Consider the following 115,343-nt stretch of genomic DNA (forward strand, 5'->3'; position numbering starts at 1 on the left):
TGCGCGAACTGCGGGTACGGGTCGACGTAGGGCTGGGCGTACGGCTGCTGCCCGTACCCAGGCTGCTGCCCGTACCCAGGCTGCTGCCCGTACCCGGGCTGCTGCCCGTAGCCCGGCTGCTGCCCGTACCCAGGCTGCTGCCCGTACCCGGGCTGCCCCTGCGGCTGGTCGCCGCCCGGCTGGCCCCACTGCGGCGTCCCGTCGTTGCTCATCGGCTCGTGTCCGGACGGTCGTACCGAGCGCCCTGCGGGTTCGACGGCAGCAGTCCGAAGACGACACCGGCGACGCCGATGAACAGCGCGATGATCCACAGTGCACCGGACAGGTTCGCGTCGTGCAGGCGTCGCCAGCCCAGGGCGAGCGACGGCACCAGGGTCGCGAGGCCCCAGAGCACCAGCAGGACGAGCACCACCCAGAAGATCGGCGGGACCGGGTCCACCACCTGGTACGCAGTGCCGTAGTAGTCGACCGTCCGGGCGTTGAGCGTGGTGAGGCGGATGACGGCGCCGATGGTCACCAGGGCCCCGGTGACGATCGTGTTCGCCAGGAACCACCACCAGAACTCACTCCGACTCGCACGACCGCTGAACGTGGCGTACTTCGCGAAGAAGCGGGCGATGGCCTTCGGGAACGAGATGCCGTACCACGGAGCCCATCGCGGCGGGACGCCCGCGGCGCCGGTCGGCTGACCGGTCTGCTCCGCGGGCGTCCACTGCTGCGTGCTGTCGGTCATCGGACACCCTGCGGACGGTCGTACCGCGCGCCCTGCGGGTTCGAGGGCAGCAGACCGAAGACGATGCCGACGATGCCGACGAAGAGCGCGATGATCCACAGCGCACCGGGGAGGTTCGCGTCGTGCAGTCGGCGCCAGCCGAGGGCGAGCGTCGGGACGATGATCGCCAGGCCCCAGAGCAGGGCGACGATGCCGACGATGACGAAGAGGGCGGACGGCTCGGTGACGGTCGACTGGACGCTGGTGGACGTCGCAGTCGACATCGACACGGTCGAGCGCTCGGAGGTGGCGATGCCGATGCCGTACAGGATGCCCAGGACGATGCCGATGATCCCGTTGGCCAGGTACCACCACCAGAACTCGCTCCGGCTGGCGCGACCGCTGAAGGTCGCGTACTTCTTGAAGAAGCGGCCGACGGCCTTGCCGAACGAGATCCCGTACCACGGTGCCCACAGCGGCGGTTCCCCGTCGTGCCCGGTCGGCGGCTGCTGGCCGTACTGCGGCATGCCACCGAACTGGGCGTTCGGCTGGTTGTTCGGATCCTGCGGGTACTGGTCGCTCACGTGGTCCCCCTCGAGTGTTGGCTGATGTACACGTCCGAGTCAACCAGAACTCCCGAGCGGGCGGCAGGGCCGATCCGCCGCGCTACCCCTGCTGCGGTCGGTCGTACTGCTGCCCCTGCGGGTTCGTCGACATCAGGCCGATGATCAACGAGAACAGGATGCCGATGGGCGGGATGATGAAGAACAGCGCGAACATGCCGCTGAGGTTCACGTCGTGCAGCCGGCGCACGGTCAACGCGATGAACCCGAGGGCGCAGGCGAGGCTCCAGAGGCTGCCGAGTCCGTCCGAGCCGTCGTTGACGAACGGCAACACGTCGAACCCGCTGCCGATGATGCCGGCGGCCGCCGACCCGATCAGGTACCAGAGCGCCCAGAACCAGTACTCCGACTGGCTGGCCCGACCGTCGAAGCGCACGTACTTCTTCCAGAACCGCAGGAACGCCTGGGGGAAGGGGATGCCGTACCAGGGCGCCCAGAGCGGCGGCTCGGATCTCCCACCACTCGGCTGACCCGGACCGGGCTGCCCGTACTGCCCTGGAGGCTGCTGCCCCGGCTGCCCCCACGGCTGCTGGCCGGACTGCCCCGGCTGCTGCCCGTACGGGTCCCTGGGTGGGTACTGGTCACTCATGCGTGCGTTCCTTCCGGCGTGTGCTGTCGGTCCACACAGAGTGTGGCACTCCCCCGAGCCGGCGAGCGTCATCCGCGGGGACGACACCCGGCTCGGTCTCGCGTCAGGGCAGGAGGGCGAGCTTGCCCCCGGGGTGCCCGGACTCCAGCAACTCCGCCGCCGCCTTCGCCTCGGACAACGGGAACGTCCGCGCGACCGGGACCTCGAGCCCTCCGGCACCGGCGAGGTCGATGAGCCGCTGCCGCACCGAGTCCCGGAACGCCTTGCTGGCCGGCTGTGCCCCACCCACGGCGGCGATGCCGTCCGATGCGGCCCGCGCCTGCGCGGCGATCGTCACGATCCGTGACCGGTCCGCGACCAACGCGAGCGAGACGTCGACGGCCTCGTCGGTGCCGACGCAGTCCAGTGCCACGTCGATGCCGGAGGGTGCGAGATCACGGACACGCGCCTCCAGGCCGTCGCCGTACGCGACCCATTCGCCACCGAAGCGTCGCACGACGTCCGCACCACGCTCCGACGCGGTGCCGATGACGCGCGTGCCCAGCAGCCGCAGCTGCTGGAGCAGGCTGACGCCGACCGCGCCCGAGGCGCCGTGCACCAGGACGGTGTCGCGCCCCTCGGCGCGGGTGACGCGGAGCATGTCGGCGGCGGTCGAGCCGGCGAGGAGCAGGTTGGCGGCCTCCGCGAAACCGAGCGCGGCGGGCTTCGCGAAGACGTCGGCCGCGGGCACCGTGACCGACTCGGCCCACCCGCCGCTGATGCGGAAGGCGAGGACCTCGTCGCCGACCACTCCCCCGCCGGACGCGATCTCGGTGTCGGGGCCGACGGCGGACAGGACACCGGCGACCTCGTACCCGACGGCGATCGGCAGGTCCGCGGGGTCGCCCTGGCGGGTGTGCTTCGTGTCAGCAGGGTTCATGCCGGCGGCGCGGACGGCGATCGTGACCTCGCCGGGGCCGGGCGCCGGCACATCGGTGTCGACGTACTCCAGGACTTCGCTGCCGCCGAACCGTGGGGCCACCCAGTAGCTTCGTCATGCGGGCGACGCTACGCGTCGCGGCCCCGGGACGAACGGGAGGCCCGTCACCAGCTGGTGACGGGCCTCCCGTTCGTCGGTGCTGACGTCGTCAGGCGCGTGCGGACCGGATCCGGTCGGCGAACGCGGCGTGCAGCGGGTGCTCCGCACCGAGACCGGTGATCTGCGTGGCCACGTCGGCGTCCGACGTGTCCGATGCGAGGAGAGCCTGCAGTTCGAGGCTCTGTTCGTCGTCCGCGACGTCGAAGCGGAGCGCAGCGGCCATCGCGTCGAGCAGCGCGGTCGGTTCGGTGCCGTCTTCGGCCAGCGCTGCGGCGGGCGAGACGAACCGCTCGTCACGCGACAGCTTGCGGAGCGGCTGTCGGCCGACGCGGGTCACCGTGTCGGGCAGGTGCGGGTTCTCGAACCGGCCGATGATCGCCTGCACGTAGGCGCGGTGCACCTCGGGGTCGAGCTCGTGCCGGCGGACCAGCAGATCGCTCGTCTCAGCGAGTACGGACTCGAGCTCGGAGCGCACGGCGGGGATCGCGATGGCGTCCGAGATCTTGTCGGCCCCGGCGACGAAGCCGTGGTACGCGACGGTGGCGTGTCCGGTGTTGACCGTGAAGAGCTTGCGCTCGATCGAGGCGGCGAGGCCGTCGACGTAGTGCGCGCCGGGGATCTCCGGCTCGTTCCCACCGAACGGTGTGCGGTCGATGGCCCACTCGAAGTAGGTCTCCACGGTCACGTCGAGTCCGCCGCCCTCGGGCTGCGCGGGCACGATGCGGTCGACGGCGGTGTTCGCGAACACGGCCTTCGCCAGGGCGGCGTCGCGGCCGTCCTCGGGCAGGGCAGCGACGATGAACTCGCGCAGGCGGTCCGTGGCGTTCAGGGCGTTCTCGCATGCCATCACGGCGATCGGTGCGGCGTCCGCGTCACGGGCGACCAGCGCGCGTGCGATGACCGGGGCGATGAACTTCAGGACGTTCGGGCCGACGGCGCACGTGACGATCGCGGCCGTGGCGATCTCGGCGACCACGCCGTCCTCGTCCTGCGCGCTGTTCAGTGCGCGGAACTCCGTGACCTCGTGGTCCTGGGCGCCGGACCCGACCTCGTGCACGGTGTACGAGTCGGCTGCGGCCAGGGCGTCGATGAGCGGGGCGGCGACGTCGGCGAAGACGACCTCGTACCCGGCCTGGTGGAGCAGGAGCCCGACGAAGCCACGGCCGATGTTGCCGGCGCCGAAGTGGACGGCGGTGCTGGTGCTCACTCGTTGACCTCGCCGAGGATCGCCAGGATCGCGGCGGTGCCGGCGGCGTCGGTGAGCTTCTGGACCTCGTCCTCGTCGGAGAACACGATCGCGATCTTCGACAGGATGTCGAGGTGCTCGTTGTTCACGCCGGCGATGCCGACGACGAAGCGCACGGGGTTGCCGTCCCAGTCGATCGGGCTGGCGTAGCGGATGAACGACAGGGCGGACGACTTGATGGCGTCCTTCGCGTCGTTGGTGCCGTGCGGGATCGCGAGGAAGTTGCCCATGTAGGTGGACACGCTCTTCTCGCGCTCGAGCATCGCCGGGTAGTAGTCGGCCGTGACCGCGCCCGCAGCTTCGAGGATCTCGGCCGCCTCCTTCATCGCCTCCGACTTGGTCGGCGCGGTGTCCTCGGTGTGGATGCGGATCTGGCTCTCCTGCAGGACGGGCATCGGGGGTTCTCCTTGTGTTGAGGACGTGATGGAGGGGACGGGTCAGCCCCGTCCCCTCCGATACTGCACTTCGTTACTGGTTGTGGCGTTACTGGTTCTTCAGCTGCTCGACGACCTGGTCGTACTGCGGCGCGTTCATGAAGTTGCCGACCGACACGTGCTGCGCGTTCGGGTTCTTCTGCTTCGCCCGGTCCGTCAGCTCTTCCTGCGTGATGATCAGGTCCTCGTCACCGGACAGGTTCGCGATCGCCTTGTTGGAGACCGTGACCCCTTCGATGCCCGCCTTCTTGATCTTGTTGCGCAGGACGCTGGCGCCCATGGCGCTGGAGCCCATGCCGGCGTCGCAGGCGAAGACCAGGTTCTGGACCTTCGTCGCCGTCGCCGTGCTCGCCGAGCCGACGCCGCCGAGGGAGGCCTCGGCCTCTTCCTCGTTGGCCGGGGAGTTGTTGCCGAGCAGGCCGGCGGTCGCGGAGTTGACGTCGCGGCCCTTGTTGGCCTGGAGCTTCGCCATCGCGGCGCTCATGTCGCCGTCGTTGCCCATCTCGCGGTCACGCTTGCGGGTGGCGAGGAGGAAGAACGACGCGACCGCGAACGTGACTGCCGCGGACAGGACGACCGACAGGATGACGCCGAGGAAACTGTCCCGCGGCGTGTTCAGGAACACCGCGAAGATCGACCCGGGGGACGCAGGTGCCGTCAGGCCGGAGTTGAAGATGACGTTCGTCAGCACGCCCGTGCCGCCACCGAGGATCACCGCGATGAACATGACCGGCTTCTGCAGCACGTACGGGAAGTAGATCTCGTGGATGCCGCCGAAGAACTGGATGATGATCGCGCCGGGGGCGGTCGAACGAGCGATGCCGACACCGAAGATGGTGAACGCCAGCAGCAGGCCGAGGCCGGGGCCGGGGTTCGCCTCGAGCAGGAACAGGATCGACTTGCCCGACTCCTTGACCTGGTCCACGCCGAGCTGGTCGAGCACGCCGTGGTTGATCGCGTTGTTGAGGAAGAACACCTTCGCCGGCTCGATGAAGACGCTCGCGAGCGGGAGCAGGGAGTGGTTGATCAGGAACTCGACGGCTGCACCCAGTGCGGTCGCGATCCCGGTGAAGACCTTCGACAGCCAGAAGAACCCGGCCAGGAACAACCCGAACCCGAGGATGCCGGCGGCGTAGTTGTTGACCAGCATCTCGAAGCCCGGCTTGATCTTGCCGTCCCAGAGACGGTCCAGCTGCTTGATGATGTACGCACCGAGCGGCCCGCAGATCATCGCACCGAGGATCATCGTCGAGTCGGAGCCGAGGATGACGCCCATCGCGAAGATCGAGCCGACGACTGCACCGCGGGTCTCGTAGACCATGCGGCCACCCTGGAACGCGATCGCGAGCGGGATGAGGTACGTCAGGATCGGGCCGACGACACCCACGACACTGCCGTCGCGGGACCCGCCGAGGGCTGCGACCGGCGTCCAGCCGTCCGGGATGAAGAAGGCCGTGATGATGCCCCACGCGATGAAGATCGCGATGTTGGGCATGACCATGCCGGAGAGGAACGTGCCGAACTTCTGAACGGCGACGCGTGCGCCGCCCCGCGACTTCGCGGGTGCGTCGGGCGCTGCAACGGACGACGTTGTCATGTGCGGTGACTTTCTGTGTGGTGGAGCTGCTGCGTGGTGCTGGGAGGGTGGTGCTGGGAGTGGTGGGTCAGGCGGCGTGCACCGCGGACGCGGCAGCGGACTTCGCGGCCGCCGCCGTGCTCGCGGCGAGTGCCGCCGTCGCCATCTCGCGGGCCTGTTCGAGCGTGTAGCGACCGAGTTCGGCGCGCACGTCGGCCAGGGCCGCGGGGGTCATGGAGAGGGTGGTGGCGCCGAGACCGACCAGGACGACGGCGAGCAGCGGGTCGGCTGCTGCCTCGCCGCAGATCCCGACGGGCTTGCCGGCGGTCGCGCCCGCGGTGCCGAGCTGCGCGACGAGGCGCAGGACGGCGGGGTGCCACGGGTCCTGGTAGGACGCGACGGTGCCGAGCATGCGGTCGGCGGCCATCGTGTACTGGGTCAGGTCGTTCGTGCCGATCGACACGAAGTCGGCGTTCTGGAACACCTGGTCGGCCATCAGCGCGAGCGACGGCACCTCGGCCATGACGCCCGCGGTGCGGATGCCCAGCTCACGCGCCAGGGTGACGAAGTACTCGGTCTCCTCAGCGTCGGCGACCATCGGGGCCATCACCCACAGGTCGGCCTCGGTCGCGGCGTCGGCCTGGGCGAGCGCGGTGAGCTGGTCGCGCAGGACCTCGGGGTGGTTCCGCAGGGCACGGAGACCGCGGCGCCCGAGGGCGGGGTTCTCCTCGTCCTTGTCGGTGAGGAACGGCAGCGGCTTGTCGGCGCCGGCGTCGAGCGCACGCACGACCACCTTCTTGCCGGGGAACGCCGCGAGGAGCTGGCGGTACGACTCGGTCTGCTCGTCGACCGTGGGGGCCTTGGGCGAGTCGAGGAAGAGGAACTCGGTGCGGAAGAGCCCCACGCCCTCCGCACCGAGAGCAACGGCGCCGGCGGCGTCGGCGGGGCTGCCGAGGTTCGCGAGCAGGGGCACGACGTGGCCGTCGGCGAGGGCACCGGCGGTGAGCGGTGCCGCTGCGGCGGCGAGGCGGTCGGCGATGCGGCGCTCGACGTCCGCGACCAGTGCGGCGTCGGGGTCGGTCACGACCGTGCCGGCGATGGCGTCGACCACGACGGACTGGCCGTCGACCAGGTCGTCCGCACCGGTCACACCGACGATGGCGGTGATGCCCTTGGCACGGGCGAGGATCGCGGTGTGCGAGGTCGGGCCGCCGTCACGGGTGACGAGCGCCAGGACCTTGTCGAGGTCGAGCAGGGCGGTGTCGGCCGGTGCGAGGTCGCGGGCGACGAGGACGAAAGGGGTGTCCGACTCGGGGACACCGGGGGCGTGCACGCCGCGGAGCTTGGCGATGATGCGCTGGGCGACGTCGTCGAGGTCGGCCGCGCGCTCCCCCATGTAGCCACCCATGCCGACGAGCAGGTCGCGGAACTGTGCGAAGGCCTCGTACACGGCACGCTCGGCGTTCGTGCCGCCGTCGATGCGGGCGTGCACGTCGTCGAGCAGCGTCGGGTCCTGCGCCATCAGCGCCTGGGCCTCGAGCACGGCCTGGGCGTCGCCACCGGCGAGCTGTCCGCGCTTGTTGAGGTCGTCCGCCACGGCGGCGAGTGCGTCGTGCACGGCCTGCTTCGCGTCGTCCGCAGAACCCACCAGGGCGTCCTTCGACGGTTCGCCGAGCGGGTCAGCCATCCGGAGTACGGGGCCGTGGGCGACGCCACGGCCGACGCCGGTGCCGAGCAGTTCGGACATTCGAGACTCCTTCATCTCACGCGCGCTTGCGGTGGGGTGGATCGTTCGGTGCACGCGACACGGGAACAGACCACGCCCGTGCGGCTGATCAGCACACTACCCCGATCAGCGTTGACAAACAAACACATCCGGGGATAAAAATACAGAAACAGATGCCCGTTTGCGTCTGGCGGATCGACCGAAGGCACCGACATCACGGATGTCGCGCCCGAACATGTCCGTTCCGTTCCGACCCGAGACGACGAGGTCCGATGTACGCACCAGAACGCCACCAGCGCATCGTCGAGCAGGCGCGCGCGCAGGGCCGGGTGGACGTCAAGGACCTGGCCGAGCTGCTCGCCGTCACGCCCGAGACCATCCGCCGCGACCTGACGAGCCTCGAGCGCCGCGGCCTCGTCCGGCGCGCGCACGGCGGCGCGATCCCGGTCGAGCGCATCACCCTGCACCCCGGCGTCGGTGACCGCGGCGGCATCAACCAGACCGAGAAGATGGTCATCGCCGAGGCCGCCCTGGCGGAACTGCCCGAGAACGGCTCGATCATGATCGACGCCGGCACCTCGACCATCTGCCTGGCCGAGATGCTCCCGACCGACCGCGGCCTGACGGTCGTCACGCACTCGCTGCCGGTCGCCACCGCCGTCGCGAACCGCCCGGGCCTCGACCTGCACCTGCTCGGCGGCAACATCCGCAGCGACTCGCTGGCCGGCGTCGGCACGTGGACGCACCAGCTCATCGGCATGGTCAGCGTCGACGTCGCCTTCATCAGCATCAACGGCATCACGCCGGAGCGCGGCCTGACGACCCACAACGTGGCCGAGGCCGCCGTGAAGAGCGCGATGATCAAGTCCGCACGGCGGAGCATCCTGCTCGCCGACCACACCAAGTTCGGCCGCGAGGAGTTCGGACGCGTCGCCCCGCTCGCCGCGATCGACACGATCATCACCGACCCCGCCGTCAACCTCGACCTGGTCCGCGAGGTCGAGGCCGCCGGCACCGAGGTCTTCTGGCCCGGCCGAGCCTGACCGTGCCCCGTTCCCGCCCACCCAGCGCTCGCTAGCATGAGCCAACCACCCGTCGACAGGAGTACATCGATGTCCGAAGCCACCCGCACCGTGACCGTCGCCAGCGCATCCGGCCTGCACGCTCGCCCCGCCTCCCTCTTCGTCCAGACCGTGACGGCGTCGGGGCACCAGGTCACGATCGCCAAGGGCGACAAGTCCGGGAACGCCGGCAGCATCCTCGCCCTGCTCGGACTCGGCATCGAGCACGGCGACGAGGTCACCCTCACCGTCTCGGGCGACGACGCCGAGACCACCGCGGACAGCCTGGTCGAGTTCCTCGGGACGGACCACGACGCGGCCTGATCGCGCAGGTCGCGTCCTGCACGCGACCACCAGACGGACGGGAGGCACGGTGCCAGCTGGCACCGTGCCTCCCGTCCGTCCGTCGGGGGCGTCCAGGGCTGTCGGCACCCGCCGATAAGGTGTTCTGCATGACACGCCTGCGCCTCGCATCCGTCAACGTGAACGGCGTCCGCGCCGCCTTCCGCAAGGGCATGGGCGACTGGCTCGCCACCCGTGACGTCGACGTGCTGGCCCTGCAGGAAGTGCGCGCGTCGAGCGACGACCTGACGGCGCTGCTCGGCGACGAGTGGGACATCGTGCACGACCCGGCGACCGCGAAGGGTCGCGCCGGCGTGGCCATCGCGTCCCGACACTCGGCGCAGATCCACCGCGTCGCGCTCGGACCGGACGACTTCGACTCCGCCGGCCGGTGGCTCGAAGCCGACTACGAGATCGGCGGCACCACCGTGACCGTGGTCTCGACGTACGTGCACTCGGGCGAGGTCGACACCCCCAAGCAGGACGAGAAGTGGAAGTTCCTCGACGCGATGACCGAGCGGCTGCCCGCACTCCGGGCGCACAACCCGCTCGCGGTCGTCGTCGGTGACCTGAACGTCGGGCACGACCAGCGCGACATCAAGAACTGGAAGGGCAACGTCAAGCGTGCCGGCTTCCTGCCGCGCGAGCGTGCCTACTTCTCGCGGTTCTTCGGTGCCGACGGCGAGCCCGTCGAGGGCGCCGACGGCTCCACGGGTCCCGGCCTCGGGTGGGTCGACGTGGGGCGCGCCCAGGCCGGTGACGTCGACGGGCCGTTCACGTGGTGGTCGTGGCGCGGTCAGGCCTTCGACAACGACACGGGCTGGCGCATCGACTACCAGATGGCGACGCCCGACCTGGCCGCGAAGGTCACGGAGTACACGGTCGACCGCGCTGCGGCGTACGACCAGCGATGGTCCGACCACGCCCCCGTGGTCGTCGACTACGAACTCTGACCTCTCTTCTCTCGCTTCACCTGACGCACCGGAGCACCACCATGACCAAGACCCGCATCTTCTCGGGCATCCAGCCGTCCGCCGGCTCGCTGCACCTCGGCAACTACGTCGGGGCACTCATGCAGTGGAGGACTCTGCTCGACGACTACGACGCCATCTACTGCGTCGTCGACATGCACGCGATCACGTCCCCGCAGGACCCTGCCGAGCTCCGTGCGAACACCCGGGCCACGGCCGCGCAGTACATCGCGTCGGGCATCGACCCGTCGAAGGCGACGCTGTTCGTGCAGTCCCACGTCCCCGCACACGCCGAGCTCGCCTGGGTGCTGAACACCCTGACCGGCTTCGGCGAGGCGAGCCGGATGACCCAGTTCAAGGACAAGTCGGCGCGCCAGGGCGCCGAGGCGGCGTCGGTCGGGCTCTTCACCTACCCGATCCTGATGGCCGCCGACATCCTGCTGTACGACACCAAGGTCGTGCCGGTCGGTGACGACCAGCGACAGCACGTCGAGCTGACCCGCGACCTGGCCGGACGCTTCAACTCGCGGTTCGGCGACACCTTCGTCACGCCCGAGGCGCGGATCCTGACCGAGACCGCGCGCATCTACGACCTGCAGGACCCGACCAGCAAGATGAGCAAGTCCGCAGCGTCGGAGAACGGCCTCATCCGCCTGCTCGACGACCCGAAGCGCACCGCGAAGAAGATCAAGTCGGCCGTCACCGACGACGAGCGCGAGATCCGGGCCGACCGCCAGGCCAAGCCCGGTGTGACGAACCTGCTGTCGATCCTGTCGGCGTTCACCGGCACGTCGATCGCCGCGCTCGAGGAGTCGTTCGCCGGCAAGGGCTACGGCGACCTGAAGGGCGAGGTCGCCGACGCCGTCGTGGCCGAGCTCGAACCGGTCCGCGCCCGCACGCTCGAACTGCTCGACGACCCGGCCGAGCTCGACCGCCTGCTCGCCGTCGGTGCCGACCGTGCCGAGTCCATCGCGCAGGACACCCTGGCCCGCGTCTACGACCGCATCGGGTTCGTCCCGCGGTCGCGCGGCTGAGCGTGCAGCCCGTCACGCTCGAGTCGGCGCGCGTCCGGCTCGACCTGCCCACCCGCGCCGACACCGCGGCGATCACCGAAGCCTGCCAGGACCCGGAGATCGTCCGGTGGACCACGGTCCCGAACCCGTACCGCGAACAGGACGCCCGCACCTTCGTCGACGCGCTCGTCGGCCCGGGCTGGGCCTCGGACCGTGAGTACACCTGGGCGATCAGGCCCGCCGGCTCGACGTGGCTCGCGGGCATCATCAGCTACCGCACCGCCGGCCGCGACCTCGGGTTCTGGCTCGCGCCGTCCGCGCGCGGCGCCGGGATCATGCACGACGCCGTCCGGCTCGTCGTGGACTGGGCGCTCGAGCAGGGCGCCCCGGACGTCTACTGGGAGTGCTACGAGGGCAACACGGCGTCGGCGGCTGTCGCCCGTGCGGCCGGGTTCTCGTACACGGGCCGCGGCGAAGCCCGTGTGCCGGACCGGGACGGGGGCCCCACGGCGGCGTGGACGGCGCTCCGACGCGCCGACGGCGCACCTGCCTCCGACCTCCCGTGGCCCGTCGTCTGAACACGCTCACAACCATGGTGACGCGTCACCCGAATGCCGCCGGTAGGCTCGGCCCGTGAGCGACACGGCACGACCCACCGAGGTCCGAGCGATGCGCCGCGGGCTCGAACTCGCGGCCCTCGGACCCGCTGTCGGCGACCACGCACGCGTCGGCGCGGTGATCCTGTCCCCCACCGGCGAGGTCCTCGCCGAGGGCTGGCACAAGGGTGCCGGGACCCCGCACGCCGAGGTCGACGCGATGGCCAAGGTCGACCCGGCGCTGCTCCGCGGCGCGACAGCGGTCGTCACCCTCGAGCCCTGCAACCACGTCGGTCGCACCGGCCCCTGTGCCGTGGCACTGCTCGACGCCGGAGTCGCCCGGGTCGTGTACGCGATCGACGACCCCGGAGCCGACGTGCACGGCGGCGCCGACCGACTGCGCGCAGCGGGGGTCCAGGTCGTCTCCGGGGTCCTGGCCGACCAGGCCGAAGCGTTCCTCGAACGGTGGCTCCTGTCGGTGCGGCTCGGTCGCCCGTGGGTCACCGTGAAGTGGGCGTCCAGCCTCGACGGGCGTGCCGCCGCTGCCGACGGCACGAGCAAGTGGATCACCGGCGCCGCCGCCCGCCAGCACGTCCACGAGCAGCGTGCCGCCCACGACGCGATCCTCGTCGGCACCGGCACCGTCCTGGCGGACGACCCGAGTCTGACCGCCCGCGGTGACGCCGGCGAGCTGCTCGCCGACCAGCCGCTCGCCGTGGTGCTCGGCGACCGCCCGGTGCCCGACGACGCCGCGGTCCGCCGGCACCCGCGCGGACTCATCGCCCTGCCCGGACACGACCTGGCCACGTCGCTCGGAGCCCTGCGTGGGCACGGCGTGCACTCGGTGTTCGTCGAAGGGGGTCCGACGGTCGCCTCGGCGCTGATCGCCGCCGGACTCGTGGACGAGTACCTCGTGTACATCGCCCCGGTCCTGCTCGGCGGTCCCCGAGTGGCCCTCGGCGACCTGGGCGTGGGAAGCATCTCCGACCGTCGCCGGTTGGACGTACTATCGACCACCAGCCTCGGCCCCGACCTGCTGGTCCGAGCCCGGCCGCAGCGGACACAGCACCACGACCACCAGCTGCAGCGGCAGCACGACGCGACATCCGGGCTCGGGAACGACGGGCCCACGAACGACCGGAGCACCACATGACCGACGCGCTGACCTCGCCCACGCCGGGGAGCCCGGTCCACTTCGAGGTGTCCACGAACGTGCCGACCACCCACGGCACCTTCCAGATGCGCGCCTACCGCGACCTCGTCACGAGCGCGGAGCACGTCGCCATCATCGGCGCCCTGCCCGACGGCTCGCTGCCCGCCGACGGCGCGCTCGTCCGCGTGCACTCCGAGTGCCTGACCGGCGAGGCCTTCGGCTCGCTGAAGTGCGAGTGCGGCCCCCAGCTCGACGCGGCGCTCGACACCATCGCGGCCGAGGGCGGCGTGGTGATCTACCTGCGCGGGCACGAGGGCCGCGGCATCGGTCTCATCAACAAGCTCAAGGCCTACCGCCTGCAGGAAGACGGTCTCGACACGCTCGACGCCAACCTCGCGCTCGGGCTGCCTGCGGACTCCCGTGCCTACGGCGGTGCCGCGGGCATCCTCGCCGACCTCGGCATCACCCGCGTCCGGCTGCTGTCGAACAACCCCGAGAAGCGCCGCCAGCTCGAGGAGCACGGCATCACCGTCGACTCCCTCGTGCCGCTCGTCGTCGGCATCTCGGCGCAGAACGCCGGGTACCTCGACACCAAGCGCGACCGGATGGGCCACCAGCTGCCCGAGCACCTCGAAGCCGGGGCCGGCGCCGGCGCCTGAGCGCGCACGGGCAACGGACGGCCGCGACCAGCTGACTCTGGGCTGATTCGCAGCCAGACGACATCTGTCGTATGATCGGGCTTCCGTCACAAGCGGTCCCCCTCAGCCGAACGCACCCGATCGGCGCCCGCGCCACCCCGCGCGAACCGATCGGTGTCCGCCGTCCGGACCCTCGTGCTCTCCCCGGGAGCACGCAGCACGGAAGACCCCGCCCTGTCATGACCGCCGCTCCGGCACCCGCAACGCCCACCTCCGCTCCGGCCCCCGCCGGCAACCCGCGCTCCCGCGTCGTCATCGCCAGCCTCGTCGGCACGTCGATCGAGTTCTACGACTTCTACGTCTACGCGACCGCCGCAGTGCTCGTCTTCCCCACGCTGTTCTTCCCCAACGAGGACCCGACAGCCTCGCAGCTGTCGTCGTTCGTCACCTTCGCCCTGGCGTTCTTCGCCCGGCCGGTCGGGTCGATCATCTTCGGGCACTTCGGTGACCGGATCGGCCGCAAGACCACCCTCGTCGCGTCGCTGCTCGTGATGGGCACGGCCACGTTCCTGATCGGCTGCCTGCCGACGTTCGACACCGTCGGGGTGTGGGCTCCGGTCCTGCTCGCCGTGATGCGCTTCACCCAGGGAGTCGGCCTCGGCGGCGAGTGGTCCGGTGCGGCGCTGCTCGCGACCGAGAACGCGCCGAAGGGCAAGCGCGGCGTGTTCGGCTCGATGCCACAGCTCGGCGCACCCATCGGCTTCCTGCTCGCGAACGGCCTGTTCATCGCCATCAACGCGGCGATGCCCGCCGGTGCCGACGGCTCCCCGAACGCCGACTTCCAGGCGTGGGGCTGGCGCATCCCGTTCCTGCTGTCCGCGGTGCTCGTCATCATCGGCCTGTACGTGCGGTTCAAGCTCGTCGAGTCGCCGGTGTTCCGCGGGGTGCAGGAGTCCGGCACGGTCGCGAAGGTCCCGCTCGGCCGGGTGTTCCGCACCTCGTGGAAGGCCGTCATCGTCGGCACCTTCGGCATGGTCGCCACCTACGTGCTCTTCTACTTCCTGACGACGTTCACCCTGCAGTACGGCACCACCGGCACCGTGAACAGCGCGCTCGTGCCGAAGGTCGGTCTCGGGTACTCCCGCGGTGAGTTCCTGACGCTGCTGATGATCGGCGTCGTGTTCTTCGGGATCTTCACGCCGATCGCGGGCCTGCTCGCCGACCGGTTCGGCCGCCGCAAGACCCTCATCCCGACCACGATCGGCATCGCGCTGTTCGGCCTGACGTTCCAGTTCTGGTTCGCGGCGTCGAGCGGGCCGATCACGGTGGTGACGTTCCTCATCGTGGGGCTCTCCCTGATGGGTCTGACCTTCGGCCCGATGGGTGCGCTGCTGCCCGAGCTGTTCCCGACGAACGTCCGGTACACCGGCTCGGCCATCGCCTACAACGTCGCGTCGATCCTCGGTGCGTCGCTCGCGCCGACGGTCGCGCTGGCGCTCTGGCGGCCGGACGGCGACATCTTCTTCGTCGGCCTGTACCTGACGATCGCCGCGGTCGTGACGCTGGTCGCGCTGCTCTTCGTGCGCGAGACGAAGTCGAAGGACATCGCCGACGCCTGATCGGCGACCACCTGACGGACGGGGAGGCCCCCGCTCAGCAGCGACGCGAAGCGTTGCGCGGGGCGCGCCGACCGAGCCTGCGAGGGAGGGGTGCCAGCTGGCACCGGGCCTCCCGTCCGTCGCGTGCGTGCCTCGCGCCCCCGCCCTGCGCAACACGCCGTCGTACCGGCAAGGCACCGCAAGCCCGCCGAGACGCCGCCGAATCCGGCGGCGTCTCGCGCGCGTGGCGGCGTCGAACGAAGACGCCGGCGTCTGCGCACCTCACCCGGCACTCGTCAACCCAGGTTGACGAGTGTCGGTGCGTCAATGTACGTTGACAGGCATGGACCGACCGACCATCACGAGCCTCGCGGCCGGAGCCTCGGGGGACGACCCGTTCTCCGCCCTCGCCAGCGTGCGGGAGCTGCGTCGTGAGCTCGACCGGGCCGAGGAACTCGCCGCACGCCGTGCACGCACCGCCGGCGCATCGTGGCAGGAGATCGCGACGCTGCTCGGTGTCAGCCGACAGGCAGTGCACAAGAAGTACGGCAGAAACTAGGAGCACGATGAGCTTCCCCTTCGCACGCCCGAAGACCTCCGACGGCCCCCGCGCCACGTTCGGTCGCCTGCTGTCCTACCTGTTCGAGAACAAGCCCGCGATGGTGGTCATCATCGTGCTGAGCGTCCTCGGCGCGGGGGCGTCGCTCGCCCAGCCGCTGCTGGTCAACCAGGTGATCACGGCGGTGCAGCAGGGCAACACCCTCAGCACGCTCGTGTGGCTGCTGGTCGGGCTCGTCATGATCGCGGGCGTGCTGAACGGCGTGCAGCACTTCCTGCTGCAGCGCGCGGGTGAGGGCGTGGTGCTCTCCACCCGCCGCAAGCTCATCGCGCGCATCCTCAACCTGCCCATCTCGGAGTTCGACACCCGCCGCACCGGCGACCTGGTGTCCCGTGTCGGCAGCGACACCACGCTCCTGCGCGCCGTCCTGACCCAGGGGCTCATCGAGTCGATCGGCGGCGCGCTGACGTTCGTCGGCGCCGTCATCGCGATGGCCGTCATCGACCCGCTGTTGCTCGTGATCGTCGTGGTCATCGTCCTGGTCGCGATCGTCGTCGTCGGCGGACTGAGCCGTCGCATCCGGGTCGCGTCGAAGCGCGCGCAGGAGAAGGTCGGTGACCTCACCGCCGCGGTCGAACGCGGGATCGGCGCGGTCCGCACCATCCGTGCAGCGGGCGCGACCGAGCGCGAGGTGCACGAGGTCGACGGCCACGCGACCGAGGCGTACAAGCGGGGGCTCGACATCGCCAAGATGTCCGCCTTCGTCGTCCCCGTCGCGAGCATCGTCATGCAGGTCGCGTTCATCGCCGTCCTGGGCGTCGGCGGCGCGCAGGTCGCGGCCGGTACCATCACCATCGCGACGCTCATCACGTTCATCCTGCTGCTCTTCATGATGATCATGCCGCTCGGCCAGGCGATGGGCGCGGTCGTCGCCGTCGCCCAGGCGCTCGGCGCCCTCGGCCGCATCGAAGAGATCCTGCACCTGCCGACCGAGTCCCAGGACGACGCGTCCGTCCGGCCGGCTGCGGCGGTCGCGACGGACGACGCCATCGCGTTCGAGCACGTGTCGTTCCGGTACCGCCGCCAGGCGGACGCCTCGGGTGCCGACGGCGCGGTCGCGTCCGACCCCGCGGATCACCCAGGAGGCCCGGATCGCGTCGACGACGAGCGACCGGTCGACGACGTGGTGCTCCACGACGTGTCGTTCCGCGTGCCGCGCGGGTCGCGCGTCGCACTCGTGGGTCCGTCCGGTGCCGGCAAGTCGACGACCCTGGCGCTGATCGAGCGGTTCTACGACCCCACCGACGGCGTCATCCGCCTGGGCGGCATCGACGTGCGCGGGATGGACCGCGACGAGCTCCGTGCCCAGATCGGCTACGTCGAGCAGGACGCACCCGTGCTCGCCGGCACGATCCGCGCCAACCTGCTGCTCGGGTCGCCCGACGCCACCGAGGACGACTGCGTCCGCGTGCTCGAGGCGGTCAACCTCGGCGAGGTCCTGCACCGCGATCCCCGCGGCCTCGACGCGCAGGTCGGTGAGGACGGCGTGATGCTCTCCGGCGGGGAACGGCAGCGCCTGGCCATCGCCCGTGCGCTGCTCGCCGCTCCCCCGATCCTGCTGCTCGACGAGTCGACGTCGTCCCTCGACGGGGTCAACGAGCAGAAGATGCGGCTCGCGATCGACGCCGTCGCCGAGGACCGCACGCTCCTCGTCATCGCCCACCGGCTGTCGACCGTGGTCGACTCCGACGTGATCGTCGTGCTCGAGCGCGGCCGCGTCGTGGGCAGCGGCACGCACTCCGAGCTCGTGCAGTCGACCCCGCTCTACCGCGACCTGGCGAAGCACCAGCTGCTGGTGTGAGCGTCGGTGCGGCCGCGTCCACCGCGGCCGCACCGTGGGACCACGCGCAGGCTCAGGCGGCGAACGGGTCCGGGGTGAGCACGTAGACGGTCTCGAGGTACTCCTCGATGCCCTCGTGTGCCCCCTCACGGCCGAGGCCCGACGACTTCACGCCGCCGAACGGGAACGCCGCGTTCGACACGACGCCCGTGTTCAGGCCGAGCATGCCGGTCTCCAGGCGCTCGGCGAGCCGCTGACCACGCCGGAAGTCGGTCGTGAAGGCGTAGGCGACGAGGCCGTACTCGGTGTCGTTCGCGAGCCGGATGCCCTCGTCCTCGGTGCTGAAGCGCGTGACCGACGCGACCGGTCCGAATATCTCCGTCGTCATGATCTCCGAGCCGGGCTGCACGTCGTCGATCACCGTCGCCTCGTAGAACGTGCCCGGACGGTCGATCCGGTGTCCGCCGGTGACGAGCCGCGCACCCCGGCCGACGGCGTCGTCGACGAGCCCGGCGGCCTTGTCCACGGCGCGGTCGTCGATGAGCGGTCCGAGCGTCGTCCCGTCCTCGGTGCCCCGGCCGACGCGCAGTGCGTCGACCTTCGCGGTGAGGGCTGCGACGAACGCGTCGGCGATGCCGTCCTGCACGAAGAACCGGTTCGCAGCGGTGCAGGCCTCGCCCGTGTTCCGGAACTTCGCGAGCATCGCGGCGTCCACAGCCGTGTCGAGGTCGGCGTCGTCGAACACGAGCAGCGGAGCGTTGCCGCCGAGCTCCATGCTCGTCTTGAGCACGTTGTCGGCCGCCTGCTTGAGCAGTGCCGACCCGACCGGGGTCGAGCCCGTGAACGTGAGCTTGCGCAGGCGCGGGTCGGCGATGATCGGTCCGGACAGTCCCTTGGCGTCGCTCGACGGGATCACGTTGAGCACACCGTCCGGCAGCCCCGCGCGGCGGAACAGCTCGACCAGGAACAGGGTCGTCAGCGGGGTCAGGTCGGCAGGCTTCGCGACCACGGTGCAACCGGCGGCCAGCGCCGGGCCGATCTTCCGGGTCGCCATCGCGAGCGGGAAGTTCCACGGCGTGATGGCGTAGACGGGGCCGACCGGACGCTTCAGCACGATCGCCCGGCCGGTGCCCTCGGGGTTCGTGCGGTAGTCGCCGGTGATGCGGACGGCCTCCTCCGAGAACCAGCGCAGGAACTCGCCGCCGTAGACGACCTCACCCCGGGCCTCGGCCAGGGGCTTGCCCATCTCGAGCGACATGAGGGCCGCCAGGTCGTCGGTGTGCTCGTGCACCAGGTCGAAGGTCCGGCGGAGGATGTCGGAACGCGTGCGCGGGGCCGTTGCCGCCCAGGACTCCTGCGCTGCGGCCGCGGCGTCGAGCGCGGCGATGCCGTCCTCGGCGCTGGCGTCGGCGACCTCGGCCAGCACGGCGCCGGTCGACGGGTCGTGCACGGCGAAGGTGGACCCGCTCGACGAGGCACGCCAGGTGCCGCCGATGAACAGGCCGGTGGGGACGCCCTGGACGCGGACGTGCTCGTCCGCGACGGTCGTCACGAGACGCGCGTCGTCCGCGGCGTCGGTGGTGGGGGTGTCGTTCGTGGTGGTTTCGGTCACAGTCGTGCTCCTCCTGGGTTCGCGAGGCCCTCGTCCATGTCGCTGCGGTCGACGTGTCCGCCGGCCGCCCGTATCTCGTCCAGCGCCCGGGCACTGCGCTCAGCGTCGACGCCGGCCACCAGGTCCTGGTACACGGCGACGTCGAGGCCCGCGGCACGGGCGTCGAGTGCCGATGCCCGGACACAGTGGTCGGTCGCCATCCCGACGACGTCGACCGTGTGCACGCGGCGTTCGGCGAGTACTGCGGCGAGCGGGACGCCCGCCTCGGTCCGGGCCTGGAACGCCGAGTAGTCCGGCGTGCCCTGGCCCTTGAAGACCTCGACGTCGATCAGGGCGGTGTCGAGATCGGGATGGTAGTCGGCGCCCGGCGAGCCCGCGACGCAGTGCACCGGCCAGGTGTCCACGAAGTCGGGTCCCTCGGGTCCGGCGAAGTGCCCACCGTTGTCGTCGTCGCCGTGGTGCCAGTCGCGGGACGCCACGATCAGGTCGTACTCGTCCCCGTGCCGACCGAGGAACGCCGTGATGCGCTCCGCGAGCGCCGTTCCCCCGGTGACCGCGAGCGCACCGCCCTCGGTGAAGTCGTTCTGGACGTCCACGACGAGCAGTGCTCTTGCCATGGATCCATCCAACACCCGTCGGCTCAGGAGCCGGTGAGCTTGCTCCCGCACGAGTAGGTGGCGGCCGTCACCGCGTCCAGTGCCGGCAGGGCGGCCGCGCGTGGTGAACCGATGGCGTAGAAGGCGAAGGTCAACCGGGAGCCGTCAGCAGCGTCGATGTAGCCGCCGAGGGTGTTCGCGCTGTCGATCCAGCCGGTCTTCGCGTGCACCTTGCCGCGCGCGACGGCGTTCGCCCCGGTGAACCGGCTGGCGAGGGTGCCGGACTGCCCGGACACCGGCAGGGCGTTCGCGAGCGTCCCGAGGCCCTTCGCGCCCGAGGCGACCTGCACCATGAGGTGCGCGACGAACTCCGGCGACACGGCGTTCGAGGCGCTCTCGCCCGAGCCGTCCTTGATCGTGATGCCGGCCGGGTCGAGGCCGTACGAGCGGAGCGCCGACTGGTACACCGATGTCAGTGAGGCCGCCGAGCCGTTCGACCCCGACTCCTTCGACGAGATCCGGGCGAGCATCTCGGCCAGGGTGTTGTCCGAGTTCGGGATCATCTGCCCGATGAGCGTCGACACCGGCTGCGAGTTCACCGTCGCGATCGTCTCGGTACCTGTGGTCGCACGCTTGACGATCTGCGCGGAACCTGCGCCCGCGACGCCCGCGTTGGCCAGTGCTGTCCGGAACGCGGCGCCGGCACGACCGACGGGGTCCTCCGACCGGGGCGAGGTCGCCGCGGCGGGGTTCGCCCGGTCACCGTCGACCATCAGCGCGGTGACCTCCGGCTGGTACCCGATGGTGCGCTCGGACACCGGCCACGTGGGGTCCCAGGCGTCGGCGTCGCTCCAGTAGGAGTCGTCGGTGACGATGGTGGTGATCGGGGTGTCGCCGACCTTGGCCTTCACCTGCTGCGCGAGCTGCGCGAGGGTCGGGGCGCCCGGGTAGACGGTGCCACCACCGGCGGACAGGGTGGCGTCCCCGTGGCCGACCAGGGCGACGGTGTTCGCGGACTCCCGTGCGACGGTCGTCGGGATGCGGTGGTCGCCCCCGAGCACCGAGAGCGCGGTCGCCGAGGTGAGGGTCTTCATGACGCTGCCGGTCTGGGCAGCCCGCTCCCCGTTCTTCGAGAACAGGACCTTGCCCGTCTTCGCGTCCATCACGTACCCCTCGAAGTCACCGAGGCCGCTCGCCGACGCGGCGGTGGCGATCGAACAGGTCCGGAGTGCGGACGGGCCGGCCAGGTCCTTCGGCACCGCACGGGCGGCCGCGGTCGGGGTCGGGGACGGCTTCGTCGCCGGGCGCTTCGTGGTGGTCGTCGAGTCCGGCGCCGAGGACCCGCTCCGGGTCGGGCTCGGCGCGGCGGCCGACCGGGAGTCCGAGGTCGTGGCCGCCGCGACGGCGACGGCCCCACCGGAGCCGACCACCAGGAGCGCCGCGAGCCCACCCGCGATCCAGGGCACCGGGCGTCGCGCCGCGGAGGCACGCACCGCGGCGACGGCGGCGCGGAACCGCTCCGGGACGGAAGGCGGGGTGGGCTGCTGCTCGGACATCTCGACCGATCCTACGGAACTGCGGCAGGAGCCTCCAGGCCGGATGCGGGATCCGTGGCGGACGGGAGCCGGATCAGGGCGCCGTGGCGGGACCGTCGGCCGGGTAGTGGACCCCGACCTGGCGACGTGCCTCGTCCAGCACGGCCATGATCGCGACCGTCTCGGCCGGGTCCATCGGGCCGCCGTCGTGGCGGCCGGACGTGATCATCGACTCGAAGGCGCGCGCCTCGTGCGCGTAGCCGGCGAGCTCCTCGCGACCGTCGAACTCCTCGACCACGACGCCGTCACGATCGCGGATCCGCCAGGTGGTCGGCGTGTACCAGGTGGAGTCGATGTCGATGCGGCCGGACTCACCGATGACCGACGCCGTGTTCGGGCTGCGCAGGTCCATGCCGAAGTGGATCATCGACTGTGCGCCGCCCTCGTGTGTCATCACCAGGCCCATCTGCTCGTCGACGCCCTGCTCGCTCAGCGTGCCCGCCGCGACCAGCGCTGTCGGCACCCCGAGCACGTCCACCGCGAAGGACACCGGGTAGATCCCGAGGTCGAGCATCGCTCCCCCACCGAGTGCCGGGTCGCGCAGCCGGTGGTCGGGGTCCGTCGGCAGGGCCTGGTGGTGGGTCGCCTCGACGACCATCGGGCGGCCGATGCGGCCCTCGGCGACGACCTCGCGGATCATCGCCATCTGGGGCAGGAACCGCGTCCACATCGCCTCCATCACCGCGACACCCGCCTGCCTCGCGGCGTCGACGACCGTCCGGGCCTCGGCCGCGGTCATCGTGAAGGCCTTCTCGACCAGGACGTGCTTGCCCGCGCGGATCGCGAGCAGGGCGTCCTCGGCGTGCCGGACGTGCGGGGTCGCGACGTAGACCGCGTCGACCTGGTCGTCCGCGACGAGGTCCTCGTACGACCCGTGCGCCCGCTCGACGCCGAACTCGGCGGCGAAGGCCTCGGCGTGCGCGCCGGTGCGACTGCCCACAGCCGTGAACACGACGCCTGCCGCGGTGCAGTCACCCACGAAGGAGCGTGCGATGCCGCCTGTACCGATGACTCCCCAGCGAACCGTCATGGGTCCTGTCTACCAGCGCCGCGGCGGTGGCGCCTCGCGGTGCTGGGCTGCTGCGCGGGGCTGCCGGTGCTGCGCGGTGCTGGGCTGCTGCGCGGTGCGGCCGGTGCCGTGCGTCAGCGGCGGTGTTTGCCGAGCGCGGCGTCGGGAGCGGCCAGCGGGTGGTTCCGGAACCAGCGCAGGAGCTCGCGCGCGCGGCTGGTGTCCGCACTCGCGTCGCCCTGGGCGAGGAACGCGTCGAAGCCGTCGGGCAGGTCGCCATCGACCTCGCGGTGGAACGCCATCTTCCACTCGCCGAAGCGCCGGGTGTGGATGCGCTCCTCGACCAGCAGGCCGATCTCGGTGTGCCGCGGGTCGTCGGTGATCCGCCGGTAGGTCTCGAGCACGGCCGCTTCGGGACCCTCGAGCAGCTGCATGAACCGGCCGTCCTTGTAGACGAGCAGGCCGGACAGGTCGGACGCGGTGTTGTGCTCCCGCGCGTGCTCGAGCAACGCGTCGAGCAGCTCCTGGTCGAACACCTGGTTCGCCGCGCTCATGTAGACCAGGGACAGCAGCATGACGACCTCTCGGTGACGACGGAACGGGTTCCCACTCATCGTGGACCGCCCCGACGACGACGGGCAGCCCCAGAACGGGGAACGGCCCCACCCGCGCACCCGCGTCGAGGTTCGGGTCATCGACGCGAGCACACGGGTGTCGGGTCGTACGACCGGACTGATTCGGAGCCCCCGTCCGGGGGGTTTGGTCACTCCGCGTCGTAAGTGCGGACCCAGTCGATCTGGACGTGCCCCGGGGCGCCCCAGTTGCCGATCTGGAACATGTAGCGGTGCGGGGTGGTGGGCACGTTCCGCGGCACCGTGAACACGAGCTTGCCGTCGAGGTAGTACCGGATGATCTTCCCCGGCACCCACTCCGTCGTGTAGGTGTGCCAGTCGTTCCAGGACACCCGGGTGTTGTAGTGCTCGGTGCGGCGTTCGAGTCCCTGGAGCATCGAGTGGTGGAAGACCCGCGGGGAGCCGTCGAACTGGCCCTCCGGGTAGTTCAGCTCGCCGTCCGCCCAGGCGTTGGACGTCGGCCAGAGCATCACCGCGATCCCGTTGCCGTCGCCCCCGGTCGCCCGCGCACGGATGCTGAAGGTGCCGCCGACGTGCGACCAGGCGCCGGTGGGGGTGCCGAAGGTGCCGGCGGCGCCCCGCTCACCGTCCAACGCGACGTCCAGGTAGCCGTCGTGCGCGCTGATGAGCTCGTCCGAGTAGTACTGCCGCCGGCGCCGTCGGGGTATGGCTGCCACGAGTTCCGGTACGTCTCGGCGAAGGGACCACCGGCCGCAGCGGGGGTGTCGAAGTCTTCCGAGAAGGTCGGCTCACGGTCGGCCAGGTACGCCGGCCCGGTCGAGGACCCCGTCGGCGTCGCGGACGATGGGGCACCCGGCGACGCGGTCGACGCAGATGTCGCCCGCGACTCGGGCACGGCCGCTGCGGTCATCGCGAGCGCTCCGGCGGTGGCGGCGACCAGGACGACGACCAGCACACGCTTCAACACGGCGTCACTGCCGTCGGTGCGATGAGCTGGCGCTCGGTCATGGTGTCCCCCGTATCGCGGACAAGGCTAGTCCGCGCGAACGCCAGGGGTCTGTCCCTCGGGTGAGGGACACGGATTTCGTCCGGAATACGAAAACCCCGGTCAGAGCCACTTCGAGCAGGTCTGACCGGGGTGTTCACGGAGCCGCCTGTCGGAATCGAACCGACGACCTATTCATTACGAGTGAATCGCTCTACCGACTGAGCTAAGGCGGCGCACACTCCATGTCCGGAGTGGCACGAGCAATGACTATACAGGTTCAGACGAGTGAACGCGAAACCAGCACGCCGAGCTCGGAGAAGGACCGTTCGAGTTCGTCGACCAGGTGGGTTCCGGCCTCGGAACCCGACCACTCCCACCACGCGTGGCGCAGGGCGGCGAGGGCGACGATGGCCGCGAGACCGGCGCGGCGACGGAGCGCATCGGCGTCCGCGGCGAGCTCGGGGTCGGCGCGCTCGAGACGACGTGCGACGGCATCCTGCAGTTCCGCCTGGAACTCCTTCATCGACGCCATGCGCCGGCTGAACAGCTCCGGGTTGGCGCGGAGGACCTGCTGCCGCTCCTCGATGAGGCCACGTTCCTCGATCAGTTCGCGCGTGGAGTGCACGAGCAGGGTGCCGATGTCAGCGAGCAGTTCACCGTTCGGCCCCCCGGCGACGAACGTCTGCAACGCCTGGTCGTCCGGCAGCTGCGGGTCGTCGCCGAGGATCGCCTGTTCCTTGCTCGGGAAGTAGTTGAAGAACGTCCGGGGCGAGACGTCAGCACGGCGGGATATCTCGTCCACCGTCACCGCGCCGAGGCCGTCCTCGATGGCGATCCGGAGCGCAGCCTGCTGGATGGCGCGCCGGGTGGCGCGGCGCTTCCGTTCGCGCAGGCCGGGTTCAGCGTCGGGCATGCCGTGATTCTCGCATGCCCGGCCTCAGCGGCGGGCGCGTGCGATCGTGACGAGCAGCGCTTCGAGGGCCAGCAGTGCCGCGACGTTCGCAGCGATGCGCTGACGCGCCAGGGCCACGGCGTCCAGCACCTGGAGCGCGGCGGCGGGCGGGGTCGTCGGCAGTGCGTGCTCGAGCTGCTCACGCATGGCCAGGTTGACCGGTTCCGCCGGAGCACCGAGCCCCATCAGGAGCAGGTCGCGGTACAGGGACGAGACGTCCACCAGGATCCGGTCGAGCCCGTCGCGCAGGCTCCGGGTCGCTCGGCGTTTCTGGTCGTCCTCGAGCGCACGGAGCTGCGACCGGAGTGCCGGCGGGATCGTCCCGCCCGGCTCGACACCGAGCGAGCGCAGGGCCGCATCGCGTTCTTCCGAGTCGCGCTGCTCGGTGATGGACTTGGCGTCTTCGTCGGCGACGGCGAGGAGCTCGGCGGCAGCCATGACGGCGTCACCGACGCTCCGCACACCGAGCACGGTGGTCAGGGTCCGGCGTCGACGATCACGGGCCGGCTCGCTCGTGGCCAGGCGCTGCGCCATGCCGATGTGGCTCTGCGCCTGACGAGCGGCGTCCATCGCGAGAGCACGGTCGACACCGGTCCGGGCCACGAGCAGGTCGGCGACGGACTCGATGCCGGGCACACGCAGGCGGACCGAACGGACGCGCGACCGGATCGTCGGCAGCAAGTCGGCTTCACTGGGCGCGCAGAGGATCCACACCGTGCGCTCCGGTGGTTCCTCGAGCGCCTTGAGCAGCAGGTTCGAGGTCCGCTCGGTCATGCGGTCGGCGTCCTCGATGATGACGACGCGGTAGCGCCCGACCGACGGCGAGTAGTACGACGAGGTGACGAGCTGCCGGATCTCGTCGATCGTGATGATCACGCGCTGGGTCGTGAGCACCGAGACGTCGGGGTGGGTCTTCGCGGTGATCTGCCGCAGGGTGTGGTCGTCGTCGGGGCCGTTGCCCACGAGCGCAGCCGCGAAGGCGGTCGCCACGTTCGACCGACCGGACCCGGGCGGGCCGGTGATGAGCCACGAGTGGGTCATGCCGCCGGTACCGTCGGTCGACTCGGCCGCATTGCGCAGCGATGCGACCGCTTCTTCCTGCCCGGTCAGGCCGTCCCACACGCTCACGGGACCATCCTGTCAGTGACCACCGTCACGCTGCGTCGATCCCGACGAGCGGGGCGACCGCGCGACGGACTGCGTCCTGCACGGCATCGGTCGGAGCTGCGGCGTCGACCACGAGGAAGCGTGCGGGCTCCGCGGCCGCCATGGCGAGGAACGCCTGCCGGACGGACTCGTGGAACGCCGCGGCCTCGGACTCGAGGCGGTCGAAGGTGTCCCCCCGTGCCGCGGCCACCCGGGCACGCCCGAGCGTGACGTCGAGGTCGAGCAGGATCGTGAGGTCCGGTGCCAGGCCGTCGGCGGCCCATTCCGACACCGAGCGGACCTGCTCGGCGCCGAGCCCCCGCGCGACACCCTGGTAGGCGACGGACGAGTCGATGTAGCGGTCCTGCAGCACGACGTCACCGCGTGCGATCGCCGGACGGACGACGGTCTCGACGTGCTGGGCGCGATCAGCCGCGTACAGCAGCGCCTCGGCCCGGGGCGCGATGTGGCCCCGCTCGTGCAGGACCATCTGGCGGATCCGGACGCCGAGGTCGGTGCCACCGGGCTCGCGGGTGCGCACCACCGTCCGGCCGTGCGCACCGAGCCACGCCGAGAGCAGCTCCGCCTGGGTCGTCTTGCCCGCGCCGTCGCCGCCCTCGAGCGTGATGAAGCGACCGGTCACTTCTTCTTGGCCGCCGTCCGACGAGCCGGGGTCTTCTTCTTGACGGGCCCCTTGGCGCGCTTGTCCGCGATGAGCTGGACGGCGCGGGCGTGGTCGACGGCCTCGACGTCCTCGCCCTTCGGGATGGTCGCGTTCGTCTCGCCGTCGGTGACGTACGGACCGAACCGGCCGTCCTTCATCTTGATCGCCTTGCCGGACACCGGGTCGGCGTCGAACTCCTTGAGCGCGGCACTGGCGGTGCGGCCGCCGTACTTCGGCTGTGCGAACAGCTCGAGTGCGCCGGGCAGGTCGATGTCGAAGATCGCGTCCTCGCCGGGCAGGGTCCGGGTGTCGGTCCCCTTCTTCAGGTACGGACCGTACCGGCCGTTCTGCGCCGTGATGTCGTTGCCGGTCTCCGGGTCCTGACCGACGACGCGGGGCAGGTCGAGGAGCTTCAGCGCGGTCTCGAGGTCGACCGTCTGCGGGTCCATCGACTTGAAGAGCGAAGCGGTGCGTTCCTTCGGAGCCGCGGCCTTCTTCGTCGTCTTCTTCGCGGGGGCCTTCTTCGCGGGGGCCTTCTTCGCCGTCGCTGTCGCCGTCTCGCTCGTCGCGGTCGCAGCAGCCGCCTCGTCCGCCGGGGCCTCTGCCGGTGCAGGCGACTCGACGACCTCGCCGGTCTTCGGGTCCACGGTGGGCTCGGGCTCCGGGGTGCGCTCGGTGACGTACGGACCGAAGCGGCCGTCCTTCGCCAGGACTTCCTTGCCGGTCTCCGGGTTGATCCCGACGACGCGGTCGCCGATCACCGGAGCGTCGACGAGTTCCTTCGCCTTCGCGACGGTCAGTTCGTCGGGGGCGAGGTCCTCGGGGACGTTGACGCGCCGGGGCTTCTCGGGGTCGTCGCTCGGCACCTCGATGTAGGGACCGTACCGACCGATCCGGAGCGTGAGGCCCGGAGCGAGCTCGACCGAGTTGATCTCGCGGGCGTCGATCTCACCGAGGTTGTCGATGACCGTCCGCAGGCCGCGCTGGTCGTCGTCGCCGCCACCGAAGTAGAAGCCCTTGAGCCAGTCCACCCGGTCGGCGTCGCCGCGGGCGATGCGGTCGAGGTCTTCTTCCATCTCGGCGGTGAAGTCGTACTCCACGAGCTCGCCGAAGTACTCCTCGAGCAGGCGCACCACGCTGAAGGCGATCCAGTTCGGCACGAGCTGCGTGCCGCGGAGCGAGACGTAGCCGCGGTCGATGATCGTCGGGCTGATCGTGGGGTAGGTCGACGGGCGTCCGATCCCCAGCTCTTCCAGCGTCTTGATCAGGCTCGCCTCGGTGAAGCGCGGCGGCGGGGTGGTGTCGTGCCCCTTCGCCTCGACGTCGGTGACCGCGAGGTGCTCGCCCTTGGCCACGTTCGGCAGGGCGACGTCCTGGCCGGCGCGATCGCTGGACTCGTGCCGGTCCTCGTCGCGGCCTTCTTCGTACGCGCTGAGGAAGCCGCGGAAGGTGATGACGGTGCCGGAGGCGGTGAACTCGGCGTCGGTGCCGTTCGCGGTCGACGCGATGCCCTCCACCGACTCGGTGGAGGCGATGCCGAGCACGATCGACGCGGTCGAACCCTTGGCGTCGGCCATCTGCGACGCGATGGTGCGCTTCCAGATGAGGTCGTAGAGACGCCACTCGACACCGGTCAGGGTGCCCTGGAGGTCCTGCGGGGTGCGGAAGGAGTCGCCGGCTGGACGGATCGCCTCGTGCGCCTCTTGCGCGTTCTTGCTCTTGCTCGCGTACAGGCGGGGCTTGTCGGGGACGGTGGCCGAGCCGTACAGGTCGGCCGCCTGCTTGCGGGCCGCGTCGATCGCCTGCTTCGAGAGCGAGACCGAGTCGGTACGGATGTAGGTGATGTACCCGTTCTCGTACAGCGTCTGCGCGGCACGGGCGGTCTGTCGCGGCGACAGACGGAGCTTGCGCGCGGCTTCCTGCTGGAGCGTCGACGTGGTGAACGGAGCGGCCGGGCGTCGCGTGTAGGGCTTCGAGTCGACGCTGCGGACGGTGGCGTCACCGGCGCGCTCGAGGACGGTCGTCAGCGACGCGGCAGCGGCCTCGTCGAGGCGGACGACGTCGCCGCTGAGCGCGCCGCGGTCGTCGAAGTCACGGCCGGAGGCGACGCGGGTGCCGTGGATCCGGGCGAGTCGCGCGGAGAAGGAGGACTCTCCGGCCTTCTCGAACCGGGCGGACAGGTCCCAGTAGTTGGCGGACACGAACGCCAGGCGCTCGCGCTCACGGTCGACCACGAGACGGGTGGCGGCGGACTGCACACGGCCGGCCGACAGTCCGGGGGCGACCTTGCGCCACAGGACCGGCGAGACCTCGTACCCGTAGAGACGGTCGAGGATGCGGCGGGTCTCCTGTGCGTCGACGAGGGCGGTGTCGAGCTCACGGGTGGCTTCCTGCGCGCGCTGGATCGCCTCCTTCGTGATCTCGTGGAAGACCATCCGCTTGACGGGGACCTTCGGCTTCAGGACCTGCAGCAGGTGCCATGCGATGGCTTCGCCCTCGCGGTCTTCATCTGTTGCGAGGTAGAGCTCGTCGGCGTCCTTCAGGGCGCGCTTCAGCTCGGAGACGGTCTTCTTCTTGGCGTCGGACACGACGTAGTACGGCTCGAAGCCGTTGTCGACGTCCACCGAGAACTTGCCGAGGGAGCCCTTCTTGAGCTCGGGCGGCAGGTTCTTCGGCTCGACGAGGTCGCGGATGTGTCCGACAGAGGCCTGGACTTCGTATCCGTCACCGAGGTATTGCGCGATCGTCTTCGCCTTCGCAGGGCTCTCGACGATCACGAGCTTCTTCGTGCCTGGCACGTGTCTCCTTGATCGATGGTGCTGATCGGCCCTGTCCACGAGCGTGTCCGGGTCGACCGGGACATCGGTGACCGCGGGCCGACAGGCACACCATACACATAGTGTTCGGGCGGGTTGCCTGCCGGACCGGCCACCGCGAGCGCGCCGGTGACGAACGGACCGGTGCCCACGACCACGCGGACCCGGGCCGTGGTCGCGAGGAGTTCGCAGGTGTCGAGGGTGGCCCCGTTCGCCGTCGCGATCCGGGTGGCGACCGCGCACGGCTCCCCCGGGACCAGCCCGGAGGCGGCCGCAGCGGTCCCGACGGCCGCGGCGTCGGCGGCACCCTGTGCGCGGAGGGCCTGCGTGCGGTGGCCGGCTGCGGCGAGCGCCGTCGACCCGACGAGGACCCCCACGCCGAGGACCGCCACGAGCAGCACGGTCGCCGAGCCCCGTTGACCGTCGGGACGCACCACGTCAGCCCCCTCGGGCCACGGCGCACCCCGTCGCGGTCAGCGGGAGCGCCGCGAAGGGACCGGTCCCGCCGCGCGTGGCGTCGACGCACACCAGGTCGCCGTCGGCCCGGACGACGATCGAGGCCCCCGGGGCGATCCGTTCGGCCGCGGACCGCCCCTGGGAGTCGTCGTCGCGACCGATCGCCCGCGCTGCGGTGGCGGCGGCGAGTTGCAGCCGACCCTGCGCATCGACGACGAGCACCGCCGCGACGAGCGCGGTCAGCACGAGGGCCACCACGGGCAGCGCGACCGCGAACTCGACCGTCACCGAGCCACGCTCACAGCGAGAGCGCGCCACGGACGAGGTCGGTGAGGATGGTCTGGACCTCGCCCGAGCGCATCACCGCGACGAGCACTCCGGCGAAGGCCACGGCGGCGAGGATGACGACCGCGTACTCGGCGGTGGCCGATCCCCGGTCGTCGCGCAGTCGGGCGCGCCACCGTGCGACGAGGGAACGGTGGCGACGGTGGCGGATGGCCCGACGGATGCGGTGGTCGGGAGGTGACGTGGTGCTCATGGAGTCCGTCCTTTCTGTTCGGTGGGACCAGCCTGTCCGGGCTGCGGTGGCGACGACGGTGTCCCGACCGCATCTGTGGAGAGGTCACCCCGGTCCGCCCACCGTGGAGGAGAGGACCCCCACCACCACGGGCACCACCCCCACGAGCACGAACGCCGGCAGGACGCACACCCCGAGCGGCAGCACCAGGCGCACGGCCAGGCGTTCCGCCGCCACGAGCCCGTCGGCAGCGGCTTCGTCGCGGACGTCCTCGGCAGCGCGTCGGAGCAGCCCCGCGGCGGGGACCCCAGCGCGCCGGGCGAGGTCGAGCACCTCCCGCAGACGATCGACGTCCCCCGCGGGTGGGACGGCTGCGGCGGACGCCTCGGCGACGGCCTGCCCGGCGGTGGTCCACGATCCGCCTCCGGCCACCGCCACGGCCCAGGCGTCGAGGAGCACCCCGGGGACGTGGCCGTCGGGCGTCGCGGAACGGACCAGCCGCGCCGTCCACCGTCGTCCGGCGAGGACGAGGGCTGCGGCGGTGCCCGAGCACACCCAGCCGGCCGGCGAACCGACCAGGACCTCGACGGCGCCCGCACCCCAGGCCGCCCCGAGGCCCAACCCGAAGAGCGGCAGCGCGAGGACGACGCGGGCGCTCGTCCGCGGACCGGCCAGGGCGACCCGGATCGCGCGGTCCGAGGCGGCGGCGCGCCGGAGCGCGCCGGCGAGCCCGCGGAGGGTCTCGGCGACGGGTGCTCCCGTCCGGTCCGCGACGCGCAGGACGACGGCGACGTCCTGCTGGGCCGGTCCGCCGGCGCCGGGCAGCCCGCCGACGAGCTGCCACGCTCGCGGCGGCGGGACACCCGCCGCGACCAGCGTCGCCACCCGGTCGAGCACCCCCGCCACCCGAGCGGGGCCGTCAGCGGTGTGTCGGCTCACCGCAGCCCGTCCACCGGGCGCACCTCGAGCCTCCCGTCCGGACCGACGTGCAACGTGCCCACGCCGCCGAGCCGCCGCTGTCCGGCTCGTCGCTCCACGTGCAGGACCAGGTCGAAGGCGCTGACGGCCTGCCGGGCCAGCACCTCGGCACCGAGGCCGGCGAGCGCTCCGAGTGCTTCGAGGCGCGCAGCGACGTCGGCGATGCCGTTGGCGTGCACCGTGCCCGCTCCGCCGTCGTGCCCGGTGTTCAGGGCGGAGAGGAGTTCGCGGACCTCGGCGCCACGGCACTCCCCCACGACGATCCGGTCGGGTCGCATCCGGAGCGCTTCGCGCACGAGTCGGTCGAGACCGAGCCCGCCGACCCCCTCGGCGTTCGCCTGCCGCGCCTCGAGCGCGACGACGTGCGGGTGGGCGATCCGGAGCTCTGCGACGTCCTCCACCGTCACGATGCGCTCGTCGACGGGGACGCTCCCGAGCATCGCCGCGAGCAGGGTGGTCTTGCCGCTGCCGGTCGCACCGGTGACCAGGACGTTCCGGCGCGCGGCGACGGCGTCCTCGACGACCGACCGCGGAACGAACGCGAAGGTCCCGCCGCGTTCGAGGGCGGCGAGCGATGGTCGGTGGACCTGTGGCAGTCGGATCGACACGGCGGTGCCCCCGACGGACACCGGGGCCAGGACGACGTGGACCCGGACACCGTCACCGTGCCGGACGTCCGCGCACGGCGTGGTCTCGTCGACGTGACGACCACCGAGCGCGACGAGGCGGGTCGCGAGTTCGCGGGCACGCGTCTCGGTCAGCCGAGGCTGGACGGCTTCGAGTCCGGTGCCGCGGTCGACCCACGTCCCCACGCCGCCGAGCACCAGGACGTCCGTCACGGCGGCGTCTGCCACCAGGGCCGCGAGTTCCTCGAACTCGACGACCACGGCCGCACGGCGACGTGCCGGCGGTGCGGCGCCGGGCAGGAACGGGGCGGAAGGAGGGGGCGGTGGCGAGAGCGCTGCCGACGCGGACGCAGACGCAGACGCAGACGACGTCAGCGCGTGCGACGCCGACGTGGACGCGGACGAACCACGCGCAAGCGGAGAAAGCGGAGGAGCACGGTGGAGTGGCATGCCGCCGACGGTAGGGAGCGCTCGAGGGCGCCGATCGGCCGGTCCCCACTTCTGTGGACAACACCGAGCTGCCCTACCAACGGACCGGTTTGTCCCCCGAAACGGAAAGCCGTACCCCGGTCGATGATCGGACACCGATGCCACCGGGATCACGCACCACCCCTGCTCCCGGCGTCCGGACTGGACGTAGCACCTGCTACGCAAGAACATGCAGAATGCATGCACGAGCATGGACCGGTCTGTCCACGCGACCGGCGTCCTTGTGCGGATCGGGGCACATGCCAGAGCCCGACGAGCGGCCGATGCTCGAGTCAGACCCCGGGAAACAGAAGAGGCGGCACCGGTTGGGGGGAACAGGTGCCGCCTTGACATCGAGGGATTGGGGGGAATCCGATTCGATGCCGCCGGAAACGAGTCCAGCGAGAACTACTGTACCCCACGATCACCCCTCCGGGGCAACCCCGGACACGACCTCCGGGCGTGCCGCACCCCGACCCGGCCGAGGGGTAGTCTCCGGATGCACGCAGGCACCGGCGACGGATGCCACCAGAGGCCGCAACGACGCGAAAGGACATCGATGTCCACTCCGACCCAGACCGACCCCCGAGGCGACGACGGAGCGACGTTCGCGCCGCCACCCGAGTTCGTGGCCGACGCGGTCGCCGGCGAGGACCTCCACCACGCAGCCGCAGCGGACCGCGAGGCCTTCTGGGCCGAGCAGTCCCGGTCCCTGCTCGACTGGCGCACCCCGTTCACGCAGACCCTGGACTGGTCCGGCGCCCCGTTCGCGAAGTGGTTCGCCGACGGCACGCTCAACGTCGCCGAGAACTGCCTCGACCGGCACGTGCGGGCGGGCAACGGCGACCGTGTCGCGATCCACTTCGAGGGTGCCCCGGGCGACACGCGCCGGATCACCTACGCCGAGCTCACCGCCGAGGTGCAGCGCGCCGCGAACATGCTCACCGACCTCGGTGTCGGCCAGGGCGACCGCGTGGTCGTCTACCTGCCGCTCATCCCCGAGGCCGTCGTGACGATGCTCGCCGTCGCCCGCATCGGCGCCGTGCACTCGGTCGTCTTCGGTGGGTTCAGCGCCGAGAGCCTCCGTGCCCGGATCGAGGACGCCGGCGCGAAGCTCGTCGTCACCGCCGACGGTGGCTGGCGGCGCGGCGCCGTCTCACCGCTCAAGCCCGCCGTCGACGAGGCGCTGACCGGCGAGGGCACGGACACGGTCGAGCACGTCCTGGTCGTCAAGCGCGGCGGCAACGACATCGCGTGGAACGACCGCGACGTCTGGTGGCACGACGAGCTGGCGAAGGCGGCGCCGACCCACGAGGCCCAGGCGTTCCCCGCCGAGACCCCGCTGTTCATCCTGTACACCTCGGGCACGACCGGGAAGCCGAAGGGCATCGTGCACACCTCCGGCGGCTACCTGACCCAGGCGGCGTACACGCACAAGAACGTCTTCGACATGCACCCGGAGAAGGACGTCTACTGGTGCACCGCCGACATCGGCTGGATCACCGGCCACTCCTACGTCGTCTACGGCCCGCTCGCCAACGGCGTCACCCAGGTGCTCTACGAGGGCACCCCGGACGAGCCGAAGCCCGGCCGCTGGTGGGACCTCGTCGACGCGTACGGCGTCACCGTCCTCTACACCGCACCCACGGCGGTCCGCGCCGCGATGAAGGCCGGCCGCGAGATCCCCGAAGCGCGCAGCCTCGAGACCCTCCGCCTGCTCGGCAGCGTCGGCGAACCGATCAACCCCGAGGCGTGGCAGTGGTACCGCCAGGTCATCGGCCACGACCGCACGCCGATCGTCGACACCTGGTGGCAGACCGAGACCGGCGCCATCATGATCTCCGCGCTGCCCGGCGTCACGAAGCTCAAGCCCGGTGCCGCGCAGACGCCCCTGCCGGGCATCGTCGCCGAGATCGTCGACGACGACGGCAACCGTGCCGACCACGGCGAGAGCGGCTACCTCACGATCACCGAACCGTGGCCGTCGATGGCCCGCGGCATCTGGAACGACCCGGACCGGTTCGTGGAGACGTACTGGTCACGGTTCCCCGGCCGCTACTTCGCCGGCGACGGCGCGCGGCTCGACGGGCAGGGCGACATCTGGGTGCAGGGGCGCGTCGACGACGTCATGAACGTCTCGGGACACCGCCTGTCGACGGCTGAGATCGAGTCGGCCCTGGTCGGCCACGAGGGCGTCGCCGAGGCCGCCGTGGTCGGGGCCGCGGACGAGACCACCGGGCAGGCCGTCGTCGCCTTCGTCATCCTGACCGCCGAGGCCGCCGCCGACGTCGACCGCGAGACCGTCGCCGCAGAGCTCCGCAACTGGGTCGGCAAGCGGATCGGCGCGATCGCGAAGCCGCGCCAGGTCGTCATCGTGCCGGAGCTGCCGAAGACACGTTCCGGCAAGATCATGCGGCGGCTGCTCCGCGACGCGGCCGAGGGCCGTCGCATCGGCGACACGACGACGCTGGCCGACCCGGCGATCATGGCGACCATCGCGGAACTCATGTAGTCCGTGTCACGCAGGTGGGGCCTCCAGTCCATGTCGGACGGGAGGCCCCACCTGCGTTCGCTTCACTGCTGACGGTCCGTCAGGACGTCAGTTCCACCACCAGCTCGACCTCGACCGGCGCATCCAGCGGGAGCACCGCGACGCCCACCGCGCTCCGCGCGTGGACGCCGGCGTCGCCGAAGACCTCGCCGACCAGGGTCGACGCGCCGTTGGCGACGCCGGGCTGACCGGTGAACGACGGGTCCGACGCGACGAAGACGGTGACCTTGACGACACGGGCCACGCGGTCGAGCGAACCGGCGACCGACTGCACGGCGGCCAGGGCGTTCAGCGCGGCCACGCGAGCCTGGGCGGCAGCGGTCTCCGCGTCGACGTCGGTACCGACCTTGCCGGTCACGGGCAGTGTGCCGTCGACGAAGGGCAGCTGGCCCGCCGTGTAGACGTACTGGCCCGTCACGACGGCGGGCACGTAGGCGGCGACGGGCGCGGCGACCGCAGGGATAGTCAGGCCGAGTTCGGCGAGTCGGTCCGAGACGGTCATGCGTCGGCCTTGGGGCGCTTCAGGTAGGCGACGAGGCCACCCTCGGGTCCGGTGACGATCTGGACCAGCTCCCAACCCTCGTCCCCGTAGTTGTTGAGGATCGCGGTGGTGTTGTGGATCATCAGCGGCGTGGTGAAGTACTCCCAGCGAGTCATGCGGTTCCTTGCCAGCCTTTCAGTCGGGGGTGTCGTTTAGGCTGCATCCTATGTCTGCCCAGAAGACGTCTGCATCGCGGACCAAGCCCGTCTCAGCAGTCGGCGCCTTCATCGGATTCGTCGGGTTCAGTGCCCTCGCCGGCCTGCTCGTCACGATCGGCGTCACGCCGGCCATCGCCGTCGCCGGTGTCACGACGACGTCCACGATCGGCGTGTTCGAGTCCCTGCCGGAGTACATCGAGATCGGTGACCTGCCGCAGCGCAACGAGCTGTACGCGTACTCGGGCGGCAAGTCCGTGCACTTCGCCACCCTGTACGACCAGAACCGCCAAGAGCTGAAGTTCGACCAGATCAGCGACCAGCTGAAGAACGCGGCGATCGACGGCGAGGACAAGCGCTTCTACGACCACGGCGGCGTCGACATGACGTCGCTCATCCGCGCCGGTGTGGGCAGCATCGCGGGCGGCCTCGGCGACTCGGGCGGTGGGTCGACGCTGACCATGCAGCTCGTCCGCAACATCAAGATGAACGAAGCCCTGAACCTCCCCACCAAGAAGGAGCAGGAGAAGGCCTACAACGAGGCCGTCGAGCAGACCATCCCCCGCAAGCTGGAGGAGATGAAGCTCGCGATCGGGCTGGCGAAGAAGTACTCCAAGAAGGAGATCCTCACCGCCTACCTGAACATCGCCTACTTCGGCGACCAGACGTACGGCGTCCAGGCCGCGGCGCAGCACTACTACAACAAGAGCGCCACCGACCTGACCCCGGCCGAGGCCGCGTCGCTCATCGCGATCGTGCAGTACCCCGAGGCGCGCAACCTGTCGAACCCGAAGAAGTACGACGCCAACGTCGCCAGACGCAACGTCGTGCTCCGATCGATGTACGCCCAGAAGAACCTCACCGAGGCCGAGTACCGCAAGGCCCGCCTGTCGAAGCCGGCGGACTACGTGCACCTGACGCAGCCCTCGCAGGGCTGCCGCGCCTCGGTCGGCGACGGCTCGCAGTTCTTCTGCGACTACGCCAAGAAGGTCGTGCTCGAGATGTCGCAGCTCGGCTCGTCACAGAAGGCTCGCGACACCGCGTGGCGGAACGGCGGCTACAAGATCCAGACGACGCTGAACATCGACCTGAACGCCGAGCAGAAGCGTCTCGTCAACACGTACGACAACAAGGCCGAGACGAACCTGGCTCTGGGCGCCACGCTCAACTCGATCGAGGCAGGCTCCGGCCGCATCGTCACGATGGCACAGAACAAGGACTTCGACGAGTCGTTGAAGTCCGCGCCGACATCGACGTCCCTGAACTACAGCGTCGACGAGAAGTACGGCAGCGCCAAGGGGTTCCAGACCGGCTCGACGTACAAGCTCTTCACCCTGCTCGCTTGGCTGCAGGCCGGGCACGGGCTGAACGAGGTCGTCAGTGGCGCGCCGCGTGACATGTCGACGGGGTGGACCCAGTGCGGCCAGCCGTACTACGTCGGAGGCGGATACCGGCCGAAGAACGACAGTCCCGGCGAGAGCGGCAACTACACCGTCGCCGCGGCGACGGCGCAGTCCATCAACCTGGCGTTCCTCAACATGGCGCAGAAGCTCGACCTCTGCGACATCAAGAAGGTCGCCGAATCCCTCGGCGTCCACCGTGCGGACGGCGGAGAGCTCCTCTCCAACCCGTCGTCGGTCCTCGGCATCAACGAGATCGCGCCCATGACGATGGCCGCCGCGTACGCCGCCGTCGCGAACAACGGCATCTACTGCAAGCCGATCGCCATCGACCAGATCACCTCGCCGTCCGGCAAGAAGCTCGGCGGACAGACCAAGGACTGCAAGCAGGCGATCGACCCCGAGGTCGCTCACGCCGCCGTCTACGCTATGAAGGGCACGATCGCCAACGGCACCGCTCGCGGCGCACAGACCCCGGACGGCATGCAGCTGTTCGGCAAGACGGGTACGACCGACGACGGCAACCAGATCTGGCTGGTCGGCTCGAGCTCGCGTGTCGCCACCGCCTACTGGCAGGGCAACACCGACGGCAAGCTCACCAACCTCCGCAACTTCAGCAACGGGGTGAGCGGCACGTACGCCGCCAGCCGTGCGGACGTGTGGCGGCAGGCGCAGACGCCGGTCAACGCGATCTACCCAGCGGGTCCGTTCACCAACCCGAACACCTCGGCGCTCCGCGGCAACGCCAAGGCACTGCCGAACCTGCAGGGCAAGACGGCGGACGAGGCCCGCGCTGCGATCTCGGGCGCCGGGTTCACCTACGTCGACGGCGGAGCACGCCCCGGCCCGGGGAACCCCGGTTCCGTGACCTCCACCTCCCCGGCGGCGGGTGCGCTCTTGTCCTCGGGCTCGAGCGTCACCGTCTACACGTCGGACGGCACCCAGGCGACCGTTCCGGAGATCGGCGGCAACTCCCTCGGGGATGCCCGCTCGGCCCTGAACGACGCCGGCTTCACCAACGTCAGCATCACCGATGACTACGCCAAGGGCGGCGGCGGCAAGACCTGCAAGGTCGCCGCGGTCGACCCGGCGATCAGCTCCACGGCGAACAAGGACGACCAGGTGCGGATCAAGCTCTACGGCGACAAGGACGGCAAGGCTCCCAAGGACTGCAAGTGACCCGCAGCCGCGCCGCACTCGGCGTCCTCGCTGCAGGCGCGGCCGTCGGGGCTGCTTCGGCAGCGTGGGGTTCGCTCGTCGAACGTCGCCGCTTCGGGATCCGGTGGGAGACCGTCCCGGTGCTCCCGCCGGGTTCCCGTGACGTGACGGTCCTGCACCTGTCCGACATCCACATGGCCCCGTGGCAGGCCGACAAGCAGCAGTGGCTGCGCGACCTGAGCCTGGTCGAACCGGACTTCATCGTGAACACCGGGGACAACCTCGGCCACGCGACCGCGAACGCTGCCGTGGAGTACGCGCTCGAGCCGTTCCGCGGGGTGCCCGGGGTGTTCGCCTACGGGTCGAACGACTTCTTCGGGCCGTCCCCGCGCAACCCGCTCAAGTAGCTTCTCGGGCCCGAGCCGGATGCACAAGGCGGCGGAGCCCGTCGGTCTCGACATCGACCGGCAGACGGCGTTCTTCGAGTCGCTCGGCTGGCTCGACCTGAACGACCAGGCGCACGCGATCGAGCTCCGCGGCTCCCGGTTCGAGCTGTTCGGCACCTCGGACGCGCACCGCGACTGGGACCGCCTCGACCTGCTGCCCACCAACGTCGACGAGATGCGCAGCGACGTGCCGTGGTCCGAGGACGAGGACGGCCCCGCTCCCGTCGCGATCGGTGTCACGCACGCCCCATACCGCCGTGTGCTCGACGCCTTCGTGACGCAGGGCGCCGACATCATCTTCGCCGGGCACACCCACGGCGGCCAGGTCGCGGTCCCCGGGGTCGGTGCGCTCGTCACGAACTGTGACCTCCCCCGCCGGTACGCCAGCGGGCTGCACAAGTGGGAGCACCGCAACCACTGGTCGTGGCTCGAGGTCTCGGCAGGCCTCGGCACCTCGATCTACGCGCCCGTCCGGTTCGCCTGCCGACCCGAGGCCGTCGTGGTCACCCTCACCGCACGGGCTTCCTGAACCGACGCGCCCGGGAGTTCGCCGGATGGTCGTGAGCACCCTGGATCATCGGATAGTATTGTCTGGTTGCTCCGGTACGGAGTGATCACACCGCGGGGTGTGGCGCAGCTTGGTAGCGCGCCTCGTTCGGGACGAGGAGGTCGCAGGTTCAAATCCTGTCACCCCGACACTGTGTTGAGACAGTACGAAGAAGGCCCTGGTTCTCCGGAACCAGGGCCTTCTGCTTTCCCCGGACACCCTCGACATCGAAGAACCACTCCAGGTCCCGCCGTCGGGTCGCCGCGAGCGCGACGGCAGCGGACCTCGAGCGGCGGGTACGGGCTCGTTCGGCGACGAGTCCGTCAACGCACCGGGCGAGCAGCGCGCGATGTGTCCGGTGGCCCATCGTGCGGCGTGCGACACATCCGCACGGCACCACGGCCGATACGCTCGCGACCGTCATGGACATCCCCGATCGACTCGCTGCCCTCCTCGCGCAGATCGCCGCGCAGTTCCCCGACATCGCCGACGACCCGGTGCTGACGCAGAACCTGGTCGAGAACGTGACGTCGATGATCGCCGAGGCGCACGAGCGCTACGCAGCTGGAGCCGAGGCCAGCGTGGTGAGCAACGCCTACCTGGATCCCGACCACCTGGATCCCGACCACCTGGCGACCGGCAGTCTGCACGCCGAGCAGGCGCAGCACCCGGCCGGTGCCATGCTCGCGGCGGAGATGCTGTTCGACGCCTACCTGCCGGTCTTCGTCGACGAGGTCGGTGCGACGTCCACCGCCGAGGTCCTGCGGGCCACGAGGGCCTTGCACGCCGGCATCTGGAGCCGGTTCCCGGCCGGGGCAGTCGCGTACACGGAGGCACTGCGCCAACGCCTCACCACGGCGCACCTGGACTCCCGCACCCAGATCGCGCGGGACCTGCACGACCGCGTCGCCCACGGCATCCTCGCCGGGTTGCAGCGCCTCGACCTCGTCCTGCTGACGGACCCGCCGTCCGACGAGCGCGCCGACCAGCTCGAGGACGCCGCACGGCTGCTCCGGAGCGCCCTCGGCGACGTGCAGGACCTCGCGGTGAGCCTGCACGCCCGGGTCGGTGACGCGCTGCTCGACGACGCGCTGCGCCGGCACGTGCACGACCTGTTCCCCGACGACGACCGGCTGTCCATCGAGTCGACGGGGACGCCCGCTGCGCTGCCGAACTGGCAGGCCGAGGAAGCGCTGACGATCCTGCTCGAGGCGCTCACGAACCGCAGCAAGCACGCCCCGGGCTCGACGACCTCGGTGCGCTTCGCGTGGTCCCCCGCCGCCGTGGTCGTGACGGTCGCCGACGACGGCCCGGGCTTCGACGTGCAGGGCGGCGCCGGCGGTCGCCTCGGGCAGCAGACGATGCGCGAGCGCGCCGCGGTGATCGGCGCTCGGCTCGCCGTCGAGAGCTCCCCGGGCACCGGCACCACCGTCCGCCTGACGATCCCGAGGGGCACCCTGTGACCGTCACCCACGTCGCCATCGTCGACGACCACCGGCTGTTCCGCGAAGGACTCGCCACGATCCTGGCCGCCGTCCCCACGATCCGCGTCGTCGCACACGGCGAACGACCGTCCGACGTCCTCGACTCCCCCGAGGCCGCCGCCATCGACGTCCTGCTCCTCGACGTCGAGCTCGACGGCCCGCCGGCGCGCACCACGATCGCCACGGTCCGCCGCACCCGCCCGGACATCCGCGTCGTGGTGCTCACGATGCACCGTGACGCCGTCCTCCGCCGCACCCTGCTCGACGCCGGTGCGGTCGACTTCGTCACGAAGGACACCCCGAGCCGCGAGCTCGTCGACCGGATCGCCCGGGCAGCCCACGCCGATGCGGCACCGGTCACGTTCCCCGTCGACCTGGTCACCGAGGCCCGTGCCGGCTCACCGTTGAGCGACCGCGAGCTCGAGGTCCTGCGACTCCTCGCCGCCGCGCGCACCAACGCCGAGATCGCCGCCGACCTGCAACTCGCGATCGGCACCGTCAAGCGGCACGTCTACAACGTCTTCCGCAAGCTCGACGTCGGGTCCCGCGTCGGGGCGGTCGCTGCAGCCACGCGCCTGGGCTTGCTCACCTGAGGCACCACACGAACGAGTGAGCAGAAGAAGTCGAGTCACGAGCGGGGGCCCGACATATTCTGCTCACTCGACGAACGAACCCGGACTAGCCGACGGACGACGCCCCGGCGCCAGCTGACGCACCCGCGGGCACGAGCTTGCCGGCGGCGTGCAGCCCGGCCACGACGTCGAGCGCCTGGTGCCGGTACCGCGCCTGCGCAGCGCCGGGCGACACGATCACACCGTTCGCCCCCGTCGACGCCACGAGCGCGTTGATCTTCTCCGCGACCTGTTCGGCGTTGCCGTAGGCCTGACGCTCGGTGCGAGCCGCGATGAACCGACGCTCGAGGTCGTTGAACTCGTACGCACGCGCCTCGTCCATCGACACCGGCTCGGGCTTCCGGCCGGAGCGCATCCGGATGAAGGAGATCATGCCCGGCGCGCTCTGCTCCTCGATCACGGCGGGGTCCTCGTCGGTGACGACCTGCACGCCGATCAGCGCGTTCGGCGTCTGCCGGAAGCGCGACGGACGGAACGAGTCGCGGTACAGGGCGAGCGCCGCCTCGGTGTTGTCCGACGCGAAGTGGTGGGCGAAGGCGAACGAGATGCCGAGCGCACCCGCGACCTGGGCGCTGTAGCCGGAGGACCCGAGCAGCCAGAACTCCGGCACGTCCCCGTACCCGGGCACGGCGCGGATGCGGGACAGCGGGTTCGCCTCGTCCATCCCGGTGAAGAAGCCGATGAGGTCGGCGAGCTGCTGCGGGAAGTCGTCGACGTCGAGTCGGTCGGTTCGGCGCAGCGCCATGGCGGTCGCGCCGTCGGTGCCGGGAGCGCGCCCGAGCCCGAGGTCGACACGGTCGCCGTACAGGGCACGGAGGGTGCCGAACTGCTCGGCGACGACGAGGGGTGCGTGGTTCGGCAGCATGACGCCACCGGATCCGATGCGGATCGTCGAGGTGGCCGCGCCCACCGCGCTCAGCAGCACCGCCGGGGCCGAGGACGTGATGCCCGGCATCCCGTGGTGCTCGGCGACCCAGAACCGCTCGTACCCGAGCTGCTCGGCGTGCACGGCCATGTCGACGGACCCCTGCAGGGCCTCGGTGTTGGACTGGCCGTACTCGCGGGTGGCCAGGTCGAGGACGGACAGGTGCAGGGTGTCGTCGGTCATGTGGTCACCAACGCGCTCCGGCGCACCTGCATTCCACGCGGCACCGGGACCTCGACCGGTCAGGACATGCCGCCGCACCGCCGCCGACCGGTCACCAGGTGACGCTTGGAGGTTGCGGCACCGACAGTCCGCGACCACTCGGCTGACGCACGCGGCGTGCCCTGGACGCGCGATGCGACGGCCGGGAGGCCCGTGGCGGGGCCGCGCCGCGCCTCCCGGCCGGCCTTCGGTTCCGTCTCGGACGCCGAGCGGTCACGACGTGCCGCGCGCGCCTTTCGGACCGGTCACGGACGGTCGCTCGACGGGCGCACCGCCGACGCGGCGTGACCGCGCGGCGAACCCAAGCGGGGTGTCGTGACCGGCAAGTGGACACGATCAGGGCGCATCATCGACGGGACGCGACCACTCGACGAATCCGACCTCGTGTCGTCGCCAGCCGGCACGAGCGGTCAGGCGCCGTCGAGGCGGCCGCCGGACTCCGTCAGGTAGCAGTTGGCGCAGAGCGACTCGTAGGCGACGTCGACACCGTCGATCGCGACCTGGGAGCCGTCGAAGACGAAGCGGCCGTCGACCGTGCGGGCGTTGAAGACCGCCTTGCGGCCACAGCGGCAGATCGTCTTGAGCTCTTCGAGGGAGTGCGCGACCTCGAGCAGGCGGGCGCTGCCGGGGAACGCCTCGGTGCGGAAGTCCGTGCGGATGCCGTAGGTGATCACGGGGACCTGGTCGAGGACCGCGATGCGCAGCAGGTCGTCGACCTGGCGCGGGGTGAGGAACTGCGCCTCGTCGACGAGCACGCAGCTGACCGGACGCACCATGCCGTCCAGGCGGTCCGACTCGGGGTCGACGGCTCCGGCGGCGGTGACGGCGTCGCGGACGTCGGCATCCGGCGAGAACACGATGTCGACGGTCCGGGTGACGCCGAGGCGGGAGACGATCTCACGGTCGCCCTTGGTGTCCACCGCCGGCTTGGCGAGCAGCACCCGGTGCCCGCGCTCCTCGTAGTTGTAGGCGGCCTGCAGCAAGCCCGTGCTCTTGCCGCTGTTCATCGCGCCGTAGCGGAAGTAGAGCTTCGCCACTACGCGAGGAACCCGTCCTCGGCGGCCCGACGGATGAGGTCGGACTTCTTCGAGGCGGGGCGGCCCACCTTGCTGTACTTCTCGCGCACGCGACGCAGGTAGGTCTTCGCGGTCTCGTACTGCACGTTCATCTGCGCGGCGACCTCGTTCGTCGAGTAGCCGGACACGTAGAGCCGCAGCGCCTCTTCCTCACCGGCGCTGAGCTTCGGCCGCTGGTGCGCGGTGGCCCCCGTCGGCAGCGGACGCCACTCGCGGGGCTGCGGGGTCTCGCGGGCGACGCCCATGATCTCGCGCGCGACGTCCATGACCTCGCGCATCGGCAGCGACTTCGACAGGAACGCCGCGGCGCCGGCGGCCAGGGCGCGGTCGCGGGACTCACGGCTGTCGACGCTCGAGAGCACGATCACCTTCGCCCCGGCGGCACGGCAGGTGCGCACGCGGGCTTCGATGGAGACGGGTTCCTTGAGCTGGAAGTCGAGGAACACCAGGTCGGTCGGGAAGCTGTCACTGTGGACCATCTCGAGCCAGGTGTGCGCGGTCAGGGCCAGGTCGAAGTCGAACGCGTTCACCGCGATCCAGCTCGACAGGCTGTCCAGCAGCACCTCGTGGTCGTCGAGGATGGCCAACCGAACACGTCGTGCTCCCGGGTTCGGGAGGGACGGCGACCCCTCCGAGAGCCTGTTCGGGTCAGTGCTGGTCATAGGAGAACCTTAGTGCGAGGGCGGAAGGACGGACTGCGACGTCGAGGTCGGGGAACGTCACGCGGAGGACGGCGAAGTACGGGTCGAAGGTGCGGTGGATGCCGATGTCGGAGTCCGCGACGGCGAGCTCCATCACGACCTCCACGCGGGCTGGTGGCGTGGCCGGCGTCGGCGCGCCAGCCGGCGACGCGGGGCCCGACGCGGGGCCTGACGCGGGGCCTGACGCGGAGCCTGACGCAGCGTCGGCTCGTCGCACCGTCGTCCGGAACCCGGCGGGGTCGACCGTCGAGGCGCGCAGGGCCGCTCGGACGAAGGTGCGGACCACCGTCCGCTGGTCGGTGTCGAGCGTCGCGATGAGGCCGTCGGGGTCGTCGACCAGCGGTGCTGCACCGCCGTCCACCCGGACGGCGAGCTCGAACCAGGTGCGGTCCGCGTCGGCGACCATCGACGCCCGGATGCCGTCGGCGATCGCACGCGCACGGGCACGGTCGGCGTCGGTGATGACGTCGCGCGTGCGGAGCTCGGCGAAGAACGGGGCGACGTCACGGGACAGGATGGTCGAACGGTCCTGCTGCACGCTCGCCGCGATGCCGTCCCGCTCGGCGCGAGCGACGGAGTACGACCCGGCACGGATCTGCACCCGCTCGGCGAGCCCCGCGAAGGTCCGTGCGAACACCGCCGCAGCAGCGGTCAGCACGAGTGTCGGGGCCGCGGCCAGGAACGCCGCGACGGCGACCGGCACCTCGTGCGGGAACTCCGCTGCGCCCGCCCCCCAGGCGACGGCGTTCACCGCGGCCAGCACGAGCCCGCCGATCGTCAGGTCGGTCCACGGTCGGTACGGGGCGACCATCACGATGCCCGTCGCGGTGAGCAGGGACATGAAGTCGTTCAGGGCGCTGCGGTCCGGCCCCCACTGCGCGGCGATGCTCGCGACCGAGGCCAGGCCGAGCAACCCGACGTGTGCGATGAAGGCCCAACGGGGGAACGGCGCGCGGAACGGACTCGAGGCGGTGAACACCACCACCGCCGAGGCCGCGACGAGCAGCACCGTGAGGGCGCTCAGCGTGGGGCTGCCCACGACGTCGCGGTCGAAGATCGACACGAGCAGGGCCCAGACGACGCTGCCCGCCCCGAGCACGACGACGAGCGGGCGGGACCCCATCGCGCCGAGCGGGTCGTACTGCTGCGCGGTGCGGCGGGGACCAGGGCGGGTCGCCCGGCCCGGACGGACCGCGGTCACCGCACAGCCCCTCGGTCGTCGGCGGCGGCCGGCACGGTGACGGCACCGGTGACCGGCACGTACGGCACCGTCATCATCACGCTCGTCCCGGAACCCGGCGACGACCAGATCTGGACGTCACCCCCGACCCGTCCGATGCGGTCGCGGACCGACCCGCGGAGCCCCATCCGGTCGGCGCCGGTGGCGTCTTCGTCGAACCCACGACCGTCGTCCACGACCATGACGGTGCAGGACGCACTGTCGTCGAACACGCTGACCTCGGCTGCGTCGGTGCCGGCGTGCTTCCGCACGTTCGCCAGGCACTGCGCGACGGCCCGGACGATCGCCGACAGTGCGCGTTGGTCGAGGCGGTCGAGCGCCGAGGTGTCACCGGACACGGTGACGTCGAGTCCGAGCGCACGGTGCTCGTCGACCATGCTGCCGAACGTCTCGGCCGCCGCACCCGGGCGCGGACGGGCGGCCGGGGCGAGCCAGCCCTTGCCGGTGAGCACCGCGACGTCCGCGTCGACGGTCTCGGCGAGGTGCGGGTCCATCGGACCGTCCGGTGCCAGCGCGATGGCACCGAGGTGGTTGAGCACCGTGTCGTGCAGGATCGCGGACGCCTCGGCCTCGACCCCGGCACGGTAGGCGGAGACGTGCTCTTCGCGGGCCGAGCGCAGGAGCTCGGGCTGCACCCGTTCGCTCCGTCCCGTGCTGCGAGTCGTGAAGAGCACGAGCGAGACCACGAAGCCCAGGGTGATCCAGGCCAGGATGAGCGGCCGGGGCGGCGCACCGTCCTGCGCGATGGCGATCCAGGTGGCGAGTCGCCCGGTCAGGAAGCCCACGAAGGACCACAGCACGACGCGGCGCGGCACGGCACCGGCTCCCCCGACCAGGATGAGCGGGATCACCGCGAGGGACATCAGGTACGAGGTCACCCAGCCGGTCGGGACCTGCTGCTGGACCCCGACGGCGAACCACCAGGCGCAGACGCCGCCGACCGCCAGGAACGCGATCGCCGAGAACCGGGTGCCGAACTGCACGTGCACGCCGATCATGGCGAGCATGGGGACGACCGCCAGCGCGGTGCCGACCACCTGCACCCCGGGCTCGGACAGGCCGTAGAGCACGAGCGTGATCACCGCGGCCAGCAGGGACCCGACGGCGCCGGCGTGGAAGGCGCGCACGGTCGACCACGCGTTCACTCGCGGCGCGAGGTGCGTGGGGATGCCGAGCACGAGGTGAGTCCTTCCGGGTGGCGAGGGCGCCGTCCACGATCCAACCACCGGAGCAGCGGCCGTGTACCCCGAAACCCGGGCCGTACGGCGACCCGCTCGATGATAGCCACCCGACCCCGGGTCTTGCTGTCCCCCGAACGTGGACCGGCCAGCGCCCGGCGGATGACCGATCAGAAGAGCGTCTGCGACACCTGGGGCCGGAGCGACCGTCGGTCGAACCCGGGGTCGGCACGCTTCAGCGGCGAGACCGTCGGCACCGACTGCTCCTGCGGCGGGCCGTCCGGCACACCCGGCGGCAGCGCACGCGGCCCCGAGAACCCCATCGACCCCGTGGCCGGGTCCACCCGCCCGAGCCCCACCCCGTGCGCCGCCAGGATCGGCCGGATGCGCTCCGACAACCACCGCCGGTAGTCCTTGGGTGCGTAGGTGTTGTCGAGGTACATCGCGCGGTACCGCTGCACCAGGTCGGGCCGTTCACGGCCGAGCCACTCGAACCACCACGGCTTCACACCCGGCCGCAGGTGCAGCGCCGAGTACGTGATGCTCGTCGCTCCGGCCGCGACCGACCGACCGACGGCGTCGTCGAGGTGCGCCCGGGTGTCGGTGATGTACGGCAGCACGGGCATCAGGAACACGGAGCAGTCGAGCCCCGCGTCACGGATGGCACGCACGGTCGCGAGCCGCGCCGACGTCGTCGGGGTGCCCGCCTCGACCGACTGCTGCAACGAGTCGTCGTACACGGCGATCGACATCGCGAGGTCCACCGGCACGACCTTCGCCGCCTCGGCCAGGAGCGGCAGGTCGCGCCGCAGCAGCGTGCCCTTCGTCAGGATGCTGAACGGAGTGCGCGACTCCGCCAGCGCCTCGATCACCCCGGGCATCAGCCGGTAGCGTCCCTCGGCCCGCTGGTACGGGTCGGTGTTCGTGCCGAGGGCCACCGGGTGGCGGTCCCACGTGGGCTTGCCGAGCTCACGACGCAGCACGTCGGCGACGTTCGTCTTCACCACGATCTGCTGGTCGAAGTCGGCGCCGCCGTCGAACTCCAGGTACGTGTGCGTCGGGCGGGCGAAGCAGTACACGCAGGCGTGGCTGCACCCGCGGTAGGGGTTGATCGTCCAGCCGTACGTGCCGGACCCGTCTGCGCTCGGCACCCGGTTCAGGGCGCTCTTCGCCAGGACCTCGTGGAAGGTCACCCCGGCGAACTCGGGCGTCGTCACGCTCCGGACGAACCCGCTGTTCGATTCCATCCCGGGCAGCGCGTCGCTCTGCTCCGCGTCGATCGCCTGTCCACTCCACCGCATGTCGTCATTCGAACACACGTTCGAACGGACTGCAAGCCGGAGCGGATCGCTGCAGGCCTCAGTGGTGCAGGCCGAGCACCTTCGCCGTGCGCTCGAGCGTGGCGTCGGCCAGCTCCGGGTCGTCACCGAGGTCCTGCCCGTACGTCGGCACCATGGCGCGGACGTCGTCCTGCCAGCCGTCCCACCGGTCGGGGAAGCACCGGTGCAGCATCGTGAGCATGATCGGCACGGCCGTCGACGCACCCGGTGACGCCCCGAGCAGCCCCGCGATGGAGCCGTCGGCGGCGGTGATGACCTCGGTGCCGAACTGCAGCACGCCGCCCTTGTCCTTGTCGGGCTTGATCACCTGGACGCGCTGTCCAGCCGTGATGCGGTGCCAGTTCTCGGGCTCGGCGCTCGGCATGAAGTCACGGAGCGCCTCGAACTTGGTGCGCTTCGAGGCGAGGAGCTGACCGACCAGGTAGCGGACCAGGTCGAAGTTCGAGAACGCCACGCTCAGCATCGGGCGGAGGTTGTGCGGTCGGATCGAGCGGAACAGGTCGAGCACCGATCCCTGCTTCAGGAACTTCGGGCTGAACCCGGCGTACGGGCCGAACATCAGCGACGAACCACCGTCGACGATGCGGGTGTCGAGGTGCGGCACCGACATCGGCGGAGCACCGACGCTCGCCTTGCCGTAGACCTTGGCCGAGTGCTTCTGCACCACCTCGGGGTCGTCGGTCCGCAGGAACTCCCCCGAGACCGGGAAACCGCCGTAGCCGCGGATCTCGGGGATGCCGGACTTCTGCAGCAGGTGCAGGGCGCCACCACCGGCGCCGACGAAGACGAACTTCGCGGCGATCCGCTGCGTCGACCGACCGATCTCGTTGCGGACGTTGAGCACCCAGCCCTCGGACACCTTCGAGCGGGTCAGGTTGGTGACCTGGTGCGAGGGCTCCATCTCGACGCCGTCGAGCTCGAGCTGGTCGAAGAGCTGGTGGGTGAGCGACCCGAAGTCGACGTCCGAGCCGGCCGCTGAGTACGTCGCAGCGATCGGCTGGTCCTTCTTGCGACCGGGGATGAGCGCCGGTGCCCACTGCCGGATCTGTGCGGGGTCGTCGGAGAACTCGATGCCGGCGAAGAGCGGGTGGTCGCGCATCGCTTCGTACCGCGCACGCATGTAGGCGACGTTGGCCTCGCCCCAGACGAAGGAGATGTGCGGCGTCGGGTTGATGAAGTTCGTCGGTTCCGGCAGCACGCCGGTCTCGACCAGGTGCGCCCAGAACTGTCGCGAGACCTGGAACTGTTCGTTGACCGTGACCGCCTTCGCGATGTCGACGCGGCCGTCCGGCAGTTCGGGCGTGTAGTTCAGCTCGCACAGCGCCGAGTGCCCGGTCCCCGCGTTGTTCCACGGGTTCGAGGACTCCTGCGCGACCGTGCCGAGCCGCTCGTACACGCGGATCTTCCAGCTCGGTTCGAGCTTGTGGATGATGGCCCCGAGCGTGGCACTCATGATGCCTCCGCCGATCAGGACGACGTCGATGGGGTCCACCTGCTTCTCTGCCACCCGTCGATCCTACCGGCGTCCCCCGACAGACGGACGGGAGGCCCGTGGCGGTGTCGCCACGGGCCTCCCGTCCGTCTGCTGGTCGCGCTCGGCGCGCGCTACGCGTCGACGGAGCGACGCGCGACGATGGTCTCGGCGATCTGCACCGCGTTGAGCGCGGCGCCCTTGCGCAGGTTGTCGTTGCTGACGAACAGCACCAGGCCGCGGCCCTCGGGCGCGGACTGGTCGGCGCGGATGCGGCCGACGAACGCCGGGTCCTGGCCCGCGGCCTGCAGCGGGGTCGGGACGTCGGACAGCTCGACGCCGGGCGCGCTCGACAGGATCTCGGTCGCGCGCTCGGGCGACAGCGGACGCTCGAACTCGGCGTGCACCGAGATGGAGTGACCGGTGAACACGGGGACGCGCACGCACGTGCCCGCGACGAGCAGGTCGGGGAGCTCGAGGATCTTCCGGCTCTCGTTGCGGAGCTTCTTCTCCTCGTCGGTCTCGCCCAGACCGTCCTCGACGATGCTGCCGGCGAGCGGCACGACGTCGAACGCGATCGGGCGGACGTACTTGACCGGCTCGGGGAACGTCACGGCGGATCCGTCGTGCGTCAGCGCAGCGGTGTCCTGCTCGAGGGCGGCCTTCGCCTGGCCCAGGAGTTCCTCGACGCCGGCGAGCCCGGAGCCGGAGACCGCCTGGTAGGTCGTGGCGACGAGGCGACGGAGCCCGGACTCGGTGTCGAGCACCTTGAGCACCGGCATGATCGCCATGGTCGTGCAGTTCGGGTTCGCGATGATGCCCTTGGGCGCCTGGTCGATGGCGTGCGGGTTCACCTCGCTCACGACGAGCGGGACGTCGGGGTCCATGCGCCAGGCGCTCGAGTTGTCGACGACGAGCGCCCCGGCGGCGGCGAACTTCGGCGCGAGGGCCCGCGAGGCGGTGGCCCCGGCGGAGAACAGCGCGATGTCGATGCCGGACGGGTCGGCGAGCTCGGAGTCCTCGACCACGATCTGCTCGCCGCGGAACGGCAGCGTCGTGCCGGCGGAACGAGCGCTCGCGAAGAAGCGGACCCGGTCGGCCGGGAACGCGCGCTCCTCGAGCAGGCGGCGCATCACGGCGCCGACCTGGCCGGTGGCGCCGACGACGGCGACGGTGAGGGTGGTCATGCGGTGCTCCTGGTGGTTCAGCGGATCAACGAGCCGGCGGGTGTCAGCGGCCGGTGCCGGCGTAGACGACGGCCTCGGCGTCGGCGTCGAGGCCGAACGCGCTGTGCACGACCCGCATCGCCTCGTTCAGGGTGTCGGCGCGGGTCACGACCGAGATGCGGATCTCGGACGTGGAGATCATCTCGATGTTGATCGACGCGTCGTGCAGGGCGCGGAAGAGCTGCGCCGAGACACCGGCGTTCGTGCGCATCCCAGCGCCGACCAGGGCGAGCTTGCCGATCTGGTCGTCGTACTGGATGCTCTCGTAGCCGATGTCGGCCTTCGCGACCTCGAGTGCCGTCAGCACCGTCTGGCCCTGGTCCTTCGGCAGGGTGAACGAGATGTCCGTCCGCCCGGTCGACGCAGCCGACACGTTCTGGACGATCATGTCGATGTTCGCCCCGGCGCGCGCGACGTTGGTGAAGATCTCGGCGGCCTTGCCCGGCTGGTCCGGGACCCCCACGACGGTGATCTTCCCCTCGGAGAGGTCTCCGGCGATCCCGGTGATGATCGGTTCTTCCACGGTTTCCCCCTCGGCAGGGTTGTAGACGATGGTGCCCTCGTTGTTGTTGAACGAGGACCGGACGTGCAGCGTGACCCCGTGCCGACGGGCGTACTCGACGGCGCGGATGTACAGGACCTTGGCACCCGAGGCTGCGAGCTCGAGCATCTCTTCGCTGGTGACGCGGTCGACCTTGCGGGCCTTCGGCACGACACGGGGGTCGGCGGTGAAGATGCCGTCGACGTCGGTGTAGATCTCGCAGACGTCGGCGTCGAGCGCTGCGGCGAGGGCGACGGCCGTGGTGTCGGAGCCGCCGCGGCCGAGCGTGGTGATCTCGCCCGTGGTGCGGTTGAAGCCCTGGAACCCGGCGACGATCGCGACGTGGCCGGAGTCGAGCGCCTCACGCACGCGCTTCGGGGTGACGTCGACGATGCGGGCCTTGCCGTGCTGGGCGTCGGTGAGCATGCCGGCCTGGCTGCCGGTGTACGACGACGCTTCGACCCCGAGGCTCTTGATCGCCATCGCGAGCAGCGCCATCGAGATGCGCTCCCCCGCGGTCAGGAGCATGTCGAGTTCACGGCCGGCGGGGATCGGCGTGACGGAGTGCGCCAGGTCGACGAGTTCGTCGGTGGTGTCGCCCATCGCCGACACCGCCACGACCACGTCGTTGCCGGCCTTCTTCGTCTCGACGATCCGCTTCGCCACGCGCTTGATGCTCTCGGCGTCCGCGACGGATGAACCACCGAACTTCTGCACGATCAAGGCCACTGGCTGGTACTCCCGGAGACGGCGACACCGCGAGGTCACGCGGTCTCACAATGGTAGAGGGTGTTTCGGGGATGTTGCGTGCGAGTGGGCCCCGACGCAAGGATCCTGCGTGGGGGTCAGCCGCCGACGACGCGGCGGCCTTCGAAGGCACGACCGAGCGTGACCTCGTCGGCGTACTCCAGGTCGCCACCGACCGGCAACCCCGACGCGAGCCGCGTGGTGCGGATGCCCATCGGGACGAGCAGCCGGCTGAGGTAGGTCGCCGTCGCCTCGCCCTCGAGGTTGGGGTCGGTCGCGATGATGACCTCGGCCACGGTGCCGTCGGCCAGGCGCGTCATGAGCTGCTGGATGCGCAGGTCGTCCGGGCCGATGCCGTCGATCGGGCTGATCGCCCCGCCGAGCACGTGGTACAGCCCGCGGAACTCGCGGGTCCGCTCGATCGCCGCGACGTCCTTCGCCTCTTCCACCACGCAGATGGTGGCGGGCGAACGACGCGGGTCACGGCAGATGCTGCACTGCACGTTCTCGGTGACGTTGCCGCAGATCTCGCAGAAGCGGACCCGCTCCTTGACGTCGGCGAGCAGCTCGGACAGTCGGCTCGGGTCGAACGACTCGGTCTGCAGGATGTGGAAGGCGATGCGCTGCGCCGACTTCGGGCCGATGCCGGGCAGGCGGCCGAACTCGTCGATGAGGTCCTGGACGATCCCGTCGTACATCAGGCACCGTCCTGGTGGAGGGCGGTCTCCTCGATGAACTGAGCGTTGAGGATCTCACGCACGACCGCCTCGCCGTACCGACCCGCGACCGGCGCGCGGCGCGCGGGCGGCGCGGTGCGCGGAGCAGCGGCGGCAGGTGCCGACGGCTGGGACGCGCGCTGCGGCGCGGCCTGCTGCGCCGGGGTCGCCGGCGCGGCGGCTGCGGTCGCCGCGCCGCGACCGATCCCCGGGTCGGGGAACGGTGCGCCGTCGTCGTACGGTTCGTCGTCGAGCGGGTAGTCGTCGACGGGAACGCCCGGCACGACGGGACCGCCGGGAGGCACGGCTGCCGCTCCGGACGCCGCCTGCTGCCCCGGGCTGGTCGGCTGGTCGGGCTGCCCACCCGTGGCACCAGCAGGTCGCGCGGGTGCTGCTGGCTGCGTCGGCTCCGTCGTGGTGGTCTCGGCGGCGGCGACCGGTGCGGACGCCGGTGCGGTGCCGAACGGTGCTGCCCAGCTCGGCTCGACGGACTCCGGGACGGCGTCGGCGGTGGGGTCGTTGGCGGGGATCGTCGCGACCGCCCAGTCGGTCACCGGTGCGCCCGAGGGAGCAGGGGTGGGATCGGCGGGTGCCGCGTCACGCTGCGGCGCGGGCGAGGTCGGTGCTCCGGGGGCCGGCGCGGCCTCCGGTGCCGGCGCGGCCTTCGCCGCCTGCTGTTCCGACACAGCCTCGGGTACCGCTGCTGCCGCAGGGGCTGCTTCCGGCTCCGCAGCTGCAGCGGGCACTGCCTGCGACTCCGGCGCCGGAGCAGCCGTTGTCGCGGGCGCGGGCGCGTCAGCAGACTTCGGCGCCGGGGACTCCGGTGCCGCGGCGGCGGGGGCCTGGGCAACGGGAGCCGGACGCTGGGCCGGCGCAGCCTGCTGCGCCGGAGCAGGTTGCTGGGCCGGAGCCGACTGCTGCTGCTGCTGCTGCTGCTGCGGACGCTGCTGCTGACCCGGCCCGCGGGCGACGAACTTCACGCGGAGCCCGAGCACGTCGACGATGGCGGCGCGCAGCAGTTCGCTGACGCTGGCCGAGGGATCGGACATCTCCTTGAACGAAGCGACGTCCTGCTGACTCGGGAACGTCAGCGTCAGGACGTCGTCGCGGAGCGCGGTGACCTGCGCCGTGACGACCACCGACCACGCCGAACGCTTGGCGTGCTGCACGTGCTCGACGATCTGCGGCCAGGAGTCACGCATCTGCTGGAAGCCGACGGCACCGACGGTCCGGACGGCGGGCTCGTCGCCGATCGTCGTGCCCTGACCGGTGGACGACGGACTGACCGGCTCAGCCCCGGACTTCGCGTCCTGGGGCTTCGAGGCCCCGGTCGAGGTCGGCGTCTGTGCGGGCGCTTCCGGAGCGCTCGGAGCGACCGCGGCCCAGGACGCCGCGGCGTCACGAGCGACGGCCCCGGAATCGGCCTGGGGCGCGCTCTGCTGTGCAGCCGGACGCTCGGGGGCCGTCGTGCGAGCCGCACCCGGTGCCGGAACGGGCGTCGGCGCGAGGGAGGGAGCAGGAGCTGCGGGAGCCGCGGGAGCCGCGGGAGCCGCGGCCGCCGGCTGCTCACGACGCGGTGCAGCGGCGACGGCCGGAGCGGACTGCTCACCGGCGCCGACCTGGTGCCCACCGGCGTCGTGTCCACCGACGTCACCGACACCGACACGACGTTCCAGGCGCTCCACCCGGGCGAGGGCTCCGCGCTGGGTGTCGTCGGCCTCGGGCACGAGCATCCGGGCCGTCATGAGTTCGAGGTGCAACCGGGGCGAGGTCGCACCGGTCATGTCGGTGAGGGCACGGTTCGCGATGTCGGCGGAGCGGGAGAGCCCCGTCGCACCGAAGACCCCGGCCTGGCGGCTCATGGTGTCGAGCTCTTCCGGCGAGACGCCGCGCAGGACGGCGGCGGCGCTCTCGTTCGTCGCCGCCACGACGATCAGGTCGCGCAGGCGCTCGAGCAGGTCCTCGACGAAGCGGCGGGGATCCTGCCCGGTCTGCACGACGCGGTCGATCGCGGCGAAGGCGGAAGCCGGGTCGGCGACGGCCAGGGCGTCGACGACGTCGTCGAGCAGGGCTGCGTCGGTGTAGCCGAGCAGGGCGACGGCACGCTCGTAGGCGATCGCACCGTCTTCGCTGCCGGCCATCAGCTGGTCGAGCAGCGACAGGGTGTCACGGACCGACCCGCCACCCGCGCGCACCACCAGGGGAAGGACGCCGGGTGCCACGGAGACGGACTCCTGCGTGCAGAGCTGCTCGATGTACTCGAGCATCACCGCGGGCGGGACGAGCCGGAACGGGTAGTGGTGGGTGCGCGACCGGATGGTGCCGATGACCTTCTCGGGTTCGGTCGTCGCGAAGATGAACTTGACGTGCTCCGGGGGTTCCTCGACCAGCTTGAGCAGCGCGTTGAAGCCCTGCGGCGTCACCATGTGCGCTTCGTCGAGGATGAAGATCTTGTAGCGGTCGCGAGCCGGGGCGAACACGGCACGGTCGCGCAGGTCACGTGCGTCGTCGACACCGTTGTGGCTCGCCGCGTCGATCTCGATGACGTCGAGCGATCCGCTGCCGTCGCGGGCGAGTTCGACGCAGCTCGGGCAGACACCGCACGGGGTGTCCGTCGGACCTTCGGCACAGTTCAGGCAGCGCGCGAGGATGCGGGCGGAGGTCGTCTTGCCGCAGCCACGGGGGCCGCTGAACAGGTAGGCGTGGTTGACGCGGTTCGTGCGGAGCGCCGTGCGGAGCGGGTCGGTGACCTGCGACTGCCCGATCAGCTCGGCGAAGTTCTCGGGCCGGTAACGGCGATACAGGGCGGTGACCACGCGACAAGGGTAGCCGTCACGACCGACAACCCGCGTGCCCGTCCACAGGTCGTCCCGCCGGGCCGGACCACCCGTCGGCGGCGGGCCGAGCGCCGGGACGACACCGCGCCTCCCGTCCGTCTGGCCGACGGGCGGGAGGCGCGGTGTGTGACGCGGGTGCGGACTCAGCCGCGGGTGCGGCGACGGAGGCTGCCGGCGAGGCGGGAGAGCCCCAGCAGCAGGAACCCGAGGGCCACCAGGCCCGCCGCGGTGCCGGCGATCGGGACGACGTCCGCGCCGGTCCAGGCGAGGCCACCGGTGCCGTTGCCGGAGCCGGAGCCGGAGCCACCGATCCCGGTGCCGGAGCCGTTCCCGGTGCCGGTACCGGTGCCGGTGCCCGTGCCGCCGCCGGTCCCCGGTGTACCGGGCAGACCGGGCGCCCCCGGCGTTCCAGGGGTGCCGGGCGTTCCGGGGGTCCCGGGCGTGCCCGGTTCCTCCGGGTCGACCGAGTCGTCCATGACCACGACGCGGACCATCTGCGCCTGCGAGGTGGAGCCACCGACCGTCTGGGTGACCCGCAGCATGTGGACGCCGACCGGCAGCGTCACCATGACCTCCCACTCGCCACCCCGGTCGGCCGTGGTGGCGACCGCGTCCCGGCCCATCGGCTGCACCGTGACGGTCGCAGCGGGCTCAGCGGTCCCCGTGACCACGAGGTCGTGGAAGCCGTCGTCGTCCGCCATCTGCTGCTCGCCCGGCATGGGCGAGGTGACCGCGAGCGGGTCCAGGGTGTCGACCACGATCGGCACCCGGGGCGCCGCCGAGTCCGTACCGTTCACGGACTGCGTGGCACCGATCGTCCACTCACCCTCGGGGACGCGTTCGAACACGACGCTCCACGCGCCCTCGTCGTCGGCCGTGGTGGTGCGGACCTGCCCGGTGGACAGGGTCACCGTCACCGGGGCGCCGGGGGTGGCCTGACCGGTCACCGTGAACGAGCCGGTGTCACCGAAGCCGTCCGCCGGGATCAGCTGCCCGGGGTCGGGACTCGTGATGACGATGCCCGTCGCCTGCGCGGCCACGACCGTGACGTCGACCGTCACCGGGTCGGAGGTCCGACCGCCGACCGTCTGCGTCACCGACACGGTGTGGTCCCCGAGGGGGACGCCACCGATCGTGACCGTCCACGAACCGTCGTCGCCGGCGGTCGTCGAGGCGGTCCGGCCGTCGATGTCGACCGTGACGGTCGCGCCGGGCTCGGCGGTGCCGCTCACCGGGACCGACGTCGTCGACCCCGTGGTCGAGAACGCCTGGCCGTCGGTCGGGCTCGAGATGACGACCGGCGTCACGGCCGTCACGGTGAAGCCGACCTGCGGAGCGTCGGTGCTGACGCCGTCGACCGTCTGGCTGGCGGTGACCGTGTGGGACCCCTCGGCGACGTCCGGCACCGTCACGGACCACGCACCGTCGTCGTCCGCGGTCGTGGTGACCGCGGTGCCGTCGTCGATGCGGACCGAGACGGCGGCGTTCGGTGCCGCGGTACCGGCCACGCGGACGTCGGTCGAACCGCCGAGCACGCGGTAGTCGGCGCCGTCGGCCGGGGCCGTCACGACGATCGCGTCCGCGGCGGCGACCACGACCGTCACGTCGCGCTCGATCGGGTCGGACGTCGTGCCGTTGACGACCTGGGTGACGACGAGCGTGTGGTCCCCCGCCGGTACGTCGACGAGCGTGGTCTCCCACCGCCCGTCGGTGCCGACGCGCACCACGACCGGGTCGGCGTCGTCGAGGACGACGCGGACCGTCGCGCCGGGCTGGCCTGCGCCGCCGACCGGGACGGTCGCGGTGGGGTCGGTGCTCGGCACGGTGAACGTGGTGTCGTCCGCCGGGGCGGTGACCGTCAACGCGGCGCCGGGTGCCACGGTGAAGGTGCTGCGGACCGGCGCGGACGTCGAGCCGTCCACCGTCTGGGTCGCACGGATCGTGTGCGCACCGACGGCGGTGTCCGGCAGCCCGACACTCCACGTTCCGGCGTCGGTCGCCGTCACGGTCACGGCGTCGCCGCCGTCGATCGTGACACGGACCTCGGCACCGGCCTCCGCCGCACCCGCGGCGGTGAGGGTCGCGAGCGAGTCGCGCTGGGCGACCCGGATCGTGGTCCCGTCCGCCGGGGTGGCGATCGTGATCGGGTCGGCGACGAGGACGCGGACGTCCACGGTCACCGGCGCGGACTCGGTGTCGTCGATGCGCTGCGTGACGCTGACGGTCGTGGTGCCGGCCGGCACGCCGGGGACCGAGACGCTCCAGGCGCCGTCGTCGTCCGCGGTGGTCGACTCGCTGCGACCGTCGCCCAGGTCGACCACGACGGTCGCACCCGGCTCGGCGGTTCCCGCCACGTCGACCGTCGTCGTGCCGTCCCCGTCGGCGACCGTGTACTCCTGGTCGGCCGTCGGCTCGGTGATGACGACGGGTGCGCCCGCCTCGATCTCGAAGGTCGTCTCGGCCGGGGTGGTCGAGGTCGAGCCGTCCACGGTCTGCGTCACCTCGACGGTGTGCTCGCCGACGCCCAGGTCCGGCACGTCGACGCTCCACGAGCCGTCGTCACCGGCCGTGACCTCGACGGGGTCGCGGTCGTCGACGGTGATCGTCACGGTGGCGCCCGGCTGTGCGTCACCGGCGACCGTCACGGTCGTCGTCGCGTCGCCGTCGGCCACCGTGATCGGGTCGTCGCCGGGCTCACGGATGACCAGGTCGGCAGCGGCGACCACGGACACCGGTCGGTCGACCGCCGCACTCGTGGTGCCGTTCACGGTCTGCGTGACCGAGGCCGTGAACGAGCCGGTCCGCACGTCCTCGACCGTGGTCGACCAGCGGCCGTCCTCGTCCACGGTCGCCGTGGCGGTCCCACCGTCGCCGAGGTCGACCGTGACGGTGGCACCCGGCTCACCGGTGCCCGCGAAGTCGACCCCGGTGGTGGCGTCGTCGTCCGCCACCGTGACGGTGGTGGCACCCCGCGGGGTGGACACGACGAGCGGGGCTCCGGCGCGGACCGACACGGCGGCGGTCACCGGCGTCGACGTCTGCCCGCCGACGATCTGCGTCGCGGTGACGCGGTGGTCGCCGACCGGGACGTCCCGGAAGGTGGTCTCCCACCGGCCGTCCTCGTCCGCGGTCACCGTCTCGGTCTCGCCGGTCGAGAGCCGGACCGTCACCTCGGCGTCGGGCTGCGCCCGACCGGTCACCTCGACGTCGGCGGTGCCGGACGTGTCGGCGACCGTCAGGACGTCGCCGTCCTCCGGGGTCACGATGGCGAGCGCCGTTCCGGCCCGCACCGTGACCGTCTGGTCCGGACTGGAGGCGGTGGTGCCGCCGACCGTCTGGCTGGCGGTCAGCGTCGGGGTGCCGACACCGACCCCACCGAACGTGACCGTCCAGTCGCCGTCGGTGTCCGCGGTGGTGGTCGCCTCGGCGTCGCCGAGTCGCACCGTGACGGGCGCGCCCGGCTCGGCCGAGCCGGTGACCACGACGTCGCGCGTCGCGTCCGCATCCGGCACGAACAGGACGACGTCCGTGGCCGGTGCGGTGATGGCGACCGCTGCGGCGGCCTCGATGGTCACCGTGCGCTCGACCGGGTCGGAGGTGCGCGGGTCGGAGACACTGCCGGCCAGGGTCTGGGTGACCGCGACCTGGTGCACGTCGACCCCGAGGTCGGGGAACGTGACCGACCACGTGCCGTCGGCGCCGACCGTCGTCCGCTGGTCCTCGGCCCCGGCGAGGGTCGCCGTGACCGCGGCACCGGGCTGGCCGGTACCGGTGACCGTGACGTCGCGCTCGACGTCGGGGCCGGCGACCGTGATCGGGTCGGTGTCCGGGCCGGTGATCGTGAGCGCGTTGGCCGTGACGACCTCGAAGGTGATCGGGACGGCGCTCGTCACGAAGTCCTCGACCTCCTGGCTGGCCGACACCGTGTACAGGCCCTTCGGGGCGAGACCGGTCGCGTCGACCGCCCACTGCCCGTCGTCGTCCGCCGTGGTGGTGAACCGGGTGCCGGGTCCGACCGAGACGGTGACCGCGGCGCCGGGCTCGGCCGTGCCGGTGATCCGGACGGTCGCGGTGGCGTCGGTGTCGATCACGACGAATCGTGCGCCGCTCGCCGGGGTGTCGATGACGATGGCGTTGCCGGGGACCACGGTGAAGTCACGCGTGACCACCGGGCCCTCGGTGCCGTTCACGGTCTGCACGGCCTCGACGGTGTGCTCGCCGATGCCGAGCTGCGTGGTCGGGAGCTCCCAGTTCCCGGCCGTGTCCGTGACGACCTCGACGGGGTCGCCCTCGTCGATCGTGACGGTGACGGTCGCGCCGGGCTCCGCGGTGCCGCGGACGACCACGTTGGCCTGCCCGCCGGTGCCGGCGGGGACCTGCTGGGCGTCACCCGGTGCCACGATGACGAGTTCGTCGCCGGCCTCGACCGCGAAGTCACGGCCGACCGGTTCCGAGGTCGCGCCGTCGACGGTCTGGGTGACCGTCGCGGTGTGGTCGCCGGTGCCGACGTCGGCGAGGACCACCGACCAGGCACCCTGCGGGTTCGCGGTGGTGGACACCGCATCGCCGTCGTCGAGGACGACCTCGATGCGGGCGCCGGGCTGCGCGGTGCCCCGCACGGTGACGTCGACGACGGAGTCGTCGGTGGCGACCGTGACGGTGGCATCCTGCGTCGGGGCGGTGACGGCGAGCGGGGCGCCCGCCTGCACCGTGACGACCTGGCGGACGGCCGGCGAGGTGGTCCCGCCGACGGTCTGCGTCGCCGAGATCGTGTACCGACCGACCGGGACGTCGGCAACGGTGAGCGTCCAGGTGCCGTCGTCAACGGCCGTCGTGGTCGCGGTCAGCCCGTCGCCGAGCGAGACCCGCACCCGGGCGCCGGCCTCGGCCGTGCCGGCCAGGTCGAGATCAGTGGTCGTGTCGGCGTCGAGCACGGTGACCACGTCGCCGTCCTCGGGCGCTGTGATCGCCAGCGGGTCCCCGGCCTCGACGGTGAAGGTGGACTCCACCGGACCCGAGGTGGTGCCGTCGACGGTCTGCAGTGCGGTGACGGTCCGCTCGCCGACCGGGACGTCCGCGAAGGTCGTCGTCCAGGCACCGTCCTCGTCGGCGGTGACCGCGGCGGTGAAGGACCCGCCGATCCCGACGGTGACCCGCGCGTCGGGCGCGGCCGAGCCGGACACCCGCACCGGGGTGGTCGAGGTCGCGTCCGCGACGGTGATGGTGCTGCCGTCGGTCGGTTCGTCGATGGTGAGCGCGGGCGCTGCCGTGACGGTGAAGTCGCGGGTGACAGCAGCGCTCGTCGTGCCGCCGAGGGTCTGCGTGACCTCGGCCGAGTACTCCCCGGCCGGGACGTCCGTCACGCTGGTCGACCAGGTGCCGTCGGCGTTCGCGCGGGTGGTGGCGGTCAGGCCGTCACCGAGGTCGACGTCCACGCGGGCTCCGGCCTGTGCGCTGCCGGAGAACGGGACGGACCGGGTGTCACCGGCGAGCGGGAAGTCCTGGTCCGGCGTGGGGGTGTCGACGGTCAGGCCGGCCGCGGCAGCGACCCGGAAGGACCGCGTCACGGGTGCCGAGGTCGTGTCGCCGACGGTCTGCGTCACGCTCGCCGTCTGGTCGCCGATGGGGACCTCGGGGACGGTGACGCTCCAGGCGCCGGCGTCGTCCGCGGTCCCGGTCGCGGTCACGCCGCCGCCCAGGTCGATGCTGATGGTCGCGTTCGGCGTCGCGGTGCCCGTCAGGGTGACCGGGGCGCTCTCCCCCGTGGTGGTGAAGGTCTGACCGGTCGTCGGGGTGGTGATCGTGAGGGCGCGCTGTGCGACGACGGAGAAGTCCTGCGTCGCGGTGCCCGCCGTGATGCCGCCGACCGTCTGGGTCGCGGTCGCGGTGAAGGAACCGGTGGGGACGGCGGTGATGGTGGTCGTCCAGGTCCCGTCGGCAGCGACGGTCGCCGTGCCGGTCCGGTCCCCGCCGAGGCTGACGGCCACGGTCGCACCGGGCTCGCCGGCACCGCTCACGTCGACGCTGCGGGTCGAGGTCGCCGACGGCACGGGGAACTGCTGTCCGGCCGTGGGTGCCGTGATGGTCGGAGCCGCGAACGCCGTGGCGCGCACGGTCGAGGTGGCGAGGTCCACGGTGGCGACGTTCACCCCGGGGAGCACGGAGAGCCGCAGGGCGTGCACGCTCCGCGATCCGGTGTCGTACCCGCGGGGGTCGCGGAAGCCGGTGGTGTCCTGCGCGTTCACGGTGAGGTCGACGACCTGACGGAGCAGCAGCACCACGGGGCGCAGCAGGGTGGAGACGGCCGAGGTCGTCGCCGTGAGCGTCGCGCCGAGGTTCGTCAGGGCGGCGCCCGTGACGAGCGGACGCACGATGGTCTGCAGCGCCGGGACCACGATCGTGTTCACCGCCGGGGCGAGCAGCGTGCCGAGGGCGTTCAGCCCGAGCGGCCCACCGGTGGCGGTCACGGTGGCGGTGGCTGGCGCCGTGCCGGCCAGGGCGCCGAGCGTGGTGTCCGCGCGCAGCGCGAGTCCGGCGAGCGGGAGGCCGGCAGCGGTGATGTTCGCGGTGACGTTCACCCGGACCGCCGTCGAGTTGATCGTGTTCACGACCGCGGTCTGCAGCGCCGTCGGCAGCTGGGTACCGAGGATCGTCGTGATGCTCCGGTTGATCGAGTCCACTGCGGCCTCGGTCAGCACCGACGTGTTCGCCGGCTGGCCGTTCAACGTGGTCAGCTGGTCGAGGTCGACGGTGATCGCGCCCGTCGCCGGCGTGATCGTCACGGCACCGTCGGTCAGGGGTTCCTGCAGGACCCGGGTCAGGGTGTCGTCGAGGTTGAGATCGACCGTCGCGGTGACGTTCGTGCCGTTGACGTTCACCAGGCCGAGGGCCGTGCCACGGAGCAGCCGCTGGATGTCGGCGGTCAGGGCGGTGGTGGTGCCGGAGAGTGCGCCGTTCGCGCCGACGGCCGAGTTCACCGAGGACGACAGTGTCCGCAGGTCGGCCCGCAGCGCGGTGCTGAGCCCGGCGACCGCCGGGCTCGTCAGGTCGAGGTCCGCGCCGGCGATCCGGTAGTCCGTCGTCGTCTCGACGGTGGTGCCGCGCGTCGCCTGGATCCGGGACGCCAGGGCGCCGACCCGCAGCTGCGCGTTCGACAGCACCGTGGTGTCGGCACCGACGCGCGAGAACAGCGGGTTGAGGTCGAGCGTCGCGGCGCCGGCGCCGGTGCCGGCCCCGGTGCCGACGCCGATGCCGCCGTCGTTCGTGAGCAGGCCGGACGACGCGGTCGCACCCGTCGCCGAGGTCGTGGCGTACTGGCCGTCGACGCCGAGGGTCAGGATGCCGTTCTGACCGAGCAGGTCGATGTCGTTGCCGAGGTCGACCCCGACGGCCTCGAGCGCCGTCAGGTTGAGCGGCTGGTTCGTGGTGCCGCCGCCCGAGGTGGCGCCCCGAGCCGAGTACGCGCCGCCGAGTTCGGCGACCGCATCGGCGTCGACGATGCCGGAGCCGCTGAGCAGCAGCCCCTCAGCCTCGACGACGTCGGTCTGGGCGGCCGCAGCGGGTTGGATCGCCACGGTGGCGGCGATGAGCGCCGTCACCGTGGCGACGACGCCGCCGCGCAGGAGGAGCCGCCGGTGGTCCGTCGCTCGTCCTCGAGCTGGGCCGCCGGCGCGGGTGATCCGTCGTGTCCGTTCGTCCGCTGCGGTGGGTACAGGGGTACCGGGCAGCGACGCGTGCCTGCGCATGCGTGTCTCTTTTCCTGGCGGGCACGCCCGCCACCTGATCCTCGGAATCCACCGCTGGTGAGGCGGTGGTGGCTCCTCCGCTGGTGAGGCGGTGGAGGGTCGGAATCCTGGTTGGGGATTCCTGAGCGGAATCTTTACACACGATCAGGTTGGTGTCCGCACGTGACGCCGAAAAAGTGGGCTGGCCCTCCCGAACGGGGGGGTGTCGGCCCGGGCCGGGCCGGGCCGGAGCGGAGCTCAGGCCGGCAACGAAGAAGACTCCTCACGCACCCGCACACGAGATCAGCGCAGCCCTGGTTACCCTCCGGGAACGAAGAAGACTCCTCACGCACCCGCCAGAGCCTGGTTACCCTTGCTGCGTTTCCGCCCTGGGGGAGTTGGCCTGGATGGCGTCACGTGAGGAGCCGCCGAGAAGTCTACCGGACGCGACGGGCAGACTCGAACACATGAAGATCGCCATCGCCGGAGGACACGGCCAGATCGCCCTGCTCCTCGCCCGCCAGATCACCGACGCCGGCCACGACGCCGTCGCCATCGTCCGCAACCCCGCGCACGTGGCCGATGTCGAGCAACAGGGGGCCCGTGCGATCGTCGCGGACCTGGAGCAGCTCGGCGACGACGACCTGGCGCTGCGCTTGCGTGGGGTGGATGCCGTGGTCTTCGCCGCCGGTGCCGGACCGAACAGCGGCGCCGAACGGAAGCTCACGGTCGACCGCGACGGCGCGATCCTGCTCGCCGACGCCGCCGAGCGTGCCGGCATCGAGCGCTACGTGATGATCTCGGCGATGGCGGCCGACACCTACGACCCCCAGCTCGCAGTCGTGCCCGCCCAGGACGACGCCGCGGTGTTCCAGGTCTACCTGCGGGCGAAGGCCGAGGCCGACGCGAACCTGCGGGCTCGACGCCTCCGCTGGACGATCGTGCGTCCCGGCGGGCTGCTGGACACTCCCCCGCAGGGAACCGTCGACGTCGGCCGGACGGTGCCACGAGGCTCGATCCCCCGTGCGGACGTCGCGACCGTCGTCCTGCACGCACTGCTCGACGATGCCGCGGTCGGCGTGCAGTTCGAGGTCACCAGTGGCGACACCCCGATCCCGGCGGCGCTGAACGCCCTCACCTGACCCGTCGGTGCAGCCGGCACCGTGCGCGCTTCGTCACCCCGTGCGAGCTCCTCGCCGAAGGTGATGGGCCACGCACCGTGCGCGCCTGCTCACCCCGTGCGGACTTCCGCGCCCCGTGCCGCGCCGCAAACGCGCACCCAGCAGCCAACACCGCACCCACCCACGAACACCGCACCGTGCCGCCGCGACGCAACCCACCGACGGACGGGAGGCACGCAGCCAACCCACCCCGCGCCTCCCGTCCGCACCGTGCGCACCTACTCAACCCGTGCGGACTTGCGCGCCCCGTGCCGCGCTACAAGCGCGCACCCAGCAGGCAACCCCGCACCCACCCACGAACACCGCACCGTGCCGCCGCGACGCAACCCACCGACGGACGGGAGGCACGCAGCCAGCCCGCCCCGCGCCTCCCGTCCGCACCGTGCGCACTTGCTCAACCCGTGCGGACTTGCGCGCCCCGTGCCGCGCTGCAAGCGCGCACCCAGCAGGCAACCCCGCACCAGCCGACGAACACCGCACCGTGCCGCCGCGACACCGCGACACCGCGACGTGCGACGTCGCGACGCGCGACGCCGCGACGGCACCCCTCAGAGCGCGACCGCAGCCGACTGCCGAGCGATCTCGAGTTCCTCGTTCGTCGGGATCACGAGCACCGCGACCCGCGAGTTGTCCGTCGAGATGCGGCGGGCGTCCCGCGACGCCAGCTCGTTCCGGTCCGGGTCGACCTCGATGCCCAGGTGCTCGAGCCCCGCGAGCACGCGGCGCCGCAGCAGCGCGTTGTTCTCGCCGACCCCTGCGGTGAACACGACCGCGTCGAGCCCGCCGAGCTGTGCCGTGTAGGCGCCCACGTAGCGACGGATGCGGTGGCGGTACACGGCGAGCGCCGCCTCCGCCTGCTCGTCGCCCTTGGTGGCGGCGTCCTGCACGTCGCGCATGTCGCCGCTGCCCGTCAGGCCGAGCAGGCCGGACCGCTTGTTGAGCATGGTGTCGAGCTCGTCGAAGGTCATCCCGGCCTCGCGGTGCAGGTGGATCAGGACCGCGGGGTCCAGGTCGCCGGAGCGGGTGCCCATGACGAGCCCCTCGAGCGGGGTGAGCCCCATCGAGGTCTCGATGGACTTCCCGCCGTCGATCGCCGCGACCGAGGCGCCGTTGCCCAGGTGCAGCACGATCGTCTTGAGCTCGGCGAGCGGCCGGTCGAGGAACTCCGCGGCCTGCTCGGAGACGTACTTGTGGCTGGTGCCGTGCATGCCGTAGCGGCGGATCCCGTACTCGGCGGCCAGGTCGGCGGGGATCGCGTACGTGTAGGCGTGCGGCGGCATCGTCTGGTGGAACGCGGTGTCGAACACGGCGACGTGCGGGACGTCCGAGAACACCTGCTTCGCGGCCCGGATCCCCTCGAGGTTGGCGGGGTTGTGCAGCGGCGCGAGGCTGTTGAGGTCCTCGATCTGCTGCTCGACCTGGTCGGTGACGACCGTCGCGCGGTCGAAGGTGGTGCCGCCGTGGACGACGCGGTGGCCGACGACTGCGGGCGGGTGCTCGTCGAACGACGGGCCGACCTTCGCGAACGCGTCGATCATCGCCTGGAACCCGGCCGCGTGGTCGGGCACCGACGCGGCGTCGTTCGACGACGACTCCCCCGTCAGCGCGTTGGTGTGCTTCCAGGCCCCGGCGGATTCGCCGATGCGCTCGACGAGGCCGGAGGCGAGCGTGCGCTCGTCCTCGAGCTCGATGAGCTGGTACTTGAACGAACTCGAGCCGGAGTTGACGACGAGGGCTGCGGTCACGGGGTGGTCACTTTCTGTCGGGCCTGGAGGCGCGGTGCGGGTCGGGCGGTCAGGCCGCGTCGGTCGCGGTGCCGGCCTGGATCGCGGTGATCGCGACGGTGTTCACGATGTCGCCCACCAGGGCGCCGCGCGACAGGTCGTTGATCGGCTTGCGCAGACCCTGCAGGACCGGGCCGATCGCCACGGCACCGGCCGAACGCTGCACGGCCTTGTACGTGTTGTTGCCGGTGTTGAGGTCCGGGAAGATGAACACCGTCGCCCGGCCGGCCACCGGGGAGTCCGGCATCTTGGTCGACGCGACCGTGGGGTCGGCCGCGGCGTCGTACTGGATCGGGCCCTCCACGAGCAGGTCGGGCCGGCGTTCCCGCACGAACGCGGTGCCGGCGCGCACCTTGTCGACGTCGGCGCCGGAGCCGCTGTCACCGGTGGAGTAGCTGAGCATGGCGACGCGCGGGTCGATGCCGAACTGGGTCGCGGTCTCGGCGGAGGAGATCGCGATGTCGGCGAGCTGCTCGCTCGTCGGGTCCGGGATCACCGCGCAGTCGCCGTAGACCAGCACGCGGTCGGCGAGCGCCATCAGGAACACGCTCGACACGATCGAGGTGTCCGGACGGGTCTTGATGATCTCGAACGACGGTCGGATGGTGTGCGCCGTGGTGTGCTTCGCGCCGGAGACCATGCCGTCGGCGAGCCCGAGCTGCACCATCATCGTGCCGAAGTACGAGACGTCGGTGACGGTGTCGCGGGCAAGCTCGATCGACATCCCCTTGTGGGCGCGGAGCCGGGTGTACTCCTCGGCGAAGCGTTCGCGCAGCTCGGGGTCGAACGGCGAGACGAGCTGCGCGGCCTCGAGGTCGAGGCCGAGCTCGGTCGCCCGGGTGCGGATGGCGGCGGGGTCGCCGAGGATCGTGAGGTCGCAGACCTGGCGCTGCAGCAGGGTGGAGGCGGCGCGGAGGATGCGGTCGTCCTCGCCCTCGGGCAGGACGATGCGCTTGCCGTAGCTGCGGGCCCGGTCGAGCAGGCCGTGCTCGAACATCAGCGGGGTGACGACGCCGGAGGGGGCGAGCTGCAGGCGGTCGCGCAGGGCCTCAGCGTCGACGTGCTGCTCGAACAGCGCGAGCGCCAGGTCGGCCTTCCGGGGCGAGTCCGCGGCCAGACGGCCACGGGTCTGGGTGATGCGCAGGGCGGTGTCGTACGTCCCGAGGTCGTTCCGCGCGATCGGCAGCGAGCTCGACAGGCCCTCGAGCAGCCGGGACACCTGCGGGGCGATCTCGAACCCGCCGTTCAGGATGACGCCGGCCAGGCTCGGGAACGTCTCGGACTGGTTGGCGAGCAGCGTGGCGATGAGGACGTCGCTCCGGTCACCGGGGACCACGACGATGCCGCCCTCGATCAGCCGGGGCAGGACGTTCTCCATGCTCATGCCCGCGACCACGGTGCCGAGTGCCTCGCGGTCGAGCAGGGCGTCGTCACCGCGCACCAGGGTGGCACCGGTGGCCTGCAGCAGAGCGCGGACCGTCGGGGCGACGAGCACGCGGTCCTCGGGGATCGCCCACACCGGGACGTCGGGGTGGTCGTCGTGCACGGCCTGCTCGACGCTCGTCACGATGGCGGCGAGGGCGTCCGGGTCGGCGCGGTTCACCACGACGCCGAACAGCTGCGCGTGTGCCGCCCGCAGCTCGCTGGTCGTGACGTCCGCGACCTGCGCCATGCCCTCGGGGCTGCGGGCCGCACGCTCGGCGGCGTCGCGTCCACCCAGCACGAGGAGCACCGGGGCGCCGAGGTTCGCGGCGACCTTCGCGTTGAAGGACAGCTCGGTGGGGCTGCCCACGTCGGTGTAGTCGGACCCGAGCACCACGACGGCGTCGCACTGCCGCTCCACCTGGGCGAACCGGGTGACGATGGTGCCGAGCGCCGCCTCGGGGTCGGCGTGCACGTCGTCGTAGGTGACCCCGACGGCGTCGTCGTAGGAGATGCCGACGGCCGTGTGCTGCAGCAGCAGTTCGAGGACGTAGTCGGGCTCGACCACCGAGCGGGCGACGGGCCGGAACACGCCGACGCGGCCGACGGACCGGGCGAGGGTCTCGAGGACACCGAGGGCGACGGTGCTCTTGCCCGTGTGCCCTTCTGCTGACGTGATGTAGATGCGGGTCGACACGACGCCCAGGGTAGTCGCCGGACGTGTCACGACATCTGGGAGCACCGGCACCGACGACACGCGGTCGTGAGCACCGCGCAGAACCTGTACCATTGGGTGTCGCCGTCGCGAGACGGTGTCAGGAGAATTCGCCTAGTGGCCTATGGCGCACGCTTGGAAAGCGTGTTGGGTGCAAGCCCTCGGGGGTTCGAATCCCCCATTCTCCGCAGCGAACGAGCAGCACGAACGAAGGACCCGCACCGGCTCGGTGCGGGTCCTTCGTCGTTCCGCAGGCACAGTGGTCCCCCACCCGGCGGACCAGCACGTGCCCTGGTGCCCCTGCGTTGGCCGGGAAACGCTGATCAGGGGTGGAACGGGCTGTCCCCGATACCCGTCGGTCGCCTATGCTGGCCGAGCGAACGGCTCCGGGACGAGCCGACCGCGGTGCATCGAGCGGCAGGGGCGTCGCTCGGAAGGCGTGCTGGTCAGCGTGCCCGGAACACCTGAGGGGACGAGGAGACGCGCCATGGGGGAGACCACCGTGCCGGCGGCCGTGCCCGTTCGCCTGTCCGTCTTCGACACGGTCCTCCGCCCGCGCCGCTCGCTCGTCCGCTCCACGGCGCTGAGCATCGCCTTCTCGGCCGTGCCGCTCGCCGTCGCCCTGGTCTGGGTCTCGTTCCCGTTCCGCACCTGGGCTGTCTTCGCCGGCATCGTCGTCGCGATGGCCGCGGCCGTCGGCGTCGTGTTCGTCCGGCTGCACACCGCGTTCATCGGGATCGACGACGACGGCGTGACGATCCGCGGGGTGCTCACCGCGCACCGCCGGATCCCCCGTGACCGCGTGCACAGCCTGGTCCTCGCCACGACGTTCGGCTCGTCGGTGGACCGGACCGTGCGAGAACTCGTCGCGTTCGACCGGATCGGCACCCACCTGTTCCGGCTCCGGGCCGACGTCTGGGGCGACGACGGACTCGACCGGGTGGTCGACGCGCTCGGCGTGCAGGTCGTCGAGGACGCTCGGCCGGTCTCGGTCCGCACCTTCGCGAAGCGGTACCCGACGAGCCGCGCCTGGTACGAGCAGCGTGCGGCGTTCCTGCTCGTGGGCGGCCTCGTCGTGCTGGTCGTCGGCGGGCTGCTCGCCGTCGAGTTCGCCGGCCTCGACGCCCCCTGAACCAGCCGCACGGCAACGGTCAGCGTCGCCGCCGCAGCGTCGAGAAGATCCCCCGGACCACTTCCTTCGCGATGGTCCCGCCGAGCCCTGCGCCGAGCAGATCGGTCAGCGGGTCGTCCGCGGACCGCCGCGTCCCGGGCCGGGTCGTCCGACCGGAACCACCGGTCCGACCGGAACGCCGCGACTCCGACGCCCGCTCGGCACGCTCGAACTCCCGCTGTTGCCGTTCGAACTCCCGCTGGGCCTCGACCGCCGACGCGTCCGCGGCGGAGTCGGCAGCGGCGGCTTCGGCAGCAGCAGCGGCCTCGGCGGCCGCGGCCTCCATGCGACGCGCGAGCACCTCGCGGGCCGAGTCCGGGTCGACGCGGGTGCCGTAGGTCGCCAGGAGCGGTGAGGCCTGCACCCGGGCGGCCATCTCGTCGGCCGGCATCGGGTCCATCGACCCCTGCGGTGCGCGCAGCCGGGTCCACGCGACCGGGGTCGGAGCACCACGTTCGTTCATCACCGTGACGATCGCCTCACCGGTCGCGAGCGACGTGAGCACCTCCCCCAGGTCGTAGTCGCTCGTCGGGTACGTCGACACCGTCGCCCGGAGCGCCTTCGCGTCGTCCGGCGTGTGCGCGCGGAGCTGGTGCTGGATGCGCGATCCGAGCTGCGCGAGCACGTCGTTCGGCACGTCCTTCGGGGTCTGCGTCACGAAGAAGACCCCGACGCCCTTCGACCGGATGAGCCGAACGGTCCGCACGATCTGCTCGGTGAAGTCCTTCGACGCACCGCTGAACAACAGGTGCGCCTCGTCCAGGAAGAACACGAGCTTCGGCTTCTCCTGGTCGCCGACCTCGGGCAGCTCGTTGAACAGGTCGGCCAGCAACCACATCAGGAACGTCGAGAAGACCTCCGGCCGGTCCTGCACACCGGGCACCTCGAGCAGGCTGACGATCCCCCGCCCGTCCGCCGCCGTCCGCAGGAACACCTGTGTGTCGATCTCGGGCTCGCCGAAGAACTGGTCGGCACCCTGGTCGGCGAAGGTGACGAGCTCGCGCAGGATCACCCCGGCGGTCTGCTTCGACAGGCCCCCGAGCTCGGCGAGTTCCCCCTTGCCCTGGTCGCTCACCAGGAACGTCAGCACGCTCCGCAGGTCGTCGAGGTCCACCAGCGCGAGGCCCTGCTGCGCGGCGTAGTGGAACACCAGGCCGAGCGAGGACTCCTGCGTGTCGTTCAGCCCGAGCACCTTCGACAGCAGCAGCGGTCCGAAGCCCGACACGGTGGCACGGATCGGCACGCCGGTGCCCTGCCCGCCCAACGAGAACAGTTCGGCCTGGCTCGCGACGCCCTGCCACTGCTGACCGATGCCCGCGGTGCGGTCGAGGAGCTTGTCGTTCGCCTGCCCCGCGACGGCCAGACCCGACAGGTCGCCCTTGACGTCGGCGGCGAACACGGGCACCCCGTTCGCCGCGATCTGCTCGGCGAGCACCTGCAGCGTCCGGGTCTTGCCGGTGCCGGTCGCCCCCGCCACCAGCCCGTGCCGGTTCAGCATCGCGAGCGGGATCCGGACCTGCACGTCGGGCACCGCTGCGCCGTTGACCAGGGCGCCGAGTTCGATCGCGCCGCCGTCGACGGCGTAGCCGTCGCGGATCGCGGCGACCGCGTCCGGTCCGAGCGGGCCGGCTTCGGCACGGACGGGAGGCACGGTGCCGGTCGCCGTCGTCGCCACCGGATCCGGGGCGGTCGCGTCGACCGCCGCGCCAGGGGTGGTGGGGACCGGTGCGACCGGAGCGGTGGGCTCCGCGTCGGGCGCGAGCCGCGCCTCCTGGCCGGTGGGTGGCGGGGACCCGACGACCGCGGGTTCCGCGTCGGGGGTCTGGCTCGCCTGCTCCTCCGCCGTCAGGGCGGCGGCGAGCTCCTCGGCGCGCCGCACCGCTTCGTCGGCGAGCCGACGTGGCTCGTCGGCAGCTTGCCTCGCTGCCTCGGCAGCCGCCCGTGCCCGCTCCGTCGCGTCGCTCATGGGCACAGCCTAGGGAGTCTGACCCGCGGCGGTTCGGGGTCAGTGCGTGAGCGCGGGGACCGTCCTGGGGCGGACCACGAACCAGAGCACGAGGATCGCGACCGCGGCGGTCGACGCCATCACGATCGCCATCGGGCTGGCCGTCGTGATGCCGAGCCAGCCGACCACCGGCGAGATGAGCCCGGCGACGCCGAAGTTCAGGGCGCCGAGCACCGAGGCGGCGGTCCCCGCCTCTTTCCCGTGGGCGGCGAGACCGATGACCTGGACGAGCGGGAACGAGAACCCGCACGCGGCGATGAAGAACCAGAGCGGCACGAGCACGCCGACCAGACCGGCACCGAGCTGGTCGAGGACGATGATCGCGAGCGACGCCAGCAGCAGGGTCGCGGTCGAGCACGCCAGGATCCACTGCGGACCGACACGCTGGGCGAGCCGCGACGAGATCTGCACACCGAGGACGACCCCGACCGAGTTGACCGCGAAGAGCAGTCCGTACTGTTGCGCGTCGAGACCGTAGACCTGCTGGAACAGGAACGGCGACGCGCTGAGGTACGAGAACAGGCCGCTGAACACCATCGCGCCGATGAGCGCGACGCCGACGAAGATCCGGTCGGAGAACAGCGCCTTGTAGCGCTGGCCGATGGTGGAGTGCCCGGCCTCGTGCCGGCGGGCCGGCGGCAGGGTCTCGACGATGAGCAGGACCGAGGCGATCACCACGGCGAGGCCGTAGCAGGCGAGGAAGACGAAGATGCCGCGCCAGCTGGTGAACTGCAGCATCTGCGAACCGATGAGCGGTGCGAGGATCGGCGCGAGGCCGTTCACCATCGCCAGTCGGGACAACATGCGCACCAGCGGCTTGCCGCCGAACAGGTCGCGCACCGTCGCCATCGCCACCACACCACCGGCCGCGGCACCCATGCCCTGCAGCACGCGGAACACCGCGAGCAGTTCGATGTCCGGTGCGGTCGCCGCACCGATCGAGGCGGCGATGTGCACCGTCGTCGCGATGATCAGCGGCAGGCGGCGGCCCACCTTGTCGCTCCACGGGCCGACCAGGAGCTGCCCGATGGCGAAGCCGAGCGTCGTCGCGGTGAGCGTCAGCTGGACCGCGCCGTCGGTGACGCCGAACTGGTCCTTGATCGCCGGGAACGCCGGCAGGTAGAGGTCGATCGTGAACGGGCCGAGCGCCGTCAGGGCGCCCAGGACGAAGACGTAGACGAGTCGCTGCCTGCGGGAGAGCGAGTCTCCCGGGTGCAGGACGACCCGGAGCGAACCGGTGGTGGCGGGCGCGGTCACGAGACAGGAGTCCTTCGACGATGAGGGGGCGGAGGGTGATCGCGGGCCGATCGAATCGATTCGTCCGCGGAACCATCCTACGGTCGCCCGTGTGTGCTCGGCGCCGCCGGTGTCGGCCGCCCGCGTGAAGCGGCTCGTGCTGTCCCGCTGCCGCGCGCGGACCATGCGGTAGCGTCGGACTGCTCGGGGGCCTTCCGGGTGAAGCGGATCAGAAGGGGGTGGGCGTCATGGTGGATGCCCGGATCCTGCACACCACAGCAGCACTGCGCGAGGCGATCCTGCGTCTCGCCGCAGACCGACCGGTCTCGGAGATCACCGTCGCCGACGTCACACGTGCCGCAGGGATCAACCGCGCCACGTTCTACTCGCACGCGGTCTCCCCCGGGTCGTTGCTCGCCGACGTCCTGACGCCGGAGCTCGACCGCATCCGGCAGGAGGACGCCGACGACCGCCGGGCCGCCGCCGACCGGGGCGCCGGAGCCGACGAACTCGCGACCATCACCCGGCGCGGCATCAACGCCGTCGTCGAGCACGTGATGACGCACCGCGACATCTACGGCAAGGCCCTCCCCGACCCGAACGACGCCTCGCTGCACCGGCTGCTCGTCGAGCACTTCACGGTGTCGAGCGCCCTGCACATCCGCGAGCTCGACCCCGCCCGTCGGCCCGACCTGCTCGACGACGTCGCCGCGGGGTTCGTGGCGCAGGGGTTCGTCGGGGCGATCGAGGCCTGGCTCGCCGGGCCCCGACGGTCGCGGAAGGCGCTGGTGGAGACGATCACGCTGTCGTTCCCGGCGTGGTGGAGCTGAGCGGACTGCTCCTACTCGGCGTCGGCCGTCTCGCCGTCGGTGGGCTCGCTCTCCGGCTTCTCACCACGCTGCAGGGACTGCACGACCTGGACCGCCGCCGCCGCGGTGGCCGCGTCGTCGCCCTCTGACGGCACGCGGTAGTCGGCGGACACCCCGTCGCCACCGGTGCCGGTCGCGGGCAGCGGATCCCCCAGGGACACCACCACGACCCCGGCGTCGTGGGCGGTCTGGACCACGCCGGTCAGTGCAGAGGCCCGGGCGGGGTGCACGAGCAGGGCCTTGGCGCCCTTGCGGACGAGCTGGGCGACCGCGGTCCGCTGGGATGCAGCGGCACCCGATGCCGGAGCGACGCGGACGTCGGGCCGGAACCCGGCGTCGGCCAGGTCGGTGCGGAGCCGGTCGGCCAGGGCCGCGTCGTCGTGGACCAGGACGACACCGATCACGGCCTGCTGGTCGAAGCCCCCGTCGGAGCTCGTCAGGTCGGTGCTCTGCACCGGCGTGGGGGCAGCCGACGTCGTCCCCTGGCACCCGGCCAGGGTCAGGGCCGCCGCCAGGGCGACGGTCACGGCGACGATGCGCAGCACGGTGTCTCCTCTTCGGTCCGGTGTGCCACGCTACCCGGCGGCCGGGCCCTGCGACGACGACACGGCTCCGCCCGGGCCCGCCGAGGCCGTCGTCGCTGGTGCCGGCACGGGACCGAGCCTTCGGACGGCCGCGATCGCGACGCCAGCGAAGCCGATCATCGCCGCGAACACCAGCGGGAACGACACCGTCCCGTCGGCTCCGCCGGTCGCGGTGAAGAGCAGGCCGGTCACCGCGAGGCCGATCACGCTGCCCGCGGCGTCCGCGATCGTCAGGGCCGAGCTCGCGAACCCGTCGTCGCCCTCACCCGAGAAGCGCAGGGTCAGCATCGACGCGCGGGGGTAGATCGCTCCCATGCCCGCGCCGCCGACGAACCAGCCGGCGACCAGCACCCACCACGACAGGTCGAACGTGGCCACCGCGAGCGCTGCGACCAGGCTCACGAGCACGAGTGTGAGTCCGGCCCCGAAGGTCCGACGAGCGGTGAGCCGCTGCTCCCCCAGGCGGCCGTGCGCCCAGCTCGACGCGGCCCAGCTGATCGCCGCCACCGTCAAGGCGAGTCCGGCAGCCGACGGTGACAGCCCGTGTTCGGCCTGCAGCAGGAACGGCACGTACGCCTCGCTCCCGAAGAAGGACGCGGCGACGAGCCCCCGCAGCAGCACGACCGACGGCAGCCCGGCCGCGGCCCGGAACGTGCCGGTCGGCAGCAGCGGCCGCAGGGCGAACCAGGTGCCGACCAGCCCGACGACGACGGCTGCGACCATGCCCCACGGGGTCAGGTCGGGCGCGACGTTGAGCAGCAGGATCGACACGGCCGCGGCCACCGACCAGCTGATCCGGGCCCGCTGCCACGGTGGGCGGAGCGCCGCCGCCGGAGGGTGCAGCCGGCCGAGCGTCGGCACGAGCAGGACGAACGCGGCGAGCGCGATCACCAGGGCCCCGGCGAACACCCAGTGCCAGTTCCAGGTGTCGGTGACGATGCCGGCCAGGGCAGGGCCGATCAGTGCCGGTACCACCCAGGCGGCGGCGAACCCGGCGAACACCGGTCCGTGCAGCTCCGCGGGGAAGATCCGGGCGACCAGCACGTACAGCACCACGTCGATGGCCCCGGCGCCGAAGCCCTCGATGAGCCGCCCGGCCAGGAACACCTCCATGGTCGGCGCGAGCATCACCACGGCGGTCCCCACCGCGAAGAACACCGCCGACACCCAGGCCACGATCCGGCCGCCCGCGCGGTCGCTCCAGTTGCCGGCGAGCACCATGCCGGGCACCCCGGCGGCGAGCGGGGCGGCGAAGGCGAGCGCGTACAGGGTCTCGCCGTCCAGGTCGCGGCTGATCACCGGCATGATCGTCGTCATCGCCAGGTTCTGGAACGCCGCGACGCCGACGATCGCGACCATGCCGATCGTCGCCAGGGCGTACGGCCCGCTCAACAGGCTGGTCCGCGACGCCGTCGTGCTCACCCGATCATCGTAGGGGCGGCCGCCGACGACGCGTCAGCGTGTCCCGCGGGTGCGCGTCAGCGCGGCAGCAGGTCCCCCGTCAGCGCGGCAGCAGGCCCCGCGTCAGCGCGTCAGCGTCAGCGTCAGCGTCAGCGCGTCAGCGTCAGCGTCAGCGTCAGCGTCAGCGCGCCAGCGCCTGCTCCAGGTCTGCCACCAGGTCGCCGGCGTCCTCGATGCCCACCGACAGCCGCACGACGTTCTCCGGCACGGCCAGTTCGGTGCCCTTCACCGACGCGTGGGTCATCTCGCTCGGGTACCCGATGAGCGACTCCACCCCGCCGAGCGACTCGGCCAGGGCGAACAGCTCCGTCGACTCCGCGAACCGCTTCGCGGCCTCGGCACCACCGGACAGGGCGACCGAGAGCATGCCGCCGAAGCCGCGCATCTGACGAGCGGCGACGTCGTGCCCCGGGTGCTCGGGCAGGCCCGGGTAGTAGACGCGCTCGACACCCGGCGCGACGACGAGGGCCTCGGCGACGGCCTGCGCGTTCCGCGAGTGCCGCTCCATCCGCACGGCGAGCGTCTTGATGCCACGGGTGGTCAGGTAGGCGTCGAACGGCGACGAGATCGCACCGGCGCCGAACTGCAGGAACTGCACCTTCGCCGCGAGCTCCTCGTCCGCCAGCACGACGGCGCCGCCGACGACGTCGGAGTGTCCGCCGAGGTACTTCGTGGTCGAGTACACGACGACGTCGGCGCCGAGCGACAGCGGCTGCTGCAGGTACGGCGACGCGAAGGTGTTGTCGACGACCACCAGCGCGCCCGACTCGTGCCCGAGGGTCGCGAGCGCGGCGATGTCGGCGATCTTCATGAGCGGGTTCGTCGGCGTCTCGACCCAGAGCACGGTGGTGGCCGGTGCGCCCTGCAGCGCTGCCCGGACCTGGTCGAGGTCGCTCATGTCGACGACGACGAGTTCGACGCCCCACGGCACGTGCAGCCGGCTCACCAGGCGGTGGGTGCCGCCGTACACGTCGTTGCCCATCACGACGCGGCCACCGGGGACCAGCGCGGCGCGGAGCAGGGCGTCCTCGGCGGCGAGCCCGGACGCGAACGACGACGCCGCGACGCCACCGTCCAGGTCGGCCAGGAGCACCTGCAGCGAGTCACGCGTCGGGTTGCCGGCGCGCGAGTACTCGTAGCCGTTGCGCATGCCACCGACGCCGTCCTGCACGTAGGTCGACGTCAGGTGGATCGGCGGGATGACGGCGCCGGTGGTCTCGTCGGGCTCCTGGCCGGCGTGGACGGCCCGGGTGCTGAACTCGGTCATGCTCGGTGGTTCCTTACTCGGAGAGGTAGGTGAGGAGGTCGTGCCGGGTCAGCACGGTGACGGGTTTGCCGTCCGCGACGACGAGGAACGCGTCGGCCGACTCAAGCGCACGACGAGCCGCTGACACCGACTCGCCGACGCCGATGAGCGGCAGCGGGTCGCCGACGAAGTCCGACAGGGCGTCCGACATCTTCGCGGTACCGGTGAAGACCTGCTCGAGCAGTGCCTTCTCCTCGACGGCACCGACGACCTCGCCGATGACGACGGGCGGCTCCGCGTTGAGCACGGGCATCTGCGAGACGCCGTACGTGGTCATGATGTCGACGACGTCGCGCACGGTGTCCGTCGGGTGCGCGTGCACCAGGTCGGGCAGGCGGCCGTCCTTGCCGGCGATGAGCGAGCCGACGGTGCGCTCGTCGTCCGTCTCGGCGAACCCGTACGAGCGCATCCACCGGTCGTTGAAGATCTTGCCGAGGTACCCACGTCCGCCGTCCGGCAGCAACACCACCACGACGTCGTCCTCGGTCAGGTCACGGGCGGCCTGGAGTGCCGCGACGTCGGCCATGCCGCTCGACCCGCCGACGAGCAGTCCTTCTTCACGCGCCAGACGACGGGTCATCGCGAAGGAGTCGGCGTCCGACACGGCGATGATCTCGTCCGGCACGCCGGCGTCGTAGGCGCTCGGCCAGAAGTCCTCGCCGACGCCCTCGACCAGGTACGGACGACCGGTACCGCCGGAGTACACGGAGCCCTCGGGGTCGGCCCCGACGATGCGGACGCCGCCGCCGGACGCCTCCTTCAAGTACCGTCCGGTGCCCGAGATCGTGCCGCCGGTACCGACGCCCGCGACGAAGTGGGTGATCTGCCCCTCGGTGTCGCGCCAGATCTCCGGACCGGTGGTCTCGTAGTGGCTGCGAGGGCCGTTCGGGTTGGCGTACTGGTTCGGCTTGTAGGCGCCCGGGATCTCCTGCACGAGCCGGTCCGACACCGAGTAGTAGGACTCGGGGTCCTCGGGCGCGACCGCGGTCGGGGTGACGACGATCTCGGCGCCGTACGCCGTCAGGACGTTGCGCTTGTCCTCGCCGACCTTGTCGGGCAGCACGAACACGCACCGGTAGCCGCGCTGCTGTGCGACCAGGGCCAGGCCGACGCCGGTGTTGCCGGAGGTCGGTTCGACGATGGTGCCGCCGGGACGCAGGTCGCCGGACGCCTCGGCCGCGTCGATGATCCGGGTGGCGATGCGGTCCTTCGACGACCCACCGGGGTTCAGGTACTCGACCTTCACCAGGATGGTCGCCCGCACCCCCTCGGTCACCCGGTTGAGCTTGACGAGCGGGGTGTCGCCGACCAGGTCGACGACGGAGTTCGCGTAACGCACGGCATGGAGTCTAGGACGCGGTCCCCGCGTCGCGCTGGGATGTGTCGTGCGCGGACAACGCATCCTGATCGCCCCGCCGGTTGCCCCGCCCTGGTCGCGCTGCGCGGCGGACGGGAGGCCCGTGCGGACGCCGCCACGGGCCTCCTGTCCGGCACCCGGTCCGGACCACCGCCGTCAGGGGCGGACGACGTCCGCCGTCGTGTTCTGCTGCCGGTGCAGCTGCGCGTACGTGCCGTCGAGGGCCAGGAGTTCGTCGTGTGTGCCCTGCTCGACGATCCGGCCGTGGTCGAGGACGAAGATGACGTCGGCGTCGCGGATCGTGGAGAGCCGGTGCGCGATCGAGATGGTGGTCCGACCGGCCGCCGCGGTGTCGAGGGCCGTCTGCACGACGTGTTCGGAGATGGAGTCGAGCGCACTGGTGGCCTCGTCGAGGACGAGCACCGGCGGGTCCTTGAGCATGACCCGGGCGATGGCGATGCGCTGCTTCTCGCCACCGGACAGCCGGTAGCCGCGCTCCCCCACGACGGTGTCGTAGCCGTCCGGGAACGACGCGATCGTGTCGTGGATGTTCGCCGCGCGGGCCGCTCGCTCGAGCTCGTCGTCGGTGGCGTCGGGCTTGGCGTACCGCAGGTTCTCGCCGATCGTGGCGTGGAACAGGTACGTCTCCTGGCTGACGATGCCGACGTGCCGCATGAGGTCCTCGTGCACCAGGTGGCGGACGTCCTGGCCGGCGAACCGCACGGACCCCTCGGTGGCCTCGTACAGCCGGGGCACCAGGTAGGACACCGTCGTCTTGCCGGCGCCGGAGGGCCCGACGAAGGCGGCGAACTGCCCGGGGTGGAGCTCGAACGACACCCCGCGCAGGGTCGGCTTGTCGGCTTCACCGTCGGGGTAGGTGAAGACGACGTCCTCGAAGGCGACGTGGCCGACCTTCGACTCGTCCACGGGCTGCGCGGTCGGCGAGTCCGTGATGGCCGGCTCGAGGTCGAAGTACTCGAAGATGCGGGCGAAGAGCGCACCGGAGGTCTGCAGGTCGAGGACCACGCGCAACAGCCCGACCGTCGGGAACAGCAGGCGGGACTGCACCGTCGTGAACGCGACGATCGTGCCGGCCGTGATCGGGACGTCGCCGATGATCAGGTACGCGGCGACGACGTAGATGATCGCCGGGATGATCGACAGGAAGATCTGCACGATGGCGAAGAACCACTGCCCCGACATCTGCTGCCGAACCTGCAGGGTGATCTGGTTGCGGTTCTCGTCCCCGTAGCGGCGGGTCTCGCTGGCCTGCTGGTTGAAGCTCTTCGCGAGCAGGATGCCGGAGACGCTCAGGACCTCTTGCGTGATGGCCGTCATGTCGGACAGCGATTCCTGCGTCTGCCCGGCGATCCGCGCCCGCACCTGCCCGACCCGCCGCTGCGCGATGACGAGCAGCGGGAGCAAGACCACCGCGACGAGCGTCATCTGCCAGCTCAGCAGCAGCATCGCGACCACGGCGGCGATCACGGTCACGGTGTTGCCGAGCACCGACGAGATCGTGTTGTTCAGCACGCTCGCCACACCGCCGACGTCGTTCTGCAGGCGCGACTGGATGACGCCGGTCTTGGTGCGGGTGAAGAACGCGAGTTCCATCCGCTGCAGGTGCGCGAACAGGCGCATCCGCATCGCACCCATGACCTTGTTGCCGACGGTCGCGGTCAGGTACGTCTGCCACACGCCGACCCCGGCGCTCGCGATCCAGAGCAGGACCATGGCGGACACGAGCTCGACCAGCACCGGGACGTCGGGGCGGCCGGACGGCGGGAACAGCCCGCGGTCGAACGCCTGCTGGGTGAGCAGCGGCGGCACGACCGAGATGGCCGCGCCGACCAGCACGAGGACGATCGTGAGCCCGATCGCCCGGCGGTGCGGCTCGAAGAGCGCGGCGATGCGACGGACCAGGTGCGGGATCTTCGGCGCCTCGGCGTTGGCGGCCTTCTGCGCGCGGAAGTCACCGCTCGAGATGCGTCCGCTCCCGCGCGGACCACCACCCCGCCCGCTGTGTCCCATGCTCATGGAGCCACCGTAGCCCCGCGCTCGGACATCGACCGTCCTCTCCACAGCACCGCAGTATTTGACCCCGTTCAGGGGGCGTGCGAGCATGTGCCGTCCCCGTCCCCGCACCACCGAGGTCCCATGTCGTCCGCGCCGTCACGTCCCACGTCCCTGGGGGCGCAGCTCGCCCGCCGCAAGCCGATCGAGCAGCTGCAGGCCGAAGCCTCCCGCGGGGTGAACGGCGAACCGCTCCGTCGGTCGCTCGGGGTCTGGCAGCTGACGATGATCAGCGTCGGGGCCACGCTCGGCACCGGCATCCTGGTCGTCCTCGGTACCGCGGTCCCGCTCGCCGGTCCCGCGGTCTGGATCTCGTTCGTCGTCGCGGGGATCGCCGCGCTGCTCTCGGCGCTGTCGTACGCCGAGATGGCCGGTGCCGTCCCGACCTCGGGGTCCAGCTACTCGTACACCTACGCCACGATGGGCGAGGGCATCGCCTGGATCTGCGGCTGGTGCCTGGTGCTCGAGTACGCCGTCTCGGTGGCCGCGGTCGCCGTGGGTGCCAGCGAGTACGTCGACGAGACCCTCCGCGTGTTCGGGCTGCACCTGCCCACCGCGCTCGCCGCTCCCCCGGTCGACGGCGGCGTGGTCAACCTGCCCGCCGCGGTCCTGGTCCTGCTCGCCACCGTCGTGCTGCTGCCAGGAGCCCGCGAGAGCGCCTGGGTGAACACGGTCATGGTGATCGTGAAGATCGCCCTGCTGGTCTTCTTCGTCGTCGTGGCGTTCACGGCGTTCCGGGCGCAGAACTTCGAGCCGCTCGCACCGATGGGCGCCGCCGGGGTCACCGCAGCGGCGTCACGGCTGTTCTTCTCGTACATCGGCTTCGACGCGGCCTCGACCGCAGGTGAAGAGGCGAAGAACCCCCGCCGCGACCTTCCCCGGGCGATCATCGGCTCCATCGCGCTCATCACGGCGCTGTACATCCTGGTCGCGATCGCCGCCATCGGGGCCCGCTCGTGGACGGCGTTCTCGTCGTCCGAGGCGTCGCTCGTCCGCATCGTGGTCGACGTCACGGGGCAGCCGCTCGTCGCCCTCGTGTTCTCGATCGGGGCGGTCGTCGCCATCGCCAGTGTCGTGCTCACCGTCCTGTACGGCCAGACCCGCATCCTGCTCACGATGTCCCGCGACGGCCTGGTTCCGAAGGTCTTCGGCCGGGTCTCCCGCCGCACCGGCACCCCGATCGCGAACACGCTGATCATCGGCATCGCCGTGACGATCGTCGCCGCGCTCGTGCCCCTCGGGGAGCTCGCCGACGCCACGAGCATCGGGACCCTGGTCGCCTTCGCCCTGGTGAACGTCTCCGTCATCGTGCTCCGTCGCTCGCAGCCCGACCTGGAGCGCTCGTACCGGGTGCCGCTGTTCCCCGTCGTCCCGATCCTCGGCGCCCTGAGCTGCGTGCTGCTCGCGGTGTTCCTCGGCGCCACCACCTGGATCGCGTTCGGCATCTGGATGGTCGCCGGCGCCCTGCTCTACCTGGCCTACGGCCGCCGCCACAGCACGCTGCGCTGACGCGCCCCGCTGCCCCGCGGCCGCGCCGCGGCCGCGCCTCCGCGCCGCCGCCCCGACCCGCCCGCGACGAGTCTCGGCCAAGCGGACTCTCTACGGCTCACGAAAGCGCGAGAGTGTCTGCCCAGACGAGACTCGGCACATTCCTCGGGACAGTCGTGCACCTGCGCTTTCCACAGATCCCGCCGGAGGGCACACAGCGCACATCCGAGTCCGCACACTCGCATCATGCAGCTTCACCGGACACGCCCCGATCTCCTCCGCGCCGAGCGGTCGGATCCATCGCGAGCACGACAACTCCGACGGCTCCATGCCGCTGGGCGAGTCATCCGGCTCCGTGCGGGTGTCTACCTCGACAAGCGGGTGTGGGATGCACTCGACACGTCGGACAAGCACCTCGCCATGGCTTGGGCTCTCGCTCCTGACCTGAGTCCGACCAGCGCGTTCTCCCACGTCACGGCTGCACTCATCCATGGCTGGCCGTTGATCGGACCGGCTCCGGAGCGGATCCACGTCGTCGACTGGACGCTGGTCGGTGTCGAACACCGGGTCGGGCTCATTCGACACGGCATCGACCCCGCTGGCCTGTGCCTCGGCCCCAGTCGATTCGACGGCGTCCCTGTGGTCGATGCGCTCGGAACGGCGGTGGCCGTCGCGCGAACGTGCGACCCGGCGGTCGCCGCCGTGGCCATCGACCATGCAGTGCGCATGAAGGCGATCGACAGGAAAGTGTTCGAGGAGCACCTGCCGCCACCCGCATCGCGCGGTGGCCGGAGGGCTCGGCTCGTCGCCACCGCGCTCGATCCGGCACACGAGTCACCCGGTGAGTCCTACTCTTCGATCCGACTCGTGCAACTGGGAGTGACCAACATCCACCCGCAGCATGAGTTCATCACGAACGGGTTCCGTGACCGAGTCGACTTCTGGTTGCCCGACGCCGGAGTCGTCGTCGAGTTCGATGGCAAGCAGAAGTACGTCGACCGCGAGATGCTCGCAGGTCGCGATCCCAGCGAGGTCCTCTGGCAGGAGAAGCGCCGGGAGGACCGCATCCGTACCCACCGAGAAGTTCGGTCCGTCATCCGAGTGACCTGGTGGCACCTCGAGAGCCTCGACCGGTTCCGTGCGCTGCTCCGTTCGCACGGGGTGTTGATCACTCCGTGAGCAGCATCGGCGACAATCGAGTCTCGGCTCAACGGACAACTTCCCGCTCCAGCGGCTGGCAAAGTGTCCGCTCAGCCGAGTCTCGGCGAAAGGTGCCGCAGACAGCCCCCACCCCGCACACGACGAAGGCCGCCACCCCGAGGGGCAGCGGCCTTCGTGACCGGAACGGTCGAGACTACGCGAGCTCGATCGTGGCGCCAGCGGCCTCGAGGGTCGCCTTCGCCTTGTCGGCGGTCTCCTTGTTCGCACCCTCGAGGATCTTGGCGTCGGCGGTCTCGACGAGCGCCTTGGCCTCACCGAGGCCGAGCGACGTCAGGCCACGGACCTCCTTGATGACCTGGATCTTCTTGTCACCAGCGGACTTGAGGATGACGTCGAACTCGGTCTTCTCCTCAGCGGCCTCGGCCGGGGCAGCGGCGGCCGGAGCGGCAGCAGCGGCCGGGGCAGCAGCGGTGACCTCGAAGACCTCTTCGAACTTCTTCACGAAGTCCGAGAGCTCGATGAGCGTGAGCTCCTTGAAGGCCTCGATGAGCTCGTCCTGCGAAAGCTTCGCCATGATTTTCTCCTACTACTAGCTAGTACGTGTGGTTGATGAACGCGAGCCTGATCAGGCCGCGGACTCCTGCTTCTCGCGAAGGGCGTCCACGGTGCGGACGGCCTGCGAGAGGGGTGCCTGGAACAGGTACGCAGCACCGAACAGCGAGGCCTTGAGTGCGCCGGCGAGCTTGCCGAGCAGCACTTCACGGGACTCGAGGTCGGCGAGCTTGTCCACCTCGGTCGCGGTGAGCGGGTTACCGTCGAAGTAACCGCCCTTCACCACGAGCTCGGGGTTCGCCTTGGCGAATGCACGCAGCGACTTCGCGACGGCGACGGTGTCACCGTGGACGAAGGCGAGAGCGGACGGACCGGCGAGTTCGTCGTCGAACGACGAGATGCCGGCGTTGTTCGCCGCGATCTTGGTCAGCGTGTTCTTCACCACGGCGTACGTGGCGTGCTCACGGATCGAGTTGCGGAGCTCCTTGAGCTGCGCGACCGTGAGACCGCGGTACTCGGTGAGCAGAACGGCGTTCGAGCTACGGAAGGACTCCGTGAGCTCGGCGACCGCAGCTTCCTTGTTCGCCATGGTTCTCCTTGGGGGTCTTGCCGGCAGCCCCAGGTCCACGAACGAAAAAAGCTCCGGCGCAGAGGCTCGGAGCTGCTCTCACCAGATGGTGGGAGTGGTTCGGAACACCTGCGCGGGATGCCTCACGAGTGAGGACCTTCGGTCACGATGTTCACAAACACGTTGCAAGCAGCACGACATCCGGCGGTCTTTGGCTTCGAGAACAGTAGCAGATGCCGTGGACGAGACCAAACAGCGGTCGGGAGGCGCGGTGCGGGCCCGCCCCGCGCCTCCCCTCCGTCAGTGGGTGCGGTCCACCGCAGCGGGCGTCGCCGACCAGTCGGCGGACCCGGCCCGCTCGGCCGGCTCGGCCGACGACGACGACGACGACGACGCGATTGACCCCGCCGCGGCGGCAGCCGCAGCAGGGTCGCGCGGCAGGTGCACCGTGAACACCGTGTCCCCGGGCTCGCTCGTGACCTCGACCCGCCCGCCGTGCGCCTGCACGACCGCGGCGACGATGGCGAGCCCGAGCCCGGTCGACCCGACCGTGCGGGAGCGCGAGCTGTCGGCACGGGCGAACCGCTCGAACAGCTTCGGCAGGAACTCCGGGTCGATGCCCTGGCCGGTGTCGCGCACGGTCAGGTCCACGCCACCGTCGACCGGGGCGAGCCCGACCGTGATGCGGGTGCCCTCGGGCGTGTGGGTCCGGGCGTTCGTGACGAGGTTGACGAAGACCTGGTGCAGGCGTGCGGCGTCCCCCGTGATGGTGACCGGCTCCGGTGGGACGTCGACCTCGATGGGGTGTTCGGGTGAGGCGGCGTGGGCGTCGTTCACGGCGTCGAGCACCAGGCCGGTCAGGTCGACCTCGGCGAACTGGATCTCGCGGCCCTCGTCGAGTCGGGCGAGGAGCAGCAGGTCCTCCACCATCGAGGTCATCCGGATGGACTCGGACTCGATGCGGCTCATCGCGTAGACGACGTCCCTCGGCAGGTCGCCGCCCATGCGCCGGGTGAGCTCGGCGTACCCGCGCACCGAGGCGAGCGGGGTCCGGAGCTCGTGCGAGGCGTCGGCGACGAACTGGCGCACCTTCTGCTCCGAGCGTTCCCGCGCCTGCATCGCACTGCCGATGTGCCCGAGCATCCGGTTGAAGGCGCTGCCGACCCGGCCGACCTCGGTGCGGGGGTCGGTGTCCGGCACACGGACACCGTCGAGGGCGTCACTGCGGTCGAGCGGCATGCGCGCGACGGTCGAGGCGGTCTCGGCGACGCGGTCGAGCGGCCGCAGGGAGCGCCGGACCACGAGGGCGGCGACCAGTGAGGCGGCGAGGAGTGCGAGTCCGGTGACGACCAGCACGACGCCCAGGAGCTTCCAGACGCTCTCGTAGACGGGTGCCATCGGCAGGCCGACCACGAGCACGGCAGGCCCGACGGTCGCCGCGGTCACCCGGTAGCGACCGAGGTCACCGCCGAGGTCGATGGTGTGTGGACGCCCGTCGACGTGCACCCCGCCGAGCGGCGCGACCACCGGCGCCGAGAGACGCTCGATCCCCCCGGCGTTGTCCAGCACGCTCCCGACGATGACGTCCCCGTTGAGGAAGTAGACCGTCAGGGTCCCGGACGCCTGTCCGGACGGGCGGCCGATGTCCAGACCCGGCCCGCTCCCGCCCTGCTGCTCGACGGATCGCTGCGCACGGTTCGTGGCGAACTGCAGCTGCTCGTCGATCGCGGAGCGCTGGATCGAGAACAACGCGATGATGCTCCCCGCCCCGATCACCGCACTCACGGCGACGACGAGGGCGACGATGCTCAGGACGAGCCGACGCCGCAGGGTCACGAGGTCGGCTTGATGACGTACCCGACGCCGCGCACCGTGTGGATCATCGGCGTCTCGCCGGCGTCGATCTTCTTGCGCAGGTAGGAGATGTAGATCTCGACGACCGAGGACTTGCCGCCGAAGTCGTACGACCACACACGGTCCAGGATCTGCGCCTTCGAGAGCACGCGACGGGGGTTCCGCATCAGGAAGCGAAGGAGTTCGAACTCGGTGGCCGTCAGTTCGATCGGCCGGCCGGCGCGGTGCACCTCGTACGACTCCTCGTCGAGCACCAGGTCGCCGACGACGATGCGCGAGTCTCCGGCCTCGGAGATCGAGATCTGCGAGCGGCGGATGAGCCCGCGCAGACGCGCCACGACCTCTTCCAGGGAGAACGGCTTCGTGACGTAGTCGTCACCACCGGCGGTGAGTCCGGTGACACGGTCCTCGACGGAGTCCTTGGCGGTGAGGAACAGCACCGGTGTGTCGTCGTTGTTCTGCCGCAGCCGGCTCAGCACCTGCAGCCCGTCGAGGTCGGGCATCATCACGTCGAGCACCATCGCGTCGGGCTTGAACTCCCGCGCGGTCGTCAGGGCGTCCTGCCCGCCGTTCGCGCTCTTGACGTCCCAGCCCTCGTACCGCAGCGCCATGGACAACAGGTCGGTGAGGCTGGCTTCGTCGTCGACGACCAGGATGCGCAACGGGGTTCCGTCGGCACGTGTGAGGCGCGGGGCTGCTGCGGGCTGGGAGATGGTCACGTCTTCGAGTATCGAGAAGTTCCTATGAGTCGTCTGTGGCCCAGCCCAGTGCGTTCTGTGGATCGAGGACACGTCCACGGCCCGACGCTCCGTACGTTGGGAGCATGTTGCGATCTGCAGCCTGGCCGTCGTCGGCCCGGCACCTGGAAACCGCGCGGATCGAACGGACGACCGGGAGGCCCGGCTCGACACCGACGGACCGCCTGGCGGTCGCGCAGGCGGTCGCCGCCGCCACCCCGCCCCTGTCCGCCGGCACGGCCGGCGGCTTCTTCGGCACGCTCGCCGCGGTCGCCGCAGCGGACGTCGCCACTGCCCGCACCGTCGAACCGCACCTGGACGCCCTCGGGATCCTGGCGCAAGCCGGGGTCGACGCCCCGGACGGTTCCACCTGGGGCGTCTTCGCCGCCGAGGGCCTGGGGCTGCGGCTCGACGCCGCACCACAGGACGACGGCACGGTCCTGCTCCACGGCAGGAAGCCGTGGTGCTCGCTCGCCTCGACGCTCTCGCACGCCCTGGTCACCGCGCACCTGGGTGACGAGCGCGTCCTGGTCGCCGTGGACCTGCGACAGCCGGGCGTCACCGTGCACGACGAGGCCTGGGTCGCACGCGGCATGCCCGACGTGCCGAGCGGACCGGTCGACTTCGACGGTGTCCGGGCACGCCCCGTCGGCGCCCCCGGCTGGTACCTGGAGCGTCCGGGCTTCGCGTGGGGCGGCATCGGTGTCGCAGCCTGCTGGTGGGGCGGCGCGGTCGGGCTCGCACGGGTGCTCCGCGACGCCGCGGCCGCGCACCCGGAGTCCGAGCTGCTGCAGGCGGCCCTCGGTGCCACCGTCGCCGACCTCGCCGACGCCGAGGACGCCCTCGCCGACGCCGCTGCCCGGATCGACGGCTCCGACCCGGCCTCCGACGACACCGACTGGCGGCTGCTCGCCCAGACGGTGCGGTCGCGGGTGCGCCGGTCGGTCGACGCGGTGCGCGAACGGGTGGTCGCGACGATCGGCCCGGCACCGCTGACCGCCGATGCCGCCGTCGCCGCACGGGTCGCCGACCTCGAGCTCTACGTCCTGCAGGACCACGGTGCACGCGACCTCGCCCGCATCGGCCGGACGGTGCTCGAGCGCGGCGGTGTCGCGTGGTGAACTTCGACCACCGCGAACCGGGGACCGACCCGGCGGCGTGGACACGGTTCCTCGACGGCGTGGACGCACCGGCGATCGACCTGGCCGACACCGGGTCCGTGCTCGTCGTCGCACCGCACCCCGACGACGAGACCCTCGGTGCCGGTGGCCTGATCGCGGCTGCAGCGCAGGCTGGCACCCCCGTGCACGTGCTGCTCCTCACCCGCGGCGAGCGCTCCCACCCGGACTCCCCCACGACGACCCCGGAGGCACTCGCCGCCGCACGCGACACGGAGTTCGATGCGGCCGTGCGCGTCCTGCACCCCGACGTCACGTCGACCTCGGTCGGGATCCCGGACGGCACGACCCGCGAACACCGCGACCGCGTGACGGAGGCCGTCGACCAGGCGCTGGCCGCGGCCACGCACCCGGTGCTCCTCGTCGCACCGTGGCGTGGAGACGGGCACCGTGACCACCGCATCGCGGGCGAGGTCGCCGAGGCCGCCGCGGCGAGCGCCACCGACGTCGACCTGCTCGCGTACCCGATCTGGGCGTGGCACTGGGACGAGCCGGAGCACTCCGTCGCCCCGTGGGACCGCGCTCGAGCGCTGCCGCTGACCGAGGGCCTCGTCGCCCGGAAGCGTGCCGCCCTCGATGCCTACCCGTCGCAGACCCGGCCGCTCTCGCCCGCGGTCGGCGACGAGGCGATCGTCGACGACCGGCACGCCGCGCACCACCTGCGGACGACCGAGTGGTTCTTCGTGCCGGAGTCCGCCGCGTCGCGGTCTCGCGAGTCGTTCGACGCGCACTACGACCGGAAGCCCGAGGGGTGGGACTTCGACGGGTCCTGGTACGAGCAGCGCAAGCGGGCCGTGACACTGGCGGCGCTCCCCCGCCCGCGTTTCCGCTCGGCGCTCGAGCTCGGTTGTGCGACCGGTGTCCTGACCGCCGCCCTGGCCGAACGCGCGGACGACGTGCTCGGCACCGACATCTCGGCGGCACCGCTCGAGCGTGCCGCCCGCCGTGCCCCGACCGCGCGGTTCGTGCAGGCGGCCCTGCCGTCCGAGTGGCCGGAGGGCCGCTGGGACCTGGTGGTGATGTCCGAGGTCGGGTACTACCTGTCCCCGGCCGACCTCGACGCCACGATCGACCGCGTGCTCACCTCGCTCGACGACGACGGCGTGCTCGTCGCCTGTCACTGGCGGCACCCCGACGACGAGGCCGTGTCGAGCGGCGACGCGGTGGACGCGCGGCTGACCGAACGCTGGCCGCGTCCCGCCCTGCTCCGGCACGTGGAAGCGGACTTCGTGCTGAGCGTGCTGCCCGGCCCGGCGGTCACGTCGGTGGCCCGGGCCGAGGGGATCGTCCGGTGACCGGACCCCACCACCGACCGCGCATCGACGTGGTCGTCCCGGCGCACGACGAGGCCGACCGGATCGCCGCGTGCCTCGGATCGCTCCTGGTGGCGGTCGACCGGCTGGCCACGGAGCGGCCCGGGGTCGACGCGGCGATCACGGTGGTGCTGGACGGTTGCACGGACGACACCGCTGCCGTGGTCGATCGGTACCCGGTCGACGTCCTGACCACGGACCGGGTCGGGGTCGGTCGGGCACGGTCCATCGGGGCGACGCACGCGCTGCGAGCGCACGACGGCGACCCGGTGGCTCGGTGGCTCGCGCACACCGACGCCGATTCGCGCGTGCACGAGCGGTGGCTCGTCCAGCAGTCCGACGCACTGGCGTCCGGCGCGCAGGTGCTCGTGGGCGCCGTCGTCCCGGACCCGGACGACCTGGCGCCCGCGGTGTTCGACCGGTGGACGAGGGCGCACCCGCCGGGCGCCGCGCTCGGTCACGTGCACGGCGCCAACCTCGGCGTGCTCGCCGCGGCGTACGTCACGCTCGGCGGGTTCGACCCCGTCCCCGAACACGAGGACGCCCGCCTGGTCACCCGGGCCCGAGCGCTCGGGTTCCGCGTGGACGCGACCGTCGAGCTGCCGGTGGTGACGAGCGGGCGCTTCGCGGGCAGGACCCCGGGCGGGTACGCCGAACACCTGCGCCAGCAGTACGGCGACGTCGGCTGACCGTCCTAGGTGGAGGTGGGGCGTCGGCCGGTGAACCGCTCCACCCAGCCGGTGACCGTCCCGAGGCGGATCGCCGCAGCACGTCGTCGCCGCCGGCCGAACGGTGCGCCCACGAGCGCCCATCCGGTCGCCAGGAGGTGACGGAGGACCTCGCGGGGACGCCAGGCGGCGCCGTGCGCTCGGTGCTTGTCGACGAGGACACGGTCCCAGCGCGCGTAGTGCCGGTTGTTCCGGAACAGCTCCCGGGTGCCTCGGCGGAGTCGGTACTGCACCGATGCGGACGGTTCGAAGTGGGTCGGGAACCCGAGGTAGGTCGCACGCCATGCCAGGTCGATGTCCTCGGCGGCACCGAGCGACGTGTCGAAGCCCCCGGTGGCCTCGAGGACGGTGCGCCGCATGCCGAGGTTGGCAGCGGACGTGTGCGGGAGGTGCCCGAACCGCACGATCGGCCACGCCTGCTCGGGCGCTTCCCACATCCACGGCTCGTTGAGCGCGTCGTGCAGCAGCGGCCCCGTGCAGACACCGGCATCGGCCAGCCCGCGGACCATCCCCGCGATCCAGGTGTCCGCGACGACGTCGTCAGCGTCGCAGAACAGCACGATGTGGGAGCGGAGTGCCCGCCAACCGGCGTTCCGCGCCGGGGCAGCGCCTCGGATCGCGGACGAGTCGATGGAGCGGACCGTCCAGCCGCGCGGCCACTCCTCTGCAGCGATGCGCGCGTCGACCAGGTGACGGGGTTCACCGTTGCAACTGACCACGATCTCGACGGGTCCGGTCCACGTCTGCCGGGCGAGCGCTGCGAACTGGGGGCCGAGCTCGACGGTGGTGCGCTGTCCGACCGGGATGACGACGCCGACCGTGGGCTGCGGTGCGACGCCGCTCATCGTGCGGGTTCCCGTTGGCCGGCCGTCGCGCCGATCATCGTGGCCGCCGTGGTGATCCCGGCAGCGGGGGTCACCCCCGTGGCGTGGAGGTCGCCGACGAGGACACCGCCGGCGAGCCCGGCGGTCCGACCACAGGCGAGGTCGGACGGACGGTCACCGACGATCCAGGACCCGGCGAGCCGGATGCCGAACGTCGCTGCCGCCGCGAGGACCATGCCGGGTCCGGGCTTCCGCCACGGGTCCGGGTCACCGGGCAGTCGAGCACTCCCGACGATCACGTCGACGTCCGCGCCGTGGGACTGCATGGCTCGGCGGATGCGCCCGTTCACGGTGTCGAAGCCGGACCAGTCGTACCAGCCCCGGGCGATGCCGCTCTGGTTCGTCACGACGACCACCGGGACGCCGTCGTGCCAGGCCGCAGCAGCCGATTCGATGGCGTCGGGGACGAGCTCGGTGCGGTCGAGCGACCCGACGTGTCCGTGGTCGACGATGAGCACACCGTCCCGGTCGAGGAACAGTGCGTCGACGCCGTCGAGCGGCCGTTCGGAGAGCCGTTCCAACGACCGGTGCCGGTCACGCGACGCGGACACGGGTCCCGGTCTCCGAGAAGGCGAACGGGACGACGCGTTCGGGGCCGAGGGCCCGGACGAACGCAGCACGCTCGGACGGGGGCACGACGAACAGCATGTGCCCGCCGCCGCCGGCACCGAGCAGTTTCCCGCCGGTGGCCCCGAGCGTGCGTCCGTGCTCGTACAGCTCGACGACGGGGCTCGCCGTCGTTCCGAGCACCGCGGCCTTGAGCGTCCATGCCTCGTGCAGGGCCGGGCCGAACGAGTCGGTGCGACCGGCGGCGAGCTCGTCGCCCATCACCCGGGCGAGCTCCACCATCCGTGTCACGCGGTCCCGCGCTCCGCCCGGCCGCGACATCGTGCGGGACTGGCGGCCGAGTTGCTGTCCGGCGTCCCGCCCGATCAGGGTGTCGACCAGCACGAGCGACGATTCGAGGTCCTGCCTGGCACGCTCCGGCATGTCGATGGGCGTCGCGACCGTCGAGCCGTCGGTGCCGAAGTCGTAGCGACGGAGTCCCCCGTGGGCGGACGCGGTCTGGTCCTGCAGGCCCACCGGACGCGCGCAGCGGATCATCTCGATCTCACTGGCCGTGGCGGCGAGCGCGCTCGGCTCGAGGTCGGCACCGCGGAGTGCCGCCAACGCCGCCACCAGGCTGGTGACGACCGCGCCGGAGGTGCCGAGGCCGGTCCCGGAGCTCCGGACGTCGGAGTGGATCGAGACGTCGACCGGGACCGCCGGGGTGTCGTGCAGCAGGGCTTCGCGCACGAAGTCGTGCTCGATGGCTGCCGGGGAGTCCGCCGTCTGCACGCCGTCGGTCACGACGCGGATCCCACCACGTGCACGGGGGCGGACGACGGTCTCGACGGCCAGGTCGATCGTGGTGCTGACCACGCACCCGGGCTGCTCGGAGAAGTACGCGGGGAGGTCGCTGCCCCCACCGAAGAAGGAGACGCGGAGCGGGGAGCGGGCGATGATCACGAGCGGGCGACCTGGACGCCGGCGACGAAGGCACGGGTGAGCGCGTGGTGGTACGCGACGTGGAAGTCCTCGATGACGTCGATGTCACACGACGGCACCACGGCGGCGACGTCGACGAGGTCGAGGATCGGCGGGAGTCCCTGCATCGCCCCGGTGAAGGCGAGCGTGACGGCGCCGCGGTCGCGGGCGAAGTCGAGCGCGCGCAGCACGTTGGCGGATCCCCCGGAGGCGCTGAGCCCGAACACGACGTCCCCGGTGCGCATGAGGACCCGCAGCTGCTCGAGGAAGACGTCGTCGTAGTCGAAGTCGTTGCCGACGGCGGTCATCATTGCGGCGTTGTCGGTCAGGGCGAGGATCCGCAGCCGCTCGGCGACCGGAGCGAGCGGGTCGGCCTGACGGGACGGAGCCAGGCTCTTCGCGAGGTCGGCCGCCATGTGGCTCGCCAACGCCGCGCAGGCCCCGTTGCCGAAGACGAAGACCGAGCGTCCGTCGCGGTGGGCGTCGACGAGCACGGCCGCGATGCGCGCGATCTCGTCGACGGGGAACCGACGGGCGAACCGGTCGACCTGGACGGAGTACGCCTCGACGATCTGCGCGGCGGCCCGCAGGTCAGGGGCTGTGGTGGTGAGCATGGCTGTCCTTCGTTCGGTGTCGACGACCAGCATACCCATTACACATGCGAAATATCAACGGCGAAAAGCAACCGCTGCGGCGAACGCGGTCGTGTAGCCGTCGATCGACCCGGTCTCGTGCCAGTCGCCGTGGATCCGTGCGGCCTGCACGCCCCCGTCGAGTGCGAGCGCGCCGAGCGCAGCACTGAGGTAGAGCTCCCCGTCGGCCGCAGGGGCAACGGCGCGCAGCGCTCCGAGCACCGCTGGCGTGACCACGTACCCACCGACCGAAGCGAGCCCGTCGACGGGCGGGTCGACCGGCTTCTCGACGAGTTCGACGACCCTCCCGCTGGCGTCCACACGAGCGACACCGCAGCGTCGGAGCGCCGCACGCGGAGCACGCACGACAGCGATGACGGGCAGTCCAGTCCTGCGGTGACGGTCGAGCACGACGGCGCTGCGGTTCTCACCGAAGACGACCTCGTCACCCCAGAGCACGAGGAAGGACTCATCGCGCACGCGGGTCGCAGCCGACAGGATCGCTCCCCCGTTGCCCGGCCCGGCAGTCTGGAGACAGGTCTCCAACTCGACGCCCCGCGCTCGGGCGTCCGGCCGGAGGACGTCCGTGACGTAGTCGTTCAAGGCCGTCTTGTCCGGCCGGGTGACGAGGACGATGCGCTCGATCCCGGCGCCGATCAGTTCGTCGACCACGATGTCCAGCGTCGGCCGGTCGCCGAGTGGCAGCAGCTCCTTCGGGATCGCTTGCGTCAGGCGACCGAGTCGGGTGCCGCGACCGGCGGCGGGGATGACAGCCGTCCGCACGGGTGGGACCGGGGGGACGGGATCAGGGAACCGGGCCACGGGCGAGCGCCTTCCTGGGACGGGGACGGGGAGGTCGTCGGCGCCGACGGGGCAGGGCCGATCGGACGTCGGGGAACACGAGGGCGACGAGCAGTGCCGCCAGTGCTGCCAGGATGCCCGGCACGAGCACGGAGCCGATCGGATCAGCACCGAACCCGCTTCGGACCACGGCCGACACGAGGACCGCGGCGCTCGTGGCCGCGGCCGCGGGGAGGACCGGGAGTCCGAGGTCGCGCAACCGCAGACCGGATCCCTTCGTCGCCACCAGGAAGGCCGGCACCACGAGCCCGGAGCAGGCCACCGCGTACGCGGCAGCCATGCCCTGCGGCCCCCAGACGGTGCCGACGACGAGGGCGCCGACGAGGACCGGCTGGGTGACCAGCGCCCAACGGACCTGTCGCCCGGCGCGGCCACTGGCGATGAAGTACCAGACGGCCGCGAACCCGAGCGCCTGCGCCCCGCCCGCGACGACGAGGAACGGCAGGAGTGCCGCGGAGCCGAGCCAGTCGTCACCGAACAGCAGGTGGACGATCGGGCCGGCGAGCGCCCCGAGCACGGCGAGGACCGGCCACGCCAGGAGCGTCACCGTGCCGACGAGTCGCCGGAACCGCTCACGGAGCACCACGGCGTCGACGCCCGCCATCGCCGGGACCGCGATCCGTTGGACAGCCGCCCCGATCTGGTCCAGCGGCAGGGTCATCAGCTGCACGGCCTGGGCCCACAAGCCGGACGCCGCCGGGCCGAAGAGCGCCGCCACCAGCACGCGGTCCCCTGCCCTGGCGACGAGCGAGACCAGCTGGACCAAGGACACGTCCCGCGCGAGCGCGGCCATGGTGCGGACCGAACGCCACGGTGCTGCCGTGCCGCGGGGCACGCGGCGCAGGACGACGACGCCGACCGTGATCACGATCCACAGGGCCACCACCTGCGCCACCATCGCGACGGATCCGGCGCCGACGAGCGCGAGACCGATCGACAGGGTGGAACCGAGCACCACGGCGATCGACTCGACGAGTGCGACCCGTCCCATCTCGTGCTGGCGCACCATCGAGGCGATCGGGACGGCGACGAGGCCGGCGAGCGGGAAGGCCACTGCGATCGCCAGGAGCAGCCCGCCGGACGGCGACGACGGCAGCGCCCGGAGGACGAGGAGACCGGCGGCGGCGACGAGGGCCCCCAGCAGGATCCCAGTCAGGGAGCTCGCCCGGTGGAGCGCGACGTGGACGTCCGCCGGGAGCGCACCCGAACGCAGGACGACCGCAGCGAACCCGCTGTTGCGGACCAGCTCGAGGACGACACCGAGCGCGAGCACCGCCGCGGCGACCCCGTAGGCGTCCGGCCCCAAGACGCGTGCCACGACGACGTTCGAGACGATCTGCACGGAGGCCCGGAAAGCGGTCGCGGCGATGCTGAACACCCCACTCCGCACGATCGCCACGCATCCAGAATATCACGTGTCATCCTTTGCCGGGGGTCGCTTACGCGGTTCATCGGAAGCAGCAGTGACCGCCACAACCACGCTGCCTAGGTTCTCCTCCGTCGGCCCCGCCGCGTGCTCTGCGCGGCCGGTGACCCCAGCCGGCCACCACCGAGGAGAACCATGTTCCTGACCTACCTCAGGCGCGAACTCACGAACCGCAAGAAGCAGACGGTCATCATCGCGATCGGGATGGCCCTGGCCATCGCCCTCGTGGTGATCGTGTCGTCGATCTCGGGTGGCGTGCAGGCCGCGCAGTCGAGCGTCCTGCAGTCCGTCTACGGCGTCGGCACCGACATCACCGTCACCAAGACCGCGACGGCGTCGACGAACGGCGGGCGTCCGAGCTTCGACTTCGGCAGCCGGAGCGACAGTGACGACGACAGCGGTTCGACCGACCTGTCCCAGTCGCGACTGGCGGTCGCCCGCGGCACGAGCACCCTGAACGCCGCGAACCTGTCCACGATCACGAGCACCGACGGCGTCAAGGCCGCAACGGGTGTCCTGACCCTCGAGAACAGCACGTTCTCCGGCCAGGTCCAGCAGCAGTCGACCGACGACAGCAGCACGGACAGCAGCAGCGACAGCACGACCCAGCAGGGCCCGCCGAGTGGGGACACCGGCGGTGGCGGCGGGTTCGGCGGTGGGTCGTTCAGCGTCGACTCGTTCACGGTGACCGGCATCCCGGTGTCCGGCGCGACGGTCGGTCCGCTCACGAGCACCGAGCTCACGAAGGGGCGCACCTTCGCCGCGAAGGACGCGGGCAAGGACGTCGTCGTGCTCGATGCGTCGTACGCGAAGAGCGAGTCGAAGGCGGTCGGCGACACCGTCGACATCGGCGGCACGGACTTCACCGTCATCGGCATCGTCAGCTCCACCGGCTCGGCCTCGACCACGGGCTCGAACACCTACATCCCGCTCGACACCGCGCAGGCGCTGGCCGACCTCGACGGGAAGGTCACCTCCATCTCCGTCTCCGCCGAGTCGTCGTCCGACGTCAGCACCATCAAGTCCGCACTGCAGGCGAAGCTGCCGAGTGCCACCGTCTCCACCGAGGCCGACCTGGCCTCGAGCGTGTCCGGGTCGCTCAGCACCGCGTCGAGCCTGGTCGCGAACCTCGGCACGTGGCTGTCGATCGTCGTGCTCGCCGCGGCGTTCCTCATCGCGATCCTCTTCACGATCTCCGGCGTGACCCGCCGCACCCGCGAGTTCGGGACCCTCAAGGCGATCGGCTGGTCGAACGGCCGCATCACCCGACAGGTGGCCGGCGAGTCCCTGGTGCAGGGCCTGATCGGCGGCGTGCTCGGCGCTGCAGCCGGCCTGATCGGCATCCTCGTGGTGAACGTCATCAGCCCGACGATCTCGGCGAGCGCCTCGAGCACGACCGGCGGGGGTGCCGGTGGCGGCGGTGGCATGCCCGGCGGCGCAGCGACCGCGGCCGCGGGCAGCGGCACGACGGGCGGTGCACCGGCCGGTGGCTTCGGCGGCGGCGCGAGCACCGCGTCGACGACCGACGTGGTGCTGCACGCCCCGGTGACCGTCGAGGTGATCCTGCTGGCGATCGGCCTGGCGATCCTCGGCGGGCTCATCGCCGGCGCGCTCGGCGGCTGGCGTGCGAGCCGGCTCCGTCCGGCCGAAGCGCTCCGGAGCGTGGCCTGATGCCCGGCCGCACCGACACGACCGAACCGACGACAGGAGCACCCGTGACCAGCACCGACACCGCGACCGGCGAGGCGGAGGCGCGCCGTGCCTCCAGTCCGATGTACCGGCTGACGAACGTCAGCAAGACCTACCAGCAGAAGAACCGGACCGTCACCGCCCTGACGAACGTGCACCTGACGATCCCGCAGGGGCAACTCGTGGCCGTCCAGGGGCCGACCGGCGGCGGGAAGTCGACGCTGCTGCAGATGCTCGGAGCGCTCGACCGGCCGAGTGCCGGGTCGATCCACCTCGGTGGCGACCGGGACGTGGCGAAGCTCGGCGACGGCGCGCTGACCGACCTGCGGGCGACCGAGATCGGCTTCGTGTTCCAGAGCTTCAACCTGATACCGACGCTGACGGCGCTCGAGAACGTCGAGACGGCGTTCGCGGGGTCGCTCGCGAACCGGTCCCGGACCGAGGTCCGCGAGCGTGCGGTGGCTGCCCTCGGCGAGGTCGGGCTGGGTGAGCGGATGGAGCACCTGCCGGCCGAGCTCTCCGGCGGACAGCAGCAGCGGGTGGCGATCGCCCGGGCGCTGGTGAAGAACCCGAGCGTGCTGCTCGCCGACGAGCCGACGGGTGCGCTCGACGAGTCGACCCGCGACGAGATCATGGCGCTCATCGAGAAGCAGTGGCGGGAGCGCGGGCTGACCGTCGTCATCGTCACGCACGACTCGTGGGTTGCGAAGCGGGCCGAGCGGCGCCTGCACATCAAGCAGGGGCAGGTGTGCGAGGTCTAGCGGGGCAGGCGGGTGCGCGGGCAGGCGCGGGGCGTCCGCCCGCGTTCCGCGCTGAGCGACAGTCCACGCCTCCAGGAGCGCGTGGACTGTCGCTCAGCGCGTGAGGACGCCGCCGATCCCCCCGGCGCTCCCGCTACCGCGCCACCGGGTAGTCGCAGTACGCGAACCACGTCGAGTCCGGCGCCCACGGCGGCACGTTGACCGTCCCCTGCCCGCCGTCGAGCGCCACCAGGGTCTCCGGCTGCACGGCGATCCGGGCACCGCAGACGAGCGAGCCGGGCAGCAGCCGGAGCTCGACGCGGTGGTCGGCCGGGTGGCCCTGCACGCCGGGCTCGTACGACAGGGACAGCAGGTGTGCGCCGTCGGGCGACAGGTGCGGGAACCAGTTCACCCGCTCGTCGTTCGTGATCCGGACGGGGTCGTCGGCGCCGGGCCGGAGTGACGCGAGCTGCGCGGTCCCCGGTGTGAAGCGCTCGGTGTTCCAGAGCAGCGTGCCGTCGGCGGTGATCGTGCAGCCGTCGTCGGCGTGCTCGTCCCGCGTGACGAACGTCGGCTCACCGGTCGCGGGGTCGAGCATCGCGACGTCGGTCGTCCAGACGCCGTCCTCGGACAGCTCCCCCACGATCGCGGCGAGCGCGCTGCCGTCCGGGGCGATGCCGTGCAGGTAGAACTTCCGCTTGGTCGGCAGGGCCGCAGCGACGTCGGTGATCCGGGTCGCGGGGCCGCCGTCCGGCAACGGGACCCGGTACAGCTCGCCGTCGCGGGCGCTCACCACGATCGAGGTGCTGGACGGGTCGAGCACGTGGTCGTTGTTGATCTCGTCGACACCGTCCATCGGCACCGGCACGAGCGCGGTCTCGTCGAGCACGGTGCCGCTGTCGGCCGACGGCAACCGCAGCAGCCAGAGGTCGCCGTCGCCGTTCAGCACCAGGGTGTCGGCGTCCAGGACGTTCGGCGCCTCGACGAGCACCGTTGCCGACTCGAACACGAGCCGCGCGGTCCGTGACCCGACGTCGTACACGTGCACGCGGCTGGTCTGTCCGGGCAGCAGCTGCCGCCCCCGGGTCTCGTCGCTCATGCTTCCATCCTGTCGGTCGTCGGGTGGTCGGGGTCGGTGGGGAACGGCAGAACACCGGTGTTCACGCTGCGCACCGCGTGATGCGGGGGTGTCGAGCGTGAACACCGGTGTCTTGCGGAAAGGGGGTCGCCTACTTCACGGCGCCCGCGGTCAGGCCGGCCACGAACTGGCGCTGGACCACGAGGAACGCGGCCACGACCGGGATCGACACGACGAGCGACGCCGCCATGACCTGGTTCCAGTACACGTTCGTCTGCGTCGAGTACTGCTGCAGACCGACCGCCAGGGTCGAACCGAGCCCGTTCGTCATGACCGAGGCGAAGAGGACCTCACCCCAGGCCGTCATGAACGAGTAGATCCCGACCGCCACCAGACCCGGACGGGCCGACGGCAGGATGACCCGGAACAGGGCACCCATCGGACCCGAACCGTCGACCATCGCGGCCTCGTCGAGCTCGCGCGGGATGGTCTCGAAGTACCCGGCGAGCATCCAGATCGAGAACGGGAGCGTGAACGTCAGGTACGTGATGATCAGCCCGAGCCACGACCCGACGAGCTGGATCCCCAGGGTGTTGCCGAGGTTCGTGAAGATCAGGAACAGCGGCAGCAGGAACAGCACGCCGGGGAACATCTGCGTGGAGAGCACCGCGGTGGTGAAGGTGCTCTTGCCCTTGAAGTTCCAGCGCGAGACACCGTAGGCGGCGAACGTCGCGATGATCAGCGAGAACACCGTCGCCACCGTGCACACGACGAGCGAGTTGATGAAGTACCGGCCGAGCGGCACCGTCGACCACATGTCGATGAACGGCTGGAAGGTGATCCGCGACGGGATCCACGTGAAGTTGTCCTGCACGTCGCCGAGGGGCTTGATGGCCGTGGTGATCATCACGTAGAGCGGCACGACCGTGAACAGCGTCAGGACGACCAGGGTGATGATCTTGAAGGACTTGGCGCCAGTTGTCTCACGCACGGACGGACCTCCGGTTGGTCACGGCGAGGTAGATGCCGGTGACGACGAGCAGGAAGAGCAGGAGCAGGACGCTCATCGCGGCGCCGGAACCGAAGTTCCAGGTGATGAACGACGCGTTGTAGATGTGGAAGCTCAGCAGGTCCGCGGCCGGTGGCTGCGCGGTCGAGCCGAACAGCACGAACGGTGTGTTGAAGTCGTTGAACGTCCACAGGAACATCACGAGCACGAGCGTCACGTTGACCGGACGGACCATCGGCAGCGTGATCGAGCGCCACTGCCGGAACGGCTTGGCGCCGTCGACCGAGGCGGCCTCGTACACGTCGTTCGGCACGGACTGCAGGCCGGCCATCAGCATCAGGAACGCGAACGGCCAGGTCTTCCAGATGGCCACGACGACGACCGCGACGAAGGCGTTGTTGCCGATGAGCCAGAACGGGGCGTTGCCACCGAACAGTCCGAGCTGGTCGACCAGCAGGTGGTTCAGTGCCCCCGAGTCCCGCTGGAACATGAACTTCCAGGTGATGACGCCGGCGTACATCGGCAGCGCGTACGGCACGAGGAACAGGGTGCGGAACAGCCCGCGTCCGGCGAACGGCTTCTGCAGCGCGACGGCTGCGGCCATGCCGAACGTCCAGGAGAGCCCGACCACGAGGACCGTGAAGGCACACGTGATGAGGAACGAGTTGAGGACCCCGCGGCCGATCGCCTGGTCGAAGTCGACCACGACCTGGTAGTTCCGGAACCCGGCGAAGGGCGCGGCGCCCCAGTTCGCGATGAAGTGACTTGGTGAGCTGGATGAACGAGATCCAGATGCCGGTGAGCATCGGGACGATGTGGATGAGCAGCTCGAACAGGATGGCCGGCGCGACGAGCGCGTAGGGCAGCCAGTGGGTCTTGCGCTTGCGACCTGGCGGACGGCCCGACATCGTCGGGGCCTTCGTGTGCGTCAGGTCGATGCGCTCCGAGTCGGGCAGGACCGTCGTGGACATCTGGTGGGGCCTTTCGGCAGGAGGGGCGTGCAGGTGCGGTCCGCGCGTGCCGTGGCAGCCGGGAGGCGCGGGGTGCGTGGGGCGTGTGCCTCACGGCCGACGGGTGGTCGGCTCTGGAGCGTCAGGGGCTGGAGGCCCGGGCGCGTCCTGCGGACGCGACCCGGGCCTCCAGGGTGGATCAACCGGCGGCCTGGGACACCTGGTCCTGGGCGGTCTGCAGAGCCGACTTGATGTCGGCCTCGGAGACCTTGGAACCGGTCGCGATCTTGGCGAACATGTCGTTCATCGCCTTGCCGACCGTGGACTCGAACTGGTCCTCGGCGGGCACCAGCGGGAGCGGCTTCGCCTTGTTGTTGTAGATGTCGAGGAACGTCTTCGTCTGCTCGTCCGTGACGGAGTCAGCAGCCTTGGCGAGCACCGGCAGGGCCGAGTACGGCTTGTCCAGCGTCGTCTGCGTGTCCATGCTCGTCATGTACTTGACGAACTCGAGCGCGCCGTCCTTGTTCTTCGTGTTCTTGAAGACCGACAGGTTGATGCCAGCGGGGAACGAGGCGATCTGCTCGCCACCGCTCGGGGCGGGCAGGGCCACGACGCCGTACTCGGACGACTTCATGCCGAGCGACTCGATGGTCGCGTTCGCGTTGTTCTGGTTGAGGATGAACGCGGCCTTCTTCTTCGCGAAGTCCGTGGTGGACTGCGTCGCGTTGTCGTACTGCGCGTTCGACGGGTTGGCGACCTTCGAGTCCTGCATGAGGTCGAGGTACCGCTTGATGCCGTCGACGTTGGCCTTCGAGGTGAAGGTCGGCTTGCCGTCCTTGTCGAACCACTCGCCACCGTTCTGCGCCGAGTTGATGAACGCGAAGTGCGAGTTCTCGGTGTACGAACCGCCTGCGAGGCTGAAGCCGTAGGTGTCACCCTTGGTCAGCTTCTCGGCGTCCGAGACCATCTCCTCCCACGTGGTGGGCGGGGTGATGCCGGCGTCGGACAGCATCTTCTTGTTGTAGTACAGGCCGTAGGCGAGGCCGTAGAGCGGGACGCTCGTGACCGTCTTGTCGGGCGCGCCACCGGTGGACAGGGCGACCTTGCCGAACTTGTCCGCGCCGCCGATCGCCTTCATCTCGGCGTCACCGAACTCCTGGAAGGCGCCGGTGGCCTGGAGCGAGGTCGCCCAGGTGTTGCCGATGTTGACGACGTCCGGGCCCTGGCCCGAGGTGACGGCGGTCTGGATCTTGTTCTGCAGGTCGTTCCAGCCGATGACCTGGAGGTCGACCTTGATCCCGGTCTCCTTGGTGAACTTCTCGAGGACGGGGGTCAGCACCTCCTTGTCGTTCTGCAGGGACGTGCCCTGGTTGGACGCCCAGTAGGTGAGCGTCTTGGAGTCGCCGGCGTCGCCGGACGATCCGGAGGAGCAGGCTGCGAGGCCGGTCACGGTGAGTGCGGCGGCCGCGGTGATGGCCAGTGCGCGGATGGCAGTGCGCATGACTCTCTACTTTCTCGTCGTTGAGATGGTGCAGGGATGGTGCAGAGGTGGAGCTGGTGCTGCGGATGGTGCTGGTCGGGTGCTGCTGTGGGTTGCGGGCAGCGCCCCGGCGGTCAGGCCAGGGTGCGTTCCGCGGGGTCCCAGCCCTCGGGGAGGGTCGGGGAGGGCGACACGGTGCTCTCGACGAGCACCGCCTCGCCACGTTCTGCTGCCTCGGCGATGGAGACCATCACGTCGAGGACGTGGAAGGCGAGCGCACCGGGGACGCGGTTCGTCTCGCCGGCCCGCAGCGAGCGGGCCAGGTCGACCACGCCGGTGCCGCGCGAGGAGGTGGAGCCGACCGCGGGGATCGTCTCGGGCTCTTCGGCACCGAGCAGGTACAGCTCGGTGTCGCCGTCGAAGTTGTTCGGGTCGGGGAACACGACGGTGCCGGTCTCCCCCGCGATCTCGACGAAGCCGGTCCGGCCCCGGTCGGACTCGAACGAGAAGACGCTCTGCGCGCTCCCGCCGTTCTCGAACTCGATGAGCGCGGAGTGGTTCGTCGGGACGTCCACCGGGAACTCGGTGCCGGCCTTCGGTCCGGAGCCGATGGTGCGGGTGGCGCGGGACTTCGACGCCGTCGCCGTGACCTTCTTCACCGGTCCGAACGCCTGGACGAGGGTGGTGATGTAGTACGGGCCGATGTCGAACAGCGGACCGGCGCCGTACGCGAAGAGGAACTCGGGGCTCGGGTGCCACGACTCGGGTCCGGGGCTCTGGAACAGCGTCAGGCCGTTGAGCGGCGTGCCGATGCGGCCCTCGCGGATGGTGCGGAGCGCGGTCTGCAGGCCGGCGCCGAGGAACGTGTCCGGGGCGACGCTGACCGTCTTGCCCGCGGCGGCCGCGGCGTCACGGAGCTCCGCGGCGCTGGCACGGTCGAGGGCGTAGGGCTTCTCGCCCCAGACGTGCTTGCCTGCGGCCAGGGCCTGCAGCGCGACCTCGACGTGGGCAGCCGGGATCGTCAGGTTCACGACGATCTCGATGTCGTCGTCGGCCAGGAGCTCCTCGACGGTGCCCGAGCCGGGGACGCCCCACTTCTCGGCCTGGGCGGCAGCGCGCGGCAGGTCGATGTCGGCGATGAAGCGGACCGTCACGTCGGGGAAGACCGTGAGGTTCGACAGGTACTGGTCCGAGATGACCCCGGCGCCGATGACGCCGACGCCGACCGGGCCGGTGCGCAGCGTGCTGTCGGTCGCCGTCGCAGCGGCGGTCGTGGTGTCGGTCATGCGCGGGCCCCCTCGAGGAACGTGTAGGAGTCGGCGACGGCCTGGAGGACGTCACCGTCGTGGTCGTCGAGCTCGACGACGTGCAGGGCCTCGGGTGCGGCGGCGATGATGTCGCGGATCGGCATGATGCCGTTGCCGACGGCGACCTGCTGCTTGTCGTCGTGCGAGCCGTCGCCGTCCTTGACGTGCAGGAACCGGACCTTGTCGCCGTACTTGCCGATGACCGCGACCGGGTCGTCCCCGCCGACCTGCACCCAGTAGGTGTCGAGCTCGAGCACGACGTCGTCGGACAGGGCGTCGGCGAAGACCTCGTAGGCGCTGACGCCGTCGATGCGGTTCGAGAACTCGAACGCGTGGTTGTGGTAGCCGAGCACCAGACCGTGGTCGGCCGCCCGCGGGGCGAGCGCGCTGAGTTCGCGGGCGATCGCCTCGACGTCCTCGCGGGTGGTCCAGCGAGCCTCGTCGATGTGCGGGTCGATGAGCGTCCCGAACCCGAGGGTGGTGGACGCGTGGAAGATGCGCTCGAGGTCCTGCTCGCCGGCGTCGAGCAGCCGGGCGTGGCCGCTCGGGGCGGCGAGGCCTGCGCTCCGCAGGGCGGCGGCGAGTTCGTCGGCGTCGTCGACGAAGCCGAAGGCCTCGACGTTCGTGTAGCCGATGTCGGCGATGCGCTGCAGGGTGCCGGGCAGATCGGCGCTGAGGGCATCGCGGACCGTGTAGAGCTGGACCGAGAGCGGTTGGGTCACCAGGGTTCTCCTCGTCGAGATGGTGCGGTCGTCAGTGACCGATCGTCACACTACGAGCACTTTTGTCGGCGGTCAAGCAGAAGTCGAAGGAATGTCGACGGACTTCATTGCGTGGCGCGAACGATGTGTGCTTCACTCCCCACATGGTCGACTTGAACCGGACGGCAGCGTCGCCTCCGGTCGGGACGAGCGAGCTCTTCCAGATCCTCCGCGACGGCGTGCCGCGCACCAGGGCCGAGCTCGCCGCACTGACAGGACTCGCACGCTCCACCATCGGCGTGCGCCTCGACTCCCTGATCGACATCGGACTCGTCGGTGCCGTCGACACCGCCGTCTCCACCGGCGGCCGTCCGCCCGCCCAGGTGGCGCTGAAGCCCCGCGCCCGGCTCGTCATCGCCGCCGACCTCGGTGCGTCGCACGGCCGCGTCGCCGTCACCGACCTGGTCGCGGCACCGCTCGCCACCCGTGATGCCCGGATCGACATCGCGGCCGGCCCGGTGCCGACGCTGTCGTGGCTCGTCGAGACGATCGACGACCTGCTCGCCGAGGTCGGGCGCAGCCGACAGGACGTCATCGCGATCGGCATCGGCGTCCCCGGACCCGTCGAGTTCTCCACCGGACGACCGGCCAACCCGCCGATCATGCCCGGCTGGGACGGCTTCGACGTGCCCTCGTGGCTCCGCCAGCACATCGCCGCCCACGTCCTGCTCGACAACGACGTGAACATCGCCGCGCTCGGCGAACGGGAGCACGGCTGGCCGGACATCGACCACCTGCTGTTCGTGAAGGTCGCCACCGGCATCGGTTCCGGCATCGTGTCCGAGGGCCGGCTGCAGCGCGGTGCCCAGGGCACCGCCGGGGACATCGGGCACGTGCGCGTCTCACGCGCCGGCGACGTCCCCTGCCACTGCGGCAACACCGGCTGCCTCGAGGCCGTCGCCTCCGGTCCGGCCATCGCCCGGGCCCTCCGCGCGAAGGGGCACGACGTGCACACCGGAGCCGACGTCATCGACCTGGTGAACCGATCGGACCTCGACGCGATCTACGCCGTCCGGCAGGCGGGCCGTGACATCGGCGAAGTGCTGGCGACGTGCATCTCGCTCATCAACCCGTCCGTCATCGCGCTCGGCGGATCGATCACGCAGGCGGGTGAGCACCTGCTCGCCGGCGTCCGTGAGGTCGTCTACTCCCGCTCGATGCCCCTCGCCAGCGAGCACCTCGTCATCGTGCAGTCCCGTGCGGGCTCCCTCGCAGCGCTGCAGGGTGCCGCGGCCCTCGCCATCGGCTACGCCCTCTCCCCCGCCGGGGTCGACGAGCTCGTCGCCTTCGCCGAGGGCCGCGAACTGGCCTCCTGACGCACACCCGCCCGCCGCGTGAGCGCGTCGGTTTCGGTCTTGCCGGTGGTCGGGGGGACAATCGTGGGGTGACGATCGTGCAGCCCACCCTGTGGGGCGACCTGGACCCCGGTCTGGAGGCGTATCCCGCCCCCGGTACGCCGGTCCCGGCCGCGCGTGACGCGTTCACCGCCCTGCGCGGCCACACCGAGCGCATCGTCGCGCACTCCTCGGACCGCGTCGCGTGGCTCCGCGCCCGCGCCATGGGCATCACCGCCACCGACGTCGCCCGGCTCGCCTCCCTGCGCGCCGTCGAGGCCGTCGTCACCGAGAAGCGCTACGGCTCCCGGTTCTCCGGCAACGCGTTCACCGAGCACGGGAAGGACCGCGAACCGGTCATCGCCGCCTGGGTGGCCGCCACCCACGGCATCCAGCCCTCGGCGCACCTGTTCCACGCCGCCGCGAACCGCGCGCACCTCGCCACCCCGGACGGCGTCGGGGTCGACGAGTCGTCCCGTGTGGTGCTCGCCGAGATCAAGACCACCGGCAAGGGCTGGCGGAGCATCCCCCGGCACTACCTCCGGCAGATCTGGTGGCAGCAGTACGTGCTCGGCGCCGACCGCACCCTGTTCGTGTGGGAACGCCACGACGGGTTCGTCCCGGTGGCCGACGAACCCGAGTGCCGCTGGGTCGACCGCGACGACGACCAGATCCGGGGGCTGGTGCAGCTCGCCGACCTGGTGCTCGACAAACTGCGCGGCTTCCGCTCCTAGACCGTCAGCTGGACCGTCTGCTGGACCGTCACCAGCTAGACCTTCACCAGCCGCAACCGGCTCATCCCCACGACCAGGATCCCGAGCAAGGTGATCGACACCGCGATCCCGACGACGTAGATCGCGACGACACCGTAGCCCTGCGCGGGGTCGAGGAACGGGTACGGCACCCACCCGTCGGTCGCACCGCGGACGAGCACCACAGTGGTCCAGACCGCCGGGTAGAGCAGGAACCACCACACGTGCCGGAGCAGCAGCCGTGCTCGGTCCGAGAACAGCAGCCAGTCGAGCACCGCGTACACCGGGATGATCTTGTGCACGATGTCGTTCGACCACGGCACCGAGGCCGACACGTTCGCGCCCGTGAGCAGCGTGTTGTAGACGATGCCCGTCGTCGCGATGTACACCGTGGCGGCACCGCGGAGCACCGAGACGGCGAGGTCCGCCCGCTTGCGACGTGCCGCGGCGACGAGCGTCACCGCGAGGGCCACGGCGATGATCAGGTTCGACTGGATCGTGAAGTAGCCGAAGAAGTTCCAGAACGAGTAGGTCGGGGACTTCGCGCTCTCGAGCCACTGCGCGACGACCGCGACGACGATGGCGATGACGGCGATCAGCCGGAGCGAGTTCACGAGGGTGCGCACCACACCACGTTATCGGGACACGCGCCCCACATGCGGAAAGGACCCGCACCGTTGCCGGTGCGGGTCCTTCCACGAGTCAGTGGACTCAGATGCTGTTGACGTCCAGCGGGATGCCGGGACCGAAGGTCGTCGAGACGGCGCCCTTCATGACGTAACGGCCCTTCGAGGACGACGGCTTGAGGCGGTTGATCTCCTCGAGCGCGGTCGAGATGTTCTCGTCGAGCTGCTCCGGCGTGAACGAGGCCTTGCCGACGACGAAGTGCACGTTGGCGTGCTTGTCGACGCGGAACTCGATCTTGCCGCCCTTGATGTCGTTGACTGCCTGCGCGACGTTCGGGGTCACGGTGCCGGTCTTCGGGTTGGGCATGAGGCCACGCGGGCCGAGCACCTTGCCGAGACGACCGACCTTGCCCATGAGCTCCGGGGTCGAGACGGCGGAGTCGAACGAGGTGTAGCCCTCGGCGACCTTCGCGATGAGCTCGTCGCCACCGACCTCGTCGGCGCCGGCGGCGATGGCGGCCTCAGCAGCCGCGCCCGTCGCGAAGACGATGACGCGGGCGGTCTTGCCCGTGCCGTGCGGCAGGATGACCGTGCCGCGGACCATCTGGTCGGCCTTGCGGGGGTCGACGCCGAGCTTGAGCGCGACCTCGACCGTGGAGTCGGTCTTCGAGGAACCGGTCTCCTTGGCCAGGGCGACGGCCTCGGTCGGGGTGTAGAACTTGTCGGCCTCGATCTTCGCGGCCGCGGCCTGGTAGGCCTTGGACTTCTTCGCCATGGTGGTCTCCTTGCGAGATACGTGGTTGGCGAGCCGGCGAGGCTCTCCCACGGAAAGGTGTCTGGTGGTGGGCCGGAGCCCGATCGGTGCTTAGGCCTCGACCGTGATGCCCATCGAGCGTGCGGTGCCGGCGATGATCTTCGCGGCCTGCTCGATGTCGTTGGCGTTCAGGTCGGCCTGCTTGGTCTCGGCGATCTGACGGACCTGGTCCATCGAGATCTTCGCGACCTTGACCGTGTGCGGGGTCGAGGACCCCTTCTGCACACCAGCAGCCTTCTTGATGAGCTCGGCGGCCGGCGGGGTCTTCAGGACGAACGTGAACGAACGGTCCTCGTAGACGGTGATCTCGACCGGCACGACGTTGCCACGCTGCGACTCGGTCGCCGCGTTGTACGCCTTGCAGAACTCCATGATGTTGACGCCGTGCTGACCGAGCGCCGGACCGATCGGGGGTGCCGGGTTGGCGGCTCCCGCGTTGATCTGCAGCTTGATCAGGCCCGTGACCTTCTTCTTCGGTGCCATGACTTGTCTTCCTCCTGGAATCGAACACACGGGGATCCGTGCACTCTCCCGCTGGTCCGGCCGTTCCGGACAGCGGTGAAGGCCCGCTCGCACGAGGCGCGCGGGCCCAAACCCGTTCAGTGTAGTCGATCTCGGTGATCGCTACAGCGTGGTGGTCGCTAGAGCTTGGTGACCTGGTCGAAGCTGAGCTCGACCGGGGTCTCGCGCTCGAACAGCGAGACGAGGACGGTGAGCTTGCCGCTCTCCGGCTTGATCTCGGAGATCGAACCCGGAAGACCCGCGAACGAGCCTTCCTTGATCGTGATCGTCTCGCCGATCTCGAAGTCGACCTCGGCTGCGGGCTGTGCCTGCAGCGAGCCGCTGCCCTTCGCGCCACCCTTGGTCGGGGCGGCCTCGGCCACCTGCACCAGGGACTTGAGCATCCCGAACGCCTCGTCGAAGCGGAGCGGGGTCGGGTTGTGGGCGTTGCCGACGAAGCCGGTGACACCCGGGGTGTGGCGGACGACCGACCACGAGTCCTCGTTGAGGTCCATGCGGACGAGCACGTACGAGGGGATCCGGACGCGGGTGACCAGCTTGCGCTGCCCGTTCTTGATCTCGACGACGTCCTCCATCGGGACCTCGACCTGGTAGATGTAGTCCTCCATCGACATCGAGACCATGCGGTTCTCGATGTTCGACTTCACGCGGCGCTCGAAGCCCGCGTAGGAGTGGATGACGTACCACTTGCCCGGCTTCATCCGCAGCTCGGCCTTGAAGGCCTCGTACGGGTCAACCTCGGCGGGCTCGTCGTCCTCGTCCTCGGCGTCGAGTGCCTCGTCGGCAGCGAGCGTCTCGTTGGCCTCGGCGGCGGTCTCGGACTCGAGCTCGACTTCTTCCTCGTCCTCGACGGCCTCGACGGCGGCCTCGGCCTCGTCGGCGGAGTCGATCTCGAGGGCGTCGTCCACGACGGCGTCGGCTTCGGGGTCGCGGGACTCCTGCAGAGCCGTCAGCGCTTCGTCGAGGCCGGCGTCGACGGTGCCGTCGTCGGGCTCGGAGCTGAGGCCGAGCGACTCGTCGTCGTCGCCCTCGATCGAGATCGCACGCTCTTCAGCGGACTCGACGGAGCGTCCTTCGCCGGTCTCGACGTCGCCTTCCTGGTTCTCCTCGACCTCGGAGGACTGCTCGGCAGCCGTCGCGAGGTCGATGTCATCGCGGGAGTTGTCAGACACAGTCGATTCTTTCCGTTCGGTGGTTCGGGTCGGGTTGGCGGTCGGTCATGGTCACGATCGACGCCGTCTCGGGCGACCGTACTCCTCGGAACGGCTGCGCACGGCAACCGACGTCGGGGTCAGGCCGTGGGCCCGTTGCCGAAGACGTACCCGACGCCGAGACCGAACACGAAGTCGAGGATCGACACCAGGATCATCATGACGACGACGAACACGAGCACGACACCCGTGTAGCTGAAGAGTTCCTTGCGGGTCGGCGTCACGACCTTGCGCAGCTCGCCGATCACCTGACGGATGAAGAGCACGATGGCAGCGATGGGCCCGCGGCGCTCGGCCCGGTCCTGCTTCGCCTGGGCGACGACGTCGTCCGCCGTCGTCTCCATGTCTTTGCTCGCCAACTTCTACCCTTCCAGAGTTGCAGGGCGGACAGGACTCGAACCTGCAACCTGCGGTTTTGGAGACCGCTGCTCTACCAATTGAGCCACCGCCCTTCGCAACACGGTTCGTCACCGATCCGCGTTCCGGTGGACGAGTCTACGGGAGTCCGTCACACGGTGTCCACTTGACCCCTTCCACGGCGTGCCGCGCCGGTAGGCTGAGCCCCGTGAGCACCGCAGCCCCAGGCCCCGAGTCCACCGCCCACGTGTCCCCCGACACCCTCGCCACCGCGTCGGCCGATCGCCCGCGCATCGCGTCCCGCATCGCCGCCATCGCCGAGTCCGCGACGCTCAAGGTCGATGCCAAGGCCAAGGCGCTCAAGGCCGCCGGGCGCCCGGTGATCTCGTTCGCCGCCGGCGAGCCCGACTTCGCGACCCCGCAGCACGTCGTCGATGCCGCGGTCGCCGCGGCGCAGGACCCGAAGAACCACCGCTACACCCCCGCCACCGGCCTGCCCGAACTGAAGCAGGCCATCGCCGACAAGACCGCCCGGGTGTCCGGCGTCACGGTCGAGCCGTCGCAGGTCATCGTGACGAACGGCGGCAAGCAGGCGGTGTACCAGGCGTTCCAGACCATCGTCGACGCCGGTGACGAGGTCCTGCTGCCCGCGCCGTACTGGACCACCTACCCCGAGGCCATCCGCCTGGCCGGTGGCGAGCCGGTCGAGGTCTTCGCCGGCAGCGACCAGGACTACCTGGTGACCGTCGAGCAGCTCGAGGCAGCCCGCACCCCGAAGACCAAGGCACTGCTGTTCTGCTCGCCGTCGAACCCCACCGGCGCGGTGTACTCGGCCGAGCAGACCCGGGCGATCGGCGAGTGGGCGCTCGAGCACGGCATCTGGGTGATCAGCGACGAGATCTACCAGGACCTGGTGTACGACGGCGTCCGCTTCGCCGGCATCCTGGCCGAGGTCCCCGCCCTGGCCGACACCACGATCCTGGTGAACGGCGTCGCGAAGACCTACGCCATGACGGGCTGGCGTGTCGGGTGGTTCATCGGCCCGACCGACGCCGTCAAGGCCGCTTCCAACCTGCAGTCGCACCTGTCGTCCAACGTCTCCAACGTGTCGCAGCGTGCCGCGATCGCCGCGCTGACCGGTCCCCAGGAACCCGTCGCCGCGATGCGCGAGGCCTTCGATCGTCGACGTCGGTCGATCGTGGACGGCCTCAACGCGATCCCGGGGTTCCGGACGCCGACCCCGCAGGGCGCCTTCTACGTCTACCCGGACGTCACCGAACTGCTCGGCCGCGAATGGGCCGGTGCCACCCCGACGACCACGCTCGAGCTGGCCGACCTGATCCTCGAGCACGCCGAGGTCGCGGTCGTCCCCGGTGAGGCCTTCGGTCCGTCCGGCTACCTGCGTCTGTCGTACGCGCTGGGCGACGAGGACATCGCCGAGGGCGTCGCCCGACTGGCGGAGTTCTTCGCGTAGACACTGCCGGACACGGAACGGGCCACCTCGTCGAGGTGGCCCGTTCTTCCCGTTCCGGGAGGCGCGTGGAGCGTCGTGCTCGTCGGTCCCGTCGCGCGGACACTCAGCCGAGCAGGTCCCCCACCACCACGGGTTCCGGGACGAGCGAGACACCGAAGCGGTTCAGGACGCTCACCTGCACGTACCGGGCGAGCTCGGCCACCTGCGCGGCCGTCGCCCCGCCGCGGTTCGTCAGTGCGAGGGTGTGCTTCGACGAGATCGCCGCGCGCGAACCCGGCACCGCGTACCCCCGGTGGACGCCGGCGTGCTCGATGAGCCAGGCCGCACTGAGCTTGACGTCGTCGCCCGCGGGCCAGCGCGGAGCATCAGCTGGCAGGGTCTCGGCGAACGCGGGCGAGACGATCGGGTTCGTGAAGAACGATCCGGCGCTCCAGGTGTCGTGGTCGTCCCCGTCGAGCACCATGCCCTTGGAACCGCGCAGCCGCAGGACCTCGTCGCGGACGGTCGTGGGCGGCACGAGCGCGCCGAGGTCGACACCGAGCGAACCGGCGAGCTGCGCGTACTGCACGGGCACGCCGTGCTCCCCCGCGAGTCCGAGCCGGAACTCCACCGTCAGCACGACACCGCGCCGACCGTGCTTGAGGGTCGACGTGCGGTAGCCCAGCGCCAGCTCGGCTACCGGGACCCACGCGCGCTCCCCCGTGGCCGCATCCAGGAACTCGACGCGGGTGAGCACGTCGGCGAGTTCGACCCCGTAGGCGCCGATGTTCTGCACGGGGGACGCACCGACCGTGCCCGGGATGCCGCTGAGGGCCTCCAGGCCGGTCCAGCCGTTCGCGACCGTCGTGGCGACGAACGGGTCCCACGGTTCACCGGCGGCGACGCGGACGGTGACGCCGTCGGCGTCGCGGTCCGCGTCGACGCCCGTCGTGCGGACCAGCACGACGGTGCCGTCGAAGCCCTGGTCGGCGACCAGCAGGTTGCTGCCGCCGCCGAGGACGAGCCACTCGTGGTCGTCGAAGGCGTCGGTCGCGTGGGCGACGAGCTCGTCGGTCGTCGTCGCCGTCAGCAGCCGGGTGGCGGGCCCGCCGACGCGGAGCGTCGTCAGGTCGGCCAGCACCGGCTCGGACACGGTCAGTGGAACACCACCGTGACCTGCGCCTTGCCGAGCACGGTCTGCCCGGCGGCGGTCACGGTGAGGTCGATGCGCTTCGGACGGCCGTCCTCGTCGACGGTGCCGACCTTCGCGACGATGCCGACCGTGGCACCCTGCTCCGGGTCGACGACGACGGGGCGCGTGAAACGGACGCCGTAGCCCGCGACCCAGCCGCGGTCGCCGAGCCACTCGGCCACCGGCTGCACGGCGATCCCCATGGTGAGCATGCCGTGGGCGAGGACGCCGGGCAGACCGACCGAGGCGGCGACGTCGTCGCGGTAGTGGATCGGGTTGAAGTCGCCCGAGGCGCCGGCGTACCGGACGAGCGAATCACGGGTGAGGTGCACGGCACGTTCGGCGACGATGGTGCCGACCTCGAGCGCGGTGGCGGGTGCGGCGGTCATGCGTCGTCTCCTCGGACCACGAGGGTGGAGGTCGCCGTGACGACGTGCTCCCCCTCGGCGTCGTTCATGGTGCTCTGGGCCGTGACCATCGCGTTGCCGCCGAGGGTCTTCACGCTGGTCACCGTCAGGGTCGCGGTGAGCTCGTCACCGGCGACGATCGGACGGTCGTAGGTGAAGGACTGCTCGCCGTGGACCACGCGGGAGAAGTCGATGCCGGCGTCGGGCTCGTTCAGGAGCTGCGCGAGCGTGGCTTCCTGCACGACGACGGCGAACGTCGGGGGTGCGACCACGTCGGCGTACCCGGCGGCGCGGGCGGCGTCCGGATCGTGGTGGACGGGGTTGGTCGCGAACACCGCACGAGAGAACTCGCGCACCTTCTCGCGGCCGACCAGGTAGGGCTGGGCCGGCGGGAACGTCCTGCCGACGAGCTCGGGGTTCACTGACACCACGGCAGTCTACTGAAGGCCCGTCCGGGCGGGTCCGTCCGGGCGGGTCCGTCCGGGCGGGTCCGTCCGGGCGGGTCCGTCTGGCGCTCGGGCCGCACTGTCGGCCATGAGAACGCATCAGTTAGACTGTCTGAGACCGATTCGGGGGAATCGGTGCGTGCCGTTCGGCACGCGTTCGTTCGGGACGGGGAGGGCCGATGGACACCACGACGGAGTTCGCCGTGCACACGGGCGACCGGTGCACCGCCATGGAGGTCGCCGCCGCCGCGCTGCGCCGCACCGGTCACCACGTCGAGTCGACGGGTGGCACGATGACCGCGACGGCAGGCAGCCGGGCGCTCACCATCCTGCTCGGCGCGCTCGTGCAGCCGGCCCGGGAGTACCGCCGGTACGAGCTGTCCACCGTCGTGGACGGTGCCACCACGACGATCTCGCTGCGCCGGGCCGGACACGGCACGGCCGTGTCCGGCGGCAGCATCGGAGCGAACCGGCGTCGGGCCGCCTGGCACGAGGTCACCGCCGCCGTCGAGGACGCGTTCCGCACCGCCGGGGTGCTCGCGACGCGGACCGACACCGGCTCCCACCGCACCCGGTAGCGGGCTGCAGCACGTGGCCGCCCGGCGCACCGTGCCCGGATCGGTCACCGATGACCCCGTCGGCCATCTAGGTTGGGCGCGGGGCCCGGGAAAGGAACCGCCATGAGCATGGAGAGCGCTGCCTGGAGCTCGCTGTACAAGATCTCGTCCGCGCAGGGCGGCAAGCACGGGTTCTCCCGCGCGACCGTTAGACGGATCCTGACGTTCGCGGTGCCGTACCGGGCGAAGCTGCTGGTGTTCATCGCCCTCTCCGTCGTCGGTGCCTTCCTCGCCGTCGCGACGCCGGTGCTCGCGGGACAGGTGGTCGACGTCATCGTCGCCCGGGGCGAGGTCGCCACCATCGTCCGGCTGGCCGTGGTCATCGCCCTGGTCGCCGTCGCCGACGCCGCCGTGTCGCTGACGACACGCTGGTACTCGGCACGGATCGGCGAGGGCGTGATCCTGGACCTCCGCACCGCCGTCTTCGACCACGTGCAGAAGATGCCGATCGCGTTCTTCACCCGCACCCGGACCGGCGCGCTCGTGAGCCGCCTGAACAACGACGTGATCGGTGCGCAGCAGGCCTTCAGCGGCACCCTGTCCGGCGTGGTCACGAACCTGGTGGCGCTGGTCCTCACCCTGATCGTCATGCTCAGCACCTCGTGGCTCGTGACGGTCCTCGCCGTGGTAATGCTGCCGCTCTTCCTGGTCCCCGCGCGCCGGATGGGCAGCCGCCTGGCCGCGCTGCGCCGCGAGGCCGCCGACCACAACTCCGCGATGAGCACCCAGATGACCGAGCGCTTCTCGGCACCCGGCGCCACCCTCGTCAAGCTGTTCGGCCGGCCCGACGAGGAGGCCGAGGAGTTCCGCGTCCGCGCTGCCCGCGTCCGCGACATCGGGGTCCGGACCGCGATGCTGCAGTTCGTCTTCTTCACCGCACTGATGCTCGTCTCCGC

100 protein-coding genes, 4 tRNA genes, 1 other RNA gene and 2 pseudogenes (2 of these 107 cut by a window edge) are annotated in these 115,343 nt (G+C 71.2%); 33 read left to right on the forward strand and 74 right to left on the reverse strand.

Annotated elements, in window-relative coordinates; genetic code table 11:
• The 9 genes from MXD64_RS11820 to ptsP all read right to left on the reverse strand — a co-directional run.
• Positions 1 to 212, reverse strand: the 5' portion of a protein-coding gene (locus MXD64_RS11820; RefSeq protein ID WP_056070800.1) for a DUF805 domain-containing protein. It extends 481 nt beyond the left edge of the window; the window shows 212 of its 693 coding nt (coding positions 1-212); it begins with the start codon at positions 210 to 212; its stop codon lies beyond the left edge, outside the window.
• Positions 209 to 733, reverse strand: a complete 525-nt coding sequence (locus tag MXD64_RS11825) for a DUF805 domain-containing protein (RefSeq protein ID WP_263136490.1) — start codon at positions 731 to 733, stop codon at positions 209 to 211. Before MXD64_RS11825 ends, MXD64_RS11820 begins: the two co-directional genes overlap by 4 nt.
• Positions 730 to 1,296: a DUF805 domain-containing protein gene (locus MXD64_RS11830; protein WP_263136491.1), complete on the reverse strand. Its 567-nt coding sequence runs from the start codon at positions 1,294 to 1,296 to the stop codon at positions 730 to 732. Before MXD64_RS11830 ends, MXD64_RS11825 begins: the two co-directional genes overlap by 4 nt.
• Before the next feature lie 82 nt (positions 1,297 to 1,378).
• A complete protein-coding gene (locus MXD64_RS11835) occupies positions 1,379 to 1,924 on the reverse strand; it encodes a DUF805 domain-containing protein (RefSeq protein WP_017888732.1) in 546 nt (181 codons plus the stop codon).
• A 103-nt stretch (positions 1,925 to 2,027) separates the two neighbouring features.
• Positions 2,028 to 2,945, reverse strand: coding sequence for a quinone oxidoreductase family protein (locus tag MXD64_RS11840; RefSeq protein ID WP_263136492.1), 918 nt, complete (start codon positions 2,943 to 2,945; stop codon positions 2,028 to 2,030).
• Between the two features lie 106 nt (positions 2,946 to 3,051).
• Positions 3,052 to 4,209, reverse strand: coding sequence for a mannitol-1-phosphate 5-dehydrogenase (locus tag MXD64_RS11845; RefSeq protein ID WP_263136493.1), 1,158 nt, complete (start codon positions 4,207 to 4,209; stop codon positions 3,052 to 3,054).
• Positions 4,206 to 4,643: a PTS sugar transporter subunit IIA gene (locus tag MXD64_RS11850; protein ID WP_263136494.1), complete on the reverse strand. Its 438-nt coding sequence runs from the start codon at positions 4,641 to 4,643 to the stop codon at positions 4,206 to 4,208. The genes MXD64_RS11845 and MXD64_RS11850 overlap by 4 nt, the downstream gene beginning before the upstream one ends.
• Before the next feature lie 88 nt (positions 4,644 to 4,731).
• Complete coding sequence (locus tag MXD64_RS11855) at positions 4,732 to 6,279, reverse strand: PTS mannitol transporter subunit IICB (RefSeq protein ID WP_071251839.1); 1,548 nt, start codon at positions 6,277 to 6,279, stop codon at positions 4,732 to 4,734.
• Positions 6,280 to 6,346: 67 nt separating this feature from the next.
• Positions 6,347 to 8,005 (reverse strand): phosphoenolpyruvate--protein phosphotransferase, encoded by a 1,659-nt coding sequence (gene ptsP, locus MXD64_RS11860; protein ID WP_017888727.1) that lies wholly within the window; start codon positions 8,003 to 8,005, stop codon positions 6,347 to 6,349.
• Between the two features lie 251 nt (positions 8,006 to 8,256).
• Between ptsP and MXD64_RS11865 the strand changes: the two genes are divergently transcribed.
• The 10 genes and pseudogenes from MXD64_RS11865 to MXD64_RS11910 all read left to right on the forward strand — a co-directional run bounded on the left by MXD64_RS11865 (position 8,257) and on the right by MXD64_RS11910 (position 17,776).
• A complete protein-coding gene (locus MXD64_RS11865) occupies positions 8,257 to 9,027 on the forward strand; it encodes a DeoR/GlpR family DNA-binding transcription regulator (RefSeq protein ID WP_017888726.1) in 771 nt (256 codons plus the stop codon).
• Between the two features lie 69 nt (positions 9,028 to 9,096).
• Entirely contained in the window at positions 9,097 to 9,369 is a 273-nt protein-coding gene (locus MXD64_RS11870; protein ID WP_017888725.1) for an HPr family phosphocarrier protein, read from the forward strand.
• A gap of 128 nt (positions 9,370 to 9,497) precedes the next feature.
• Positions 9,498 to 10,340, forward strand: coding sequence for an exodeoxyribonuclease III (locus MXD64_RS11875; protein ID WP_017888724.1), 843 nt, complete (start codon positions 9,498 to 9,500; stop codon positions 10,338 to 10,340).
• 41 nt (positions 10,341 to 10,381) lie between these two features.
• The gene (trpS, locus tag MXD64_RS11880) at positions 10,382 to 11,392 is read left to right on the forward strand and encodes a tryptophan--tRNA ligase (RefSeq protein WP_071251841.1); all 1,011 of its coding nucleotides are present in this window, start codon (positions 10,382 to 10,384) and stop codon (positions 11,390 to 11,392) included.
• A gap of 2 nt (positions 11,393 to 11,394) precedes the next feature.
• Positions 11,395 to 11,949 (forward strand): GNAT family N-acetyltransferase, encoded by a 555-nt coding sequence (locus tag MXD64_RS11885; protein WP_052481769.1) that lies wholly within the window; start codon positions 11,395 to 11,397, stop codon positions 11,947 to 11,949.
• Between the two features lie 91 nt (positions 11,950 to 12,040).
• On the forward strand, positions 12,041 to 13,120 hold the full coding sequence (gene ribD, locus MXD64_RS11890; RefSeq protein WP_081612386.1) for a bifunctional diaminohydroxyphosphoribosylaminopyrimidine deaminase/5-amino-6-(5-phosphoribosylamino)uracil reductase RibD: 1,080 nt from the start codon (positions 12,041 to 12,043) through the stop codon (positions 13,118 to 13,120).
• A 29-nt stretch (positions 13,121 to 13,149) separates the two neighbouring features.
• A pseudogene (gene ribA, locus MXD64_RS11895) lies at positions 13,150 to 13,779 on the forward strand (GTP cyclohydrolase II); the annotation flags it as partial.
• Positions 13,780 to 13,997: 218 nt separating this feature from the next.
• Complete coding sequence (locus tag MXD64_RS11900) at positions 13,998 to 15,377, forward strand: MFS transporter (protein ID WP_017888719.1); 1,380 nt, start codon at positions 13,998 to 14,000, stop codon at positions 15,375 to 15,377.
• 322 nt (positions 15,378 to 15,699) lie between these two features.
• Positions 15,700 to 15,915, forward strand: a complete 216-nt coding sequence (locus MXD64_RS11905; protein ID WP_017888718.1) for a helix-turn-helix domain-containing protein — start codon at positions 15,700 to 15,702, stop codon at positions 15,913 to 15,915.
• A 7-nt stretch (positions 15,916 to 15,922) separates the two neighbouring features.
• Entirely contained in the window at positions 15,923 to 17,776 is a 1,854-nt protein-coding gene (locus tag MXD64_RS11910; RefSeq protein WP_263136495.1) for an ABC transporter ATP-binding protein, read from the forward strand.
• 52 nt (positions 17,777 to 17,828) lie between these two features.
• Here MXD64_RS11910 and MXD64_RS11915 read toward each other — a convergent pair whose 3' ends face one another.
• The 6 genes from MXD64_RS11915 to MXD64_RS11940 all read right to left on the reverse strand — a co-directional run bounded on the left by MXD64_RS11915 (position 17,829) and on the right by MXD64_RS11940 (position 23,876).
• Positions 17,829 to 19,307: an NAD-dependent succinate-semialdehyde dehydrogenase gene (locus MXD64_RS11915; protein ID WP_263137448.1), complete on the reverse strand. Its 1,479-nt coding sequence runs from the start codon at positions 19,305 to 19,307 to the stop codon at positions 17,829 to 17,831.
• A 56-nt stretch (positions 19,308 to 19,363) separates the two neighbouring features.
• The gene (locus tag MXD64_RS11920; protein WP_263136496.1) at positions 19,364 to 19,984 is read right to left on the reverse strand and encodes an isochorismatase family protein; all 621 of its coding nucleotides are present in this window, start codon (positions 19,982 to 19,984) and stop codon (positions 19,364 to 19,366) included.
• 23 nt (positions 19,985 to 20,007) lie between these two features.
• Positions 20,008 to 21,519, reverse strand: coding sequence for a D-alanyl-D-alanine carboxypeptidase/D-alanyl-D-alanine endopeptidase (dacB, locus tag MXD64_RS11925; RefSeq protein WP_263136497.1), 1,512 nt, complete (start codon positions 21,517 to 21,519; stop codon positions 20,008 to 20,010).
• Between the two features lie 73 nt (positions 21,520 to 21,592).
• Positions 21,593 to 22,588, reverse strand: a complete 996-nt coding sequence (locus tag MXD64_RS11930; RefSeq protein ID WP_263136498.1) for a Gfo/Idh/MocA family protein — start codon at positions 22,586 to 22,588, stop codon at positions 21,593 to 21,595.
• A 113-nt stretch (positions 22,589 to 22,701) separates the two neighbouring features.
• Positions 22,702 to 23,262: a BLUF domain-containing protein gene (locus MXD64_RS11935; RefSeq protein WP_140448915.1), complete on the reverse strand. Its 561-nt coding sequence runs from the start codon at positions 23,260 to 23,262 to the stop codon at positions 22,702 to 22,704.
• Positions 23,263 to 23,330: 68 nt separating this feature from the next.
• Positions 23,331 to 23,876, reverse strand: a complete 546-nt coding sequence (locus MXD64_RS11940; RefSeq protein ID WP_263136499.1) for a glycoside hydrolase family 16 protein — start codon at positions 23,874 to 23,876, stop codon at positions 23,331 to 23,333.
• Between the two features lie 45 nt (positions 23,877 to 23,921).
• Here MXD64_RS11940 and MXD64_RS11945 point away from each other — a divergent pair, with 45 nt between their 5' ends.
• Positions 23,922 to 24,152 (forward strand): hypothetical protein, encoded by a 231-nt coding sequence (locus MXD64_RS11945; RefSeq protein WP_263136500.1) that lies wholly within the window; start codon positions 23,922 to 23,924, stop codon positions 24,150 to 24,152.
• A gap of 156 nt (positions 24,153 to 24,308) precedes the next feature.
• On the opposite strand, the gene MXD64_RS11950 is transcribed toward MXD64_RS11945, so the two are convergent.
• The 10 genes from MXD64_RS11950 to MXD64_RS11995 form a co-directional block, all read right to left on the reverse strand.
• Positions 24,309 to 24,381: transfer RNA gene (locus MXD64_RS11950), tRNA-Thr, on the reverse strand.
• A gap of 44 nt (positions 24,382 to 24,425) precedes the next feature.
• On the reverse strand, positions 24,426 to 25,061 hold the full coding sequence (locus tag MXD64_RS11955) for a TetR/AcrR family transcriptional regulator (RefSeq protein WP_263136501.1): 636 nt from the start codon (positions 25,059 to 25,061) through the stop codon (positions 24,426 to 24,428).
• A gap of 24 nt (positions 25,062 to 25,085) precedes the next feature.
• A complete protein-coding gene (locus MXD64_RS11960) occupies positions 25,086 to 26,228 on the reverse strand; it encodes a DNA polymerase III subunit delta' (RefSeq protein ID WP_017888709.1) in 1,143 nt (380 codons plus the stop codon).
• A 25-nt stretch (positions 26,229 to 26,253) separates the two neighbouring features.
• On the reverse strand, positions 26,254 to 26,889 hold the full coding sequence (tmk, locus tag MXD64_RS11965) for a dTMP kinase (RefSeq protein ID WP_042538862.1): 636 nt from the start codon (positions 26,887 to 26,889) through the stop codon (positions 26,254 to 26,256).
• A complete protein-coding gene (gene topA, locus MXD64_RS11970; RefSeq protein ID WP_159556698.1) occupies positions 26,886 to 29,708 on the reverse strand; it encodes a type I DNA topoisomerase in 2,823 nt (940 codons plus the stop codon). The genes tmk and topA overlap by 4 nt, the downstream gene beginning before the upstream one ends.
• Entirely contained in the window at positions 29,684 to 30,163 is a 480-nt protein-coding gene (locus MXD64_RS11975; protein ID WP_263136502.1) for an Rv3654c family TadE-like protein, read from the reverse strand. Before MXD64_RS11975 ends, topA begins: the two co-directional genes overlap by 25 nt.
• 1 nt (position 30,164) lies before the next feature.
• Positions 30,165 to 30,470: a TadE family type IV pilus minor pilin gene (locus MXD64_RS11980; RefSeq protein ID WP_161598126.1), complete on the reverse strand. Its 306-nt coding sequence runs from the start codon at positions 30,468 to 30,470 to the stop codon at positions 30,165 to 30,167.
• Positions 30,471 to 30,480: 10 nt separating this feature from the next.
• Positions 30,481 to 30,720 carry a DUF4244 domain-containing protein gene (locus MXD64_RS11985; RefSeq protein WP_071251849.1) on the reverse strand — a complete coding sequence of 80 codons (240 nt, stop codon included), beginning with the start codon at positions 30,718 to 30,720 and terminating at the stop codon, positions 30,481 to 30,483.
• Between the two features lie 84 nt (positions 30,721 to 30,804).
• Complete coding sequence (locus MXD64_RS11990) at positions 30,805 to 31,638, reverse strand: type II secretion system F family protein (protein ID WP_042538868.1); 834 nt, start codon at positions 31,636 to 31,638, stop codon at positions 30,805 to 30,807.
• Positions 31,635 to 32,564 (reverse strand): CpaF family protein, encoded by a 930-nt coding sequence (locus MXD64_RS11995; protein WP_140448969.1) that lies wholly within the window; start codon positions 32,562 to 32,564, stop codon positions 31,635 to 31,637. Before MXD64_RS11995 ends, MXD64_RS11990 begins: the two co-directional genes overlap by 4 nt.
• A gap of 766 nt (positions 32,565 to 33,330) precedes the next feature.
• Between MXD64_RS11995 and acs the strand changes: the two genes are divergently transcribed.
• On the forward strand, positions 33,331 to 35,283 hold the full coding sequence (gene acs / locus MXD64_RS12000) for an acetate--CoA ligase (RefSeq protein ID WP_263136503.1): 1,953 nt from the start codon (positions 33,331 to 33,333) through the stop codon (positions 35,281 to 35,283).
• Positions 35,284 to 35,362: 79 nt separating this feature from the next.
• Here acs and MXD64_RS12005 read toward each other — a convergent pair whose 3' ends face one another.
• Together MXD64_RS12005 and MXD64_RS12010 are read right to left on the reverse strand one after the other, a co-directional pair.
• Entirely contained in the window at positions 35,363 to 35,824 is a 462-nt protein-coding gene (locus MXD64_RS12005) for a RidA family protein (protein ID WP_140448971.1), read from the reverse strand.
• Positions 35,821 to 35,979: a DUF4177 domain-containing protein gene (locus tag MXD64_RS12010; RefSeq protein WP_017888699.1), complete on the reverse strand. Its 159-nt coding sequence runs from the start codon at positions 35,977 to 35,979 to the stop codon at positions 35,821 to 35,823. The genes MXD64_RS12005 and MXD64_RS12010 overlap by 4 nt, the downstream gene beginning before the upstream one ends.
• A 50-nt stretch (positions 35,980 to 36,029) precedes the next feature.
• Here MXD64_RS12010 and MXD64_RS12015 point away from each other — a divergent pair, with 50 nt between their 5' ends.
• The 5 genes and pseudogenes from MXD64_RS12015 to MXD64_RS12035 all read left to right on the forward strand — a co-directional run bounded on the left by MXD64_RS12015 (position 36,030) and on the right by MXD64_RS12035 (position 41,646).
• Positions 36,030 to 38,597 carry a transglycosylase domain-containing protein gene (locus MXD64_RS12015; protein WP_214532461.1) on the forward strand — a complete coding sequence of 856 codons (2,568 nt, stop codon included), beginning with the start codon at positions 36,030 to 36,032 and terminating at the stop codon, positions 38,595 to 38,597.
• A pseudogene (locus MXD64_RS12020) lies at positions 38,594 to 39,551 on the forward strand (metallophosphoesterase). The gene MXD64_RS12015 and the pseudogene MXD64_RS12020 overlap by 4 nt, the downstream one beginning before the upstream one ends.
• A 93-nt stretch (positions 39,552 to 39,644) precedes the next feature.
• Positions 39,645 to 39,718: transfer RNA gene (locus MXD64_RS12025), tRNA-Pro, on the forward strand.
• A 273-nt stretch (positions 39,719 to 39,991) separates the two neighbouring features.
• Positions 39,992 to 41,032 (forward strand): sensor histidine kinase, encoded by a 1,041-nt coding sequence (locus tag MXD64_RS12030; protein ID WP_263136504.1) that lies wholly within the window; start codon positions 39,992 to 39,994, stop codon positions 41,030 to 41,032.
• A complete protein-coding gene (locus MXD64_RS12035) occupies positions 41,029 to 41,646 on the forward strand; it encodes a response regulator transcription factor (RefSeq protein WP_071251855.1) in 618 nt (205 codons plus the stop codon). The genes MXD64_RS12030 and MXD64_RS12035 overlap by 4 nt, the downstream gene beginning before the upstream one ends.
• An 85-nt stretch (positions 41,647 to 41,731) precedes the next feature.
• On the opposite strand, the gene MXD64_RS12040 is transcribed toward MXD64_RS12035, so the two are convergent.
• The 13 genes from MXD64_RS12040 to ffs form a co-directional block, all read right to left on the reverse strand.
• Positions 41,732 to 42,793: an LLM class flavin-dependent oxidoreductase gene (locus MXD64_RS12040; protein WP_214518743.1), complete on the reverse strand. Its 1,062-nt coding sequence runs from the start codon at positions 42,791 to 42,793 to the stop codon at positions 41,732 to 41,734.
• Between the two features lie 449 nt (positions 42,794 to 43,242).
• Complete coding sequence (locus tag MXD64_RS12045) at positions 43,243 to 43,869, reverse strand: thymidine kinase (protein ID WP_017888688.1); 627 nt, start codon at positions 43,867 to 43,869, stop codon at positions 43,243 to 43,245.
• Positions 43,869 to 44,570 carry a response regulator transcription factor gene (locus MXD64_RS12050; RefSeq protein WP_040420063.1) on the reverse strand — a complete coding sequence of 234 codons (702 nt, stop codon included), beginning with the start codon at positions 44,568 to 44,570 and terminating at the stop codon, positions 43,869 to 43,871. Before MXD64_RS12050 ends, MXD64_RS12045 begins: the two co-directional genes overlap by 1 nt.
• Positions 44,557 to 45,810, reverse strand: coding sequence for a hypothetical protein (locus MXD64_RS12055; RefSeq protein WP_214518742.1), 1,254 nt, complete (start codon positions 45,808 to 45,810; stop codon positions 44,557 to 44,559). The genes MXD64_RS12050 and MXD64_RS12055 overlap by 14 nt, the downstream gene beginning before the upstream one ends.
• Positions 45,807 to 47,027 (reverse strand): sensor histidine kinase, encoded by a 1,221-nt coding sequence (locus MXD64_RS12060; protein WP_263136505.1) that lies wholly within the window; start codon positions 47,025 to 47,027, stop codon positions 45,807 to 45,809. Before MXD64_RS12060 ends, MXD64_RS12055 begins: the two co-directional genes overlap by 4 nt.
• Before the next feature lie 170 nt (positions 47,028 to 47,197).
• Entirely contained in the window at positions 47,198 to 48,328 is a 1,131-nt protein-coding gene (locus tag MXD64_RS12065) for an Rv2578c family radical SAM protein (protein WP_159556711.1), read from the reverse strand.
• A gap of 58 nt (positions 48,329 to 48,386) precedes the next feature.
• Positions 48,387 to 49,874 carry a malate:quinone oxidoreductase gene (locus MXD64_RS12070; protein WP_017888683.1) on the reverse strand — a complete coding sequence of 496 codons (1,488 nt, stop codon included), beginning with the start codon at positions 49,872 to 49,874 and terminating at the stop codon, positions 48,387 to 48,389.
• Between the two features lie 98 nt (positions 49,875 to 49,972).
• Positions 49,973 to 51,025 carry an aspartate-semialdehyde dehydrogenase gene (locus tag MXD64_RS12075; RefSeq protein ID WP_017888682.1) on the reverse strand — a complete coding sequence of 351 codons (1,053 nt, stop codon included), beginning with the start codon at positions 51,023 to 51,025 and terminating at the stop codon, positions 49,973 to 49,975.
• A gap of 43 nt (positions 51,026 to 51,068) precedes the next feature.
• The gene (locus MXD64_RS12080) at positions 51,069 to 52,334 is read right to left on the reverse strand and encodes an aspartate kinase (RefSeq protein WP_017888681.1); all 1,266 of its coding nucleotides are present in this window, start codon (positions 52,332 to 52,334) and stop codon (positions 51,069 to 51,071) included.
• 116 nt (positions 52,335 to 52,450) lie between these two features.
• Complete coding sequence (recR, locus tag MXD64_RS12085) at positions 52,451 to 53,050, reverse strand: recombination mediator RecR (RefSeq protein WP_017888680.1); 600 nt, start codon at positions 53,048 to 53,050, stop codon at positions 52,451 to 52,453.
• Positions 53,050 to 55,884, reverse strand: coding sequence for a DNA polymerase III subunit gamma and tau (locus tag MXD64_RS12090; protein WP_263136506.1), 2,835 nt, complete (start codon positions 55,882 to 55,884; stop codon positions 53,050 to 53,052). The genes recR and MXD64_RS12090 overlap by 1 nt, the downstream gene beginning before the upstream one ends.
• Before the next feature lie 164 nt (positions 55,885 to 56,048).
• Positions 56,049 to 63,650 (reverse strand): choice-of-anchor G family protein, encoded by a 7,602-nt coding sequence (locus tag MXD64_RS12095; RefSeq protein ID WP_263136507.1) that lies wholly within the window; start codon positions 63,648 to 63,650, stop codon positions 56,049 to 56,051.
• A 312-nt stretch (positions 63,651 to 63,962) separates the two neighbouring features.
• An RNA gene (ffs, locus tag MXD64_RS12100) (signal recognition particle sRNA small type) lies at positions 63,963 to 64,059 on the reverse strand.
• A 37-nt stretch (positions 64,060 to 64,096) separates the two neighbouring features.
• On the opposite strand from ffs, the gene MXD64_RS12105 reads away from it, so the two are divergent.
• Positions 64,097 to 64,771: an SDR family oxidoreductase gene (locus MXD64_RS12105; RefSeq protein ID WP_159556719.1), complete on the forward strand. Its 675-nt coding sequence runs from the start codon at positions 64,097 to 64,099 to the stop codon at positions 64,769 to 64,771.
• 587 nt (positions 64,772 to 65,358) lie between these two features.
• Here the strand turns inward: MXD64_RS12105 and MXD64_RS12110 are convergent.
• Together MXD64_RS12110 and pta are read right to left on the reverse strand one after the other, a co-directional pair.
• Complete coding sequence (locus MXD64_RS12110) at positions 65,359 to 66,555, reverse strand: acetate/propionate family kinase (RefSeq protein ID WP_259493963.1); 1,197 nt, start codon at positions 66,553 to 66,555, stop codon at positions 65,359 to 65,361.
• 49 nt (positions 66,556 to 66,604) lie between these two features.
• Complete coding sequence (gene pta, locus MXD64_RS12115; protein WP_071251863.1) at positions 66,605 to 68,713, reverse strand: phosphate acetyltransferase; 2,109 nt, start codon at positions 68,711 to 68,713, stop codon at positions 66,605 to 66,607.
• Between the two features lie 121 nt (positions 68,714 to 68,834).
• On the opposite strand from pta, the gene MXD64_RS12120 reads away from it, so the two are divergent.
• Both MXD64_RS12120 and MXD64_RS12125 read left to right on the forward strand, forming a co-directional pair.
• A tRNA-Ser gene (locus tag MXD64_RS12120) sits at positions 68,835 to 68,919 on the forward strand.
• Between the two features lie 299 nt (positions 68,920 to 69,218).
• Positions 69,219 to 69,863 carry a hypothetical protein gene (locus tag MXD64_RS12125; protein WP_259552810.1) on the forward strand — a complete coding sequence of 215 codons (645 nt, stop codon included), beginning with the start codon at positions 69,219 to 69,221 and terminating at the stop codon, positions 69,861 to 69,863.
• A gap of 19 nt (positions 69,864 to 69,882) precedes the next feature.
• Here MXD64_RS12125 and MXD64_RS12130 read toward each other — a convergent pair whose 3' ends face one another.
• Both MXD64_RS12130 and MXD64_RS12135 read right to left on the reverse strand, forming a co-directional pair.
• A complete protein-coding gene (locus tag MXD64_RS12130; RefSeq protein WP_263136509.1) occupies positions 69,883 to 71,868 on the reverse strand; it encodes a helicase HerA-like domain-containing protein in 1,986 nt (661 codons plus the stop codon).
• A gap of 39 nt (positions 71,869 to 71,907) precedes the next feature.
• A complete protein-coding gene (locus MXD64_RS12135; RefSeq protein ID WP_017888673.1) occupies positions 71,908 to 73,164 on the reverse strand; it encodes a multidrug effflux MFS transporter in 1,257 nt (418 codons plus the stop codon).
• 227 nt (positions 73,165 to 73,391) lie between these two features.
• Between MXD64_RS12135 and MXD64_RS12140 the strand changes: the two genes are divergently transcribed.
• On the forward strand, positions 73,392 to 73,973 hold the full coding sequence (locus tag MXD64_RS12140) for a TetR/AcrR family transcriptional regulator (RefSeq protein WP_152427349.1): 582 nt from the start codon (positions 73,392 to 73,394) through the stop codon (positions 73,971 to 73,973).
• An 11-nt stretch (positions 73,974 to 73,984) separates the two neighbouring features.
• Here MXD64_RS12140 and MXD64_RS12145 read toward each other — a convergent pair whose 3' ends face one another.
• The 5 genes from MXD64_RS12145 to MXD64_RS12165 all read right to left on the reverse strand — a co-directional run bounded on the left by MXD64_RS12145 (position 73,985) and on the right by MXD64_RS12165 (position 80,751).
• Complete coding sequence (locus MXD64_RS12145) at positions 73,985 to 74,557, reverse strand: substrate-binding domain-containing protein (RefSeq protein WP_042541130.1); 573 nt, start codon at positions 74,555 to 74,557, stop codon at positions 73,985 to 73,987.
• A 30-nt stretch (positions 74,558 to 74,587) separates the two neighbouring features.
• Complete coding sequence (locus tag MXD64_RS12150) at positions 74,588 to 76,018, reverse strand: MFS transporter (protein WP_017888670.1); 1,431 nt, start codon at positions 76,016 to 76,018, stop codon at positions 74,588 to 74,590.
• 160 nt (positions 76,019 to 76,178) lie between these two features.
• Positions 76,179 to 77,324, reverse strand: coding sequence for a cystathionine gamma-synthase (locus MXD64_RS12155; protein WP_263136510.1), 1,146 nt, complete (start codon positions 77,322 to 77,324; stop codon positions 76,179 to 76,181).
• Between the two features lie 13 nt (positions 77,325 to 77,337).
• Positions 77,338 to 78,702: a cystathionine beta-synthase gene (locus MXD64_RS12160; RefSeq protein WP_263136511.1), complete on the reverse strand. Its 1,365-nt coding sequence runs from the start codon at positions 78,700 to 78,702 to the stop codon at positions 77,338 to 77,340.
• Positions 78,703 to 78,876: 174 nt separating this feature from the next.
• Positions 78,877 to 80,751, reverse strand: coding sequence for an ABC transporter ATP-binding protein (locus tag MXD64_RS12165; RefSeq protein ID WP_263137449.1), 1,875 nt, complete (start codon positions 80,749 to 80,751; stop codon positions 78,877 to 78,879).
• A gap of 126 nt (positions 80,752 to 80,877) precedes the next feature.
• Between MXD64_RS12165 and MXD64_RS12170 the strand changes: the two genes are divergently transcribed.
• Both MXD64_RS12170 and MXD64_RS12175 read left to right on the forward strand, forming a co-directional pair.
• Positions 80,878 to 82,302 carry an amino acid permease gene (locus MXD64_RS12170; RefSeq protein WP_263136512.1) on the forward strand — a complete coding sequence of 475 codons (1,425 nt, stop codon included), beginning with the start codon at positions 80,878 to 80,880 and terminating at the stop codon, positions 82,300 to 82,302.
• A gap of 399 nt (positions 82,303 to 82,701) precedes the next feature.
• Positions 82,702 to 83,460 (forward strand): hypothetical protein, encoded by a 759-nt coding sequence (locus tag MXD64_RS12175; RefSeq protein WP_194589762.1) that lies wholly within the window; start codon positions 82,702 to 82,704, stop codon positions 83,458 to 83,460.
• Positions 83,461 to 83,635: 175 nt separating this feature from the next.
• Here the strand turns inward: MXD64_RS12175 and rplL are convergent, their stop codons facing one another.
• From rplL to MXD64_RS12195, 4 genes are all read right to left on the reverse strand, one after another.
• Positions 83,636 to 84,016, reverse strand: a complete 381-nt coding sequence (gene rplL, locus MXD64_RS12180) for a 50S ribosomal protein L7/L12 (RefSeq protein ID WP_017888664.1) — start codon at positions 84,014 to 84,016, stop codon at positions 83,636 to 83,638.
• Positions 84,017 to 84,067: 51 nt separating this feature from the next.
• Positions 84,068 to 84,583 (reverse strand): 50S ribosomal protein L10, encoded by a 516-nt coding sequence (rplJ, locus tag MXD64_RS12185; RefSeq protein WP_017888663.1) that lies wholly within the window; start codon positions 84,581 to 84,583, stop codon positions 84,068 to 84,070.
• A gap of 279 nt (positions 84,584 to 84,862) precedes the next feature.
• A complete protein-coding gene (locus MXD64_RS12190; RefSeq protein WP_263136513.1) occupies positions 84,863 to 86,398 on the reverse strand; it encodes a sensor histidine kinase in 1,536 nt (511 codons plus the stop codon).
• A complete protein-coding gene (locus MXD64_RS12195) occupies positions 86,395 to 87,135 on the reverse strand; it encodes a response regulator transcription factor (RefSeq protein ID WP_017888661.1) in 741 nt (246 codons plus the stop codon). The genes MXD64_RS12190 and MXD64_RS12195 overlap by 4 nt, the downstream gene beginning before the upstream one ends.
• Positions 87,136 to 87,239: 104 nt before the next feature.
• Here MXD64_RS12195 and MXD64_RS12200 point away from each other — a divergent pair, with 104 nt between their 5' ends.
• Genes MXD64_RS12200 through MXD64_RS12210 form a run of 3 tightly spaced genes read left to right on the forward strand, consistent with a single transcriptional unit; the run spans position 87,240 to position 90,333 of the window.
• Positions 87,240 to 88,274: an acyl-CoA dehydrogenase family protein gene (locus MXD64_RS12200; protein WP_214518832.1), complete on the forward strand. Its 1,035-nt coding sequence runs from the start codon at positions 87,240 to 87,242 to the stop codon at positions 88,272 to 88,274.
• Positions 88,268 to 89,626 carry a bifunctional PIG-L family deacetylase/class I SAM-dependent methyltransferase gene (locus MXD64_RS12205; protein ID WP_214518831.1) on the forward strand — a complete coding sequence of 453 codons (1,359 nt, stop codon included), beginning with the start codon at positions 88,268 to 88,270 and terminating at the stop codon, positions 89,624 to 89,626. The genes MXD64_RS12200 and MXD64_RS12205 overlap by 7 nt, the downstream gene beginning before the upstream one ends.
• Positions 89,623 to 90,333 carry a glycosyltransferase gene (locus MXD64_RS12210; protein WP_214518830.1) on the forward strand — a complete coding sequence of 237 codons (711 nt, stop codon included), beginning with the start codon at positions 89,623 to 89,625 and terminating at the stop codon, positions 90,331 to 90,333. The genes MXD64_RS12205 and MXD64_RS12210 overlap by 4 nt, the downstream gene beginning before the upstream one ends.
• A gap of 5 nt (positions 90,334 to 90,338) precedes the next feature.
• On the opposite strand, the gene MXD64_RS12215 is transcribed toward MXD64_RS12210, so the two are convergent.
• The 6 genes from MXD64_RS12215 to MXD64_RS12240 are packed head-to-tail and all read right to left on the reverse strand — an operon-like array spanning position 90,339 to position 95,675.
• Positions 90,339 to 91,217: a glycosyltransferase family 2 protein gene (locus MXD64_RS12215; protein ID WP_214518829.1), complete on the reverse strand. Its 879-nt coding sequence runs from the start codon at positions 91,215 to 91,217 to the stop codon at positions 90,339 to 90,341.
• A complete protein-coding gene (locus tag MXD64_RS12220; protein ID WP_263136514.1) occupies positions 91,214 to 91,807 on the reverse strand; it encodes a D-glycero-alpha-D-manno-heptose-1,7-bisphosphate 7-phosphatase in 594 nt (197 codons plus the stop codon). The genes MXD64_RS12215 and MXD64_RS12220 overlap by 4 nt, the downstream gene beginning before the upstream one ends.
• A complete protein-coding gene (locus MXD64_RS12225) occupies positions 91,791 to 92,765 on the reverse strand; it encodes a GHMP family kinase ATP-binding protein (protein ID WP_017888654.1) in 975 nt (324 codons plus the stop codon). The genes MXD64_RS12220 and MXD64_RS12225 overlap by 17 nt, the downstream gene beginning before the upstream one ends.
• Entirely contained in the window at positions 92,762 to 93,397 is a 636-nt protein-coding gene (locus tag MXD64_RS12230) for a D-sedoheptulose-7-phosphate isomerase (protein WP_017888653.1), read from the reverse strand. The genes MXD64_RS12225 and MXD64_RS12230 overlap by 4 nt, the downstream gene beginning before the upstream one ends.
• Before the next feature lie 54 nt (positions 93,398 to 93,451).
• Positions 93,452 to 94,198: a sugar phosphate nucleotidyltransferase gene (locus tag MXD64_RS12235; RefSeq protein WP_071251876.1), complete on the reverse strand. Its 747-nt coding sequence runs from the start codon at positions 94,196 to 94,198 to the stop codon at positions 93,452 to 93,454.
• Between the two features lie 22 nt (positions 94,199 to 94,220).
• Positions 94,221 to 95,675, reverse strand: a complete 1,455-nt coding sequence (locus tag MXD64_RS12240) for an oligosaccharide flippase family protein (RefSeq protein WP_263136516.1) — start codon at positions 95,673 to 95,675, stop codon at positions 94,221 to 94,223.
• A gap of 162 nt (positions 95,676 to 95,837) precedes the next feature.
• Between MXD64_RS12240 and MXD64_RS12245 the strand changes: the two genes are divergently transcribed.
• Positions 95,838 to 97,373, forward strand: coding sequence for an ABC transporter permease (locus tag MXD64_RS12245; RefSeq protein ID WP_263136517.1), 1,536 nt, complete (start codon positions 95,838 to 95,840; stop codon positions 97,371 to 97,373).
• Between the two features lie 101 nt (positions 97,374 to 97,474).
• Complete coding sequence (locus MXD64_RS12250; RefSeq protein WP_263137450.1) at positions 97,475 to 98,152, forward strand: ABC transporter ATP-binding protein; 678 nt, start codon at positions 97,475 to 97,477, stop codon at positions 98,150 to 98,152.
• Between the two features lie 133 nt (positions 98,153 to 98,285).
• Here the strand turns inward: MXD64_RS12250 and MXD64_RS12255 are convergent, their stop codons facing one another.
• The 6 genes from MXD64_RS12255 to MXD64_RS12280 all read right to left on the reverse strand — a co-directional run bounded on the left by MXD64_RS12255 (position 98,286) and on the right by MXD64_RS12280 (position 104,677).
• Positions 98,286 to 99,230 (reverse strand): TolB family protein, encoded by a 945-nt coding sequence (locus tag MXD64_RS12255; protein WP_263136518.1) that lies wholly within the window; start codon positions 99,228 to 99,230, stop codon positions 98,286 to 98,288.
• 130 nt (positions 99,231 to 99,360) lie between these two features.
• Entirely contained in the window at positions 99,361 to 100,200 is an 840-nt protein-coding gene (locus MXD64_RS12260) for a carbohydrate ABC transporter permease (protein WP_017888647.1), read from the reverse strand.
• Positions 100,193 to 100,924: a carbohydrate ABC transporter permease gene (locus MXD64_RS12265; protein ID WP_263136519.1), complete on the reverse strand. Its 732-nt coding sequence runs from the start codon at positions 100,922 to 100,924 to the stop codon at positions 100,193 to 100,195. The genes MXD64_RS12260 and MXD64_RS12265 overlap by 8 nt, the downstream gene beginning before the upstream one ends.
• 443 nt (positions 100,925 to 101,367) lie before the next feature.
• Positions 101,368 to 102,669 carry an ABC transporter substrate-binding protein gene (locus MXD64_RS12270; protein ID WP_194589771.1) on the reverse strand — a complete coding sequence of 434 codons (1,302 nt, stop codon included), beginning with the start codon at positions 102,667 to 102,669 and terminating at the stop codon, positions 101,368 to 101,370.
• A gap of 113 nt (positions 102,670 to 102,782) precedes the next feature.
• Positions 102,783 to 103,934, reverse strand: a complete 1,152-nt coding sequence (locus MXD64_RS12275) for a Gfo/Idh/MocA family protein (RefSeq protein ID WP_259493976.1) — start codon at positions 103,932 to 103,934, stop codon at positions 102,783 to 102,785.
• Positions 103,931 to 104,677 carry a sugar phosphate isomerase/epimerase family protein gene (locus MXD64_RS12280; RefSeq protein WP_259493977.1) on the reverse strand — a complete coding sequence of 249 codons (747 nt, stop codon included), beginning with the start codon at positions 104,675 to 104,677 and terminating at the stop codon, positions 103,931 to 103,933. The genes MXD64_RS12275 and MXD64_RS12280 overlap by 4 nt, the downstream gene beginning before the upstream one ends.
• A 143-nt stretch (positions 104,678 to 104,820) precedes the next feature.
• Between MXD64_RS12280 and MXD64_RS12285 the strand changes: the two genes are divergently transcribed.
• Both MXD64_RS12285 and MXD64_RS12290 read left to right on the forward strand, forming a co-directional pair.
• Positions 104,821 to 106,032, forward strand: coding sequence for an ROK family transcriptional regulator (locus MXD64_RS12285; protein ID WP_140448993.1), 1,212 nt, complete (start codon positions 104,821 to 104,823; stop codon positions 106,030 to 106,032).
• 68 nt (positions 106,033 to 106,100) lie between these two features.
• Complete coding sequence (locus tag MXD64_RS12290; protein WP_017888641.1) at positions 106,101 to 106,784, forward strand: YqaJ viral recombinase family protein; 684 nt, start codon at positions 106,101 to 106,103, stop codon at positions 106,782 to 106,784.
• Between the two features lie 35 nt (positions 106,785 to 106,819).
• Here the strand turns inward: MXD64_RS12290 and MXD64_RS12295 are convergent, their stop codons facing one another.
• From MXD64_RS12295 to MXD64_RS12320, 6 genes are all read right to left on the reverse strand, one after another.
• On the reverse strand, positions 106,820 to 107,428 hold the full coding sequence (locus MXD64_RS12295) for a Pr6Pr family membrane protein (RefSeq protein WP_139179796.1): 609 nt from the start codon (positions 107,426 to 107,428) through the stop codon (positions 106,820 to 106,822).
• An 85-nt stretch (positions 107,429 to 107,513) separates the two neighbouring features.
• Positions 107,514 to 108,203, reverse strand: coding sequence for a 50S ribosomal protein L1 (rplA, locus tag MXD64_RS12300; protein WP_017888639.1), 690 nt, complete (start codon positions 108,201 to 108,203; stop codon positions 107,514 to 107,516).
• Between the two features lie 90 nt (positions 108,204 to 108,293).
• On the reverse strand, positions 108,294 to 108,725 hold the full coding sequence (gene rplK, locus MXD64_RS12305; protein ID WP_017888638.1) for a 50S ribosomal protein L11: 432 nt from the start codon (positions 108,723 to 108,725) through the stop codon (positions 108,294 to 108,296).
• A gap of 158 nt (positions 108,726 to 108,883) precedes the next feature.
• Positions 108,884 to 109,936, reverse strand: a complete 1,053-nt coding sequence (gene nusG / locus MXD64_RS12310; protein ID WP_017888637.1) for a transcription termination/antitermination protein NusG — start codon at positions 109,934 to 109,936, stop codon at positions 108,884 to 108,886.
• A 119-nt stretch (positions 109,937 to 110,055) separates the two neighbouring features.
• Positions 110,056 to 110,319 carry a preprotein translocase subunit SecE gene (gene secE, locus MXD64_RS12315; RefSeq protein WP_017888636.1) on the reverse strand — a complete coding sequence of 88 codons (264 nt, stop codon included), beginning with the start codon at positions 110,317 to 110,319 and terminating at the stop codon, positions 110,056 to 110,058.
• A gap of 35 nt (positions 110,320 to 110,354) precedes the next feature.
• Positions 110,355 to 110,427: transfer RNA gene (locus MXD64_RS12320), tRNA-Trp, on the reverse strand.
• 152 nt (positions 110,428 to 110,579) lie between these two features.
• Between MXD64_RS12320 and MXD64_RS12325 the strand changes: the two genes are divergently transcribed.
• The gene (locus MXD64_RS12325; protein ID WP_071251883.1) at positions 110,580 to 111,806 is read left to right on the forward strand and encodes a pyridoxal phosphate-dependent aminotransferase; all 1,227 of its coding nucleotides are present in this window, start codon (positions 110,580 to 110,582) and stop codon (positions 111,804 to 111,806) included.
• A gap of 103 nt (positions 111,807 to 111,909) precedes the next feature.
• On the opposite strand, the gene MXD64_RS12330 is transcribed toward MXD64_RS12325, so the two are convergent.
• The 3 genes from MXD64_RS12330 to MXD64_RS12340 are packed head-to-tail and all read right to left on the reverse strand — an operon-like array spanning position 111,910 to position 113,812.
• The gene (locus MXD64_RS12330; protein ID WP_140448995.1) at positions 111,910 to 112,938 is read right to left on the reverse strand and encodes a UDP-N-acetylmuramate dehydrogenase; all 1,029 of its coding nucleotides are present in this window, start codon (positions 112,936 to 112,938) and stop codon (positions 111,910 to 111,912) included.
• Positions 112,939 to 112,940: 2 nt separating this feature from the next.
• On the reverse strand, positions 112,941 to 113,366 hold the full coding sequence (locus tag MXD64_RS12335) for a MaoC/PaaZ C-terminal domain-containing protein (protein WP_263136523.1): 426 nt from the start codon (positions 113,364 to 113,366) through the stop codon (positions 112,941 to 112,943).
• Positions 113,363 to 113,812: an FAS1-like dehydratase domain-containing protein gene (locus tag MXD64_RS12340; protein WP_082047026.1), complete on the reverse strand. Its 450-nt coding sequence runs from the start codon at positions 113,810 to 113,812 to the stop codon at positions 113,363 to 113,365. Before MXD64_RS12340 ends, MXD64_RS12335 begins: the two co-directional genes overlap by 4 nt.
• A gap of 197 nt (positions 113,813 to 114,009) precedes the next feature.
• On the opposite strand from MXD64_RS12340, the gene MXD64_RS12345 reads away from it, so the two are divergent.
• Together MXD64_RS12345 and MXD64_RS12350 are read left to right on the forward strand one after the other, a co-directional pair.
• Positions 114,010 to 114,408, forward strand: coding sequence for a hypothetical protein (locus MXD64_RS12345; RefSeq protein ID WP_017888631.1), 399 nt, complete (start codon positions 114,010 to 114,012; stop codon positions 114,406 to 114,408).
• 102 nt (positions 114,409 to 114,510) lie between these two features.
• Positions 114,511 to 115,343, forward strand: the 5' portion of a protein-coding gene (locus tag MXD64_RS12350) for an ABC transporter ATP-binding protein (protein ID WP_214518821.1). Its footprint extends 1,066 nt past the window's final position; only the first 833 of its 1,899 coding nucleotides appear in the window; its start codon is at positions 114,511 to 114,513; its stop codon lies beyond the right edge, outside the window.

It is taken from the genome of Curtobacterium sp. Arg-1 (assembly GCF_025643395.1).
GTDB classification, from domain to species: domain Bacteria; phylum Actinomycetota; class Actinomycetes; order Actinomycetales; family Microbacteriaceae; genus Curtobacterium; species Curtobacterium poinsettiae.

Excerpts from the sequence above, each read along its gene's own strand:
- MXD64_RS11825 (WP_263136490.1), bottom strand. The coding sequence starts at position 733 with ATGACCGACAGCACGCAGCAGTGGACGCCCGCGGAGCAGACCGGTCAG.
- MXD64_RS11835 (WP_017888732.1), bottom strand. The coding sequence starts at position 1,924 with ATGAGTGACCAGTACCCACCCAGGGACCCGTACGGGCAGCAGCCGGGG.
- MXD64_RS11850 (WP_263136494.1), bottom strand. The coding sequence starts at position 4,643 with ATGCCCGTCCTGCAGGAGAGCCAGATCCGCATCCACACCGAGGACACC.
- MXD64_RS11855 (WP_071251839.1), bottom strand. The coding sequence starts at position 6,279 with ATGACAACGTCGTCCGTTGCAGCGCCCGACGCACCCGCGAAGTCGCGG.
- ptsP (WP_017888727.1), bottom strand. The coding sequence starts at position 8,005 with ATGTCCGAACTGCTCGGCACCGGCGTCGGCCGTGGCGTCGCCCACGGC.
- MXD64_RS11865 (WP_017888726.1), top strand. The coding sequence starts at position 8,257 with ATGTACGCACCAGAACGCCACCAGCGCATCGTCGAGCAGGCGCGCGCG.
- MXD64_RS11870 (WP_017888725.1), top strand. The coding sequence starts at position 9,097 with ATGTCCGAAGCCACCCGCACCGTGACCGTCGCCAGCGCATCCGGCCTG.
- MXD64_RS11875 (WP_017888724.1), top strand. The coding sequence starts at position 9,498 with ATGACACGCCTGCGCCTCGCATCCGTCAACGTGAACGGCGTCCGCGCC.
- trpS (WP_071251841.1), top strand. The coding sequence starts at position 10,382 with ATGACCAAGACCCGCATCTTCTCGGGCATCCAGCCGTCCGCCGGCTCG.
- ribD (WP_081612386.1), top strand. The coding sequence starts at position 12,041 with ATGCGCCGCGGGCTCGAACTCGCGGCCCTCGGACCCGCTGTCGGCGAC.
- MXD64_RS11900 (WP_017888719.1), top strand. The coding sequence starts at position 13,998 with ATGACCGCCGCTCCGGCACCCGCAACGCCCACCTCCGCTCCGGCCCCC.
- MXD64_RS11905 (WP_017888718.1), top strand. The coding sequence starts at position 15,700 with ATGGACCGACCGACCATCACGAGCCTCGCGGCCGGAGCCTCGGGGGAC.
- MXD64_RS11910 (WP_263136495.1), top strand. The coding sequence starts at position 15,923 with ATGAGCTTCCCCTTCGCACGCCCGAAGACCTCCGACGGCCCCCGCGCC.
- MXD64_RS11920 (WP_263136496.1), bottom strand. The coding sequence starts at position 19,984 with ATGGCAAGAGCACTGCTCGTCGTGGACGTCCAGAACGACTTCACCGAG.
- dacB (WP_263136497.1), bottom strand. The coding sequence starts at position 21,519 with ATGTCCGAGCAGCAGCCCACCCCGCCTTCCGTCCCGGAGCGGTTCCGC.
- MXD64_RS11930 (WP_263136498.1), bottom strand. The coding sequence starts at position 22,588 with ATGACGGTTCGCTGGGGAGTCATCGGTACAGGCGGCATCGCACGCTCC.
- MXD64_RS11935 (WP_140448915.1), bottom strand. The coding sequence starts at position 23,262 with ATGACCCGAACCTCGACGCGGGTGCGCGGGTGGGGCCGTTCCCCGTTC.
- MXD64_RS11955 (WP_263136501.1), bottom strand. The coding sequence starts at position 25,061 with ATGCCCGACGCTGAACCCGGCCTGCGCGAACGGAAGCGCCGCGCCACC.
- MXD64_RS11985 (WP_071251849.1), bottom strand. The coding sequence starts at position 30,720 with ATGAGCACCACGTCACCTCCCGACCACCGCATCCGTCGGGCCATCCGC.
- acs (WP_263136503.1), top strand. The coding sequence starts at position 33,331 with ATGTCCACTCCGACCCAGACCGACCCCCGAGGCGACGACGGAGCGACG.
- MXD64_RS12005 (WP_140448971.1), bottom strand. The coding sequence starts at position 35,824 with ATGACCGTCTCGGACCGACTCGCCGAACTCGGCCTGACTATCCCTGCG.
- MXD64_RS12010 (WP_017888699.1), bottom strand. The coding sequence starts at position 35,979 with ATGACTCGCTGGGAGTACTTCACCACGCCGCTGATGATCCACAACACC.
- MXD64_RS12015 (WP_214532461.1), top strand. The coding sequence starts at position 36,030 with ATGTCTGCCCAGAAGACGTCTGCATCGCGGACCAAGCCCGTCTCAGCA.
- MXD64_RS12030 (WP_263136504.1), top strand. The coding sequence starts at position 39,992 with ATGGACATCCCCGATCGACTCGCTGCCCTCCTCGCGCAGATCGCCGCG.
- MXD64_RS12040 (WP_214518743.1), bottom strand. The coding sequence starts at position 42,793 with ATGACCGACGACACCCTGCACCTGTCCGTCCTCGACCTGGCCACCCGC.
- MXD64_RS12050 (WP_040420063.1), bottom strand. The coding sequence starts at position 44,570 with ATGACCAGCACTGACCCGAACAGGCTCTCGGAGGGGTCGCCGTCCCTC.
- MXD64_RS12065 (WP_159556711.1), bottom strand. The coding sequence starts at position 48,328 with ATGCGGTGGAGTGGACAGGCGATCGACGCGGAGCAGAGCGACGCGCTG.
- MXD64_RS12075 (WP_017888682.1), bottom strand. The coding sequence starts at position 51,025 with ATGACCACCCTCACCGTCGCCGTCGTCGGCGCCACCGGCCAGGTCGGC.
- recR (WP_017888680.1), bottom strand. The coding sequence starts at position 53,050 with ATGTACGACGGGATCGTCCAGGACCTCATCGACGAGTTCGGCCGCCTG.
- MXD64_RS12095 (WP_263136507.1), bottom strand. The coding sequence starts at position 63,650 with ATGCGCAGGCACGCGTCGCTGCCCGGTACCCCTGTACCCACCGCAGCG.
- MXD64_RS12105 (WP_159556719.1), top strand. The coding sequence starts at position 64,097 with ATGAAGATCGCCATCGCCGGAGGACACGGCCAGATCGCCCTGCTCCTC.
- MXD64_RS12125 (WP_259552810.1), top strand. The coding sequence starts at position 69,219 with ATGGGGGAGACCACCGTGCCGGCGGCCGTGCCCGTTCGCCTGTCCGTC.
- MXD64_RS12130 (WP_263136509.1), bottom strand. The coding sequence starts at position 71,868 with ATGAGCGACGCGACGGAGCGGGCACGGGCGGCTGCCGAGGCAGCGAGG.
- MXD64_RS12140 (WP_152427349.1), top strand. The coding sequence starts at position 73,392 with ATGGTGGATGCCCGGATCCTGCACACCACAGCAGCACTGCGCGAGGCG.
- MXD64_RS12155 (WP_263136510.1), bottom strand. The coding sequence starts at position 77,324 with ATGACCGAGTTCAGCACCCGGGCCGTCCACGCCGGCCAGGAGCCCGAC.
- MXD64_RS12165 (WP_263137449.1), bottom strand. The coding sequence starts at position 80,751 with ATGGGACACAGCGGGCGGGGTGGTGGTCCGCGCGGGAGCGGACGCATC.
- MXD64_RS12170 (WP_263136512.1), top strand. The coding sequence starts at position 80,878 with ATGTCGTCCGCGCCGTCACGTCCCACGTCCCTGGGGGCGCAGCTCGCC.
- MXD64_RS12175 (WP_194589762.1), top strand. The coding sequence starts at position 82,702 with ATGGCTTGGGCTCTCGCTCCTGACCTGAGTCCGACCAGCGCGTTCTCC.
- rplL (WP_017888664.1), bottom strand. The coding sequence starts at position 84,016 with ATGGCGAAGCTTTCGCAGGACGAGCTCATCGAGGCCTTCAAGGAGCTC.
- rplJ (WP_017888663.1), bottom strand. The coding sequence starts at position 84,583 with ATGGCGAACAAGGAAGCTGCGGTCGCCGAGCTCACGGAGTCCTTCCGT.
- MXD64_RS12200 (WP_214518832.1), top strand. The coding sequence starts at position 87,240 with ATGTTGCGATCTGCAGCCTGGCCGTCGTCGGCCCGGCACCTGGAAACC.
- MXD64_RS12215 (WP_214518829.1), bottom strand. The coding sequence starts at position 91,217 with ATGAGCGGCGTCGCACCGCAGCCCACGGTCGGCGTCGTCATCCCGGTC.
- MXD64_RS12230 (WP_017888653.1), bottom strand. The coding sequence starts at position 93,397 with ATGCTCACCACCACAGCCCCTGACCTGCGGGCCGCCGCGCAGATCGTC.
- MXD64_RS12245 (WP_263136517.1), top strand. The coding sequence starts at position 95,838 with ATGTTCCTGACCTACCTCAGGCGCGAACTCACGAACCGCAAGAAGCAG.
- MXD64_RS12250 (WP_263137450.1), top strand. The coding sequence starts at position 97,475 with ATGTACCGGCTGACGAACGTCAGCAAGACCTACCAGCAGAAGAACCGG.
- MXD64_RS12255 (WP_263136518.1), bottom strand. The coding sequence starts at position 99,230 with ATGAGCGACGAGACCCGGGGGCGGCAGCTGCTGCCCGGACAGACCAGC.
- MXD64_RS12270 (WP_194589771.1), bottom strand. The coding sequence starts at position 102,669 with ATGCGCACTGCCATCCGCGCACTGGCCATCACCGCGGCCGCCGCACTC.
- MXD64_RS12275 (WP_259493976.1), bottom strand. The coding sequence starts at position 103,934 with ATGACCGACACCACGACCGCCGCTGCGACGGCGACCGACAGCACGCTG.
- MXD64_RS12285 (WP_140448993.1), top strand. The coding sequence starts at position 104,821 with ATGGTCGACTTGAACCGGACGGCAGCGTCGCCTCCGGTCGGGACGAGC.
- rplA (WP_017888639.1), bottom strand. The coding sequence starts at position 108,203 with ATGGCGAAGAAGTCCAAGGCCTACCAGGCCGCGGCCGCGAAGATCGAG.
- rplK (WP_017888638.1), bottom strand. The coding sequence starts at position 108,725 with ATGGCACCGAAGAAGAAGGTCACGGGCCTGATCAAGCTGCAGATCAAC.
- secE (WP_017888636.1), bottom strand. The coding sequence starts at position 110,319 with ATGGAGACGACGGCGGACGACGTCGTCGCCCAGGCGAAGCAGGACCGG.
- MXD64_RS12335 (WP_263136523.1), bottom strand. The coding sequence starts at position 113,366 with ATGACCGCCGCACCCGCCACCGCGCTCGAGGTCGGCACCATCGTCGCC.
- MXD64_RS12345 (WP_017888631.1), top strand. The coding sequence starts at position 114,010 with ATGGACACCACGACGGAGTTCGCCGTGCACACGGGCGACCGGTGCACC.